Here is a 112539-nt window from a genome sequence, read left to right as displayed (position 1 = left end):
GGACACCTGGATCGGGCCCGGGATCGACCCCGTGGCGCCCTACACCAACATGCGGGACGCCTATCCCTGGCAGACCATGCGCTTTCGCGAGTACCGCAACTCCGGTCCCGGCGCGGCGATCCCGGTGCCGGAGAACCGGCCTCAGCTGACCACCGAGGAGGCGGCGGAGCACACCCCGCGGACCTATCTCGGCGACTGGAGGCCGTATGAACGTCCGTGACCCGCTGGGGCGCCGTGCGTTCGTGGCCGGAGCGGGGGCCGCGCTGATGGCCGGGTCGGTGGCCGCCGGCAGCGCGCAGGCCGCGGTGGTCGACGGGCCGCTGCCCGACTTCCACCCGGCACTCAAGGACGAGCTGGACTTCCCCCTCGCGTGGGGACGTTCGCCCCTCCGCGACTTCTCCGCCTGGCGCCGGGCCGCCCGCGCCAAGGTCGAGGAGCTGCTGCTCGTCGGACGGCAGGACGGGACGCCGTACGCCCCGGAGTTCGGCGCGCGCTCGGAAGGCGACGGCTACACGAGGGAGTTGGTCACCCTCTCCCTCACCCGCTACGAACGCGTCCGCGCCGCCCTCCTCACCCCGCACGGCACCGGGCCCTTCCCGGCCGTCCTGCTCCTGCACGACCACGGCGCCAAGTTCGACATCGGCAAGGAGAAACTGGTCCGGCCCTGGTACGACGACACCCGGCTCGCCTCCGCCGAGGCGTGGGCGCAGAAGTACTTCAGCGGACGGTTCGTCGGCGACGAGCTGGCCCGGCGCGGCTACGTGGTGCTGTGCGCGGACGCGCTCGGCTGGGGCGACCGCGGACCCGTGGCCTACGACCAGCAGCAGGCCCTGGCCTCCAACTTCTACAACCTCGGCTCCTCCCTGGCCGGCCTGACCGCCCGCGAGGACGCCCGCGCGGCCGGTTTCCTCGCCGGGCTCGACCGGGTGGACCGGCGGCGGGTCGCGGCCGTCGGGTTCTCGATGGGCGCCTTCCGCGCCTGGCAGACGGCCGCCCTCACCGACGACGTCGCCGCGACGGCGGCCGTCTGCTGGATGACCGGCCTGAAGCAGATGATGGTGCCCGGCAACAACACGCTGCGCGGGCAGTCCTCGTACTACATGCTCCACCCCGGGCTGCCCCGGTTCCTCGACTTCCCCGACGTGGCGAGCATCGCCGCACCCAGGCCGATGCTGTTCTTCAACGGCGGGCTCGACCCGCTGTTCCCCGCCGACGGCGTCAGCGCCGCCCACGACCGGCTGCGTGCCGTCTGGCGCTCCCGTCACGCCGAGGAGCGGCTGCACCTGAAGACCTGGCCCGACCTCGGCCATGTCTTCGTCGACCGCATGCAGGACGAGGTCCTCGACTGGCTCGACTCCGTCCTGTGATCCCCCCATCCCCTTCCCCGCACGACGAAAGGACCCGCACTCCATGTCTCGTCGTACCGTTCTCTCCGCCCTGTCGGCGCTCGCCCTCGGCGCCGGTCTCGCCGTCGTCCTGCCCGCCCAGGCGCACGCGGCCACCGTGGTCGTCAGCAACTCGACCGACCTGACCAACGCCGTCAAGAACGCCACCGCCGGCACGGTCATCCAGGTCCGCGGCGGCACCTACTACCCGACGGCCACCCTCCAGTCCACGGCCAACGGCACCTCCTCCGCACCGATCACGCTCACCGCGTACGGTTCGGAGACCGTGAAGATCGACGGCTCCTCGCTGCCCTCCGGGTCCTGGATCTTCAAGCTGACGGCGGACTACTGGAACGTCTCCAGCATCACCTTCCAGAACTCCCCGGACAGCGCGGTGGTCTGCCAGTCGTGCACCGGCACCACCTGGAACAACATCAAGACCATCAACGGCGGCGACTCCGGCTTCACGCTCACCGGTGACGGCACGGTCAACAACACCGTGAAGAACCTGGACAGTTACGGCAACTACGACGCCGCCACCCACGGCCAGAACGCCGACGGGGTCGCCATCAAGTTCGGCTCCGGCACCGGCAACCTCGTCACCGGCGCCCGGCTCTACAACAACTCGGACGACGGCATCGACCTGTGGTCCTTCTCCTCGCCGGTGACCGTCGAGCACACCTGGTCCTTCGGCAACGGCGTCAACCGCTGGGGCGACTCCGCCTTCGAGGGCAACGGCAACGGCTACAAGCTGGGCGGCAACGGGGTGACCGTGGCGCACGTCGTCAACAACTCCGCCGCGTGGGGCAACGCCGGCAACGGCTTCACGGAGAACTCCAACACCGGCGCCCTCGTCATCAACCGCACCACCGCCTACGCCAACGGCGGCTGGGGGTACTACTTCGCCACCAGCGCGGCCCGCCTCGGCAAGAACCTCGCCGTGAGCAACGGGTCGGGCCTGGTCAGCAAGGGCTCCTCGGTCGTCTCGCAGGGCAACAACTGGGACAGCGGGATCAGCACGCCCGCCTTCAAGTCCACGGACGCCTCCTCGACGTACAACGCCCGCCAGTCGGACGGCTCGCTGCCGGTGACGACGTTCCTGACGACCGGCAGTACCACCATCGGCGCCACGATGAACTAATCGGAACCGGCCATTCAGGGTGCTTGACCCGTTTTTTGCCCGCCGAGGAGATATCGATCGGGCAACGGGTCTCGCGCCCGCCGGGGTGACGCGCGTAGAAACCTGTCATGCATAAGCCACTGCGTATCGCGGCCATCGCCGCAGCGTGCTCGCTCGCCGGCGCCGCCCTCTACGGCGCCGGCGCGGCCACGGCCGGCCAGTCCACGGCCGACTCGACCCACGAGCCGTACAACATCGGCCTCCTGGTCAAGGACATCGACACCTACTACGGCACCACGGCCGACGCGGACGGCGTGTACCAGGCGTCCCCGGACAGCCCGTACGCCAAGGACCTGGCGGCCATCGACGCCGCCGCCCGCAAGTACATCGACCAGGCGGCCCGCAAGGCGCACCACCGGGGCGAGAAGCCCGCGGTCGTCTTCGACATCGACGACACGCTGCTGCTCAGCCTCGACTACGAGAAGCGCTACAACTACACCTACAACTCGACCACCTGGGCCGACTACGTCAACCGGGCCGACCGTCCGGGCGTCTTCGGCAGCGCCGAGCTGGTGCGGTACGCGGAGAAGAAGGGCGTCGAGGTCTTCTACAACTCCGGCCTGAGCGAGGCCCAGCGCACCGCCGCCGTGGAGAACCTGAAGAAGATCGGCGCCGACGTGAACCTCGACGCCGCCCACATGTTCCTCAAGGACAAGGCCAACCCGCCGTCCTACCTGAGCTCCTGCGCCACCCCGGGCACCTGGAACTGCACCACCGTGCAGTACAAGGCGGGCACGCGCGAGCACATCGAGGACGACCTCGGGTACGACATCGTCGCCAACTTCGGCGACCAGTACTCGGACCTGGACGGCGGCTACGCCGACCGGACGTACAAGCTGCCGAACCCGACGTACTTCGTCAGCTGACGCCCCGCACCAGGGCGATCGACTCCGGGGTCGGCGCGACCGGCTGAAGGGTACCGTCCGCGGCGAACCACAGCCGGTCGCTGCCGAACGCGCGACCCGCCGAAACCTCACCACGGGCTCGACCGCCGTCGGGGCGACGATGGACTGGGCCGCCGGACGAGGAGAACGCCCCGCCGGTCGTCACCGGCGGGGCGTTGTGCTGCTGGCCGAGGGGGGCTCAGGCCAGCAGGTCCCTGCACGGGAAAGGACGCCGCAAGGGGACGTGTGGTTGTCTCCGCGGCAGGAATCCGTGGGGAGCCGGGGCTCACCGGTGCGCGGTCAGGAGGCGCCCTCGTCGCTCGTGTCGGCGGCGAAGTCGCCGCCCACCGCGCGCTGTTCGCCGTCCGCCGTGCCCGTGATCGTGTAACGGTCGCCCTTCGCGTCCCGGCCGCCGCGCTCGTGGTTGTACTGCCCGGCGAACACCCACTCGCCCTTGGCGACCGTACGGCCCGCCTTGAGCGCCCACGTGTAGACCAGGAAGCCGTCCCGCTCGCCGACCGTGAGGTCGAAGTCCTGCTCCGGCAGCGACCGCCAGGCGCCCGTGCTGCTCACCCCACCGGTCTCGGCGATCTTCAACTGCACGGTGAGCGAGGTCAGTTGCTCGCTCGTCTTGAGCGTGACGTTGCTCTGCGCCCAGAAGTCGTTGCTGTGCGGGTCCACCGCGCCGTCCGACCACAGCGGGCCGTCCTGCTCGCCGTCGGCGGACGGCGGCACGGAGCCGGAGGCCTTCGCGGAGGACGTCGGCGTGCCGGACGCCTGATGCGTCTCGGGCGCCCGGCTGGGCGTGGAGGCCACCGGCGGCACGGACGCCCGGCTGGTCGCCTCCGGCGTCGGCGTGGGGGAGACCGCGACCGTCTGCTCGCGCTGCGGCGGGTCGTCCTGCCGCACCGCCGAGGCCACCGCGTACCCGCCGACCGCCAGCATGCCCGCCACCGCGGCCGTGGCGCCCACCACCCGCGCCCAGCCCCACACCGGCGGGCGCGTCGCCCGGTGGTCGGCGCGCTCCTGCCCGGCCATGCCCCGCTCGATGCGGGCCAGCATCCTGGCCCGGTCCGGCTCGTGCGCCTCGGCCGCCTGGTGCAGCCGGGCGCGCAGCTCGTCGTGCACGTCCTGCCGCCTCATCGGTCCGTTCCTCCGGTCTCGCCGCCGCGCGCCATCGCCGCGTGCACCTTCTGCGGCACGCCCTGCTCGCCGAGGATCCTCTGCAACTCGGCCATCGCCTTGGACGTCTGGGACTTCACCGTACCCACGGAAACACCCAGGGCGAGCGCGGTCTCCTTCTCCGACAGGTCGAACGCGTGCCGCAGCACGACACACGCCCGTTTGCGGAACGGCAGTCTGCGCAGCGCCTCCTGGACGTCGACGACACCCGCTATGTCGGGGTTCTCCGTCTCCTCCTCGCGCTGCGACCAGAACAGGGAGACGCGCCGGCGTTCGCGCACGGCGCTGCGGATGCGGGTGCGGGCCAGGTTGGCGACGACGCCGCGGGCGTAGGCGACCGGGTGGTCGGCGGCGCGCACCCGGTCCCAGCGGTGCCACAGGGCGAGCAGGGCGTCCGCCGCGAGATCGTCGGCGGCGTCCGCCTCGCCCGTCAACAGGTGCGCGAGCCGCGCGAGTTCCGCGTAGTGCCGCTCGAAGAAGGCATGGAACTCCACGGAGGCTGCGTCGTCGACGACCGTGCCCACGGGCGACCTCTCTGTGCGTGTGGCAGTGACCAACTGCCGTGTTCGTACGGGGCTTCGAACGCAGTCTGGCCCTTCGGCCCCGATTCCGTAACACGAGGAAAACCTGAAACGCGTTCATCGCGGGAACAATCCAGCCAGCATCCGCACACCACCGCACGGGCACCGAGGAGTCACGCGCATGTCCGACACCCAGAAGGCCACCGACCGGCCGAGTGCCGCGCCACCGGCGGCGAACGGCGTCGACCGGTTCTTCCGGATCTCCGAGCGGGGATCCACCTTCGGCCGGGAGATACGTGGCGGCTTCGCCACGTTCTTCACCATGGCCTACATCCTCGTCCTGAATCCCATCATCCTCGGCAGCGCGAAGGACAAGTTCGGCCACTCACTCGACACCGGTCAACTGGTCACCGCCACCGCCCTGGTGGCCTGTGTGATGACGATCATCATGGGCGTCGGCGGCAACCTCCCGCTCGCCATCGCCGCCGGCCTCGGCCTGAACGCCGTCGTCGCCTTCCAGCTGGCGCCGCTGATGAGCTGGGCCGACGCGATGGGGCTGGTCGTCCTCGAAGGCGTCCTGATCTGTGTGCTGGTCCTCACCGGCCTGCGCGAGGCGATCATGAACGCCATCCCGCAGCAGCTGAAGCAGGCCATCGGCGTCGGCATCGGCCTGTTCATCGCCTTCATCGGCTTCGTCGACGCGGGCTTCGTCAGCCGTATCCCCGACGCCGCGGACACCACGGTGCCGGTGCAGCTGGGCGCGGTCGGGCGGCTGACCGGCTGGCCGGTGCTGGTCTTCTGCCTCGGCGTGCTGCTCACCATCGCGCTGCTGGCGCGCAAGGTGAAGGGCGCCATCCTGATCAGCATCGTGACGATGACGGTCGTCGCGATCGTCATCGACGCGGTCGCCGACATCAAGAGCTGGGGCCTGACCACCCCGCACGTGCCCGACAAGATCGTCGCCGCCCCGGACTTCGGCCTCGTCGGCCACGTCAGCCTGTTCGGCGGCTTCGCGAAGGCGGGCATCCTCACCGCCGTGCTGCTCGTCTTCACCCTGATCCTGTCCGACTTCTTCGACGCCATGGGCACGATCGTCGGCATCAGCGCGGAGGCGGGGCTGCTCGACGACCAGGGGCAGGTGCCGGGGATCGGACGGGTGCTGTTCATCGACGGCGCGGCGGCGGTGGCCGGCGGCCTGGGGTCGGCCTCCTCCAACACCGCCTACATCGAGTCGGCGGCCGGCGTCGGGGAAGGGGCGCGGACCGGGTTCGCCAACCTGATCACCGGCGGGCTCTTCGGGCTCGCGCTGTTCCTCACCCCGCTGCTGACGATCGTGCCGCTCCAGGCCGCCGCGCCCGCGCTGATCGCCGTGGGCTTCCTGATGATGACCCACGTCAAGCACATCGACTGGGACCGGTACGAGATCGCCATCCCGGCGTTCCTGACGATCGCCGCGATGCCGTTCACGTACTCCATCACGGACGGCATCGGGGCCGGGTTCCTGGCCTACGTCGTCATCAAGGCGGTGCTCGGCAGGGCCAGGGACGTGCACTGGCTGCTGTGGGGGGTCTCGGCGCTGTTCCTGGTGTACTTCGCGATCGATCCGGTGGAGCAGATCCTGGGCGTGAAGTAACCGGGCTCAGCCCTTCAGGGCCGCCTCCATCATGGCCTTGGCCACGGGGGCGGCCAGTCCGTTGCCGCTGACCTCGGAGCGGGCCGCGTCCGACTGCTCGACCACCACGGCCACCGCCACCTGCTTGCCGCCGGACCGGGCGTAGGACGTGAACCAGGCGTACGGCGTCTGGCTGTTGTTCTCGCCGTGCTGGGCCGTGCCCGTCTTGCCGCCCACGGTGACGCCGGATATCCGCGCGTTCGTGCCGGTGCCCTTCTCCACCACCGTCCGCATCGCCGACTGGAGCTGCTCGGCGGTGGAGGAGCTGACGATCCGGCGTGTGCTGGCGCTGTCGTCGTAGTCCTTCAGCACGTCACCGCCGCTGTCGGTGATCTGGGAGACCATGTGCGGCGAGACCAGCTCGCCGCCGTTGGATATCGCCGCCGACACCATGGCCATCTGCAGCGGGGTGGCCGTCACGTCGTACTGGCCGATGCCCGTGAGGGCCGTGGACGACTTGTCCATGTCCGAGGGGTAGACGCTGGTGTACGCCCGGACCGGCACGTCCTGCCGGTCGTCGTTGAAGCCGAACTTCTCCGCCATCGCCTTCACCTTGTCCTGGCCGAGGTCGACGGCCATCTTGGCGAAGACGTTGTTGCAGGAGTACTGCAGGGCGGTGCGGATCGAGGCGTTCTCGCAAGGGGCGCTGGGGTTCTCGTTGGACAGCTCGCGGGTGGTGCCCGGCAGGGTGTACGGGTCGGGGCTGTCGGTCTTCTCGTCGACGTTCGCGTACAGCCCATCCTCCAGCGCGGCCGCCGCGACGACCAGCTTGAACGTCGAGCCCGGCGGCAGCGGCTGGCGCAGGGCGCGGTTGGTGAGCGGCTTGTCCGGGTCCGCGTTGAGCTTCTTCCAGGCGGCGGCCGCGGTGTTGGCGTCCGTCAGCGCGGTGGGGTCGTACGACGGCGTGGAGACGACCGCGAGGATCCTGCCGGTCGACGGGTCGATGGCGACGGCCGCGCCCTTCTTGTCGCCGAGCGCGTCATAGGCCGCCTGCTGCACGTCCGGGTCGATCGTCGTGATCACGTTGCCCGGGTCGGCCCGCTTGCCGGTGACCGTGTCCATCACCGTCTTCAGGCGGGTGTCCGTGCCGTTGAGCAGGTCCTGGTAGATGCCCTCCAGCTGCGTGGGGGCGTACGACTGCGAGGCGTAGCCCGTCACCGCGGCGTACAGCTTGCCCTGCTTGTACGTCCGCTTGTAGGCGAGGTCGCCGCCCGTGGTCCGCGCCGAGCCGGTGATCGACCGGCCGGCCACGATGATGTTCCCGAGCGGGTCCGCGTACGTCTCGATCGCGTTGCGCCGGTTGTCGCTGTCGTCTGCCAGGGCCCGGCCGTCGTAGAACTGCACCCAGGTCGCCCTGACCAGCAGCGCGAACACCAGCAGCAGTGAGAAGACGGAGACCCGCCTGATCGTCTTGTTCATCCCGATCAAGAAGACGAGTGGGATGCGGTGATCGTTCCCGTACGCCCGTTTTTCTCATCGGACGTTCATGCGGCTCACTCCGTCAGGGTGAGCACGACCTCGTCGATCTCCTCGCCCCGCGCGTTCGCGAACCCCACCGCCCGGGCCGTCTCCCGGAACCCGCACTTCTCCAGCACCCGCCGGGAGGCCGTGTTGTCCGCCGCCGCCCGCGCGTACAGCGGGCGCTCGGGCACCTCGGAAAGGAGCGCGCGCAGCGCGGCCGTGGCCACGCCCCGCCCCCAGTACGCCCGGTCCACCCAGTAGGTGACCTCGCGCTCGCCCGGCTCGCCGTAGACCGACACGCTGCCCACCACGTCACCGTCCACCAGCACCGTCCGCGCCACGTCGCCCGAGGAGCGGATGCGGTTCCAGCGCGCGTCGAAGGCGTCCCGGTCGGCCGGGTCCTTGGGGGTGAAGGCCGCCAGGCGGACGGCCTCGGGGTCGTTCATCTGCCGGAAGAAGACCGGCAGATCGCTGTCGTGCACTTCACGCAGTACGACGTCCATGGGCCCAGAGCCTAGGAGTCACAGTCTGCGGGTCGCCAGGGTCAGGCGGTCGCGGGCGTCGAACAGGGCGTCCTTCACCATCTGCTCGTGGGCCGGGGTCAGCCGCGCCACGGGCACCGAGCAGCTGATCGCGTCGCGCGCCGGGGTGCGGTACGGGATCGCCACGCCGAAGCAGCGCAGGCCCAGGGTGTTCTCCTCGCGGTCCACCGCGAAGCCCTGCTCGCGCACCTGGTGCAGCTCCTCGATGAGCTTCTCGCGGTCGGTGATGGTGTTCTCGGTCAGCGCCGGCAGCGTCTCGGGGAGCATCTTGCGGACCTGCTCGTCGCCGTAGGTGGCGAGGATCGCCTTGCCGAGGGAGGTGGAGTGGGCCGGCAGGCGGCGGCCGACGCGGGTGAAGGGGCGCAGGTAGTGCTGCGACTGGCGGGTCGCGAGGTAGACGACGTTCGTGCCGTCCAGACGGGCCAGGTGGATGGTCTCCGTGGTGTCGTCCGAGAGCCGGTCCAGCGTCGGCCGGGCCGCCGCCACCACCTCGTCGCCGTCGATGTAGGAGGTGCCGACCAGCAGCGCCCGCACCCCGATGCCGTATCGCGTGCCCGTCGCGTCGGTCTCCACCCAGCCCAGCTCGACGAGCGTGCGCAGCAGCATGTACAGGCTCGACTTGGGGTACCCGACGGCCTCCTGGACGGAGGCGAGCGAGTGCATGCCGGGGCGGCCGGCGAAGTACTCCAGCAATTCAACGGTCCGTACCGCGGACTTGACCTGCGATCCGCCGCCTGTCTCGCCTGCCGACATCGCCCTTGACCCCTTCGTTGGACGGGAAATAGTCTCCGACAGCATATTCATCATCAGAGACGGCGTTCAGTATATCGAACGCCCCTGGTGGATGAACCCTGATACTGCGGTAATACAGCGCAAGACATACGTGGAGGGACCCGCGGTGGCAGCAGCACCAGTCTGGAGTGTCGACCCCCGAACCGGGAAGCAGCGGGAACAGGTTGCGGTGGAGGCCACAGCCCAGGAGGTGGACGCCGCGGTGCGCGCCGCGCACGACGCCCGCGCGTCCCTCACCGACCGCGCCGTCCGCTCGGCCTTCCTGCGCACCGCCGCCGAGCAGCTGGAGGCCGCCAAGGACTGGCTGGTGGAGACCGCCGACGCCGAGACCGCCCTCGGCCCGGTCCGGCTCACCGGCGAACTCGCCCGGACCTGCTACCAGTTGCGGGCCTTCGCGGACATCGTCGACGAGGGCGCCTTCCTCGACGTCATCATCAACCACCCGGACGACACCGCCACCCCGCCCATCCCGGACCTGCGCCGCTACAAGGTGCCGCTGGGCGTGGTCGCCGTCTACTCCGCCTCGAACTTCCCCTTCGCCTTCTCGGTCGCCGGCGGCGACACGGCCAGCGCCCTGGCCGCGGGCTGCCCGGTCGTCGTCAAGGCCCACCCCGACCACCCGGCCCTGTCCGAGCTGGTCGCGAGCGTGCTGCGCCGGGCCGCCGACGCGCACGGCATCCCCGCCGGCGTCGTCGGCCTGGTGCACGGCTTCGAGGCGGGCGTCGAGCTGGTCAAGCACCCGCTGGTCGCCGCGGCCGGCTTCACCGGGTCCGTCAAGGGCGGCCGGGCGCTGTTCGACGCGGCGGCGGCCCGTCCGGTGCCGATCCCGTTCCACGGCGAGCTGGGCTCGCTCAACCCGGTCGTGATCACCGAGGCCGCGGCAGCGGAGCGGGCGGAGGCCATCGGCGCCGGGCTCGCCGGCTCGATGACGCTCGGCGTCGGCCAGTTCTGTGTGAAGCCGGGCCTGGTCCTCGCCCCGAACGGCGCGGCCGGCGACCGCTTCCTGAAGTCCCTGACCGACGCCGTCAGCGACTCGGAGGCCGGGGTGCTCCTCGACCACCGGATGCGCGACAACTTCCTCGCCGGCATCGCCGAGCGCACCCGGCTGCCCGAGGTGGAGTCGCCGGTCACGCCGGGCGCGGGCGGCGAGCACACGGTCAGCGCGGGCTTCCTGACGGTATCGGCCGACAAGCTGGCCGAGGAGGGCGCCTACGACCTGCTCCTGGAGGAGTGCTTCGGCCCCGTCACCGTCGTCGCCCGCTACGACGACGACACGCAGGTCCAGGCCGTGCTGTCCCGGCTGCCGGGCAACCTCACGGCGACCGTGCACCTGTCGACCGAGGAGGCGGCCGGCGAGGGGCGCGGCGCGGAGCTCCTCGCCGAGCTGACGCCGCTGGCCGGCCGGGTGCTGGTCAACGGCTGGCCGACGGGCGTCGCGGTGGCCCCGGCCCAGCACCACGGCGGCCCGTACCCGGCGACGACGTCCACCTCGACGTCCGTCGGCGGCACGGCGATCGAGCGGTGGATGCGGCCGGTCGTCTACCAGAACGCCCCCGAGGCGCTGCTGCCGCCCGAGCTGCGCGACGACAACCCGCTGGGCCTGCCCAGGCGCTTCAACGGCCGCCTGGAGCGATAGCGCCGACGGGGTACGGTGCGTCGCGGGCCGCCCGTCGTCGGGGCCGCTCCGCGCGGTTCCCCGCGCCCCCGGGTCCCTCACCTGCACCTGCGACACTCACTGGATGGACGTGGAACTCCCCGAACTGCCCTTCCCCCTGCGCACCTACGGCCCCGACGGGCACTGGTCGTACGAGGACGGCATCCTCACCGGATGGGCCGGCCCCCGGCAGGACCGCTTCGTGCCGCCCACCGACGAGGGGCTGGACCCCGCCTCCGACGCGCCCCGGCTGCTCGGGGCGCCGGAAGGGGACTTCCAGCTCGTCGCCCGGGTCACCGTCGGGTTCGCCGGGGCCTTCGACGCGGGAGTGCTCTACGTCCATGTCGGCGAGCGGGCCTGGGCCAAGCTCTGCCTGGAGTACTCCCCGGACGTGCCCACCGTCTGCACGGTGGTCACCCGGGGCCACTCCGACGACGCCAACTCCTTCACCGTGGACGGGAGTTCCGTCTGGCTGCGGGTCAGCCGCACCGGCCGCGCCTTCGCCTTCCACGCCTCCCGCGACGGCGAACACTGGACCTTCGTCCGGCTGTTCACGCTGGCCGGCGAGAAGGAGACGGGCGCGGCGCTGGTCGGCTTCATGACGCAGTCGCCGATGGGGGAGGGTGTGTCGTGACGTACGACCACATCGACTTCAGGCCCGCCTGGCCCCGCGACCTGCGAGACGGAAGCTGAGCGCCCCGGTCAGCGCCAGCACCGCCGCGCTGATCGCCAGACTCACCCGCATGCCGGTCACGAAACCGCCGGAGACCAGCGTCCCGAAGACCGCGATGCCGAGGCCGCCCGCCACCTGACGTGCCGCGTTGAGCACCCCGGCGGCCAGCCCCGCCCGCTCGGCGGGCACCGCCTCCAGCATCGCGGCCGTCAGCGGCGGCACCGTCAGCGCGCAGCCCAGCGCCAGCGGCACCAGCAGCACGGCCACCAGGCCGGAGGGCGTGCCGGCGCCGACGTACAGCAGGACGAGGAGCCCGACGACGGCCACCCACTGGCCGATCACCATCGGCAGCCTGGCCCCGTAGCGGGCCGCCAGCTTGCCCGCGACCACGTTCGTCACGCCGATCAGGCCCGTCATCGGCAGGAACATCAGCCCGGCGTAGAGCGCCGAACGGCCCTGCACCTGCTGGAAGAAGAGCGAGAAGACGAACACCAGGCTGTAGAAGGCGACGCTGACCGCGGCGCCCGCGGCGACCGTCACCGCCACCGTCCGGTTGCGGAACAGGGCGAGCGGCACCACCGGGTGCGCCGTGCGCGACTCGACCCGCAGGAAGACCCCGGCCGCCACGACGGCCACCGCGAGCGCCGCCCAGCCCGCCGTCCCGCCCTCGATCACCGCGAACGTCAGCGCGGTCAGCGTCACCACGGCCGTCGCCTGGCCCGGCAGGTCCAGCGGTGCCGGCCGGCGCTCGGAGCGCGGGGCCCGCACGAGCAGCGCCAGGATGGCGGCGCCCACGGGCACGTTGACGAAGAAGATGCCGCGCCAGTCCCACGCCGTGGTCAGCAGGCCGCCCGCCACCGGACCGAGCGCCACCGCCGCCGAACCGCCCGCCGCCCAGGCGGCCACCGCCCGGGCCCGCCGTACCGGGTCCAGGTACGCCTGCCGCACCAGCGCCAGCGACGCCGGCAGGACGACCGCCGCCGCGGTGCCCTGCACCACCCGCGCTCCGATCAGCGCCGCGAGCCCCGGTGCCAGACCGCAGGCCACCGAGGCCAGGGTGAACACCGTGGTGCCGAGCGCGAACGCCCGGCTCGCCCCCGCCCGGTCCGAGAAGGCGCCGGTGGACAGCATCAGCGCGGCGAACGCCAGCGTGTAGGCGTCCACCACCCACTGCAGCCCCGACATCCCGCCGCCGAGGCCGGCGCCGATCGCGGGCAGGGCCACGTTCACCACGGACGCGTCGAGGGTGATCAGCGCGAAGCCGAGGAGGGCGGCGGTCAGGGTGAGCGCGGGAGAGGGCCTCTTGGGCGCCAACTCCCCTTCCGTATCAGTGGGTTGTGCGCCCTTCAGGGTCTGTTCGGTCGACATGCGACCATCCTGCGGATCTCGGCCGCCGTACAGTAGTGGCCTGAACGCCATACAACCGGAGGTTCTGGCCATGGCCGAGGATCGGGTCCCGCACCGCATCGCCGTGATCGCGCCGTCACCCGTGTCGATGTTCAACCTGGCCATCCCCGAGATGCTGTTCGGCAAGGTCGAGGTGGACGGGCGGCCGGGCTACGAGGTGGTCGTCTGCGCCGCCGAACCCGGCCCGGTGCCGACCTCCGGCGGCCTCGACCTGTACGTTCCCCGCGGGCTCGACGCGGTCCTGGAGGCCGACACGGTGGTGGTCGCCGGCACCGGCGCGCCGTACGAGCCGGACCCGCGGATCGTGGCCGCCGTCCAGCAGGCCGACGCGGCCGGAAAACGGCTCGCCTCCCTGTGCTCGGGCGCTTTCCAGCTCGCCGCGGCGGGCCTGCTGGAGGGCCGCAAGGCCACCACGTACTGGGCGCACGCCGAGGACCTGCGCCGCCGCCACCCGGGCATCGACCTCCAGGCGGACGTCCTGTACGTCCAGGACGGCCCCTACGTCACCGCCTCCGGCTACGCCGCCGGCATCGACCTGTGCCTGCACATCATCCGCTGCGACTACGGCGCCGCCGTCGCCAACGAGGTCGCCCGCCTCGCCCTGGTCGCGCCGGTCCGCCCGGGCGGCCAGACCCAGTTCACCCAGACTCCGCTGCCGCCCGAGCGCGGCACCGCCTGTGCCGACACCCGCGGCTGGGCCATGCGCAACCTCGACAAGCCGCTCACCCTCGCCGACCTCGCCCGGCACGCCGGCGTCAGCGTCCGCACCCTCACCCGCCGCTTCCACGCCGAGAGCGGCGTCAGCCCCCTGCAGTGGCTGCTGCACCAGCGCATCGAGCGCGCCAAGGAGCTGCTGGAGACCACTACCCTGCCCATGGACCAGGTGGCCCGCGCCTGCGGGCTCGGCACCGCCGACTCCCTGCGCGCCCACGTGGTCCGGCGCACCGGCCTGACGCCGAGCGCGTACCGGGCCCAGTTCAGCCGCCTGGGGGCGGGGGCCGCCGAGGAGGCGGCACGGGGAATGAACCCGGCTGCTTGAACGTTCACGTTCCCGGCGGAGGGCGTTCGCGTCCCCGTACCGCCTCCGCATCCGCGCGAACTGGAGAGAACATGAAGGTCGAGATCTGGTCGGACATAGCGTGCCCCTGGTGCTACGTGGGCAAGGCGCGCTTCGAGAAGGCCCTCGCCGCCTTCCCGCACCGCGACCAGGTCGAGGTGGTGCACCGCTCCTTCGAGCTGGACCCCGGCCGCGCCAAGGGCGACGTCCAGCCGGTGATCACCATGCTCACGAAGAAGTACGGCATGAGCGAGGCCCAGGCCCAGGCCGGCGAGGAGAACCTCGGCGCGCAGGCCGCCGCCGAGGGCCTGCCCTACCGCACCCGCGGCCGCGACCACGGCAACACCTTCGACCTGCACCGGCTGCTGCACTTCGCCAAGGCGCAGGGCAGGCAGGACCAGCTGCTGCGGATCCTGTACCGGGCCAACTTCGCCGACGAGCGCTCCCTGTTCACCGAGGGCGACGAGCGGCTGGTGGAGCTCGCCGCCGAGGCCGGGCTGGACGCCGACGCGGCCCGCGCGGTGCTCGCCGACCCGGCCGCCTACGCCGACGACGTCCGCGCCGACGAACGCGAGGCCGCCGAGCTCGGCGCGAACGGCGTGCCCTTCTTCGTCCTCGACCGCGCCTACGGCGTCTCCGGCGCCCAGCCCGCCGAGGTCTTCACCCAGGCGCTGAGCCGGGCGTGGGGCGAGCGGTCGCCGCTGCGGCTGATCGACCAGGGCGACGCCGACGCGTGCGGACCGGACGGATGCGCGGTTCCCCAGCGGTAAAGACGCAGGTCGAGGCGTATTCATAAGCATCGCTTAGGGAAACCACGCAGAAATCGGCAATGGACTACGACTTCCATGGGCCCCACAGTGGACCCATGGAGACCTTCGCAAGCCTCGTCCGTGCCGAGTTCGCGCCGAAGACCACCTTTCTCAACACCGCGAGCAACGGCCTCCTCCCGGCCCGCGCCGTCACCGCGCTGCAGGAGGCCGTGCGGCTGCGGGCCGAGGGCCGGCCGCTGGACGCGCTGTACGCCGACGTCGAGGAGGCCCGGGCCGCCTACGCCCGGCTGGCCGGCGTCCCGGCCGAGCGGGTGGCGGCCGGGACGTCCGTCGCCGCCCACACCGGCGTGATCGCGGCCTCGCTGCCCGCGGGCGCCGAAGTCCTCACCGCCGAGGACGACTTCACCTCCGTCCTCAACCCCTTCCACGTCCGCGGCGACCTCAAGGTGCGCACCGTGCCCCTGGAGCGCGTCGCCGAGTCCGTCCGCCCCGGCACCGCGCTCGTCGCGGTCAGCGCCGCGCAGTCCGCCGACGGACGCATCGCCGACCTGCCGGCCCTGCGCGAGGCCGCCCGGGAGCACGGGGCGCGCACGTACGTCGACTTCTCGCAGGCCGCCGGCTGGCTGCCGATGGACGCCGACGCGTACGACTTCACCGCCGCGGTCGGCTTCAAATGGCTGCTGGGGCCGCACGGGGCGGCCTTCCTCGTCGTGCCGGAGGACTTCGGCGGGCTCACGCCGATCCTGGCCGGCTGGGTCGCGGCCGAGACCCCGTGGGACAGCTGCTACGGCCCCGTGACCGAACTCGCCCGCTCCGCCCGCCGGTTCGACCTCACCCACGCCCTGTTCACCTTCGCCGGCCTGCGCCGGTCCCTGGAGCTGATCGAGGAGCTCGGCGTGGACGCCGTCCACGCCCACGACCTCGCCCTCGCCGACCGGTTCCGCGCCGGCCTGCGCGAGCTGGGCCACGAACCCGTGCCCGCGCCCGGCTCGGCGATCGTCTCCGTGCCCCGACTCGGCCACCGGCAGCCGCAGTTGGCCGAGGCGGGCATCCAGGTCTCCAACCGGGCGGGCCATCTGCGGGCCGCCTTCCACCTGTACAACACCCCCGCCGACGTAGACCGCCTGCTGGACGTCCTGTCCGGCTGACGCTAGGAAGGGCACCAGGGGTGGTGGTGCCGGTGGAGTCCACGGACGAGGTGTCCGTCCGACCGCCCGTCGACGCGGAGCTGCACAGGCGGCTCGTGTACGGCGACGAGTCCGCGCTGGCCGAGGCGTACGAGGCGTACGGCGGCCTGGTGCGGGCGGTCGCCGCACGCGTCACCCGCAGCCCGGGCGCCGCCGAGGACGTCGCGCAGGAGGTCTTCGCCCAGCTGTGGGCCCGGCCGTACGCCTTCGACGCGCGCCGCGGCAGCCTGCGCACCTGGCTGTCGGTGCTGGCCCACCGGCGGGCCGTGGACTGGGTGCGCGGCGAGGCCCGGCACCGCAAGGACGCCCGCGCCGACGACGCCGCGCTGCACGCCATCCCGGACGCAGCGCCCGGCCCCGCGGAGGCCGTCGTCGACCGCGAACGGGCCCTGCTGCTGCACACCGCTCTCGCCGAACTCCCGCAGCCCCTGCGGGAGGTGGTGCACCTCGCCTACTTCGCGGGCCGCACCTACCGGCAGGCCGCCGTCGAACTCGGCATCCCCGAGGGCACGGCGAAGACCCGGCTGCGCACGGCCTTACGCGCCTTGGCCGACTCTTTGGCGGACCCACCGGACCCGGCACTGGAAAAGGGCGCATGATGACGGCAGGGTGTCGGGGCGGAAGAGGAGGCGGCCGGTGACCAGCGACCACGACGACGTCCGCGACCTGCTCGCCGCCTGGGCCGTCGGCGCCCTCCCGCCCGCCGAACAGCGCACGGTCCCGGCCCACTTGGCCGACTGCGAGAGCTGCGCGGCGGAGGCGGAACGGCTGCGCGAGACGGTACGGCTGCTGGAGGGGACGGGGGAGGGGGAGGCAACGGAAGAAGACCAACCGGCGCGGGCCGCCGCCGAGGCACACGACGCGGCGACGATCCGCGACGCGCCGGTGACCGGCGACGCGTCGAAGGGCCCGCCTCCGCGCCGGTCCACGCGATCTGCCGCCGACGTCCTGGCGTTCGCCCGGCGCATCCGGCCGCCCGCCCCCCGGGTCGCCGCCCAGGCCGCCCCCTACGCCGCCGCCGTCGCCGGGCTGAAGGCGCTGCTGGCCGAGGCGGAGGGGCGGTGGAGCACGCCGGTCGTGCACGACTGGGACGTGCAGGCGACCGTCGCCCACCTGCTCGCCGCCGACGAACCGCTCGCCGGGCGGCTCGGGATCGCCGCGCGCGTGCCGGCCTCCCGCGGCGCGCCCGGCGCGGACTGGGAGGACGACTGGAACCGCCGTACCGCCGACGTCATCGCGCACGAGCACACACGCGGTCCCGAGGAGACCGTCGCCGCCTGGTCCGCGCAGGCCGCCGCCCTGCTCGCCGCACCGGAGGCACACGACCCCGAACGGGCCGCCGCCGCGGCGGAGTTGATGGGCGTACGGCTCCCCGTGGCGGACCACTTCGTCGTCCGGGCCTTCGAGACGTGGATCCACACCGACGACATCGGCCGCGCCCTCGGCCTCGTCGTGCCGCCTCCGCCAACCGAGCACCTGTGGCGGCTGGTCCGTCTCGCCGTGCGCATCCTCGGCCTGGCCCTGGGACCCACCGCGCCGCCGGTGCTGTTCTCGGTCACCGGCGGCGCGCAGTGGGTGCTGGGCTCGGAGGACGATCCCGTACGGGCCGAACTCGCCCTCGACCCGGTCGACTTCTGCCTCCTGGTCGGCGGCCGGCACACCCCCGACGGGGTGCCGCGCGCGGCCACGGGCGACGCGGCCGCCGTACGCACGGTACTGGAGCGGGCCGCGTCACTGGCGTGGCTGTGAGACCACCTCACGCCGCACGGGTCACCGCACCGGCGTGAAGTCCCTCGCGCCGATGAACTCCGGGCGCCGTACCGGAGCCGCGAACGGCTCGACCGCCGTGTTCTCCACGCTGTTGAACACGATGAACACGTTGCTGCGCGGGAACGGCGTGATGTTGTCGCCGGAGCCGTGCATGCAGTTGCAGTCGAACCAGGTCGCCGAACCGGCCCTGCCCGTGAAGAGCTTGATGCCGTACTCGCTCGCCATCGCGGTCAGCGCCTCGTCCGACGGCGTGCCCGCGTCCTGCATCTGCAGCGACTTCTTGTAGTTGTCCTTGGGCGTGGCGCCGGCGCAGCCCAGGAACGTCTTGTGCGACCCCGGCATGATCATGAGACCGCCGTTGGTGTCGTAGTTCTCGGTCAGCGCGATCGAGACGGACACCGTGCGCATGTGGGGCAGACCGTCCTCGGCGTGCCAGGTCTCGAAGTCCGAGTGCCAGTAGAAGCCGCTGGCCCCGAACCCGGGCTTGACGTTGATCCGCGACTGGTGGACGTAGACGTCCGAGCCGAGGATCTGCCGGGCCCGCCCGACCACCCGCTCGTCGCGTACCAGGCCGGCGAACACCTCGCTGATCTTGTGCACTTCGAAGACCGAGCGGATCTCCTTGGACTTCGGCTCCACGATCGAGCGCTCGTCCGCGCGGATCGCCGGATCGGTGGTCAGCCGCTCCAGCTCGCGCTGGTAGACGGTGACTTCGTCCGGTCCGATGAGCTGGTCGAGGGCGAGGAAGCCGTCGCGCTCGAACGACTGGAGATCGACCGCCGAGAACGGGCCCGGCGTGTCGGGGGAGCCCCAGACGACGGGGTCCTTGCGCGGGATCGACACCTCGGCGGTGCCGCGGCTGGGGTAGAGATCGGTGACGGTGGTCATGTGGTTCTCACACCTCCTCGGGCTCGGTGAGCAGCGGGTAGACGCCGTTCTCGTCGTGGTCCTCGCGGCCGGTCACGGGCGGGTTGAAGACACAGATGCAGTGGAAGTCCTCCTTGACCCGGAGCGTGTGCCGCTCGTGGCCGTCGAGGAGGTACATGGTGCCGGGCGTGATGCGGTACGTCCGCCCGGTCTCGCGGTCGGTCAGCTCGGCCTCGCCCCTGGTGCAGACGACGGCCTCGATGTGGTTGGCGTACCACATGTGGGTCTCCGTGCCCGCGTACAGGATCGTCTCGTGCACCGAGAAACCGACCCTCTCCCTGGCCAGGACGATGCGCTTGCTCTCCCAGGTGCCGGACGCGGATTTCACGTGCCGGTCGGTGCCTTCGATCTCCTTGAACGAACGGACGATCACGGTGCTGCGATGCCTCCTAGGTGGTGTTTCAGACGGTTTCCCGCACGGAACGGGCGAGGATGCTGAGCCCCTCGTCCAGTTCCTCGGGGGTGATGGTGAGCGCCGGGAGCAGCTTGACGACCTCGCTCTCGGGGCCCGACGTCTCGACGAGCAGCCCGAGTTCGAAGGCGCGCCGGGCGATGCGGCCGGCCCGTTCCCTGTCGTGGAACTCCATGCCCCACACGAGCCCGCGGCCCCGGTACTCCTTGACGTCGGCCAGGTTCTCCTCGGTGATGGAGATCAGCGCCTGTTCGACCTGCTCGCCGCGCGTCCGGGTCTGCTTCTCCATCGCCGACCCGTCCGCCCAGTACGCCTCCAGCGCGGCGGTGGCGGTGACGAACGCGGGGTTGTTGCCGCGGAAGGTGCCGTTGTGCTCGCCCGGCTCCCAGATGTCGAGCTCCGGCTTGAACAGGCACAGCGACATCGGCAGGCCGTAGCCGCTGATCGACTTCGACACGGTGACGATGTCGGGCGTGATCCCGGCCTCCTCGAAGGAGAAGAACGCACCGGTGCGCCCGCACCCCATCTGGATGTCGTCGACGATCAGCAGCATGTCCTGCCGTTCGCACAGCTCCGCGAGCGCCCGCAGCCACTCGGCCCGGGCGACGTTGATGCCGCCCTCGCCCTGCACGGTCTCGACGATCACGGCGGCGGGTTTGTTGAGGCCGGAGCCCTGGTCCTCCAGGATCCGCTCGAACCACAGGAAGTCCGGGACCTGCCCGTCGAAGTAGTTGTCGAACGGCATCGGCGTGCCGTGCACCAGCGGGATTCCGGCGCCGGCCCGCTTGAAGGCGTTGCCGGTGACGGCGAGCGAGCCCAGGGACATGCCGTGGAAGGCGTTGGTGAAGGAGACGATGGCCTCCCGGCCCTTCACCTTCCGCGCGAGCTTGAGCGCCGACTCCACGGCGTTGGTGCCCGTCGGGCCCGGGAACATGACCTTGAACGGCAGGTCGCGCGGGCGCAGCACCAGGTCCTGGAAGGTCTGCAGGAAGGCCCGTTTGGCGGTGGTCGACATGTCGAGCCCGTGGGTGACGCCGTCGCGCTCCAGGTAGTCGATCAACGCCCGTTTGAGGACGGGGTTGTTGTGGCCGTAGTTCAGTGAGCCGGCGCCGGCGAAGAAGTCCAGGTACTCGTGGCCGTCCTCGTCGTACATGCGGCTGCCCTGCGCGCGGTCGAAGACGGTGGGCCAGCCTCGGCAGTAGCTGCGCACCTCGGACTCGAGGGTCTCGAAGACGCTGAGGTCGGGCTGGGTGATGGTCACGACGAATCGCTCCTCGATGGGTGGGGGAGTGCGTGGGGGTCGTCAGTGGGCGTGTGTCAGAGGGAGGTCACACGGACAGGGGCCCGATGCGGTACAGGACTTCGGGATCGTGCGGGCCGTCGGGGAACAGGCCCCGGTCGAACAGCACCTCGCGCTCCAGCAGTGCGCCGTGCCGCTCGGCGAACGAGGTGAACAGGCGCTCGGAGGCGGTGTTGCCGGGGGTGATGGTGGTCTCGACGGCGGTGATGCGGTGCTCGCCCCGGCTGCGGGCGACCAGCCCGTCCAGCAGCGCGGCCGCGAGCCCGCGCCCCCGGTGGGCACGGTCCACCGCCACCTGCCAGACGAGCAGCGTCTGCGGACGGTCCGGCCGGACGTAGCCGGTGACGAACCCGACCGCCTCCCCGTTCCCGTCGCGGGCCACGGCCGAGGTGGCGGCGAAGTCGCGGCACCACAGCAGATAGCTGTACGACGAGTTCAGGTCGAGGGTCTTCGAGTCTCTCGCGATCCGCCACAGCGCGGCGCCGTCCGCCACCGACGGACGGTCGATTTGCAGTTCTGCTTGCAGTTCTGCTTGTGCGGCAGTCATGCGGATTGAATTTACCGAGGGAAATTCGAAATTGCATCGCCTGAGGGGGTTACGTGGCTGGCGGTGCTGTGTTATCACGCGAGCGCGTACGGACGCGCGAGGCATGCCGGAATTGCCCCGCATTGGTGGGTGCAAAGTCAGGCAAAATGCTCGCTATGTGTAACGCGTCACAGCCATGTAACCCCCACGAGATCCGCCCGAATTACACTGCTCTACGTTCGCAAAATCTTTGCGTTTAGGTCGAGGGAAAGCGGGCAGAAGAATACGGGAAGCTACCCCTCGGGGAAATTCAGGAATTACCCCTGAATTATGCGCCCGTAACCCCGTCGATCCGTTCTCGCAAGATGTCCGCGTGGCCGTTGTGCCGGGCGTACTCCTCGATCAGGTGAATGAGCACCCAGCGCAGACTGACCGCCACCCCGGCCATGAACCCCTCGGCGATCCGCCCCGTGTCGTCCAGCGACCGCCCGGCGACCGCCTCGCGCCCGCGCGCGATCTCCCGCCGCCACACGTCCAGCGCCTCGTCGAGCCCCCGCGCCGGATCGAGCGCGTATCCGTCCCCCTCCCCGTACACCGGCGGCACGGCCAGCCCGCCCATCACCCGCTGGAACCAGTTCCGCTCCACCTCGGCGAGATGCTGCACCAGTCCGAGCAGGGTCAACCGCGACGGCTCGGCCGACGCCAGCCGCACCTGCCCGTCGTCCAGCCCCGCGCACTTGAGCGCCAGGGTGGCCCGGTGGAAGTCGAGCCAGCTCTCCAGCATGGCCCGCTCCTGACCGGCGACCAGGGGGACGGGCCGGCCGTCGGGCAGCGTCCGGGGGGCGTCGGGCGTCTCGGTCGTCATGCGGCGAGCATGACACGCGGGTACGGCGACGGACCCGCCTCTCCGCGCCGGGCAGGCTGTTTTCGGCCCCGGCGAAACGCCGGGCAGAGCCCCCTCCGGTCAGCGTCCGCTGTCCGCCACGGCCCGCCGGGCCCCCTCCAGATCCACCGTCACGCCCCGCTCCGCCAGCGCCGTGCCCAGCGCCGTCAGGCACCTCTCCACCACGTCCAGGCGCGCGTCCGGGCCGTAGTGGTTGACGCGGATCATCTCCTTGGCCAGCGCGCCCCCGCCCGCCGCCAGCGGCAGACCGGGGGTCACCTCCAGGGCCCGTGCCACCAGGTCCGACGCGACCACGCCGGCCGGCGCTCGCAGCGTCGTGGCGACCGGTGCCGCGTGCCGGGCCTCGTACACGTACGGCTCCAGGCCCCCGCCCAGGGCCGGCGCCCCCGCCCTGGTCGCCGCCGCGGCCTCGGCGTGCCGGGCCATCACCGCGTCCGGGCCCGCCGCCTCGATCCGCTCCAGACACGCCGCCAGCGCCAGCATCTCCAACTGCGCCGGCGCGTGCGGCAGCGCCCTGCGGCCGCCGTCGATCCAGCGCTCCTTCCAGTCCAGCAGCGACAGGTACGACCGCCGCGGCGCCCTGGGATTCGCCGCCATCCGCGCCCACGCCCGCTCGCTCACCGACACCGCCGACACGCCCGCCGGTCCGCCCATCGCCTTCTGCGCGCCGATCACGCACAGGTCCACGCCCCACGCGTCCGGCAGCACCGGCTCGGCCCCGACGGAGGCGACGGCGTCCAGATAGAACAGCGCCCCCTGCTCCCGTACGGCCTCCCCGATCTCCGCGACCGGGTTGGTGTTGCCGGTCGCCGCCTCCGCGTGGACCAGCGACACGAAGTCGATCTCCGGGTGCTCGGCGAAGGCCTCCCGGATCTGCTCGGCGCTCACCGCCGCGTGGAAGGGCACCGCGAGGTCGATCACCGTCGCCCCGCAGTCCCGCAGCCAGTCGCCGAAGGTCTGCCCGTACGGGCCGGTGATCACGTTCAGCGCCGTCGTCCCCGGTCCGGCCGTCCCCCGGATCGCGCCCTCCAGCGGCAGCAGCGCCTCGCCCTGCATGATCACGACGTCCTGCGCGGTCCCGAGCAACCGCGCGACACGGTCCTCCACGGCGGCGAAGTCCGCGGCGCTGAACGGGGGCAGGTCCAGGAAAGGGTGGGTCACGGCGGTGCTCTCTCTGCTCACGCGTGGTCGGCTCACTTGAGGGTATCCGCCACCCGTGACCCCTCCTGACGCTCCCTGCACTTACGACTTCTTAGGCCAGACGGCTCCGTAGCCATCGGTTTGATTTGAGGAACCCAAACATCTCCTTATAATCGGAACCCACAGTTCCCCCACAGGAGGCCACCCGTGAAGACGTTCTCCGTGACGGCCGGGCTGGTGCTCGTGGCTGTCTCCCTTTCCGCCTGCACCTCCAGCGACAACGGCGGCAGCGGCACGAAGACCGCCGCCGGCGGCGTCACGCTCGTCAAGGCCGGCCGGCTCACCACCTGCACCCACCTGCCCTACCCGCCGTTCCAGTCGGAGATCGACGGAAAGGTGCAGGGCTTCGACGTGTCGCTGATCGACCTCGTCGCCAAGGACCTCGGCGTGAAGCAGCAGATCCTGGACACGCCGTTCGAGAACTTCAAGACCGGCGCCTTCCTCAACTCCGGCGAGTGCGACCTGGCCGCGGCCGGCATGACCATCACCGCCGAGCGCAAGAAGAACGTCGACTTCTCCGACCCCTACTTCGACGCCACCCAGGCCCTCCTGGTCGACAAGGACAGCGGCGTCACCTCGCTCGCCGACGCCAAGGCCAAGAAGGTCAAGCTGGGCGCCCAGGCGCAGACCACCGGCGAGGACTACGCGAAGAAGCAGGGCTTCGACCCCGTCTCCTTCGAGTCCTCCGACGCCGTCCTCAACGGCCTGCGCACCGGCCAGGTCAAGGCCGTCATCATCGACTACCCCGTGGTCCAGGGCTGGCTGAAGACCAAGGCCAACGCGGACGCCTTCCAGCTCGCCGACAACATCAACACCGGTGAGCAGTACGGCTTCACGGTCAAGAAGGGCAACACCAGGCTGCTCGCCGCCATCAACAAGGCCATCAAGGACGCGAAGGCCGACGGCACGTACAAGAAGCTGTACGAGAAGTGGATCGGCCCGTACGACGCGTCCGCGGCCTCCCCCTCCGCCTCATGACCGCCACGGACGTACAGATCCAGCCCCGCAGGAAGGGCCTGACCCGGCGTCGGAAGCGGCGCCTGTCGCGCGGTGCCCAGTACGTCGTCTTCGTCGCCGCCGTGATCGCGTTCGCGGTCTCGGCGGACTGGGGGCGGCTGCGGAACCAGTTCGCGCAGAAGGACATCGCGCGGCAGATGTTCCCGGACATCATCACGCTGGCGCTGAAGAACACCGTGCTCTACACCCTGTCCGGCTTCGTCGTCGGACTGGCCCTCGGCATGGTCATCGCGCTGATGCGGCTGTCGTCCGTGGGCCCCTACCGCTGGCTCGCCGGCGTCTACATCGAGATCTTCCGCGGCCTGCCCGCCCTGCTGATCTTCATCTTCATCGGCGTCGCCGTGCCACTGGCCTTCCCCGGCACGGAGATCGTCGGCGGCACCTACGGCAAGGTCGCCCTGGCGCTCGGCCTGGTCGCCGCCGCCTACATGGCCGAGACGATCCGCGCGGGCATCCAGGCGGTGCCCAAGGGGCAGATGGAGGCGGCCCGTTCGCTGGGCTTCTCACCGGCCCGCGCGATGGTCTCGATCATCATCCCGCAGGCGTTCCGCATCATCATCCCGCCGCTGACCAACGAACTCGTGCTCCTGTTCAAGGACTCCTCCCTGGTGCTGTTCCTCGGCGTCACCCTGGAGGAGCGCGAACTGTCCAAGTACGGCCGTGACCTGGCCAGTACGACCGCCAACTCCACGCCGATCCTCGTCGCCGGCCTGTGCTACCTGCTGGTCACGATCCCGCTCGGCTTCGTCGTCCGCCGGCTGGAGGCCAAGGCCCAGGAGGCCGTCAAGTGAGCGACAGCACCCCCGAGATCCAGATCCGGGGCCTGCACAAGTCCTTCGGCGCCAACGAGGTGTTGCGCGGCATCGACCTGGAGATCGCCCGGGGCGAGGTCGTCTGCGTGATCGGCCCCTCCGGCTCCGGCAAGTCGACACTGCTGCGGTGCGTGAACCTCCTGGAGGAGCCGACGCGGGGTCAGGTCTTCGTCGGCGGAACGGAGCTGACGGACCCCGACGTCGACATCGACGCCGTACGCCGCCGTATCGGCATGGTCTTCCAGCAGTTCAACCTCTTCCCGCACCTGACGGTGACGGAGAACCTCACCCTCCCGCAGCGCCGCGTGCTGCGGCGGGACAAGGCGCGGGCCGCGCGGACGGCCGCCGAGAACCTGGCCCGCGTCGGGCTGTCGGAGAAGGCGGACGCCTACCCCTCCTCCCTCTCCGGCGGCCAGCAGCAGCGCGTGGCCATCGCCCGCGCGCTGTCCATGGGGCCGGAGGTGATGCTCTTCGACGAGCCGACCTCCGCGCTCGACCCGGAACTGGTCGGGGACGTCCTCGCCGTCATGCGGATGCTCGCGCGCGAGGGCATGACCATGATGGTCGTCACCCACGAGATGACGTTCGCGCGGGAGGTCGCCGACCGGGTCGTCTTCATGGACGGCGGGGTGATCGTGGAGGACGGCACCCCGGCCCGGGTCATCGGCGACCCCGCCCACGAACGCACCCGGCACTTCCTGTCCCGGCTGCTCGACCCGGCGATGGCCGACGTCGAGGAAGAGGTGTCCGACCAGGTCGGCGGACCGGCTGACTAAGGTGGCCGCCATGAGCGATCAGGCGGTGCTGCACATCAAGGGACGCGTCCTTCTCGGCCCCGACGACGTCCGCGACGAACTGTGGGTGGTCGACGGCCGTGTCTCCCACGACCGTCCCCTCGCCGCCGACGACGTCCGCACCGTCGAGGGCTGGGCGCTCCCCGGCCTGGTCGACGCCCACTGCCACGTCGGCCTCGGCAAGGACGGCCCGGTCGGGAAGGACGTCGCCGAGCGGCAGGCGCTGACCGACCGGGACGCCGGCACCCTGCTGATCCGCGACGCCGGCTCGCCCTCGGACACCCGCTGGGTCGACGACCGCGACGACCTGCCGAAGATCGTCCGCGCCGGCCGCCACATCGCCCGCACCCGCCGCTACATGCGGGGCTACGCGCACGAGATCGAACCCGAGGACCTCGTCGCCTACGTCGCCCAGGAGGCCCGCCGGGGCGACGGCTGGGTCAAGCTGGTCGGCGACTGGATCGACCGCGACCTCGGCGACCTCGCCCCCAGCTGGCCGCGCGAGGCGGCGCGGGCCGCGATCGCCGAGGCCCACCGCCTGGGCGCCCGCGTCACCGCCCACTGCTTCGCCGAGAACTCGCTCAAGGACCTCGTCGAGGCCGGCATCGACTGCGTCGAGCACGCCACGGGCCTGACCGACGACCTGATCCCGCTCTTCGCCGAGCGCGCCGTCGCGATCGTGCCCACCCTCGTCAACATCGCCACCTTCCCGCAGCTCGCGTCCGGCGGCGAGGCCAAGTTCCCGACCTGGGCGGCCCACATGCGCCGCCTGTACGAACGCCGCCACGACACCGTCCGCAACGCCTACGACGCCGGCGTCCCGGTCTACGTCGGCACCGACGCCGGCGGCCACCTCGCCCACGGACTGGTGGCCGGTGAGGTCGAGGAACTGGTCACCGCCGGCATCCCGGCCGTCGACGCCCTGTCGGCGACGACCTGGGGCGCCCGCACCTGGCTCGGCCGGCCGGGACTGGACGAGGGCGCACCGGCCGACCTGGTCGTCTACGAGGCGGATCCGCGGGCGGACGTACGCGTGCTGGCGGCCCCGCGCCGGATCGTGCTGAACGGGCGCGTCGTCGCGTAGTTGACGCGCCGTACGCCGTCGCGCGCGCCCGCCGTCAACCGCGGTGTTCGGACAGCGGGCGATACGGGGGTGAAACCGTGGAACGCCTGTGCCCCGCGATTCGAAAAGGTTCACGGCGAACCCACGATGGGGTGAACCGGCGCCGGAACGCCGCCTGTTCACCCGTGGTGCGTAATTCTTGGCGGGTCCCGAGCAAGTCTCCTCTGAGGGGTCCCCACCTTGAACGGCAAGAACTTCCGTATGCCCGCACGCCGTCTGACCACCGTCGCGGCGGCCACCGTCCTGGCCGCCGGTCCCGCGGCCCTGGCCGGCGCGGGCGCCGCACACGCCACCGGCGACCAGGGCCGCGCGAGCGCCGTCGTGCTGCGCACCGGGCTCGACGTGGCCCTGCTCGACAAGACGGTGAACGTCCCGCTCGCGGTCTCCCTGAACCAGGTCCAGGCCCCGCAGTCCGCCGAACGGACCGCGCTGAGCGCCACGCTGGACGGCGTCGACGGCGGCAAACCCTTCAGCGTGCTGAGCGCCAAGGTGGCGGACGCCAAGGCGACGGTCACCTCCGCCAGGGCCGAGGGCTCCACGCGTCTCGCCCACGCCCGGCTCCATGTGCCCGGGCTGCCGCTGCTGTCGCTCATCGAGGTCGAGCAGGTCACCTCCAGGGCGACCTGCGAGGCCGGCCGCAAGCCGGTCGCCTCCGCGAACCTGCTCGGCGCGGTGACGGTGCTCGGCAAGAAGGTCACGCTGTCCGCGGGCGGCCCCACGGACGTCAAGGTGCCCGGCGTCGGCGAGGTGCGCCTGGACCTGTCCACCACCGAGGTCACCAGCCGCACGGCGGCGGCCACCGCCCTGCAACTCAAGGTGTCCGTGAACCCGTTGAAGCTCAACGTGGCCGACGTCGAAGGCACCGTGACCCTGGCGCGGGCCACCTGCGAGGCACCGCCGGCGCCGGCGAGCGCGGCTCCCTCCGGCGGCGACGACGTCAAGCCCCAGGGCGCCCCGGCCAAGGAGGCGGGCCTGGCCGAGACCGGCGGCAGCTCCACGACCCCGTACCTCGCGGGCGGGGCGGTCGCCCTGCTCGCGGCGGGCGGTGGAGCGGTGGTGCTGGCGCGGCGCCGGGGGTGACCGAACGGACGTTGCCCCGCCCGCGGCGCGCCGTCAGCCCTTCGCCAGGCTCACCGCCTGGTCCAGCGCCTGCAGGAACCGGTTCACCGTCGCCCGGTCCCGTACCGCGAGGCGCAGCCACTCCTCGTCGAGCCCGGGGAAGGTGTCCCCGCGCCGCACCGCGAAGCCGAGGTCGCGCAGGTGCCGTCGTACCGCCGCCGCCCCGGGCAGGCGTACGAGCACGAAGGGGCCCTCCGCGGGTTCGGCGACGGTGAGGCCGTCGGGTGCGAACTCCCGGAGCCCGGCGATGAGATGGGCCCGGTCGGTGGCGATGCGGTGGGCCGCGTGCCCGGCCTCCGCCAGGGCCCGCGGCGCCACGCACGCCTCGGCGGCGGCCAGCGCGGGCGTGGAGACCGGCCACAGGGGCTGGGCGCGCTCCAGTTCCGCGATCGTCTCCGGGGCGGCCAGCACGTACCCGATCCGCAGCCCGGCCAGCCCCCACGTCTTGGTCAGGCTGCGCAGGACGACGAGGCCGGGCACGTCCGTCCGTCCGGCCAGCGCCTCCCGCTCGCCCGGCACCGCGTCCATGAACGCCTCGTCCACCACCAGCGTCCGCCCAGGGCGGGCCAGTTCGGCGATGACGGCGGCCGGGTGCAGGACGGACGTGGGGTTGGTCGGGTTGCCGATGACGACCAGGTCCGCCTCCTCGGGAACGGCCGCCGGATCGAGCCGGAAGCCGTCCCGGGCCCGCAGCAGCACCCGCTCCACCGGGTGCCCGGCGTCCCGCAGAGCGGCCTCCGGCTCGGTGAACTGCGGGTGCACCACCGCCGCCTGACGGATCTTCAGGGCGCGGGCGAACAGCACGAACGCCTCGGCCGCGCCCGCCGTCAGCAGCACCCGCTCCACCGGCAGCCCGTGCCGCGCCGCCACCGCCGCCCGCGCGGCCCGCCCGTCCGGGTAGGCCGCCAGCGAGGCGAGCGACCCGGCGATCCGGTCGAGCAGCCAGGCCGGGGGCGTGTCGGCCCGGACGTTGACGGCGAGGTCGGTCAGCGCGGCCCCGTCGTCACGGACCTCCACGTCCCCGTGGTGGCGCAGATCGTGCTCAGTGCGCATGGGCGTGCCCGCCGTGATGGTGGTGCCCGTGATGGTGGTGGCCGTCGTCGTCCGGGTGGAAGTGCGGCTGCTGCGGCGCCCCCATCTTGTCCTCGAAGCCCGGCAGCGCGATGCGGTACACGCACGAGTCGCAGTTCATCCGCAGATCGCCCTTGACGGCCTCCTCGTACCGCTCCATCACCAGGTCCAGCAGCTCCGGCTCCGGCCCGATCACGTCCGCCGACCGCACCTCGACCTCCGGATGCGCGGCCGCCCAGCCCTCGGTCTGCTCCCGCACCCGGTCCGGCAGGATGCCGGTGAACAGGAAGTACGGCAGGACGACGATCCGGCGCGCGCCGAGCTTCGCGCACCGGTCGAGCCCGCTGGGCACGTCCGGCGCCGCCAGCGACACGAACGCCGTCTCCACACCGGCGTACCCGCGCCCCTCCCACAGCAGCCGCGCCGCCTTGTACACCTCGGCGTTGGCGTCGGGGTCGGTGGAGCCCCGGCCGACGAGCAGCACGGTCACGTCCGAACGGTCGTCGGCGGTACGCCCGCCGGTGGCGCCCAGCGCCTCGTCCAGCCGCCGCTCCAGGACCGACAGCAGCGCGGGGTGCGGGCCCAGCGGGCGGCCGTAGGTGTACGAGATCCCGGCGTGCCGCTCCTTCTCGCGGGCCAGCGCCGCCGGGATGTCGCCCTTGGCGTGCCCGGCCGAGACCAGCATCAGCGGTACGGCGGCGAAACGGCGCACCCCGCGCTCCACCAGCTCGGTGACCGCGTCGCCCAGCGGCGGCGGGGACAGCTCGATGAAGCCGCCCGCGACGGGCAGCTCGGGGTGGCGGCGCCCCAACTCCCGTACGAAGTCGCGGAACGCCTCGGCTCCGGCATCGTCCCGGGTGCCATGACCGGCGATGAGCAGGGCGGGCGGCGGGGTGGTCACGATTGCTCCTCGGATTGCGAAGTGGGGTGGTACAGCAGGGCGTTGAGGGCGGCCGCGGCGACGGCCGACCCGCCCTTCTCGGACACGTTGCTCACCGCGGGCAGCCCGCTCGCGCGCAACGCGGCCTTGGACTCGACCGCGCCGACGAAGCCGACGGGCAGGCCGATGACGAGCGCCGGGGAGGCATCCAGGGTGAGCAACTCCTCCAGCGCGGTGGGGGCGTTGCCGATCACCCACAGCGCACCCGGGCCGACCTGCTCGTAGGCGAGGCGGATTGCGTGCGCCGAACGGGTCAGCCCCGGACGTGCCGTGGCGTCCTTCAGCCGGCAGACGGTCTCCCGCCGGGTGATCCCGGCGCCGACCATCTCGACGTCGACGACCACCGGCGCCCCCGCGTGCAGCGCCGCGTGCGCCGCGACCAGCTCGCCCTCGTCCATGACGAGATCGTCGGCGTAGGCGAGGTCGGCGGCGGAGTGGATGACCCGCTCCACCACCGCCCGGGTCAGCGGCGGGAAGTGCGAGGTGTCCAGCCGCGCCCGCAGCCGCCGGTAGGACTCCTGCTCGATCGGGTGGATCACGCGGTTCACTCGCCCTCCTCCTGCCAGCGGTAGCCGCGCGGCGTCACCATGCGCCCGGCGATCTCGCGGGTCGCCGTGTTGCCCACGGTCACGACCGTCATCATGTCGACCGTGGCCGGATCCAGCGCGGCCAGCGTCGTCACCCGGCGCGACTCGTCGGGCCGCGAGGCGTTGCGCACGACACCCACCGGCGTCGACGGCTGCCGGTGGTCGGCGAGCAGGCCGAGCGCCTTCGGCAGCTGCCAGTCCCGGCCGCGGGAGCGGGGGTTGTAGAAGGTGACCACGAGGTCCGCCTCGGCCGCCGCCCGCACCCGCCGCTCGATGACCTCCCACGGGGTGTGCAGGTCGGACAGGCTGATCGAGACGTGGTCGTGGCCCAGCGGCGCGCCCAGGATCGCCCCGGCCGCCAACGCCGCCGTCACGCCCGGCACCCCGACCACGTCGATGTCGTCGGACGCCTCGGCGAGCGCGGGGGAGGCCATGGCGTACACGCCCGCGTCACCGCTGCCGATCAGCGCGACCGCCCGCCCAGCGCGGGCCTCGGCCACGGCCGTGCGCGCCCGCTCCTCCTCGGCGCCGAGCCCCGACTCCAGGATCCGGGTGCCGGGTCGCAGCAGGTCGCGGATCTGGTCGACGTACTGGTCGAGGCCGACGAGCACGGCGGCGCGCCGCAGTTCGGCCTTCGCGCGCGGGGTGAGCAGGTCCCGGGCGCCGGGACCGAGCCCGACGACCGCGAGCCGGCCGCGCCCCGGGCGCCGTACGACCGCACAGGTCGCCATCGCCGACTTCCGCTTGGGAACGAGGAGTTCGCCGCCCCCGATCAGGGCCGCCGCCTCCGCGACGGAGGGGGTGCCGACGGCCGCGAGGGGCGCGTCGGACGGGTTCGGGACCTCGACGGCCGCCAACTCGTCGGCGGAGTACGTCACCACGGGCACCCCGAGCCGCTCGGCCGCCTCCAGGATGCCGGGCTCGCCGGCCTTCGCGTCGACGGTGGCGAGCTCGGCGACACTGCGCGCGGACAGCCCCGCCTCGCGCAGGGCGCCCTCGACCAGCCCCAGCACCTCCTCGGCGGGCGCGCCCCGGGAGGCGCCGACGCCGACGACGAGGGACGGCGGACGCAGCAGCACCTCGTCCTCGCCGGGCTCGGCCAGACGGTCCGTCAGACGGATGGCGTACCGGCCCTCGTCGGCCGTCGGCAGGGCGGGCAGCGGCCAGGGCACCTCGGCGCGCAGGGCGACCGGCTCGCCGTCCAGCAGGGCCCGGGACACCGCGGCGACCGCGCCCTCGACCGGGAAGCCCAGGGTGTCCAGGCCCGGCAGGTCCACCGCGTCCGTCGCCGTGGTCACCACGGGCTGCGCGCCCAGCAACTCGCCGACGTCCCGGGCGAGTTCGTTGGCACCGCCGCCGTGCCCGCCGACCAGCGACACGGCGAACCGGCCGCCCTCGTCGACGCACACCACACCCGGGTCGGACGTCTTGCCGGCCAGCAGCGGCGCGATCAGCCGGACGACCGCGCCCGTGGCCAGGAAGCACACGAGCTGCTCGCACTGCGCGAACGCGGCCCGTACGGCGTCCCCGACGGGACCCTCGTACACCCGCGTCCGCTCCGGCCACGCAGCGGCCAGCCGGTCGCGCGCAGCCGCCCCCGCCGCGGTGGCGGAAATGAGGCCGATCACTGAGCAACTCCTTCATCGGTAACGGGGGTTCTGTCCCCCCACAGCAGGAACACGGGGTTGGTCGCCGCCAGCCGGGTCACGTCCCCGGGCAGCGGCGCCAGCCGCGACGACTGCAACAGCACGCCGTCGCAGGAGAATCCGGCGCCGGTGAGCGCCGCGCGCACGGCCGGCACCCGGTCGAGCGCGGCCAGGGCGACGACGACCGTCCGCCGGGCCCGGCGCGCGCACGCGGCGACGATGCCGGGCAGCTCGCGCCCGCCGCCGCCGACGAACACCGCGTCGGGGTCGTCGAGCCGGGACAGCGCGGCCGGCGCCGACCCGTGCACGACCTGGACGTCGACGCCGTGCGCGGCGGCGTTGGCGCGGATGCGCGCGACACCGTCCGGGGTCTTCTCCACGGCGGTGACGGCGGCGCCGAGCCGCGCGCACTCCACGGCCACCGAGCCGGAGCCGGCGCCGACGTCCCAGACCAGGTCGCCGAGCCGGGGCCCGAGCCGGGCCAGCGCGAGCGCCCGCACCTCGAACTTGGTGATCATCGAGTCGCGGTGGGCGAACTCGCCCTCGTCCAGCGCCCACCGAGCGGGCCCGGCCGCGGCCCCGGCGACGGTCCGCACACCGCCGAGGGCTCGCGCCTCGTCGAGGCACAGGACCACGCTGACGTCCGCACCCCAGTCCCGGCCGGCCGCCTCCCCGACGGAAACCCGCTCGACTCGCTCGCCGGCCGAGCCGAGACCAGACGCAACGACCAACACCCGCGCGCCACTCTCCGGCACCCGCACTTCGCGTTCCGGTACCGGCACCCTGTTTCCCGGCGCCCGCACTTCGCGTTCCGGTACCGGCACCCTGTTTCCCGGCGTCCGCACTTCGCGTTCCGGTACCGGCACCCCGTTTCCCGGCGCCCGCGCTCCGTCTTCCGGCACGGGCGCGACGCTCTCCGGCGCCCGCGCTCCGTCTTCCGGCCCCGGCGTTGCGCTCTCCGGCGCTCGCGCTCCGTCTTCCGGCCCCGGCACCCCGGCTTGCGGCGTCCGCAGCCCGCCTCCGGGCGCCCCCGCCCGTTCCAGCAGTGCCGTGGCGAGTTCCGACGGGCCCGTGCCTGGGCCCGTCAGTACCGCCACCTTCGGATGTGCCCGGCATGCGTTGACCGCCGTACGCAGGTCGCGTCCGTGTGCGCTGACGACGACCGCGTCGTCCCACGGCAGGCCCACCCGCGCGAACGCGGCGGCGACCGAGGAGACCCCCGGCCGTACGTCCAGCCGGTCCGGACCGAAGCGCTCCGCCAGCACCCGTACGATGCCGAAGAACCCGGGGTCGCCCGAGGCCAGGACCACCACCCGGCCGTCCTTGTCCAGGTGCCGTTCGACGGCGTCCAGCGCCGGTGCCAGCGGACCGAGCACGACCCGCTCGGCGTCCGCCGGCACCGGCGCGGCGTCGAGGTGCCGGCGCCCGCCGACGACGAGGTCGGCCCCGGCCAGCACGTCCGCGGCCACCGGCGCCCCCGTCCCCGTACCGACCACCGTGATCACGTACTCGCCCCCCGCTCGCGCAGCGCCTTGCGCGCCTCCGGGTCGGCCTTGCGGAAGCCGTGGAAGTGACCCGGGTGGTAGAGGTGCGAACGGGTGCCCTCGGCGTCCAGCGCCGGGCCGACCAGGAAGAGCGTGTGCTTCCACAGCCGGTGCTCCTTGACGGTCTCCTCCAGCGTCCCGATCGTGCACCTCACCAGCAGCTCCTCCGGCCACGTCGCCTGGTAGGCGACGACGACCGGCGTGGACGTCGGGTAGCCGCCCTCCAGCAGCTCCCGCACCAGCTGCCCGCTGCGGGCGGCCGACAGGAAGACCGCCATGGTCGTGCCGTGCCGCGCGAACTCCCGCACCTCCTCCCCGGGCGGCATGGGCGTCTTGCCGCCGCCGAGCCGGGTGAGGATCACGGACTGCGCGACCTCGGGGATGGTCAGCTCGCGCTGCGCGAGCGCGGCGACCGCGGAGAACGCGGAGACGCCCGGCACGACCTCCGTCGCGATCCCGATCCGGGCGCACCGGTCGAGCTGCTCCTGCGTGCCACCCCACAGGGCGGGGTCACCGGAGTGGATGCGGGCGACGCGCAGTCCCTGCGCGTGGGCCCGCTCGTAGACGGCGACGACGTCCTCCAGGGACATGGTCGCCGAGTCGAGGATCTCCGCGCCGTCGCGCGCGTGTTCGAGGACCTCCGCCTGGACCAGGCTCGCCGCCCAGATCACGACGTCCGCCTCGGCGATCGCCCGCGCGGCGCGGAACGTCAGCAGATCGGCGGCGCCGGGGCCGGCACCGACGAAGGTCACCTTGCCGGTGGGGGCATCGGCCATGGAAATCGGGTCCTCTCCGTACAAAACATGCCAAGGGTGATGCGGGCGGGGCCGCACGATGTGCGCGAAGGGCTGTTGATCGGATAACAAGGCCCCATGGCGGTCTTCGTCGCGCTCGGCGCGTTCCTGATGACGCTGGCCGGCGGTTGGACGGCACAGCGGGTGACCGACCGTCGGCATCTGGTCCTCGGACTGGCCGGCGGCCTGATGCTGGGCGTGGTCGGCCTGGACCTGCTGCCCGAGGCGCTGGAGGCGGCGGGCGACGAGGTCTTCGGCGTACCGGCCGCGCTGCTGCTCTTCGTGGCCGGCTTCCTGCTGGCCCATCTGGTGGAGCGCACGCTCGCCGGCCGGCAGGCGTCCCACGGCGGTGACGAGCACGACCACCGGGCGCCCGAGGTGGGCCTCACGGCGGCGGCCGCGATGGTCGGCCACAGCGCGATGGACGGCGTGGCGATCGGCGCGGCCTTCCAGGTGGGCGGCGGCATGGGCGTGGCGGTGGCGCTCGCGGTGATCGCCCACGACTTCGCGGACGGCTTCAACACGTACACGATCACCAGCCTGTACGGCAACGCCCGGCGCAGGGCGCTGACCATGCTGTTCGCGGACGCGGCGGCACCGGTCGTCGGCGCCGCCTCGACGGCGTTCGTGAGCATCCCGGAGGGCCTGCTCGGCGGCTATCTGGGCCTGTTCGGCGGTGTGCTGCTCTACCTCGCCGCAGCCGAGATCCTGCCCGAGGCCCACCACGAGCACCCGGCCCGCTCGACCCTGCTGTGCACGGTCGCGGGCGCGCTGTTCATCTGGCTGGTGGTGGGCCTCGCCGGCTGAGCCCCCCGGGAGGGGACTCACAGCTTGCCGCCCCGGCCGCCGTCGCGCCGCGCGGGCGCGATGAGGGTGGACAGGTACGGCAGCGGCTCCCCGTCGAGGTCGGCGGCGGGCCGGATCGACTCGCTCTCCAGTCCGAGCGCCGAGCCCCACACCGCGTCGCCGAGCCGCCCGGTCTCCCGCAGCGCCTCGGCGACCTCGCCGGCCTGCCGGCCGAACTTGTAGGCGACGACCGTGCCGGGGCCGTTCAGGGCGTCCTTGAGGACGGCCGACCCGGCGGTGACGGGGACGAGGGTGAGCGGCTCGGTGCCCTCCGTCAGCACCGCGCCCGACCGTGCCGCGAGGTCCTGCATGGCGGTGATGCCGGGCACGGTCTCGACGGCCGTACCGGGCAGGAGCTCGGCGATGGTCTGGGCGAGGTAGGTGAACGTCGAGTACACGTTGGGGTCGCCGATGGTCGCGAAGGCGACGACGGAGTGCGCCGCCAGCAACTGGGCGACCCGTCCGCCCGCCGCGTCCCAGGCGGCCTCCCGCCGCCCGCGGTCACTGCGCTCGTTCAGCGCGAAGACGACCCGCACGACCTTCTCCGCGGGCACGTAGTGCAGCACCGTCGCCTCGGCGCGCCCCCGCTCGCCGGTGTCCATCACGGGCACGACGACGACGTCGGCGGCGCGCAGGGCGTTGACGCCCTTGACGGTGACGAGTTCCGGGTCGCCGGGTCCGACTCCGACCCCGATCAGCCTGCTGTTGCTCATGACGTCCGGCACCTCTCCACGAACCGACGGGCGACACCGGGCTCGGACGCCCAGTGCGTGTGCAGATAGCTGGCGTGCACACCTCGCTGTACGAAACCCTCGACCCGCCGCTCGGGAGCGCGCACGCCCCACGCGGGCGCCGCCCCCGCCCTCGGCTCGACGACGGTCCGGTGAAACTCGTGCCCCCGCATCCGCGTCCCCGCGGCGGCCAGCACGCTGTCGCCGACGGCGACGGCGTCCCGGTACCCGAGGGTGAGCCGCTCGCTCATCCGGGCCCGCGCGTCGATCACCCCGCACATGGGCTGCCCGTCCAGCTCCCGGCACAGATAGAGCAGTCCGGCACACTCGGCGGCGACCGGGGCGCCGCCGCGCGCGAGGTCGCCGACGGCCTTGCGCAGCGGCTCGTTGGCGGACAGCTCGGCGGCGTACACCTCGGGGAACCCGCCTCCGACGACCAACCCATCGGTCCCCTCGGGCAGTTGGTCGTCCCGCAGGGGGTCGAAGGTGACGACCTCGGCGCCGGCGGCGGCGAGCAGTTCGGTGTGCTCGGCGTAGGAGAAGGTGAAGGCGGGGCCCCCGGCGACGGCGACCACCGCCCGCCGGCGCACCTCGGTCACGGGCGGCTCCCAGGCGGCGCACGACAACGCCCCCGCACCGCGCGCCAGTTCCCACAGCCCGTCCAGATCGCAGCCCCGCTCGACCTGCGCGGCCATCGCCGCCACCGCGTCCAGCGCCTCCGCCCGCCGCTCGGCCACCGGCACCAGCCCCAGATGCCGGGACGGCGTGTCCACCTGCGGTACCCGCCGCAGCACCCCCAGCACCGGCACCCCGGCCGAGTCCAACGCCTCCCGCAGCAACTCCTCGTGCCGGTCCGACGCCACCTTGTTCAGGATCACGCCGCCGACCCGCACCTGCGGATCCCACGACGCGTACCCGTGCACCAGCGCCGCCACCGACCGCGACTGCGACGAGGCGTCCACCACCAGCACCACGGGCGCCCGCAACAACTTCGCGACCTGGGCCGTGGACGCCAACTCCCCTTCCCCCGCGGCCCCGTCGTACATCCCCATCACGCCCTCGACGACGGCGACGTCACACCCGCGCGCCCCGTGCGCGAACAGCGGCCCGATCAACTCCGGCCCGCACAGGTACGCGTCGAGGTTCCGCCCGACCCGCCCGGTGGCGAGCGCGTGATACCCGGGATCGATGTAGTCCGGCCCGACCTTGTGCGGGGACACGGCGAGCCCCCGCGCGGCGAACGCGGCCATCAACCCCGTGGCGACGGTGGTCTTGCCGCTGCCGGAGGCCGGCGCGGCGATGACCAGCCGGGGAACGGAACCTGTCACCACTCGATGCCCCTCTGGCCCTTCTGGCCCACGTCCATCGGGTGCTTGACCTTCGACATGTCGGTCACGAGGTCGGCGAAGTCCACCAGCTTTTCCGGCGCGTTCCGCCCGGTGATCACGACGTGCTGCGTGCCCGGACGGTCGCGGAGCACGTCGATCACCTCGTCCGTGTCCACCCACCCCCAGTGCATCGGGTACGCGAACTCGTCGAGCACGTACAGCTTGTAGGTCTCGGCGGCGAGGTCCCGCTTGACCTGCTCCCAGCCCTCCCGGGCCTTCTCCTCGTTGTCCATCTGGGAGTCGCGCTGCACCCACGACCACCCCTCGCCCATCTTGTGCCAGGCGACCGACCCGCCCTCGCCGGAGGCGCCCAGCACCCGCAGCGCGTTCTCCTCGCCGACCTTCCACTTCGCCGACTTGACGAACTGGAACACCCCGATCGGCCACCCCTGGTTCCAGGCCCGCAGCGCCAGCCCGAAGGCGGCGGTGGACTTGCCCTTGCCGATCCCGGTGTGCACGACGACCAGCGGACGGTTGCGGCGCTGACGGGTCGTCAACCCGTCGTCCGGCACGACACTCGGCTGCCCCTGCGGCATTACGCGGCCCTCCTCTGTACGTCCTTCACCAGTCCGGCGATCGAGTCCGCCCGCAACTCGTCGAGCGTCACCGCCGTGCCCCCCAGCTCGTCCGCGAGCCGCCCGGCCAGCCCCAGCCGCACGGGCCCCGACTCGCAGTCGACGACCACCGACGCGACTCCCTCGGCCGCGAACAGCCGGGCCGCCCGCCCGGCCAGCGCCACCGGCTCGGGACCGCCCGTGGCCCGCCCGTCGGTCACCACGACCACGAGCGCCCGCCGCGCCGGATCCCGCAGCCGCTCCACCCGCAGCACGTCGTGCGCGCGCAGCAGCCCCGCCGCGAGCGGCGTGCGCCCGCCCGTCGGCAGCGACTCCAGCCGGGCCGCCGCGGCGTCCACGGACGACGTCGGCGGCAGCGCCACCTCCGCACCCGCCCCCCGGAACGTCACCAGCCCCACCTTGTCCCGCCGCTGGTAGGCGTCCAGCAGCAGCGACAGCACCGCGCCCTTCACCGCGCTCATCCGCTGCCGCGCCGCCATCGATCCGGAGGCGTCGACCACGAACAGCACGAGGTTGCCCTCGCGGCCCTCCCGCGTCGCCTGCCGCAGATCGTCCCGGCGCACCACCAGCCCCGGACCCGACCGGCCCCGCGCCCGCTGGTGCGGCGCGGCCGCCTGTACGGTCGCCGCCAAGTGCAGCTTGGTGAGCGCCCCCTGGGGCCGCCGCGCCCCGGTCGTCCGCCCGTGCTCGGTGCGCGCCCGCGAGCGCCGGCCCGCCGCGCCCTCACCGATCCCGGGCACGCTCAGCACCTTGGTGCGAAACGGCTCGGCGGCCCCTACGGCGCACTGCTCGCCGGCGCCGGAGGGCTGCGGCGCGCCGTCCTCCCCGGCCTCGGGCCGCGCGCCGGTGTCGCCGTCACCCTGCGGCCCCTCGTCCGGCGCCGGCTGCCCGCCGCCCCCGCCGGGTCCGCCAGGCCCGTCGTCGTCGGGCTCCGGGTCGTCGTCCCCGGCGAACTGCTCCAGCGTCTCGTCGAGCTTGTCCTCGTCGAGCCCCGGCGCGTCGAAGGGGTTGCGGCGGCGCCGGTGCGGCAGCGCGAGCAGTGCCGCCTGCCGTACGTCCTCGGCGAGCACGTCGGTCCGCCCGGCCCAGGCCGCCAGCGCGGTCGCGGTGCGGGCCATCACGATGTCCGCCCGCATGCCGTCCACCTCGAAGGCGGCACAGGTCGCCGCGATCTGCCTGAGCGCCCCGTCGCCGAGCCGCACCGACGGCAGCAACTCCCGTGCCGCCGCGATCCGTTGCCGTACGGCCGCCTCCTCGTCCGCCCAACGGGCCGCGAAACCGGCCGGATCGTCGTCGTAGGCGAGCCGGCGGCGCACCACCTCCACCCGCTGGTCGGGCTCCCGGGAGGCCGCGACCTCGACGGTGAGGCCGAACCGGTCGAGCAACTGCGGCCGCAGCTCGCCCTCTTCGGGGTTCATGGTGCCCACGAGCAGGAAGCGGGCGGCGTGCCGCACGGAGACGCCCTCGCGCTCGACGTAGGAGGCGCCCATCGCCGCCGCGTCGAGGAGCAGGTCGACCAGGTGGTCGTGGAGGAGGTTGACCTCGTCCACGTACAGGATGCCGCGGTGCGCGTCGGCCAGCAGGCCCGGCTCGAAGGCCTTCACGCCCTCCGCCAGCGCGCGTTCGATGTCGAGCGCGCCGACGAGGCGGTCCTCCGAGGCGCCCACCGGGAGTTCGACCATCCGCGCCGGACGCGTCTCGAACGCCCCCGGCTCGTGCGGCCCGTCCGGGCAGGCCGGGTCGGGGGCGCCGGGGTCGCAGGAGAAGCGGCAGCCGGAGACGACGTCCAGCTGCGGCATCAGCGCCGAAAGGGCCCGTACCGCCGTCGACTTGGCGGTGCCCTTCTCGCCGCGCACCAGCACACCGCCCACGGCGGGCGAGACCGCGTTCAGCAGCAGCGCCAGCCGCAGGTCGTCCTGGCCGACGACGGCCGTGAAAGGAAAGGGGGTGGTCACTGGTCGTCGCCCTCCAAGTCGCCTTCCAGCTCCAGGTACGTGGCGCGCAGCCGCTCCAGCGTCTCCGCGTCCGGCTCGGCCCACAGCCCCCGGTCGGCGGCCTCCAGCAGCCGCTCCGTGATCCCGCGCAGGGCCCAGGGGTTGGACTTCTTCATGAAGTCCCGGTTCTCGGCGTCGAAGACGTACTCGGCGCTGAGCTTCTCGTACATCCAGTCGTCGACCACACCCGCCGTGGCGTCGTAGCCGAAGAGGTAGTCGACGGTCGCCGCCATCTCGAAGGCGCCCTTGTAGCCGTGCCGCCGCATGGCCGCCATCCAGCGCGGGTTGACCACGCGGGCGCGGAAGACGCGGTGCGTCTCCTCGCCCAGCGTGCGGGTCTTCACCTGGTCCGGGGTGGCGGAGTCGCCGACGTACGCCTCGGGGGAGGCGCCGGTGAGGTGGCGCACCATGGCGACCATGCCGCCGTGGTACTGGAAGTAGTCGTCGGCGTCGACGAGGTCGTGCTCGCGGGTGTCGACGTTCTTGGCGGCGACGGCGATCCGCTTGAACGCCGTCTCCATGTCCCCGCGCGCCGCCACCCCGTCGAGCCCGCGGCCGTAGGCGTAGCCGCCCCACACCGCGTACACCTCGGCGAGGTCGGCGTCCGAGCGCCAGTTGCGCGCGTCGATCAGCGGCAGCAGCCCGGCCCCGTACGCGCCCGGCTTGGAGCCGAAGATGCGGGAGGTGGCCCGGCGCCGGTCGCCGTGCTCGGCGGTGTCCTCGTCGGCGTGCGCCTTGACGAAGTTGCGGTCGGCGGGTTCGTCCAGCCCGGCGACCGCGCGGACCGCGTCGTCGATCAGCCCGACGACGTGCGGGAACGCGTCCCGGAAGAAGCCCGAGATGCGGACGGTGACGTCGATGCGCGGCCGCCCGAGCTCCTCCAGGCCGATCACCTCGAAGCCGGTCACCCGGCGCGAGGCGTCGTCCCACACCGGACGGCAGCCCAGCAGCGCCAGGATCTCGGCGATGTCGTCGCCCTGGGTGCGCATCGCGGACGTGCCCCACACCGTCAGCCCCACGGACCTCGGGTAGTCGCCGGTGTCCTGCAGGTACCGCTGGACGAGGGAGTCGGCGAGCGACTGCCCGACCTCCCAACTCAGCCTGGACGGAATGGCCTTGGGGTCGACGGAGTAGAAGTTGCGGCCGGTCGGCAGCACGTTGACCAGGCCGCGGGTCGGCGAACCGGACGGGCCCGCCGGGACGTAACCGCCGTCCAGGGCCCGCAGGATGTGCCCGATCTCGTCGGTGGTCCGCGCCAGCCGCGGCACGACCTCCGTGCAGGCGAACTCCAGCACCGCGACGGCGTCCGGGAGTTCGGTGCCGAGGACCTCGCGCACCAGGGCACCGCTGTCGGCGGCGGCCCAGTCCCGCTCCTCCATGCCCTGCGCGATCCGCCGGCACAGCTGCTCCAGCAGGTCGATCGCGTCGGCGGCGGTGCGGGCCGGCCCCTCGACCAGGTCCGTCAGCTCCACCGGCACCTTCACCGGCGCGCCCGGCTCGGCCAGCAACTCCTTCTCCACCAGCCCGAAATGGGCGGCGAGACAGGCTCGCAGTCCCGGCAGCGCGTGTGCCTGCCCGCCCCACACCTGCGAGGCGCGCAGTACGGCGAGCACCAGGTTGACGCGCGGTTCGCCGACCGGGCCGCCGCCCAGGACGTGCAGCCCGTCCCGGATCTGCACGTCCTTGATCTCGCACAGATAGCCGTCGATGTGCATGACGAACTCGTCGAACTCGTCGTCGTCCGGCTGCTCGTCGACGTGCAGGTCGTGGTGGAGCTCGGCCGCCTTGACCAGCGTCCAGATCTGCGCGCGCACCGCCGGCGCCTTCGTCGGGTCCAGGTCGGAGACGAGCGCGTACTCGTCGAGCAGCTGCTCCAGCTTGGCCAGGTCGCCGTAGGTGTCGGCGCGGGCCATCGGCGGCACGAGGTGGTCGACGACCGTGGCGTGCCCGCGCCGCTTGGCCTGGGTGCCCTCGCCCGGGTCGTTGACGATGAACGGGTAGATCAGCGGCAGTTCGCCGAGCACGGCGTCCGGGGCGCACCCCGCGCCGAGGCCGAGTCCCTTGCCGGGCAGCCACTCCATGGTGCCGTGCTTGCCCATGTGGACGATCGCGTCGGCGCCGAAGGAGTTCTCCAGCCAGCGGTAGGCGGCCAGGTAGTGGTGCGACGGGGGCATGTCCGGGTCGTGGTAGATCGCGATCGGGTTCTCGCCGAAGCCGCGCGGCGGCTGGATCATCACGACCACGTTGCCGAACTGCAGGGACGCCAGCACGATGTCGTCCCCGTCGACGTACAGCGAGCCCGGCGGCTCGCCCCACGCCTCCAGCATCCCGTCCCGCAAAGCGGGGTCGAGCTCGTCGAACCACGCTCGGTAGTCCGCGAGCGGCACCCGCGCGGGCGCCGCGGCCAGCTGCTCCTCGGTCAGCCACTCCACGTCGTGCCCGCCCGCCTCGATCAGCCGGTGGATCAACTCGTCGCCGCCGGAGGGGTATTCGGTGAGCGAGTAGCCGGCGTCCCGGAGCGCGTCCAGCACCCGCACCGCCGAGGCGGGCGTGTCCAGCCCGACCGCGTTGCCGACGCGCGAGTGCTTCGTCGGGTACGCGGTGAAGACCAGCGCCAGCTTCTTGTCGGCGTTCGCCTTGTGCCTGAGCCGCGCGTGCCGGACGGCGATCCCGGCCACGCGCGCGGCCCGCTCGGGGTCGGCGACGTACACGGGAACGTCGTCCGGGCCCTGCTCCTTGAAGGAGAACGGCACCGTGATCAGACGGCCGTCGAACTCCGGGATCGCGACCTGCATCGCCGCGTCCATGGGGGAGAGCGCGGCGTCGGACTCGTCCCAGGCCGCCCTGGACGACGTCAGGCACAGTCCCTGCAGCACCGGCACGTTCAGGTCGGCCAGCGCCCCGATGTCCCAGGCCTCGTCGTCGCCGCCCGCCGAGGCCTGCGAGGCGTGCGTGCGGCCCGCGGCGAGGACGGTGGCGACCAGGGCGTCCGCCCGGCCCAGGAGCTCGTACAGCCCGGGGTCCGCCCCGCGCAGCGAACCGCAGTACACGGGCAGGGCGTTGGCGCCCCGCGCCTCGATCGCCGCGCACAGGGTGTCCACGAAGGCGGTGTTGCCGCTGAGTTCGTGCGCCCGGTAGAAGAGCACGCCGACCGTGGGACGCCCGTCGTGCGAGGCGTACGAGCCGTGGACGCCGTACTCCGGCATCTTCTGCGGCTCCACGAAGCCCTCGCCGGTCAGCAGCACGGTGTCGGAGAGGAACCGGGCGAGTTCGGTGAGGTTCCCGGGGCCGCCCTCGACGAGGTACCTCAGCGCCTCGGCCACCACACCGGCCGGCACGGACGACTCGGCCATCAACTCCGCGTCCGGCACCGCCTCCCCGCCCAGCAGCACGGTCGGCACTCCGGACGCCTTCAGCGCGGCGAGCCCGTCCTCCCAGGCCCGCTTGCCGCCGAGCAGTCGTACGACGGCGATGTCGGCGCCCTCGATCAGCGCCGGCAGCTCCTGTTCGACGTCCACCCGCATCGGGTTGCCGATCCGGTAGTCGGCACCGGCGGCGGACCGGGCCGCCAGCAGATCGGTGTCGGCGGTCGACAACAACAACACTGTGCTCATGCGGGCGCTCCCGGTGGAATGAAGGGCAGTCCTTGCGGCGCGCCGGACTCGATGAGCCGCCACAGCGCGTCCGTGTCCGCGTGCTGTTCGATCAGGTCGCCGAGCCGGTCGAGCTGCTCCTCGCGCAGCGCGGCGAACGAGGTGTCGGCGGCCGGCACGAAACGGCGGCCCGCGGCGGCCGCCACCTCGCGCAGGAAGGCCCGCCGGAACCCGTCGGACTCCAGCGAACCGTGCCAGTGGGTACCCCAGGTCTGGCCGACGCGGCAGCCGTCCAGGAAGGGGTCGCCCCCACCGACCTCGGCGACCCCGTGGTGGATCTCGTACCCCTCGACCCGCTCGCCGAGGGCTTCGCCCACCGGCCGGGTGAGGGTCTTCTCGCGGGCGAACCGCACCCGCACGGGCAGTACTCCCAGCCCCTCGACGTGTCCGCGCCGGCTCTCCACCTCGTCCTCGATGTGCTCGCCGAGGACCTGGAAGCCGCCGCAGACGCCGAGGACGGGGCGGCCTTCGGCGGCCCTGCGCCGCAGCGCCTCGGCAAGGCCACGCTCGCGCAGCCACTCCAGGGCCCGCACGGTCCCGCGGGTTCCCGGGACCACCACCAGGTCCACGTCCGCCAGCTCCTCGGGCCGGTCCACGAACCGCACGACGACACCGGGTTCGGCGGCCAGGGCGTCGACGTCGGTGAAGTTGGACATCAGCGGGACGGCACAGACCGCGACCCGGAGGACGTCCTCCCCGACGGGCGGCGCGGTGTTCGACTCGCGGACCGTGCCCCGCAGGGACACCCGCAGCCCGTCCTCCTCGTCGATGCCGAGCCCGTGCCGGAAGGGCAGGACGCCGTAGGTCCGCCGCCCGGTGAGCCCGTGGAGCATGTCGAGGCCGGGCTCCAGCAGCGAGACGTCCCCCCGGAACTTGTTCACCAGGAACCCTGCGACGAGCCGCTGGTCCGCTTCCGACAGCAGCGCGACGGTCCCGAAGAACGAGGCGAAGACCCCGCCACGGTCGATGTCCCCGACCACCAGCACGGGCAGCCCGGCGTTGCGGGCGATCCCCATGTTCACGATGTCGGTGCGCCGCAGGTTGATCTCCGCGGGCGAACCGGCCCCCTCACAGATCACCGCGTCATACGTGCCCCGCAACTCGGCCAGACAGTCGAGAACGGTCCCGAGAAGCCTCTGCTGCCGGCCGCCGTGATAGCCGCGCGCGCTCAGCTCGCCCACGGGCTTGCCCATCAGCACGACCTGGCTGCTCTGTTCGCCCCCCGGCTTCAGCAGCACGGGATTCATCAGCGCGGTCGGCTCGATGCGGCAGGCCTGCGCCTGCATGGCCTGGGCGCGCCCGATCTCGGCGCCCTCGCGCGTCACGAACGAGTTCAGCGACATGTTCTGCGCCTTGAAGGGGGCCACCTTGACCCCCTGGCGCACCAGCCACCGGCAGATCCCGGCGGTGACGACACTCTTGCCGGCGTCGGAGGTGGTGCCGGCCACGAGCAGCCCCCCGCTCATGACGCACGCCCCTTCAGGACGGCCCGCGCGGCGACGCTCACGCCGAGCGCGAGCAGTCCGACGCGACGGGACAGCCGTACCGCCCGCTCGATGTCGTGGACCCCCACCTGACGTCCCTCCCGATTCAGCACGGGCCGGTGCTCGACCCGCCCGCCGTACGACAGCGTCCCGCCCAGGCGCACGCCGAGCGCCCCCGCGAACGACGCCTCCACCGGCCCGGCGTTGGGGCTCGGATGCCGGTCGGCGTCGGCCCGCCAGGCCCGCACGGCCCCGCGCCGGTCCTCGCCCGCGACGGCCGCGAGGACGGCGGTCAGCCGTGCCCCCGGCCACCCGGCCAGGTCGTCCAGCCGGGCGGAGGCCCAGCCGAACCGCCGGTAGCGGGGCGACTTGTGCCCCACCATGGCGTCGAGGGTGTTCACCGCCCGGAACCCGAGCAGCCCCGGCACCCCGCCGACGGCGCCCCACACGAGGGCCCCCACGACGGCGTCGGAGGTGTTCTCGGCCACGGACTCCACGACCGCCCGGGCGATCCCGTCGGCGTCCAGCGCCTGCGGATCCCGCCCGCACAGATGGGGCAGCCGTGCCCGGGCCGCCTCGACGTCCCCGGCGGCCAGCGCCCGCCCGACGGCGCGGGCCTCCCGGGCGAGGGAGGTCCCGCCGACGACGGCCCAGGTGGCGGCGGCGGTCAGCGCGACGGAGGCGGCAGGGGAACGGCGTACGGCCTTCTGCGCCACGGCGCCCAGCGCCACGGCGCCTCCGGCGCACACGGCGGTGTGCAGCGCGCCCCACCCGCGGTGGTCGCGCCACAGCCCCCCTTCCACGGCGCCGGCGGCCCGCCCGAACGCGGCGACCGGATGCCCGCGGCGCGGATCGCCGAGGAGCTGGTCACCGAGGAGTCCGGCGGCGGCGCCGTACGCGAAGACGCGATCGGCACGCATCGGCTCAGCCGGCCGTGGGCTCGGGCAGCGAACTGGTCCTGGACCTCGGACGGCAGGCTGGCATGACGGCATGTCCTCACTCAGGGTGTCCACGCCCTGGTTCGACGAGACCGGCGGTGAGAGTTCCTGGCTCCCGAGGCTTCCTACCCCGGTGACAGTGGCGGGACCGCGCCGGACTTCCACCGGCTTCCTCTCCTGCCGCCGTATATGGCTCCGGCAGTCCACCACGCCCCCGGAAGGACAGTCAACTTGCTGTTGACCTGCGACGGGAGAGTGTGCTGAGGCCCACACGCACGGGGTCGCCGTGGTCACGCGAACGCGTGGTGCCGGGACGGATCACCGCCCCGGCACCACGCGTGGACCCGGTCCTCAGGCCGTGCTCGCGCCTCAGGCCTTGTTCATGATCAGGGAGATTCCGTACGCCACCGCCGCCGCGCAGGCCGCGAAGCAGACGTACGCGCCGGTGACCGCGAGGGCCGCCGAGGTGCCCTGGGCGCCGGCCCGCTCGCGGCGGGCGAGGCCCATGACGCCGAGGGTGAACAGGGCCACCAGGCCCACGGTGACCGCGAGGCTGACGCCGAAGACGGAGCCCAGGGCTGCCCAGTCGATCTTCATGGTGATGCTTCCTTAAGGGGGCTGAGGGCGGTCAGACGGCGGCGGCCGGCGGGGCCGTCGGCTCCGTGGTGGCGGCGGGCGCCGGGATGGTGGCCGTGAGGTCCTCGGCCACCGCGCCCGCGGGCGGCGGGGCCACCGCGGCGATCGCCGCGGTCACCACGCCGGCCGGCTCCTCGGTCGCGTTGACGTTCGTCGCGTCGACGACCTCGCGCCGGGACAGCTTCCAGATCGCGGCGCTGGCGGCGACCAGGAAGACGGCCACCAGGGCGGTGCCCCAGTCGCCGAGGTCGGTGACCGACTCGGCGAGCGCGCCGACCAGGGCGGCGGCCGGGAGCGTGAGCACCCAGGCGACGGCCATCCGGGTCGCGGTGGACCAGCGGACCACACCGCCCTTGCGGCCCAGGCCCGCGCCCATCACCGAACCGGAGACGACGTGCGTGGTGGACAGGGAGAAGCCGAGGTGGGAGGAGGCCAGGATGGCCGTGGCCGCGCTGGTCTGGGCGGCGAAGCCCTGCTGCGGCTCCAGCTCGGTCAGGCCCTTGCCCATGGTGCGGATGATGCGCCAGCCGCCGATGTAGGTGCCGAGCGCGATGGCCAGGCCCGCGGAGAGGATGACCCAGGTGGGCGGGTCGGAGTCGGGCGCGACGACACCGCCGGCGACCAGGGCGAGGGTGATGACGCCCATCGTCTTCTGCGCGTCGTTCGTGCCGTGCGCCAGCGAGACCAGGCCCGCGGAGGCGATCTGGCCGGCCCGGTAGCCCTTCTCGGCGGCCTTGCCCTCGGTCTTCCTGCCGAGGATGTACGACAGCCTGGTGGCGGCTAGCGCGGCGACGCCGGCGACGACCGGGGCGGCGACCGCGGGGATCAGCACCTTGGTCACGAGCACGTCGCCGTGCACGGCGCCGAAGCCGGCGGAGGCGACGGTGGCGCCGATCAGGCCGCCCATCAGGGCGTGCGAGGAGCTGGAGGGCAGTCCCACCAGCCAGGTCAGCAGATTCCAGAGGATCGCGCCGACCAGGGCGGCGAAGATGACCTCGGGACGGATGCCGTTCTCATCGACGAGACCCTTGGAGATCGTGTTGGCGACCTCCACGGAGAGGAAAGCGCCTACAAGGTTGAGCGCGGCGGACATGGCCACCGCGACCTTGGGCTTGAGGGCACCGGTCGAGATGGTGGTGGCCATCGCGTTGGCGGTGTCGTGGAAACCGTTCGTGAAATCGAACGCGAGTGCGGTTACCACCACAATCGCGAGGATCAGCGAGAAGTTTTCCATTTACCCAGGCAATCGTTCGAAGTCATCGGTCGGTTGACCGTAGGCAACCTGAGTGAACGGAAGATGAACTGAGGCGGTCCTCGGGGTGTATGCCGGGTCAGTGGCCCAGGGTCAGCCGCTTCAGCCGGGCCCGGGAGCCGTTGAAGAGATTCTGGTCACCCGGCAGGCTGCCGCTGTTGTCGTACTGCCAGAAGGTCCACAGCGACCATCCGGCCGGCAGCGCCCCCGCGTCCGACGAGCCGTGACGGGCGATCCACAGCGCGTGGTCGGCGGCGAAGGCGCGGCTGCCGCCCGTGCAGGCGTTCCACCAGTGGGTGGTCGTATACAGGACGGGACGGCGGCCGGTCAGGCGCCGCACCTCGTCGCTGAAGGACCTGATCCAGCCGGCCATGGCGCTCTTGCTCAGGCCGTAGCACTTGTGCCTGGCGTCGTACGGGTTGTATTCGATGTCGAGCGCGGGCGGCAGCGTCCAGCCGTCGGCCGTCCAGGCGCCGCCGTTGCCCACGAAGAAGTCCGCCTGCGCGCGGCCCGACGACGTGTCCGGCCGGGCGAAGTGGTACGCGCCGCGGATGATCCCGGCGGCGCGGGCGCCGTCGTACTGCCGGGCGAAGTACGGGCTGCGGTAGGTGGTCGACTCGGTCGCCTTGACGTAGACGAACGTGGCGCCCTTGGCCTTCGCCGCGGACCAGTCGACGTTTTTCTGGTGTGAGGAGACGTCGTGCCCCTTCGGCAGGTCCGCGGCCGATGCCGGAGAGCCGGCGAGCGCGCTCGCCGCGACGACGAGCGCCGCCGCCGATGCCGCGACGAGGCGGGCGGTGCGGCGGCGCGGAGACGGGTGGGGCGGTGTGCGGTCGCGGGCCATGTTTCCCCCGGAATGGCGACGTGTGCGACAAATCACCCGGAGATTACTGGAAGATCGTTGAGCGCTCGCCGATCTCCGGCCAAGGCGATTCGACGCGGCAAATGCCCCGGTAAGTACCCTTCCGGAGGGGGTGGTTCCGGCCTAGAGTGCCCCGACCCGGCGGCGCGCCGGACGGGCCCCTGGCAGGATCGCGGCATGGCTGAACAGCATCGGGACCAGGGGGACGGGCGGGGTGGCCGGGAGGGTGCGCCGTATGTGCCGGAGGAGTGGGGGAGGGGTGTGCGCGAGGAGGAGGCGCACGCCTGGGAGTCCCTCGTCGCGACGGCCCGCCGCACCGTGGCGGACGGGCTGGTCGTCGGCACCTCCGGCAACGTCTCCGTGCGCGTCGGCGACACCGTGCTGGTCACGCCGTCGGGCGTGCCGTACGACCGGCTCACGCCGGACGACGTGACCGGCGTCGACCTCGACGGCCGGCAGGTCCTCGGCGCGCTGGTGCCGACCAGCGAACTGCCCATGCATCTCGCCGTCTACCGCTCGACCGACGCGCGCGCCGTCGTGCACACGCACGCCGTGCGCGCCACGGCCGTCTCGACGCTCGTCGCCGAGCTCCCGACGATCCACTACATGACCGCGGCTCTCGGGGGCCCTGTCCGAGTCGCCCCCTATGCGACATACGGCACCCGGGAGTTGGCCGAGAACATGCTCCAGGCCCTCGCCGGCCGCACCGCCTGCCTCCTGCAGAACCACGGCACGATCGCCTACGGCACCTCCCTCGACCAGGCCTACGACCGCACGGCCCAGCTGGAGTGGATGTGCCACCTGTGGCTGACGGCGTCCTCGATCCCGGGCCTGACCCCCCATCTGCTCACCCCCGAACAGGTGGCGGAGGTGGGGGAAAAGCTACGGGGATACGGCCAACGGAGCTGACCAGAGGCCAGGACGCCGCGCGATCGGTTCACAGAAGGACCGGTTCGCGCGCCGCCGGTTCACGGCACACCGGTCTGCCCGCGTCCGGTTCACGGCACACCGGTCCGCTCGCCGCCGGTTCGCTGGACACCGGCTCGCAGGTGACTGGTTCGCTGGACACCGGCTCGCAGGTCACTGTTCGCTGGACACCGGCTCGCGCGCCGCCGGTTCGCAGGACACCGGTCCGCTGCCCCGCCGCGAGGGGACCCCACCACGATGTCCGGGCCCGCAGCTTGCCGAACCCCCGCGCCGGGGCCTGTCGGTGCCACACCCTCCCGCCCCGCCGCCCGGCGGCACCGCGCACTGTGTGCTGCTGCCCGGTGCTGCTGCACGGCAGCGCACCGCACTCGTCGCTGGCACGCACGGTCGTGCTGCCGCCCGGCGCTACGGCGCATTCCCGCCCCGTCGCCTCGTCGTTGCCCAACCCCGCCCTGCGGCCTGTCGGTGCCACACGCTCCCGCCCCGCCGCCCGGCGGCGCCGCGCACTGTGTGCTGCTGCCCGGTGCTGCTGCACGGCAGCGCGCCGCACTCGTCGCTGGCACGCACGATCGTGCTGCCGCCCGGCGCTACGGCGCACTCCCGCCCCGTCGCCTCGTCGTTGCCCAGCCCCGCCCTGCGGCCTGTCGGTGCCACACCCTCCCGCCCCGCCGCCCGGCGGCACCGCGCACTGTGTGCTGCTGCCCGGTGCTGCTGCACGGCAGCGCACCGCACTCGTCGCTGGCACGCACGGTCGTGCTGCCGCCCGGCGCTACGGCGCGCCCCCGCCCTGCCGCAGGCGCTCCCATGCTGCCGCCTCGTCGCTCCCGCTCCGCCGCCCTGCGCTGACCACCCCCCTTGCCCCGCCGCCCGGCGCTGGCCACCCCCTCGCCCCGCCGCCCGGCGCTGCCGCGCGCGCTCCCGTGCTGCCGCCTCCTCGCTGTCGCGCACTCCCGTCCCGCGCCCGGCGCTGACACAGCCTCCTCGCCCGGCCGCCCGGCCGCCCGGCGCTGGCCAACCCCCTCGCGCCGCCGCCCCTCGCTTCAGTGCACTCCCGCTCCACCTGGCGCTGGCCAACCACCCGCCCCGTCACCACCGTCACCCCGCCCCGGGCCCCGGCTGGCCGCCGTCGGGGTCGGACAGGACACTGGACGGGTGCGCACTGTCAAAGCGACGGCCGCCGCCGTCACCGTAGCCCTGGCAGCCGGCGCAGCCTCCGTGGCCGCCGGTCGTTTCGCAAGCGACGCCGCGCTCAAGGCGCCCCCGGGCAAACCCCTGCCCACCGAACCCCGGCTCACCGTGCACGCCACGGCCGCCGGCCAGGTCGCCCTCACCCGCGACCTGGCCGCCCTGCGCCCGGGCACCTACGGCCTCGCCGGCGACGGCACCCACGCCGTCGTCGGCCCCGTCCTCGGCGCGGCGACCCACTCCGCCGACACCGTCGTACGCCGCCTCGAACGCGTCACGCACGGCACCCTGGAACCGGGCGACAAGGTGTGGTTCACCCCGAACGTCCACGTCGGCAACCCCCGCGACGCCCTCGGCCTCGACCACGCCGACATCGACGTCCCCGGCGAACTCGGCGCGCTGCCCGCCTGGTTCGTCCCCGGCGCCCGCGACACCTGGATCATCGCCGTGCACGGCCTGGGCACCACCCGGGAACTCCCCATGAACGTCATGCGGTTCCTGCACGACCAGCGCTTCCCGGTGCTCTCCCTCGCCTACCGCGGCGACCTCGGCGCCCCCCGCCCCCGGGACGGCCTGGGCCACCTCGGCGCGACCGAGTGGCGCGACCTGGACGCGGCCATCCGCTACGCCGTGCGCTACGGCGCCCGGCAGGTCGTCCTGCACGGCTGGTCCACCGGCGCCACCATGGCGCTGCGCGCCGCCGCGCACTCCGGACTGCGCGAGCGCGTCTCCGGACTCGTCCTGGACTCCCCGGTCCTGAGCTGGGCGACGACCCTGCGCGCCCTCGCCTCCGCCCGCCGCACCCCCGGCCCCCTGCTGCCGCTCGCGGTCCGCGCGGCCCAGGGACGCACCGGACTGGAGGACGACGGCGCCGAGGTCCCGCGGCTCACCGTGCCCACCCTGGTCTTCCACGGCCCCGACGACCGCCTGGCCCCCTGGGAGCACTCCCGTCGCCTGGCCGACGCCCACCCCCGCCTGGTCGCCCTCCACACCGTCCGCCAGGCCCCGCACTCGGCGATGTGGAACGCCGACCCGAAGGCGTACGAAGAAGCGTTGCGCCGCTTCCTGACCCCGCTGATGTGACCCGACGGCGCCCACTCGCACGCCCGCCGCCACGATTCCGTTTAACGTCCAACCGCTGGCCTGATCCCGGCTCCGAGCGGCTCGCTCGGGCCCGGCATTGGCCATCCCCGTCGCCCGCCGTGACATTCCGTTTGGGTTTTCCGACCGTCAACCGGAAGACTGCACCCGTGACGTCCCGTATCCCGCGCGACTCCAGGCTTCGACTCGTCCGCCCGCGACCCCTGGCCGCCGCCCCCACAGCCGTGAACCAGCGGCGCCCACGCCGCGCCGCACCCCGCCCGCCGGAGGGCACGCCCGCCCCCGCGGAGCTGGCCAGAATGGCACGCTCCGGCCTGGCCGCCGCGGCCCGCGTGGCGCACTGGGCCGACGCCGCCCTCGGCCCCGGCGGCGACGCCGCGACCGCCGACGGCAAGGCCACCCTCTCCGAGGCCACCGCCGAACGGGCGGCACGGGATCTGGGCCTGACCCCGGCTCAGGTCCGCGCCGACTGGGACACCGCCCGCCTCGCCGGCCTGGTCGAGGTGCACGGCGACAGCGCCCGCCCCGGCTGGCGGCTGCGCGCCTGGGACCGGGACGACAGCGCCGTGCTGCGCGGCTGGGTCGCCCTCTTCGACGCCTGGTCGCTCGCCTATCCCGAGCCCGCGGACCACGAGCCCGCCGCCGTCGCCGAGGTCGTCTCGGCCATGCCCCAGGTGCTCTCCTTCCTGCAGCTGTCCGCGGGCCCCGTCCCCGTCGAGCAGCTCCTGGACCTGCTGGAGCAGCGCGTCACCGAGCTGCGCACCGAACGCTGCGAGATCCCCTACGGACCGCAGCCGGAGCCCACCGAGCCCGAGCCGCCGCAGCCCGCGGACGCGTCGCTGGCCCCCCTCCTCGACTGGGCCCTGCACGCCCTCGCCTCCGTCGGCGCCCTCACCTACGGCGACGGCCACGCCACGCTCACCCCGCTCGGCAGCTGGGCGGTGTGGGTGAAGCTGGAGCAGATCTGCGTCGCCGCGCAGAGCCCCGCCGGCAACATCGAGGGCTCCGCCGAGGAGATGCTGCGCGGCTGCGCCCAGCTGCGCCCCAACGCGGCCCGCGCCGAGTACCGCGCCTGGCTCGCCGCCCGCCCCGTCGGCAGCGCCGTCACCGAGCTGCTGGACGCCGCCCGCGGCGACGACGCCCTGCTGCGCGGCCTCGCCTTCGAGGCGCTGCGCGTCGTCGGCGCCCCCGCCGAGCCCGACGTGCGCGCGGTCGCCGAGGAGCCCACCCTGCGGCCGTACGCCCTGCTGTGGCTGGCCGAGCACGACGGCGTCGACCCGGAGGACGCCCACGAGGTGCTCACCCGGGAAGAGGCCACCTGGCTGTGGGTCGACACCGCCGCCGCCGTCGCCGACCACGGCGAGGCCCCGATGCTGGTACGGCACCTGGAGTCGGCCCTGCAGCCGACCGTGCCCGCCCTGCTCGACGAGGTCCGCGCCGTCGGTCACCCGCGCACCGTGCAGGTCCTGGTCGCCCTCGCCGCGGCCCACCCCGACCCCGCCCTCGCCAAGGCCGTACGCCGGGCCGCCTTCCAGGTGCACACCGGGGGATAGGGCCCCGGGGCGTCAGCCGCCCAGCTCGGGTGCGTACGTACCGAAGCTCCAGACGTTGCCCTCGACGTCACGGGCCATGTAGTCCCGTGAGCCGTACTCCTGGTCCGTCGGGGGCATCAGGATCTCCGCGCCGTGCTCCACGGCCTGCCGGTGGTGTGCGTCGACGTCGTCCACCACGACGTACACCCCGGTGGTGCCCGCGTCCTTCATCGCCGCGTCGAAGACCCCGCCGCGGCCCTTGGAGCCGATCATCACCGCGCCGTTGCCCTGCACCAGCTCGGCGTGCAGCACCGAGCCGTCCTCGCCCTCGTACAGCGACAGCTCCGTGAAGCCGAAAGCCTCCGTGAGCTGCCTGATCGCCGCCTTCGCGTCCGCGTACAGCAGCGTCGGGTAGATGCTCGGACGTCCGCCGCCCATGCCTGCCATGCCGATCACTCCCTTGTGACGCACGGAAAAACCGCTTGCGCGCCCCCGTTAGACTTCTCCCATGGCCATTCTCCTCGCGCATTAGACGGCGGGAACGTCCTCAGCCGCCCACCCGTCAACCCTCTGTCCGCCCTGGAGCATGTCCGTGATCTCCGCCTCCGGTATCGAGCTGCGCGCCGGCGCCCGAGTCCTCATCGAGTCCGCCACCTTCCGGGTCGCCAAGGGCGACCGCATCGGCCTGGTCGGCCGCAACGGCGCGGGCAAGACGACCCTCACCAAGTGCCTGGCCGGCGAGGGCATCCCCGCCGCCGGCACCATCACGCGCTCCGGCGAGGTCGGCTACCTCCCGCAGGACCCGCGCACCGGCGACCTCGACGTCCTCGCCCGCGACCGCATCCTCTCCGCGCGCGGCCTGGACGTGTTGCTGCGCAAGATGCGGGAGAACGAGCAGCGCATCGCCAACGGCCAGGGCGCGACGCGCGAGAAGGCCCTCAAGCAGTACGAGCGCCAGGAGACCGAGTTCCTGACGAAGGGCGGGTACGCCGCCGAGGCCGAGGCCGCCACCATCGCCGCCGCGCTCAACCTGCCCGACCGGGTCCTCGGCCAGCCCCTGCACACGCTCTCCGGCGGTCAGCGCCGCCGTATCGAGCTCGCCCGCATCCTCTTCTCCGACGCGGACACGCTCCTGCTCGACGAGCCGACCAACCACCTCGACGCCGACTCGATCATCTGGCTGCGGGACTACCTCAAGACCTACCGCGGCGGCTTCATCGTCATCTCCCACGACGTCGACCTGGTCGAGACGGTCGTCAACAAGGTGTTCTACCTGGACGCCAACCGCGCCCAGATCGACATCTACAACATGGGCTGGAAGCTGTACCAGCAGCAGCGCGAGGCCGACGAGAAGCGCCGCAAGCGCGAGCGCGCCAACGCCGAGAAGAAGGCCGCCGCGCTGCACTCGCAGGCCGACAAGATGCGCGCCAAGGCCACCAAGACGGTCGCCGCGCAGAACATGGCCCGGCGTGCCGACAAGCTGCTGGCCGGTCTGGAGGCGGTCCGGCAGTCCGACAAGGTCGCCAAGCTACGCTTCCCGGAGCCCGCGCCCTGCGGCAAGACCCCGCTGATGGCCGAGGGCCTGTCGAAGTCGTACGGCTCCCTGGAGATCTTCACCGACGTCGACCTGGCCATCGACAAGGGCTCCCGGGTCGTCATCCTCGGTCTCAACGGCGCGGGAAAGACCACCCTGCTGCGGCTCCTCGCGGGCGTCGAGCAGCCCGACACCGGCGCGGTCGTCCCCGGTCACGGCCTCAAGCTCGGCTACTACGCGCAGGAGCACGAGACCCTCGACGCCGACCGCACGGTTCTGGAGAACATGCGCTCGGCCGCCCCCGACATGGACCTGGTCGAGGTCCGCAAGGTGCTGGGGTCGTTCCTGTTCTCCGGCGACGACGTCGACAAGCCGGCCGGCGTGCTCTCCGGCGGTGAGAAGACCCGGCTCGCCCTGGCCACCCTGGTCGTCTCCTCCGCGAACGTCCTCCTGCTCGACGAGCCCACCAACAACCTCGACCCGGCCAGCCGCGAGGAGATCCTCGGCGCGCTGCGCACCTACAAGGGCGCGGTCGTGCTGGTCACGCACGACGAGGGCGCGGTCGAGGCGCTCCAGCCGGAGCGCATCATCCTGCTGCCGGACGGCGTCGAGGATCTGTGGGGTTCCGACTACGCGGACCTCGTCGCCCTCGCGTGATCGAATGCGTGATCAACGGCGTATGGATCATTCGGCCTAGCGGTGATCCACCATCTGTGTGAGATCTCCTCGTACCGAGGTGTGTCCTACATCGATTTCGCGGCCGAGCCCTTTATCGACAAGGGCTCGGCCGCGCCGCGTCGCTGACCTGGCACTTCTCGGAAGAACCCGTTCGGCCCAACGAACAGGACTCTGCGGAATCACAGATTCCGCATGTGGGGATGTGCTCCTGTCGTCAAAACCCTGTCTCACGGACCTTGCCGAATGGGTGGCCATGACGGCTCGGAGGGGTGATCATGAGGAGACCAGAGCGCACTTCCCATGAGGAGGCACGGGTGGCCGAGACTCTGAAGAAGGGCAGCCGGGTGACCGGCGCCGCGCGCGACAAGCTCGCGGCAGACCTGAAGAAAAAGTACGACTCCGGTGCGAGCATCCGGGCACTGGCCGAGGAGACCGGCCGCTCGTATGGCTTCGTCCACCGGATGCTCAGCGAGTCGGGCGTCACGCTTCGTGGGCGTGGCGGTGCGACCCGGGGCAAGAAGGCCGCCTCGTCCTGATCCGGGCGGCCCATCGGCTTCGATGGTGGCCACCCGGTCGGTCGGCTGACCGGCCGGGTGGTTACTGTGCAGTCACTTAGCTTGCAGCTTGCTCTGCTGACCGCACTCATCGGAGGCGCCCCATGGCTTCGCCCGCGAAGGACCTCGGTCCGGTTCTCGACAAGGACGGCGTACGGCTCGCCGTCGACGACGCGATCGCCACGGTGACGCTGACCAACCCCGCCAAGCGCAACGCGCAGAGCCCCGCGATGTGGCGTGCGCTCACCGAGGCCGGTCGGCTGCTGCCGGGGTCGGTCCGGGTCGTCGTGCTGCGCGGTGAGGGCCAGTCCTTCTCGGCCGGCCTCGACCGGCGGATGTTCACCCCCGAGGGAATCGAGGGGGAGCCGACCTTCATCGACCTCGCGCGCAGCAGCGACGGCGAACTCGACGCGAAGATCGCCGAGTTCCAGGAGGCGTTCACCTGGTGGCGGCGCAGCGACATCGTGTCCGTCGCCGCCGTCCAGGGGCATGCCATCGGCGCGGGCTTCCAGCTCGCGCTCGCCTGTGACCTGCGCGTCGTCGCCGACGACGTGCAGTTCGCCATGCGCGAGACCAGCCTCGGCCTGGTCCCGGACCTGACCGGCACGCATCCCCTGGTCAGCCTGGTCGGCTACGCCCGCGCGCTGGAGATCTGCGCGACGGGCCGCTTCGTGACGGCCGAGGAGGCCGTGAGCACCGGCCTGGCGAACCTCGCCGTGCCCGCGGAGCAGCTCGACGCCGCCGTCCACGACCTCGCCGCGGCTCTGCTGGCCGCCCCCCGCGACGCCGTGATCGAGACCAAGGCCCTCCTGCGCGGCGCCACGTCCCGCTCCTACGACGACCAGCGCGCCGCCGAACGCGCCTCCCAGTCCCGCCGCCTACGCGACCTCGCGGGCCTGGGCGAGTAAGCCGACCCCGAACCCACCACCCGCCGACGCCCCCGTCGGCTACCCGACACCACGCCACGGACACCCGGCCAGCACTGCGGCTCCGCCCACCCGACCCGTCCGGCCGGCAGCCGACTCCGGTGCCCAGCCCACCGCCCCCAGGCCGCGGACGTCCGTCGATGGTCGCCCCCGGCCACCTCCTCCGGCCGACACGCGGCCCCGCCGCCGCGCCGCAGGAGCCCGGTCGGCTACGGTGCCCAGCCCCTCGCTGCTGCGCCGCGGGCGTCCGTCGGTGGTCGGCCCCGCCCGTCCCGTCCGCCGACGGCGGCTCCGGTGTCCAGCCCCTCGCTGCTGCGCCGCGGGCGTCCGTTGGTGGTCGGCCCCGCCTGTCCCGTCCGGCGGCGGCTCCGGTGTCCAGCCCGCCGCCGCCACGCGGGCGTCCGTCGATGGTCGGCTCCGGCCGTCTCCTCCGGCCGGCGGTCGGCTGCGGCGCTCGGCCCCGCTGCCGCGCCGCAGGAGTCCGGTCGGCTGCGGTGCCCAGCCCATCGCTGCTGCGCTGTGGGCGTCCGTCGGTGGTCGGCCCCGCCTGTCCCGTCCGGCGGCGGCGGCTCCGGTGTCCAGCCCGCCGCCGCCACGCGGACGTCCGTCGATGGTCGCCCCCGGCCACCTCCTCCGGCCGACACTCGGCCCGCCGCCGCGCCGCAGGAGCCCGGTCGGCTATGGTGCCCAACCCCTCGCTGCTGCGCTGTGGGCGTCCGTCGGTGGTCGGCCCCGCCTGTCCCGTCCGGCGGCGGCTCCCGTGTCAAGCCCGCCGCCGCGCCACGGGTGCCGGGCCGGTGGTCGGCTGCGGTACTCGGTCCCCGCTGGCGCGCCGCGGGTGTCCCTCGGTGGTCGGTTGCGGCCGTTTCGTCCGGTCGGCGATCGGCTGCGGCGTTCGGCTCCCGCTGCCGCGCTGCGGGCGTACGTCGTGGTCGGCCCCACCTGTCTCGTCCGGCCGGCGGTCGGCCTGGTGGCCTGTGCGCCGCAGGCGTCCGTCGGCCCCGCCCGTCTCGTCCGGTCGGCGGTCGGCCTGGTGGCCTGTGCGCCGCAGGCGTCCGTCGGCCTCGGCTGTCTCGTCCCGTCGGCGGGTGTGGCGCTCAGTCCACCGCCGTCACCAGTACCGCCACCGTCGGTCCGTCCGGCAGGGCTGACGCGACCGCTTCGCGGACTCGTCGGGTCACCTCCACGGTCCGGTGGTCCGCGTCGGTCGTCAGTTCCACGCGGACGTGGCGGCGGGGCAGGCCGGCGTCCGTCGCCCGGTCCTCGATGTGCACCGCGCGTCCGAGGCCCCCGGTCAGCCCCGTCACCCCCGGCACGGCCAGGACGGCCGCCGTCGCGCGTTCCTCGTCCGGGCCGGCAGGCGGCGGGCCCTCCGGTGGGCGTGGAACCGGGGCCGGCGCGAGCTCCGGCTCCTCGTCCAGCAGGGCCACGACCCGCAGGTCCACCTCCGTCACCGCCAGCCCGAGCCACTCGGTGGCCGCCGACAGAGCCGTGCGCAACCGGTCCGCCGCCACCGGCAGCGGTTCGGCCGCCGTGGCCGCGAAGTCCGCCGTCACCCGCAGCGCCCCCGGCGGCAACGCGCTCGGCGGTGCCGGTACGACCGCCTCCCGCGCCTCCGCCGGATCGGCGAGCGCGATCCGCACCCCCTCCAGCCGCACCCCGCGCAGCTCCGCGGCCGCCCGCCGCAGCACCGCCCCGACCGCCTCCTCGGAGATCCACGCCCCGTCGCGCGCCCCGCCCAGGGGCAGAAGTCTCCCCAGGCCCAGCTGATGCCGCACCGCATACGCCCATCGCTCCGCCGTCATTCCTCCAGCCTGCCGCATCCCCGGGGCACAGCGCGGCAACCCCACTTACGGTGGTCACAGGACGTCGATCCGAAGGGACGTACGGCGATGACCGACATGACGGAGCAGAACCGGACACGGACCCCCGCGGGCGAGCAGGAGGTGCCCGAGACCCCCGCGACCCGCAAGGCACAGGCGACCCGGCGCGGCGGCGGCGACCCCGCCACCCGGGGGCGGACGACGATCGCCGACGGCGTGGTGGAGAAGATCGCCGGCCTCGCCGCCCGGGACGTCCTCGGCGTGCACGCCATGGGCAGCGGCCTCAGCCGCACCTTCGGCGCCGTGCGCGACCGCGTCCCCGGCGGCTCGAAGTCCGTCACCCGCGGTGTGAAGGCCGAGGTCGGCGAGGTGCAGACCGCCCTCGACCTGGAGATCGTCGTCGACTACGGCGTGTCGATCTCCGACGTCGCCAAGGCGGTGCGCGAGAACGTCATCGCGGCGGTGGAACGCATGACCGGCCTCGAAGTCGTCGAGGTCAACATCGCGGTGAGTGATGTGAAACTGCCCGAGGAAGAGGACGAGGAGCCGGAGCCCCGGATCCAGTAGGGCCGGGACCGGCGAGCGGAGGAGGGCACCATGAGCACGGCCGTGGTCGGCATGATCGCCGGAATGGCGCTGGGGTTCGCCGGATACTTCGGCGGTTTCGGGGCCTTCCTGCTGGTGGCGGCGCTGGGCGCCATCGGCTTCGTCGTCGGTCGTTTCCTGGAGGGGGACCTGGAGATCGGCGACTTCTTCCGCACACGTGACGACCGGCGGCGGTGACGAACGTGAGCGTGAGCGCGGGCGCCGGCGAACTGCGCAGACCCCGGGTGGTCGTCGCGCCCGGCGAGCGCGGGGCCACCCGGATCGCCGACCGGGTCGTGGCGAAGATCGCCGCGCGGGCCGCCCGCGAAGCGCTCGGCGAACTCCCCGAACAGGCCGCGCCGCCGCACGCCACCGTCGTCGTCCGGCACGACTCCGCCCACCTCCGCCTCCATCTCGACCTCGACTACCCCTGCGCCATCGGCGCGCGTTGCGCCGAGGTGCGTCGGCATGTCGCGGAGCGGGTACGCGCGTTGGTGGGAATGGAGGTGCCGGAGGTCGCCGTCGTCGTGGAACGGCTGCACCTGGCACCGGCGCACGGCGCGGCACAGGGGAGGACGCGATGAGCGAGCCCCAGGGCTCGGAGAGCACCACACAGCGACTGCCGGTCCTGGAGAAGGACACCGGCACGGAGGCGGCGTACGGTCCACCGCCACCACCACCGCCCGTCGTCGAAGGCGGCGCGGGGCGCTTCTGGTCGGCGCGCCGCGTCCCCGCGGCCATCACGGCGCTCCTCCTGCTCGTCCTCGCGGGCGCCTTCCTCTACGACATCGCCGCCGTCCGCGCCCACCGGCCCGCCCTGCGCTGGCGCCGCGACCTCGCCCGGCAGCTCGCCGAGCGGCCACTCGACGACACCTGGGTCCTGGTCGGTGCCGGCGTCGCCGTGGTCCTCGGCCTGTGGCTGGTCGTCCTCGCCGTCACGCCCGGCCTGCGCGGTGTGCTGACCATGCGGCGCACCCACCCCGACGTCCGCGCCGGACTGCACCGCGAGGCCGCCGCCCTGGTGCTGCGCGACCGCGCGATGGAGATCGCCGGCGTCCAGTCGGTCCGGGTGCGGGTGGGCCGCGCCCGCGCCGACGTCCGGGCCGTCGCGCACTTCCGCGACCTGGACGACGTGCACGACGACCTCGACGCCACGCTCAGCGACGCCATCGCGGGACTCGGGCTCGCCCACCCGCCCGCGCTGTCGGTCCACGTACAGCGTCCCGGACGGAAGGGGTGAGCGCCGTGCTCAGGACCGTCAACCGCGTACTGACCGGCGTCGTCGGGCTCGTCCTCGTCGTCCTGGGCGGCTCCGTCCTGGCCGTGGGCCTCGGCGCGCCGCCGCCGTCCTGGTGGATCCACGACGGCCGGCACGACGTCCTGCTCAGCGACTCCGAACGCACCCACTTCCGGGGCGACGCCTGGTGGTGGCCGACGGTCCTGGCCGTGCTGGCCGTCCTCGTCCTGCTCGCCCTGTGGTGGCTGACGGCCGTCCTGCGCCGGCGCCGCCTGACCGAGGTCCTGATCGACACCGGCGACGGCGAGGGCGCCCTGCTGCGGGGCCGGGCCCTGGAGGGCGTACTGGCGTCGGACGCGGCCGAGGCGGAGGGCGTGGCGCACACCCACGTACGGCTGACGGGCCGCCGCAACGCCCCCGAGACCCGCGTGGCGCTCCGGCTGGAACCGCACGTGGACCCGGCGACGGCCCTGGAGCACCTCACCACCAGGTCCCTCGCCCGCGCCCGCGACTCGGCCGGCCTGGCGGCACTCCCCGCGGAGGTCAGGCTGAGCGCCGCCAAACACCGTGCGGAAAGGGTCAGTTGACGGTCAGAAGCCGTGCCGCATCCCACCGTCGACCGGCAGCATGATCCCGGTCAGGTAGGAGGCGGCCGGCGACAGCAGGAACGCCGCCACCCGCCCGAACTCCTCCGGCGTGCCGTACCTGCGCAGCGGGATGCGGGACTCGTTGGCCGCGCGGGTCGCCTCGGGGTCGGCCGACAGGCCGTCCAGCTCCCGCACCCGGTCCGTGTCGATGCGCGAGGGCAGCAGCCCGACGACCCGGATGCCGCGCGGCCCCAGCTCGTCCGAGAGCGACTTCGCGAACCCGGCGAGACCGGGCCGCAGCCCGTTGGAGATGGTCAGCGCGGGGATCGGCTCGTACACCGACGCCGACAGCACGAAGGCGATGACACCGCCGGGCTCCAGCTCCGCCGCCGCGGCCCGCGCGAGCCGTACCGCTCCGAGGAACACCGACTCGAACGCGGCCCGCCACTGCTCGTCCGTGTTGTCCGCGACGAACCCGGCCGGCGGCCCGCCGACGCTGACGAGGATGCCGTCGAACCGGCCGAACCGTTCCCGCGCCGCCGTGATGAGCCGCGCCGGCGCGTCCTCGTCCGCGTTGTCCACGGCGATCCCCGCCGCGTTCGGCCCCAGCTCGGCCGCCGCGTCGGCGACCCGCTTCTCGTCGCGCCCGGTGACGACCACCTTCGCGCCGTCGGCGACGAGCTCGCGCGCGGCGGCGTTGCCGAGGCCCCGCGTGGCCCCGGTGACGATGTACACCCGGTCCTTCAGTCCAAGATCCATGGCCTCTATCCTGCCCCGTCCTCCCCGAACAGGGCGAGGGCGGTGTTCACCAGTCCGATGTGGCTGAAAGCCTGCGGGAAGTTGCCGAGCTGACGGCCCGCGACGGGGTCGTACTCCTCGGACAGCAGCCCCACGTCGTTGGCCAGGCCCACCACCCGCTCGAACAGCTCCCGGGCCTCCTTGCGGCGGCCCGCCGCGTGCAGCGCCTCGGCGAGCCAGAACGAGCAGACGAGGAAGGTCCCCTCCTGGCCGGGCAGCCCGTCGACGGTCGTCTCGTCGGTGCTGTAGCGGCGCAGGAAGCCGCCGTGGCCCAGCTCCTCGCGGATCGCGTCGATCGTGCCGGTCACCCGCGGATCGTCCGCGGGCAGGAATCCCACGCGCGGGATGAGCAGCAGCGCGGCGTCCAGTTCGCGGGAGCCGTACGCCTGCGTGAACGTGCCCCGTTCGGCGTCGTAGCCCTTCTCGCACACCTCGCGGTGCACCTCGTCGCGCATCTCGCGCCAGCCGTCGAGGTCGCCGTCCAGCTCCGGGTACTCCTCCAGCGCGCGCACGGCCCGGTCGGCGGCCACCCACACCATCACCTTGGAGTGGACGAAGTGGCGCCGCCCGCCGCGCACCTCCCACAGCCCCTCGTCCGGCTGCCGCCACTCGTCGCGCAGCCAGTCCATCAGGGCCTGCTGGATGGCCCACATGTGCGGCCTGGTGGACAGACCCGAACGGCGCGCCAGCGACAGGGAGTCCATGACCTCCCCGTACACGTCCAGCTGGAGCTGGTTGACGGCGTCGTTGCCGATGCGTACGGGCGCGGAGCCGGCGAAGCCGGACAGCCACGGCAGTTCGACCTCCGGCAGCCGTCGCTCGCCCGCCACGCCGTACATGATCTGCAGGTCCGCCGGGTCGCCCGCGACCGCGCGCAGCAGCCAGTTCCGCCAGTCCTCCGCCTCCTCGTGGTAGCCGCACTCCAGCAGCGCGCCCAGGGTGAGGGTCGCGTCCCGCAGCCAGCAGTAGCGGTAGTCCCAGTTGCGCACCCCGCCCATCTCCTCGGGCAGCGAGGTGGTGGGGGCGGCGACGATGCCGCCGGTCGGCGCGTAGGTGAGGGCCTTGAGGGTGATCAGGGAGCGCACGACGGCGTCCCGGTACGGACCGTCGTAGCGGCAGGCGGCGGCCCAGGACCGCCAGCCGGCGACACTGTTCTCCAGTGCCCGGAAGGGGTCGTTGCGCGGTGGGCGCGGCTCGTGCGAGGGGTGCCAGGTCAGGACGAACGCGACCTTCTCGCCCTCCTTGACGGTGAACTCGGCGTGCGTGCCGTAGTCCTCGCCCCAGCTGTGCACCGCCGGCTCGGTGCGCAGCCACACCGAGTCCGGCCCGGCGATCGCGACATGCTGCCCCTTGGAGCGGCGCATCCACGGCACGATGGAGCCGTAGTCGAAGCGCAGGCGCAGCGTGCTGCGGACGGTGACCTCGCCGCGCAGACCCTCGACCACGCGTACCAGGTCGGGGGCCCGGTCGCGCTGGGGCATCAGGTCGGTGACGCGCACCGCGCCCTCGTCGGTCTCCCACTCGGTGTCCAGGACGAGGGTGTCGGGGCGGTAGGCGCGCCGGGTGCAGGGGCCGTGCGCGTTCTTGGGGGCGATGCGCCAGTGGCCGTTGTCCTCGTCGCCGAGCAGCCGGGCGAAGCAGGCGGCCGAGTCGAAGCGCGGCAGGCACAACCAGTCGACCGAGCCGTCCTTGCCGACCAGTGCGGCGGTCTGTTCGTCGCCGATCAGGGCGTAGTCCTCGATGCGCGGGTGCACGCAAGTGCGGGTTCCCGGCGAAGAGGCCCGACAATCCCGGGGTGCGCCGGGCGGGTGACCGGCTAGACCGAGGCCGGTTCCGTCCGGTCCGCCCGCTCCTTGGCGGCGGCCTCGGTGCGGTCGCGCACCTCACGCCGTACGAGCACCCACCAGCCGACCGGGACGCCCGCGGCGAACAGCCACCACTGGATCATGTACGCGTAGTTCAGCGGGGCGTCTTCCTTGCCCGGGTCGGAGATCTGCTCCGGCGTGTCGCCCTTGGGGTCGGGGGCCGTCTGCTGCACGTAGCCGCCGAGCACCCGGGCGCCGAGCCGGCGCGCCTGCTCCTCGCTGTTGATGAGCATGACCTGGCGGTCCGGCAGGTCCTTGAGGTCCTTGATGCCGCTCGCCGCGGTCGTCTCGTCCGGCATCAGCCGGCCCTCGATGGTGACCTGGCCGGCCGGCGGCGCGGGGATCTTGGGGAAGGCGGTCTGGCTGGGGCCGTCGGCGGGGATCCAGCCCCGGTTGACCAGCAGGACCGTGCCGTCCGTGAGCCGGAAGGGGGTCAGGACGTGGTAGCCGACCTCGTCGTCGGAGTTGGTGCGGCGCCGGACGACTTCCTCGTGGGCGGTGTCGAAGGTGCCGGTCGCGGTGACCGTGCGGTACCGCTGGTGGGTGGTGACGGTGTGGCCCGGCGAGGTGAGCCGCTCCACGGGTACCGGCTTGGCGTGCAGGGCGTCGGAGACCAGCTGGTTGCGGGCGCTGCGCTCCTCGTAGCGGTGCATCTGCCAGATGCCCAGCCTGATCATGGTGGGGATCAGGAGCAGGGCGACCAGGGTGAGGATCACCCACTGCCGGGACAGAAGGAAGCGGTACACCCCACGACCGTACAACTCGGTCGTGGGGTGCGTTCAGGCGGGTGGCGGGTTGGTGGCCGGTGGGCGGCGGGCCCGTGGCGGGTCACACCTTGTCGACGATGCCCGCCCTGCCCTCCGCGCGGGCGCAGTGCGCGCCGCAGTACCAGTGGCCCTCGACCTCGACGCCCTGGCCGATGATCTGGACACGGCAGTGTTCGCAGATTGGTGCCATGCGGTGGATGGCACAGGAGAAGCAGTCGAAGACGTGCACCGCGCCCTGCGCGTGCACCTCGAAGGTCATTCCGTAGTCATTGCCGCAAACTTCGCATCTCGCCATGCGCCACAGGGTGAGCCGTCGCCGCCGCGCGGGCGAGTGGGCTGCGGGCGAGTCGCGCGGCAATCACCCGTCTGCGGGTTCCACATCGCGCAGCAACTGCCCGAACGCCGCCTCGTCCACCATCGGCGTCCCGTACTGCCGGGCCTTGACCACCTTCGAGGTGTACGCGTCCGGGTCGTTCGTGACGAGCAGGCTCGTCAGCCGGGACAGGCTGGTGGCCACGTGCAGCCCGGCCTCGACCGCGCGGTCCTCCAGCAGTTCGCGGTCGACCGAGGTGTCCCCCGAGAAGGCGACCCGCATGCCCTGTTTGAGCGGTTTGCCCTCTTCGTAGCGCCCGGGGTTGGGGTACGGGCACGCGGGCCGCTTGCGCGAGGGCCGCCAACTGCTCGGCCGGTAGCCGCTCGACGACTGCCGGGGTACGGGCCGGTCCGACCACTCCGTCAGCGGCCGGCACTCCTGCAGCGGCAGCCGGACGCTGCCCGCGGCCGCGGCCCGCAGGCTCGGCCGGAACGCCTCCGCGAGCACGCGCGCGTCGTCGAGCGCGTGGTGCGCCCGCCGCTGGACGACCCCGAAGTGCGCGGCGAGCGACTCCAGCTTGTGGTTGGGCAGCGGCAGGCCCAGCTCCTTGGCCAGCACGATGGTGCACAGCCGCTGACGCACCGGCGCCTCGCGCCCCGCGCGCGCGTACTCCCGGGCGATCATCTGCCAGTCGAAGACCGCGTTGTGCGCGACGAGCACCCGCCCCTGAAGCCGGGACGCGAACTCCTCGGCGATGTCCGTGAAGAGGGGAGCGGCCTGGAGCGTCTCGCTCGTCAGACCGTGGATCCACACCGGCCCCGGATCGCGCTCCGGGTTGACCAGCGTGTACCAGTGGTCCTCGACCTCGCCGCGCGCGTCCAGCCGGTAGACGGCCGCGGAGATGATCCGGTCGTCCCGGGCCAGGCCGGTGGTCTCCACGTCAACGACCGCGTATCCCTGCGGATACGCGGCCGGCCACGCCGTGGCGGAGGACGCTGCGGTCGTACGGTCTTCGAGCATGGTCCCTGAGGATACGGGCCGCCACTGACACTCCCCGCCAACAGGTGCCCCGCGTACGGAATGTCCGGGCGCGCGGCTATGGACCTTTTGCGCACCTGGTGCAACCGTGCTCCCCGCCCGGCGCTTGACGGCCTATGAGGGGCGGTACGACGGATGGCACGCGTACGGTACGGCGCACGGACCGAGGCGGAACTCGCCGCAGCGCGCACGGCGGGCTCCAGACTTCCCGACATCTGGTCGACGGGCGTGGTGGCCCTGTGGGAGACCGACCCGGACGCGGTCGCCGCCGTCCTGCCGCCACCGCTGAAACCGGCCGACCGGCCGCTGGCCCGCGTCAACATCAGCAGGGTCGACCTGCCCGGATACCCGCTGGGCGCGGGCTCGTTCGCGGTCGCCGCCCGGCACGACGACGTCGACGGCTGGTACCCGCTCGTCATGCCGATGACCCACGAGCGGGCCCTCGTCGGCGGCCGTGAGGTCTTCGGGGAGCCCAAGAAGCTCGGCGAGGTGACGGTGGAACGGGACGGGCCCGTCGTCCGGGCGTCGATGGCCCGGCACGGCATCGCCTTCGTCGAGGTGCGCGGCACGGTCGCCGGGGAGCTGGCGCCGCCGGAACCGAGCCGGAAGACCGACTTCTACTTCAAGTTCCTGCCCGCCGTGGACGGTTCGGGCTTCGACGGAGACCCGGTGCTCGTGCACTGCCTGCGCGAGGAGAAGGTGCGCCGGCTGGAGCGGGTCACCGGGGAGGTCGTCCTGCGCGAGTCGGCGTACGACCCCGTGGCCGACCTGCCCGTCCTGCGGCTCGTCGACATCACCCTCGGCGAGAAGACCAGCGACCAGCGCGGCCGGGTCGTCGAACGGGTCGGCGCGCAGGCGCTGTTGCCGTACGCGCACCAGCGCTACGACGATCCGCTGCACGTCCTCGACGCGCCCCCCGAGGGGGGCGTCTGATGGAGCTTCAGGAAGGCCAGGTCGCCGTCGTCACCGGTGCCGCGAGCGGGATCGGCCTGGCGATGGCACGGCGGTTCGCGGCCGAGGGGCTGAAGGTGGTCCTCGCCGACGTGGAGGAGGGCGCGCTCGACAAGGCGGCCGGACTCCTGCGCGGCGAGGGCGCCGACGTGCACGCGCGCGTGGTCGACGTCGGCGAGCGCCGGCAGGTGTTCGACCTCGCGGAGTCGGCGTACGACACCTACGGGGCCGTGCATGTGCTGTGCAACAACGCCGGGGTGGGCTCGGGGGCCGAGGGGCGGATGTGGGAGCACGAACCGAACGACTGGAAGTGGGCGTTCGCCGTCAACGTGTGGGGCGTCTTCCATGGCGTCCAGGCGTTCGTCCCGAGGATGATCAAGTCGGGTCAACCCGGTCATGTGGTCAATACATCCTCCGGTGACGGCGGCATCGCCCCGCTGCCCACCGCCTCCGTGTACGCCGTCACCAAGGCGGCCGTCGTCACGCTGACCGAGTCCCTGTACGCCCATCTGAAGGCCGAGCACGCGCGCGTGGGCGCGTCGGTGCTCTTCCCCGGCCCGCACATGCTCCGCACCGGCCTGTGGGAGTCGCACCGCAACCGGCCCGCCCGGTACGCCAAGGAACGGCCGCGCCGGACGCCGTACCGCAGCCTCGACCAGTGGGAGGCCGCGATGCGGGAGGCCGGGCGCGAGGTGCGCTTCACGCCCGTGGAGGAGGTCGCGGACCTCGTCGTGGCCGGCATCCGCGCGGACCGCTTCTGGATGCTGCCCGAGAGCGAGCACAGCGACGCGCAGATCCGGGCGCGGGCGCGCTCGATGCTGGAGCGCTCGAACCCGTCGTACCTAGAGAGCTTCATCCTGGACTGAGGGGGCCGACGTGACCGACCAGGACCCGTACCTGATCATCTCGTCCGACTGCCACGCCGGGCTGCCCACCGAGGAGTACCGGCCCTACCTGGAGGCCCGGTTCCACCGGGACTTCGACGAGTTCCTCGCCGGGCGCGACCGGCGCCGCGAGGAGATGAACCGGCTCGGCATCCGCAACGAGGCGTTCGCGGCCAAGTGGTTCGAGGACAACGAGGAGGGCCTGCGCGGCGGTTGGGAGACGGCGCAGCGGCTGAAGGAGCTCGACGGCGACGGGGTGGCGGCCGAGGTGGTCTTCCCCGACGCCGACGCGGTCGACAGCCGCACCGCCGCGCCCTTCGGGGTGGGCCTCGGCCTCTCCGGCGACCAGGACCCCGAGCTGGGCATGGCGGGCGCGCAGGCCCACAACCGCTGGCTGGCGGACTTCGTCTCCGAGCATCCCGAACGGCACTGCGGAGTCGCCCTGCTGCCGCTCACGGCGGAGCCGGACCGGGTCGTCGCCGAGGTCCACCGCGCCAGGGAGTCCGGCCTCGGCGCCCTGATGATCCCCTCCATGTGGGTCGACAAGGAGCCCTACCACGACCGCCGTTACGACCCGGTGTGGGCGGCGGCGGCCGAGTGCGCGATGCCCGTGCTCACCCACTCCGGGGCGGCCCCGCGCCACGAGTACGGCGACCATCTCGGCATCTACGTCAGCGAGGTGACCTGGTGGCCCGCCCGCCCCCTGTGGTTCCTGCTGTGGTCCGGCGTCTTCGAACGCCACCCGGGACTGCGCTTCGGCGTCGCGGAGTCGGGCTGCTGGTGGCTGCCCAACCTGCTGTGGTTCATGGACCGCCTCTACCTCGGCGCGCACGGCGGCAAGAAGCTGTCGCCCTTCGAGGAGCTGAAGCGCCCGCCCAGCGAGTACCTCGACCGGCAGGTCTTCGTCTGCGCGACCAACACCAAGCGCCGCGAACTCGCCCAGCGCTACGAGATCGGCGTCGACAACATCCTGTGGGGCAGCGACTTCCCGCACCCCGAGGGCACCTGGCCCGACACGCGCGCGTGGCTGCGCCGCACCTTCCACGACATCCCGGTCGCCGAGACCCGCCGCATGCTGGGCCTGGCCGCGGCGGAGGTCTTCGGCTTCGACGTCGCCGGGCTGACCCCGCTGGCCCGCCGCATCGGCCCCACCCCGGCCGACCTCGGCCAGTCCGCCGACCAGGCGGCCGTGGAGGCCTCCTGGGCCCGCTCGCGCGAGGTGGGCCGGCACTGGCTGACCGGCCACGACTTCCCGGCGCTGGGGGTGACGCCGTGACCGACCGGTACACCGTCATCTCCGCCGACTGCCACGCCGGGGCCGATCTGCTCGACTACAAGCCGTACCTGGACAGGCGCCACCACGACGACTTCGACGCCTGGGCGGCCACGTACGTCAACCCCTACGAGGACCTGGTCGCCGACACCGCCGACAAGAACTGGAACTCCGAACGCCGCCTGGCGGAGCTGGAGGAGGACGGCATCGTCGCGGAGGTGGTCTTCCCCAACACCATCCCGCCGTTCTTCCCCTCCGGCTCCCTGATGGCCCCCGCGCCCACCGCCGCGGAGTTCGAACGCCGCTGGGCGGGCCTGCGCGCCCACAACCGCTGGCTGGCCGACTTCTGCGCCGCCGCACCGGGCCGGCGCGCCGGCGTCTTCCAGATCCTCCTCAACGACGTCGAGGAGGCCGTCAAGGAGATCAGGTGGGCGGTCGGGGCCGGCCTGACGGGCGGACTGCTGCTGCCCGGCACTCCGCCGGGCTCGGGTCTGCCGGAGCTCTACTCGCAGGCGTACGACCCCATCTGGGCCGTCTGCGAGGAGCTGGGCGTGCCCGTCAACCACCACGCCGGCTCGGCCTCGCCCCCGCTGGGCGACGAACCGGCCGCCCGCGCGGTGTTCATGGTCGAGACGACCTGGTTCTCCCACCGGGCCCTGTGGCACCTGGTCTTCGGCGGCGCCTTCCGCCGCCACCCCGGGCTCAGGCTGGTCCTGACCGAGCAGGGCTCCGGCTGGATCCCCGGGGTGCTCGACATGCTGGACTACTACCACGGCCGCCTGGTGGCCGCCGCGACCAAGGCGTCCACCGCCGAGTCCAAGTTCGGCGCCGGCCTCGCCGCCCGCATGGGCAAGGCGCCCTCCGAGGTGTGGCGCGACAACTGCTTCGTCGGCGCCAGCTTCATGCGCCCCCACGAGGTCCCGCTGCGGGACCGCATCGGCCTCGACAAGATCATGTGGGGCAGCGACTACCCGCACGACGAGGGCACCTACCCGTACTCCCGCGAGGGCCTGCGCCACGCCTACGCGCGCGTGCCGCGCGCCGAGGTCGCGGCGATGGTCGGGGGCAACGCGGCCCGCGTCTACGGCTTCGACCTGGCCGTGCTGGACCCCATCGCCGCGAAGGTCGGCCCGACGGTCGAGGAACTGGCCGAGCCGCTCGCCGAGCCGCCCGCCGGGGCGACGAGCCCGGTGTTCGCGCGAGGAGCGTCGGTACGCGTGTGGTGACGCCGGGGGTGGCATCCTCCCGGTGTGACGGAACCAACGCACGACGAGGCCCACGGCGGCGCACTGGGGCAGCGGCTCAACTGGCTGCGCGCGGCCGTCCTCGGCGCGAACGACGGCATCGTCTCCACCGCCGGTCTGGTCGTGGGCGTGGCCGGCGCGACGGACGACCGGGCGGCACTGCTCACGGCCGGCCTCGCGGGACTGCTCGCCGGGTCGATGTCCATGGCCGCCGGGGAGTACGTGTCGGTGTCCACCCAACGGGACTCCGAGATGGCCGCCCTCGCCATGGAGCGGCGGGAGTTGCGCGAGCAGCCGGAGGCCGAGCTGGAGGAGCTGACGACCCTGCTGGCCGACCGCGGCCTCTCCCGTGAGGTGGCCCGGGAGGCCGCCGAGCAGCTCACGGAACGCGACGCCCTGCGGGCGCACGCGCGCGTGGAGCTCGGTATCGACCCCGACGAGCTGACGAACCCCTGGCACGCGGCCTGGGCGAGCTTCCTGGCGTTCACCGTGGGCGCTTTGCTGCCGCTCCTCGCCATCGTCCTGCCGCCGGCCGGCTGGCGCGTGTGGATCACGGTCGTCTCGGTCCTCGCCGCCCTCGTCGTCACCGGCTGGACCAGCGCCCGTCTGGGCGCGGCGAAACCGGGCCGCGCGGTGGTGCGCAACGTGGCGGGCGGGGCGCTGGCGATGGGGGTGACCTACGCGGCCGGGGCACTGCTCGGGGCCGCCGGTGTGTAGACCGGGGATTGGCAGAGACCGGCGGGGATTGGCGGGGATTGGCGGAGATCGCCAAGAAGCAAGCGCGTACCGTTGGTAATACTTGTCAGTAACAACGTCTAGCCGCCGCTCACCGGCGGTTCTACGGTGCCCCCATGCCGAACCTGCCCGATGTCGTGCTGTGGTCGATACCCGCCTTCGTGCTGCTCACCGTGGTCGAGATGATCAGCGTGCGCGTCCATCCCGACGAGGACGACGCGGGATACGAGGCGAAGGACGCGGCGACGAGCGTCGGCATGGGCCTGGGCAGCCTCGTCTTCGACTTCCTGTGGAAGATCCCGATCGTCGCCGTCTACACGGCGATCTACGAACTGACGCCCCTGCGCGTGCCCGTCCTGTGGTGGACCGTCCCCCTGATGCTGCTCGCGCAGGACTTCTTCTACTACTGGTCCCACCGCGGCCACCACGTCATCCGCATCCTGTGGGCCTGTCACGTCGTCCACCACTCCAGCCGGAAGTTCAACCTCACCACCGCGCTGCGCCAGCCCTGGACATCCCTGACGGTCTGGCCGTTCTACGTCCCCCTCGTCGCCGCCGGCGTGCACCCGGCCGCCCTCGCCTTCTGCTCCTCGGCGAACCTCGTCTACCAGTTCTGGATCCACACCGAACGCATCGACAAGATGCCGCGCTGGTTCGAGTTCGTCCTCAACACGCCGTCCCACCACCGCGTCCACCACGCCTCCCAGGGCGGCTACCTGGACCGCAACTTCGGCGGCATCCTCATCGTCTGGGACCGGATCTTCGGCTCCTGGGTGCCCGAGGTGGAACGGCCCGTCTACGGGTTGACCAAGAACATCAACACGTACAACCCGATCAAGGTGGCGACCCACGAGTACGTGGCCATCGCCAGGGACCTGAAGGCGGCCGGGAGCTGGCGTGAGCGGGCCGGGCGGGTCTTCCGGGGGCCCGGGTGGCAGCCCGCGCCCGCGCCGGAGCCGGCCGGGGAGACCGTGGCCGCGTGACCCGCTCCCGCGTCCTGCTCGGGGCGTTCGCGGCGGCCAGCGCCGTCGACCTGGTCTGCCTGGCGGCCGGCTGCGACCCCGGGCACACCGTCGCCAAGCCCCTGCTGATGCCGTTGCTGGCCGCGTGGGCCGCCTCGTGCGGCGCCCCGGGCCTCCTGGTGGTCGCGGCCCTGTTCTGCGGCTGGGGCGGCGACACGCTGCTGCTCTCCGACGCGCGGGGGGCCTTCCTCGCGGGCATGGCCTGCTTCGCCGCCGGGCACGTCTGCTACCTCGCCCTCTTCCGGCGGCACGGCCCGCCCCGCGCGCGTGCCGCCCTCCTCGCGCCCGCCTACGCCGTCGCCCTCACCGCCACCGTCGCCCTCCTGTGGCCCGGCCTCCCGGCGGACCTGCGCGTCCCCGTAGTCTGCTACAGCACCCTGCTCACGGCCATGGCGTACACCGCGGCCGTCCGTCTCGGCCCCCTCGCCGCGGCCGGCGGGGCGCTGTTCATGCTCTCCGACACCCTCATCGCGACCGGCGTCGCAGGCTGGCCCCAGCCGCCGCGCCCCGACCTGTGGATCATGCTGACCTACGCGTCGGCGCAGTTCCTGCTGGTCCGCGGCACCCTCGGTGAGCGAGCGGCTCCGGGGACGACGTACGGAGAAGTGCGCTCCGCCACCCCCTAGCGCACCGCCGGCACCAGGTCCGCACGGACGTCGCCCGCCGCTTCGGCACCATCGGCTTCATCGACGAGCGCCCGCGCTCAAGGTGCTGGTCACCAACGGTTGACCGGCATGCCCTCGACCGGTCAACACGTTGATCCGGTCAATGCGTCAACGTCACGACCAGCGAATCGGCAACGGCAGCGCGGTCAGCAGCCCCGACACCACGACGACCGCTCCCAGCACGACGAGTTCCACCCGCGCGGGCGCGCACGCGCTGAGCGGGTCGGTGGCGCGGCTGAGTCGGAAGCGGGCCCACAGGGCGAGCGCGCCGACGACGGCCACCAGGATCACCTTGGCGAGCAGGGTGCGCCCGTAGGCCGTCGTCGTCAGCTGGTCGAGGAGGGTGCCCTCGGGCATGCGCCGCAGGGAACTCCACACGCCGGTCGCGGTGATGGCGGCCAGCAGAACGGCCGCCACGCGCGCGTAGAGACCCAACAGGGCGGCACCCGCCGCATGGCCGCGCCAGCGGCGCAGGGTGCGCAGCGCGTGCAGCAGTCCGCCCGCCCACAGCGACGCGCACGTCAGGTGCACCAGCGTCAGCCCGGACCCGACCAGCGGGCTGTGCTCGGTACCGGGATGCGCGCGCAGGGCCTCGGCCACGATCACCGCGGCCGGCGGCCACACCTGGGCGGCCCGGAAGCGCGAGCGGGCCAGCAGGGCCGCCACGAGGAAGGCGTTGACCTCGACCAGCGCGAGTCTGCCGTCCCGGGAGTCGTACAGACCGCCGATGTCGATCGCCGAGAGGCTGTGCGGGATCAGGTTGCCGGTCGAGACGACCGACGCGAGGCCCAGCGCGGCGACGAAACCGGCGACGGCCGCGTACGGGGTCCAGCTGCGGGGCGCCTCGGCGGGGGCGTCGGGAAGGGCGCGGGTCAGCCGGGTCACGAACAGCTCGCCCACCGGCACGCAGAGCGCCGCGAACAGCACCGCCCGCAGCAGTGCGATGCCGCCGGCGCCGGGCGCGGCGGCCTCTCCGGTGCCGTGCAGCGCGGCGGACGGTCCGAGCAGGGGTATCAGTGCGGCCAGCGGCACGAGGACGAGCACTGCGACGGCCCGGCGGGCACCGGGACGGCGTATCGGCTCGCTCGCGTCGGCCACCTCGGAGGGGGGTCTTGTCAACGTCACCTCAAGAGCTTCACCAGCCCTCTCGGAACCGGGCAACCGGAGTAAAGCAACTGGGGGTGCCCCATTCCACCCATGGGTACGGTTTCGGACGCCCGGGCACTCATCGCCAGCGGGCGGAATCCGAACCCCACGGCACCGGCGGGCTCGTCCAGTCGCCCGGCCCGCCGTCGAAGGACACCGGCGAGCGCACGTACCGCAGCCGCCCGAGCCGGCTGTCCGCCTCCGCGAGCCAGGGCTCCGGCCCCTCGTACGCCTCAGCCCCGGGGGCGCTGGTCCCCACCCCCGTCGTGAGCCACCCGGCGGTCCGCGCCAGCGCCAGCCGCACGAACCGGCTGCCGCCCTCGTCCGACTGCTCCGTCAGCGCCCGCAGCACGGCCGCCGCCAGCAGGTACCCGGTGCCGTGGTCGAGGGCCTGCGCCGGCAGTGCCCCGGGACGCGCGGCCGAGCCCTCGGTGACGGCGATCCCGGTCGCCGCCTGTACGAGGCTGTCGAAGCCGCGCCGCGCACGCCACGGCCCGTACGCGCCCCACGCCGACAACTGCGCCACCACCAGCCCGGGGCGCCGCTCGGCCAGCGCCTCGGCCGACAGCCCGAAGCGGTCCAGGGCACCCGGGCGGTAGCCGGTGACGACCACGTCCGCCGCCGCGAGCAGCTCCTCGAAGGCGCGCCGGTCGGTCGCCAGCTCCAGCGTCGCCGAGCGCTTGCCGAAGCCCGTGTCGGCGTGCTGGTCGGGGATTTCGGGCAGCCGGGGGGAGTCCAGGCGCAGCACGTCCGCGCCCAGCAGGGCGAGCGTGCGGGTGGCGACCGGGCCGGCCAGGACGCGGGTCAGGTCCAGGACCCGCAGTCCGGCGGCGGGGAGCAGGGGAGTGCCGTCGAGCGGGGTGAGCACGCGCGCGGGCGCGGTGTCGAGGCGTTCCCGCTCGACCAGCGGCCGCCGGTCCGCCTCGGCCGCCTGCTCGTGCCGGGCCCACTCCTTTGGCGACCGCAGGGCCACGGCGAGCCCGCCGGCGGCGTACACGGCCTCCTCGGCCTCCAGCGAGGTCCGTTCGGCGAGGGCCGCCTCGACGGCGGCCACCTCGTCCGGCACGCCCAGCGCGGACAGCAGACGGGCCCGGTGATGCGGGTAGTTGGCGTGCGTGCGCACCCATCCGTCTGCCGTCCGCCAGAACCTCGACAGCGGGGCGAAGCCGACCGGGGCCCGGCCGTCCACCAGCAGGTGCCGCTCGCTGTGGAACGCCGCCGCCACCGCCCCGTCGTCCACCCGGACCCGGGGCACCTCGGCGAGTCCGGCCCGCCGGGCGCCGAGCTCGGCCGCGGCCAGCGCGCACGCGCCGACGCAGGCGCGCGCGAGCTCCCGGACGGGAAGGCGCCCTGGGAGGGCGCCTTCCCGCACCACCGCCGAGACCCGCGCGAGCAGAGCGGGGTCACCGCCCAGCGCGGACCATGCGAACTTGATTCCAGTCATGACTGCACTATGCAGTATTGACTGAATCAATACATGGCCCGACCAGTCACCCGAAACCGTGGCCGGTCACCTGGAACCGTGGCCAGTCACGTGGTCACCGCCTCCGGTCACTTGGTCACCGCGTCCAGCGCGTCCGCGATGCCCCGGCCGTAGAAGCCGTTGCGGTTCTTCGACCCCTTGCACACCGCGTCGACCTTGCCGTCGCCGTTGATGTCGTACGGGTCCGTGCACGGCGTGGCGTCGGCCTCGGCGTACAGCAGGGCCTTCACCAGGGCGGCAGAGGCGTGCGGGTGGGTTGACTTGATCAACGCGGCGACGGCGGCGACATGCGGCGTCGCCATCGACGTACCGGCCATGTAGCCCCACTTGCCGCCGGGCAGCGTGCCCAGGATCAGCCCGCTCGTCGCCGGGGGCGCCGGCGTCTGGTAGGCCGTCGAGTCGCCGCCCGGCGCGGCGATGTCGATCACGCCCAGGCCGTAGTTGGAGAACGACGACTTGATGCCCTTCGCGCCGGTGGCCGCCACCGTCACCACACCCGGCAGCTGGGTGGGTATGTCGAAGCACTTGTGCGGGTCGATCACCCGGTCCGAGGGCGTGGCGTCGTTCGGGGAGACCGGGTCGGTGATCGAGTCGGCGTCGAGGTCGTAGTTCTCGTTGCCCGCCGCCGCGACGTTGACCGCGCCCTTCCTCTCCGCGTACCGCGAGGCCCGGGTGACGGCGTCCACGAGCGCCTTCTGGTCCGGGTCGTCGGCGCAGTTGAAGTACCAGGGGTCGGTGTAATAGCTGTTGTTGGTGACGTCCACGCCGTGCTCGGCCGCCCACACGAAGCCGCACACCACGGCCTCGGTGTAGAAGTAGCCGGCCGTCGTGGCCACCTTGATCCCGGCGACCTTCACACCCGGCGCGACACCGGTCATGCCGACGCCGTTCTTCGCCGCCGCGATCTCGCCGGCGACGTGCGTGCCGTGCGGGCTCTCCGCGGCGCTCGGCCGCCAGGCGCCGTCGGTCGTGTCCGGCTTGCCCGACACGCAGTTGACGGAGGCCTTGCGGTCGAAGTTCGGGGCGATGTCGGGGTGGGTGTCGTCGACACCGGTGTCGATCACGGCGACGGTGACGTCCGGGCTGCCGAGCGTCTTCTCGTGCGCCTTGTCCGCCTTGATGGCCGCCAGATCCCACTGGAGCGGCTCCAGCGGGTCCTGCCCGTCGGCCGCCTGGACGTCCGCCAGCTGGTCGGCGGTGAGTGCCTTCGGCGTGCCCACGTCGGTCGTGGACTGGGCGGGCAGCGGCGCGTTGCGCGTGTTGCCGGCCGACTGCACGCCGGGCACCGTGCGCATGGTCTTGGCGAAGTCGGCGTTCGACGAGTGCACGACGATCACGCCGATCTGGTCGTACGAGGTCACGATGGTGCCGCCGGCCTCGGCGATCGCCTTCTTCACGTGCGCCGAAGGGCCGTGGCCCGGGCGGACGTTGACGACGTAGCTGAGCGCGGTCGCGTCCGTGGCCGTCGCCGCCGGGGTCTCCCGGGGAGCGGCCGAGGCCGTGACGTTCGGCAGGAACGCGAGGGCCGACGCCATCGCCATCCCGAGCGGGAGGGCGAGCGCGCGGCGGTAGCGCGGGTGAGGCGCTGTCATGGGTCTGAGTCTCCAGTTCGTTCGTTCGCGGTACGAGCGGACCGTGCGGGAAGGAATCGGGCCCCGGGGGAGCGGACTCCCCCGGGAGGAGGGCTGCGTGGCTGCCGCCGGCTACTTCTTCACCGCGCGCAGCGCGTTGACGATGCCGAAGCCGTAGAAGCCGTTGACGCGCTTGCCGCCCACGCAGGTCGCGTCCACCACGCCGTCGCCGTCACCGTCGTAGGGGTCCGTCGGGCAGCCGGGGTTGTCCGCCTCCGCCTTCAGCAGCGCCTGCAACTGGGCCGGAGACGCCCACGGGTGCGTCGACTTCAGCAGCGCGGCGACCGCCGCGACGTGCGGCGAGGCCATCGAGGTGCCCTGCAGCCAGCCGTACTGGTTGTTCGGCATCGTGGACAGGATGCGGCCGTTCTTCGACGGCGTGTCCGGGATCTTGTACTTGTCGCCGCCCGGCGCCGCGACGTCGATGACGCCGTCGCCGTAGCTGGAGTAGTACGACTTCGCGTTCGTGACGCCGGTCGCGCTGACCGTGACCACGCCCGGCAGCTGGGTCGGCACGTCGAAGCACTCGTGCGGGTCGACCGTGCGGGTCACCGCGGTCGAGTCGTCGGGGCTGGAGTCGTCGACGAGGGCGTCCGAGTCGAGGTCGTCGTTGGAGTTGCCCGCCGAGGCGACATTGAGCGTGCCCTTGCTCTGCGCGTACAACTGGGCCCTGTTGACCGCGTCGACGATGGCCCGTTGATCGGGATCGTCCATGCAGTTGTACTGCCACGGATCGACGTAGTAGCTGTTGTTGGTGATCTCCACGCCGTGGTCGGCGGCGAACACGAAGGCGCACACCACGCTCTCGGGGAAGAACAGCTGGTTCTCGTCCGGCTGGGCCACCGTGATGCCGGCGACCTTCACGCCGGGCGCGACGCCCGCCACGCCGATGCCGTTGCGGGCCGCGGCGATCTCGCCCGCCACGTGCGTGCCGTGGTAGTGGTCGGCGTCCACCGGCCGCCAGGAGCCGTACGTCGTGTCCGCCTTGCCGCTGACGCAGTTCGCGGACTGCGAGGCGGAGAAGTTCGGCGCGATGTCGGGGTGCGTGTCGTCGACGCCGACGTCGATCACCGCGACCGTCACGCTCTTGCTGCCCGGGTCGACCTCGGCGGCCTTGTCGGCGCCGATCGCCCGCAAGTCCCACTGGTCGGCCTCCAGCGGCTCCTGACCGGCCGTCGCACCGCTCGCCGCCTTCGCGGCCTCGGCCTTGGAGAGGTACTGCACCGCGCCCTCGTCGGTCGTGCCCGCCGCCTGGACCGGCGAGGTGCGCGAGGCGCCCGCCGACTGCACGCCGCGCACCTTGCGTATCTTCTTGGCGAAGTCGAGGTCCGTGGAGTGGACGACGATCACGCCGATCCGGTCGTAGGAGGCGACGACCGTGGCACCGGCCGCGTTGATCGCCTTCTTGACCGACGCGAGGGTGCGGTGGTCCGTCCTGGTGTTGACGAGGTACGCGTAGGTGTCCGCGTCGGCCGCCTGGGTGGCGGACTCCACGCGGGGCGCGGCCTGCGCGGCCGCCGGCAGGAAGCCCAGGGAGGCGGTCAGGGACAGCACGACCGGCACCGCGAGGGCGAGCCGACGTCTGGTGCGCAGATGAGCCATGGGGTCTCCACATCATCCGGAAACGAAACGGCCCGAGACACAGGTGGTGCTCGGGCAGGTACATGACGGGCGGTCCAGGCCGAAAACTATCCCCCGAAGTCGCTGGCCAGCAATGAGTTGCCCAAGGTGAGTTCGGAAACAGGTCAAGAGCGTTGAACCCGTCCTCGCGTGGCGCCGTGACCTTGAGCAGGGAAGGCGAGGACACTCGCCCCCGGTCCCCGTCACAACCGCAACGCGAGGAGACTACGTGGCTACCGACGCACCGCCCCCCTCGAAAGTCCAGCACGCACTCCCCTCCACCGAGGAGTTCGAAGAGGTGCAGCAGAGCGCGGAGTTCGGCGAACTGCGCCGCTCCCACCGCTCGTTCGCCTTTCCGCTGACCGTCGGCTTCATCGCCTGGTATCTGCTGTACGTGCTGCTGTCCAACTACGCGGACGACTTCATGGGCACCCAGGTGGTCGGCAACATCAACGTCGCGCTCGTGCTGGGCCTCGCCCAGTTCCTCACCACGTTCCTCATCGCCTGGTGGTATTCGCGGCACGCTGCTGCAAAGCTCGACCCCAAGGCCGAGGCGATCAAGTCCCGGATGGAGGGCGGCGCATGAGCCACGCGCAGACCACCCTGCTGGCGGCCACCGCGGTCAGCGAGCACCGTACGCTGATCATCACCCTGTTCTCGGTGTTCGTCGCCGCCACGCTCGTCATCACCGTGTGGGCGGGCCGGCAGACCAAGGACGCCGCCGACTTCTACGCCGGCGGACGGCAGTTCACCGCCTTCCAGAACGGCCTCGCCGTCTCCGGCGACTACATGTCCGCGGCCTCCTTCCTCGGCATCGCGGGCGCGATCGCCCTGGCCGGCTACGACGGCTTCCTGTACTCCATCGGCTTCCTGGTCGCCTGGCTCGTCGCCCTGCTGCTGGTCGCCGAGCCGCTGCGCAACTCCGGCCGCTACACCATGGGCGACGTCCTGGCCTACCGCATGCGCCAGCGCCCGGTCCGCACCGCGGCCGGCACCTCCACCATCGTCGTGTCGATCTTCTACCTGCTGGCGCAGATGGCGGGCGCCGGCGTCCTGGTCTCGCTGCTGCTCGGCATCACCAGCGACGGCGGCAAGATCGCCATCGTCGCCCTGGTCGGCGTCCTGATGATCGTGTACGTGACCATCGGCGGCATGAAGGGCACCACCTGGGTGCAGATGGTCAAGGCCGTCCTGCTGATCGCCGGCGCCCTGCTGCTGACCTTCCTGGTGCTGCTGAAGTTCGACTTCAACATCTCCGACCTGCTCGGCAAGGCCGCCGACAACAGCGGCAAGGGCTCCGCCTTCCTGGAACCCGGCCTCAAGTACGGCCTCACCTCGACGTCCAAGCTGGACTTCGTCTCCCTCGGCATCGCCCTGGTCCTCGGCACCGCGGGCCTGCCGCACATCCTGATCCGCTTCTACACGGTGCCCAACGCCAAGACCGCCCGTAAGTCCGTGAACTGGGCGATCGGCCTCATCGGCGCCTTCTACCTGATGACCCTCGCACTCGGCTTCGGCGCCGCCGCGCTGATCAAACCCGACGAGATCATCGCCTCCAACAAGGCGGGCAACACCGCCGCCCCGCTCCTCGCCCTGCACCTGGGCGGGGTCGACTCCAACTGGGGCGCCGTCCTGCTCGCCTCGATCTCCGCGGTCGCCTTCGCCACCATCCTGGCAGTCGTCGCGGGGCTGACCCTGGCGTCCTCGTCGTCCTTCGCCCACGACATCTACGCCAACGTCATCAAGAGGGGCCAGGCCACCGAGAAGCAGGAGGTGAACGCCTCCCGCTGGGCGGCCGTCGGCATCGGCGCCGTCGCCATCGTCCTCGGCGCCCTCGCCCGCGACCTCAACGTCGCCGGCCTGGTCGCCCTGGCCTTCGCGGTCGCCGCCTCCGCCAACCTGCCCACGATCCTCTACAGCCTGTTCTGGAAGCGGTTCACCACCTCCGGCGCCCTGTGGTCGATCTACGGCGGCCTGGTCACGGCGGTCGGCCTGGTGCTGTTCTCGCCGGTCGTCTCCGGCAAGGAGACGTCGATGTTCCCCGACGTCGACTTCCACTGGTTCCCGCTGGAGAACCCCGGCATCATCTCCATCCCGGTCGGCTTCCTGCTGGGCGTCCTCGGCACCTACCTGTCCAAGGAGGAGCCGGACAAGGGCAAGTACGCGGAGCTGGAGGTCCGGTCCCTGACCGGCACCGGCGCCCACTGACCACCCCGCCGACCAGCCTCTGAGCGGCCGCGTCGTAGATCCCTACGACGCGGCCGCGCCGTCTGTCGTGGGATCGGGCCGCTGTGGTTGTCAGTGACGTCACGTAGGCTCGCAGGAGACGGAAAATGATGCAGCCGTACTGATCCGCTACGAGGGAGGGGGCCCCACGTGCTCATCGACACCTACGGCCGAGTGGCCACCGACCTGCGGGTCTCGCTGACCGACCGGTGCAACCTGCGCTGTACGTACTGCATGCCCGAGGAGGGCCTGCAGTGGCTGGCCAAGCCGGACCTGCTCACGGACGACGAGATCGTCCGCCTGATCGACATCGCCGTCACCTCCCTCGGCATCGAGGAGGTCCGCTTCACCGGCGGCGAGCCGCTGCTGCGCCCCGGCCTGGTCGGCATCGTGGAGCGCGTCGCGGCCCTGCGCCCGCGCCCCCGGATGTCCCTCACCACCAACGGCATCGGCCTGCGGCGCACGGCGGCGGCCCTGAAGGCGGCGGGCCTGGACCGGGTCAACGTCTCCCTGGACACCCTGCGCCCCGACGTCTTCAAGACCCTCACCCGCCGGGACCGCCACAAGGACGTCCTGGAGGGCCTGCGCGCCGCCCGCGAGGCGGACCTGACCCCGGTGAAGGTCAACACCGTCCTGATGCCGGGCCTGAACGACGACGAGGCCCCCGACCTCCTCGCCTGGGCCATGGAGCACGACTACGAGCTGCGCTTCATCGAGCAGATGCCCCTGGACGCCCAGCACGGCTGGAAGCGCGAGGGCATGGTGACCGCCGGTGACATCCTGGCCTCCCTGCGCACCCGCTTCGACCTCACCCCCGAGGGCGCCGACGAGCGCGGCTCGGCCCCGGCCGAACGCTGGCTGGTCGACGGCGGCCCCCACCGGGTGGGCGTCATCGCCTCCGTCACCCGCCCCTTCTGCGCCGCCTGCGACCGCACCCGCCTCACGGCCGACGGCCAGGTCAGGACCTGCCTGTTCGCCCGCGAGGAGACAGACCTGCGCGCGGCCCTGCGCGACGGCGCCCCCGACGAGGAGATAGCCCGCATCTGGCGCCTGGCGATGTGGGGCAAGAAGGCGGGCGCCGGCCTGGACGACCCGTCGTTCGTCCAGCCGGACAGGCCCATGTCCGCAATCGGGGGCTAGGCGAGCGCCCTCAGCCCGCCTGCGCTTCCCAGTCCTTGAGCAGCACGACGTCCTTCAGGAACCCCCGCACGCCCAGGAACTGCGACAGATGCTCGCGATGCTCCTCGCAGGCCAGCCACGTCTTGCGCCGCTCCGGTGTATGGATCTTCGGGTTGTTCCACGCCAGCACCCACACGGCGTCGGCACGGCAGCCCTTGGCAGAGCAGACAGGTGTCTCGTCACTCACGATTCGATCTCACAGGCACGCGGAAACAAGGCGACGCCGAGCAGCCACGGGGGGAGCTGCCCGGCGTCGGTCTGTCGCTCCGACGGGGGATGCGGAGCGCCTACGAAGTATGTCACGGGTAGCCCGTCGCCCGGCACTGGAACAACATGATTGATCTGAGCTTTTCTTGAGCCTGTCCGGAGCCGTCGTTCCGCTCGCACCCCGGACACGCCCCGCGGGCCGCGCTCACATCCGCTCGTGCGGCTCGGTTCGTGCGCCCGGCGCACGCTCCGCCGCGACATCTTCCGGGACCGGTTCCGCGAAACCGTCGTTCGTCCGCGGCGGTGCCAGCATCGGCCGCGTCGGCGCGGTCACGAACGTCGACGGCAGAGATGGCGCGTTCTCGCGCCCGGCGTTGGCGATCACCACCGCGATGTAGGGGAGGACGGCCCCGAGGACCAGCGCCACGATCGCGACGTGCCGTTCGACGTTCCACAGCGACGCCGCGAGGATCACCGACACCGTCCGGATGGACATCGAGATGACGTACCGGCGCTGCCGGCCGCGCACGTCCTCCTGGAGGCCCGTCCGGGCTCCGGTGATCCGGAACACCTGGGCGCTGCCGCCGCCATGCTGCTTCCGCATCACATTCCACCATCCGCCCGCGTCAGGCTCTCCCCGCCCGGTAACCGGCCCGTCCCCGGTCGGGGAACGGGGTCCGGACCCATCCCACGTTACGCCGCGCCTGCGTCGGCTACGAGACCGGGGCACCTTGCGCTACGGCGGACGGAATCCGCCGTAGCGCGTACGGCCGTACCCGACATGCGCCGTACGGCGCACGGACCGACACTCGACGTAATGCTCGCGTAGAGCCGTACGAGGAGGCAGCCATGGGCTGGTTGTGGGCGATCATCGTGGGATTCGTGCTGGGTCTGATCGCGAAGGCGATCATCCCGGGCAAGCAGCACAGTCCCCTCTGGCTGACCACCATCTGCGGCATGCTCGGCGCCATCGTCGGCAACGCGATCGCGCGGGCGGTGGGCGTCGAGTCGACCAAGGGCATCGACTGGAGCCGGCACGCCTTCCAGCTGGTGGCCGCGATCGTCATCGTCTTCGTGGTCGACATGCTGTACATGGCGACGCTCGGCAAGCGCAAACAGACGACCTGAGCCACGGGGGCGGTCCTCCCGCACAGGAGGGGACCGCCCCCGCGCACGCTCCTAGGCGGACGCGACCTCGACGGCCGCCAGGTTCTTCTTCCCGCGCCGCAGCACCAGCCACCGGCCGTGCAGCAGGTCCTCGGTGGCGGGGACGGCGTCCTCGGCGGCGACCTTCACGTTGTTGACGTAGGCGCCGCCCTCCTTCACGGTCCGGCGCGCGGCCGACTTGCTGGCCACGAGACCGACCTCGGCGAACAGGTCCACGACGGGACCGAGCTCGGTGACCCGGATGTGCGGGACCTCGGAGAGCGACGCGGCCAGCGTCTTCTCGTCCAGCTCCGCCAGCTCGCCCTGGCCGAACAGCGCCTTCGACGCGGCGATCACCGCGGCCGTCTGGTCGGCGCCGTGCACCAGCGTCGTCAGCTCCTCGGCGAGGGCCCGCTGGGCGGCACGGGCCTGCGGACGCTCCTCGGTCTGCCGCTCCAGCTCCTCGATCTCCTCGCGGGAGCGGAAGCTGAAGATGCGCAGGAACTTGGAGACGTCCCGGTCGTCCGCGTTCAGCCAGAACTGGTAGAAGGCGTACGGCGTGGTCATCTCCGGGTCCAGCCACACCGTGCCGGACTCGGTCTTGCCGAACTTGGTGCCGTCGGCCTTGGTGATCAGCGGCGTGCCCAGCGCGTGCACCACGGCGTCGGGCTCGACCTTGTGGATCAGGTCCGTGCCCGAGGTGAGGTTGCCCCACTGGTCGCTGCCGCCGGTCTGCAGCGTGCAGCCGTAGCGCCGGTACAGCTCCAGGAAGTCCATGCCCTGCAGGATCTGGTAGCTGAACTCGGTGTAGCTGATGCCCTCCTGGGACTCCAGGCGCCGGGCGACGGCCTCCTTGGCGATCATCTTGTTCACGCGGAAGTGCTTGCCGACGTCCCGCAGGAACTCGATGGCCGACATCCCCTGGGTCCAGTCCAGGTTGTTGACCATGACGGCCGCGTTCGGCCCCTCGAAGTCCAGCAGCGGCGCGATCTGCGCGCGCAGCCGCTCGACCCACTGGGCGACGACCTCGGGCGCGTTCAGCGTGCGCTCCGCGTTCGGCTTCGGGTCGCCGATCAGGCCCGTGGCGCCCCCGACCAGGCCCAGCGGGCGGTTGCCCGCCTGCTGGATCCGGCGCATCGTCAGGATCTGCACGAGGTTGCCGAGGTGCAGGCTGGGCGCGGTCGGGTCGAAGCCGCAATAGAACGTGACGGGACCGTCCGCGAACGCCTTGCGCAATGCGTCCTCGTCAGTGGAGAGGGCGATCAGCCCACGCCACTTCAGTTCGTCGACGATGTCCGTCACGGTTCTCGTATCTCCTTGATGGTCTTCGAGCAGTCGAGCGACTGCCGGCTACGAGGTTATACGCCCTGACTGACAGAGCTCATATTGAAGTCCGGCACCCGCAGCGCCGGCATCGCAGCCCTAGTGAACCAGTCGCCCCACTCCCTCGGCAGCGTCTTTTCGGTGCGCCCGGCCTCGGTGGCGCGGCCCAGCAGATCGACCGGCGACTCGTTGAACCGGAAGTTGTTCACCTCGCCGGTCACCTCGCCGTTCTCCACGAGGTAGACACCGTCCCGGGTCAGACCGGTGAGCAGCAGCGTGGCCGGGTCGACCTCGCGGATGTACCACAGGCAGGTCAGCAGCAGCCCGCGCTCGGTGCCGGCGACCATCTCCTCCAGGGAGCGGTCCGTGCCGCCGTCCAGGACGAGGTTGTCGATCGCCGGCGCCACCGGCAGCCCGGTCAGGCCCGCGCTGTGCCGGGTGGTCGTCAGACGGGCCAGCTCGCCCCCGCGGATCCACTCGGTCGCGGCGAGCGGCAGCCCGTTGTCGAACACCGACTGGTCTCCGCCGGAGGAGTGCGCGATCACGAAGGGCGCCGACTCCAGGCCCGGCTCGTTCGGGTCGCTGCGCAGGGTCAGCGGCAGCTCGGAGAGCCGGTCGCCCACGCGCGTGCCGCCGCCCGGCTTGGAGAACACCGTGCGGCCCTCCGCCGCGTCCCGCCCCGACGCCGACCACAGCTGGTAGATCAGCAGGTCCGCCACCGCGGTCGGCGGCAGCAGCGTCTCGTACCGCCCGGCCGGCAGCTCGGTCCGCCGCCCGGCCCAGCCCAGGCGTACGGCGAGCTCCGCGTCCAGCGCGGCCGGGTCGACGTCCTTGAAGTCCCGCGTGGAGCGGCCGGCCCACGCCGAGCGCGTACGGTCCGGGGACTTGGCGTTCAGCTCCAGCGTGCCGTTGGGCTGGTCGTGCCGCAGGCGCAGCCCCGTCGAGGTGCCCACGTACGTCGACACCATCTCGTGGTTGGCGAACCCGTACAGCTCACGCCCGCCGGCACGCGCGCGTGCGAACGCCTCGCCGAGCGCCGGCGCGAAGTCGGCGAACACCGCCGAGGTCGTCTCCGCGGGCGCCTCCGTGAACTCCGGCGCCGGGGCCACGCCCGTGACCAGCGGCTGCGCGTCCTCGGCGGGCCCGGCACCGCGCGCGGCGTCCTCGGCGGCCCGCACCAGGGGCTCCAGCTCGTCCACGGTCACGGCCGACCGGGAGACCACACCGGAGGCGGTGCCCTCCTTGCCGTCGACGGTCGCGATCACCGTGAGCGTACGGCCGCGGGTGACGCCGTTCGTGGTGAGCGCGTTGCCCGCCCAGCGCAGGTTGGCGCTCGACTGCTCGTCGGCGATCACCACGCACCCGTCGGCGGCGGACAGCTCCAGCGCCCGCTCGACGATCTCGTGCGGCTTGCTCGTACGGGCGCTCATCGACCGGCCTCCTGCGTGGTGTTGAGGATGTTGACGCCCTTGAAGAGGGCCGACGGACAGCCGTGGGAGACGGCCGCGACCTGCCCCGGCTGGGCCTTGCCGCAGTTGAACGCGCCGCCCAGGACGTACGTCTGCGGACCGCCCACCGCGGCCATCGAGCCCCAGAAGTCGGTGGTCGTCGCCTGGTACGCGACGTCCCGCAGCTGCCCGGTGATCCGCCCGTTCTCGATCCTGAAGAACCGCTGGCCGGTGAACTGGAAGTTGTAGCGCTGCATGTCGATCGACCAGGACCGGTCGCCGACGACGTAGATGCCCCGGTCCACACCCCCGATGAGATCCTCGGTGGACATCCCGGCCGGGTCCGGCCGCAGCGACACGTTGGCCATGCGCTGCACCGGCACGTGCGCGGGGGAGTCGGCGTAGGCGCAGCCGTTGGAGCGCTCGAAGCCGGTCAGGCGCGCGATACGGCGGTCGAGCTGGTAGCCGACGAGCGTGCCGTCCCTGACCAGGTCCCAGGACTGGCCCTCCACGCCCTCGTCGTCGTAGCCGATGGTCGCGAGGCCGTGCTCGGCGGTGCGGTCGCCGGTGACGTTCATCAGCTCGGAGCCGTAGCGGAGCTTGCCGAGCTGGTCGAAGGTGGCGAAGGAGGTGCCGGCGTAGGCGGCCTCGTAGCCGAGCGCGCGGTCCAGCTCGGTGGCGTGGCCGATGGACTCGTGGATGGTCAGCCACAGGTTGGAGGGGTCCACCACGAGGTCGTACAGGCCCGGCTCGACGCTCGGCGCGCGCATCTTCTCGGCGAGCAGCTCCGGGATCTGCTCCAGCTCGCTCTCCCAGTCCCAGCCGGTGCCGGTGAGGTACTCCCAGCCGCGCCCGACCGGCGGCGCGATGGTCCGCATCGAGTCGAACTCGCCGCTGGATTCGTCGACCGACACGGCCGTCAGCGACGGATGCAGCCGCACCCGCTGCTGCGTGGTCACCGTGCCCGCGGTGTCGGCGTAGAACTTGTTCTCGTGCACGGTCAGCAGCGAGGCGTCCACGTGGTTGACGCCGTTCGCCGCCAGCAGCCGCGCGCTCCAGTCCGCGAGCAGCGCCGACTTCTCCTCGTCGGGCACGGTGAACGGATCGATCTCGTACGACGAGATCCACGTCTTCTCGGCGTGCACCGGCTCGTCGGCGAGCTCCACGCGCTCGTCCGAGCCGGCCGCCCTGATCACCTGGGCGGACAGCTTCGCCATCGCCACCGCCTGCGAGGCGACCTTGGCCGCCGCGTCCAGGGTGAGGTCCACCCCCGACGCGAAGCCCCAGGTGCCGCCGTGCACGACCCGCACCGCGTACCCGAGGTCGGTGGTGTCCTGGGAGCCGGCGGGCTTGGCGTCCCGCAGCCGCCAGGAGGCGCTGCGCACCCGCTCGAACCGGAAGTCCGCGTGCTCGGCCCCCAGCGCACGCGCGCGTGCCAGCGCCGCGTCGGCGAGGGCACGCAGGGGTAGGGCCGTGAAGGCTTCGTCGATGGTATGAGGCACCGAGGTCTCTCCTTGACTGTCGTGACCTGTGGCTGGGCCGGCGGTTGACCCGATCATGTCGTGTGGACGGCCCCGGGGACCACAGGTTTCGCCGCCACCCGGGGACTTTCTGTAGGGACCCGACAGTGAGTCCCGTACGCCACTGTCGGTGCCCGATTGTCCGCGGGCGGGCCGGGCCCGATAGGTTTTCGAGGAAGCCGCCTGCCATCCAGGTGTTCGGGCGGGTGTGTCAGACCCCTAGGGAAAGGGTGATCCGTTGAGCCGCTCGGTTCTCGTCACCGGAGGCAACCGAGGCATCGGCCTCGCCATCGCCCGCGCTTTCGCCGACGCCGGCGACAAGGTCGCCATCACGTACCGCTCGGGTGAGCCGCCGGCCGGCTTCCTCGCCGTCAAGTGCGACATCACCGACCCCGAGCAGGTGGAGCAGGCCTACAAGGAGATCGAGGCCGAGCACGGTCCCGTCGAGGTTCTGATCGCCAACGCCGGCATCACCAAGGACCAGCTCCTGATGCGGATGACCGAGGAGGACTTCACCTCCGTCATCGACACCAACCTCACCGGCACCTTCCGCGTCGTCAAGCGCGCCAACCGCGGCATGCTGCGCGCCAAGAAGGGCCGCGTCGTCCTCATCTCCTCGGTCGTCGGCCTCTACGGCGGCCCCGGCCAGGCCAACTACGCCGCCTCCAAGGCCGCCATGGTCGGCTTCGCGCGCTCGCTCGCCCGTGAGCTGGGCTCGCGCAACATCACCTTCAACGTCGTCGCGCCCGGCTTCGTGGACACCGACATGACCAAGGCGCTCACCGACGAGCAGCGCGAGACCATCGTCAAGCAGGTCCCGCTCGGCCGGTACGCGCAGCCCGAGGAGGTCGCCGCGACGGTGCGGTTCCTCGCCTCCGACGACGCCTCGTACATCACTGGAGCCGTCATCCCCGTTGACGGCGGACTGGGAATGGGTCACTGACAACCATGAGCGGAATCCTCGAGGGCAAGCGCGTCCTGATCACCGGTGTGCTGATGGAGTCCTCCATCGCCTTCCACGCCGCCAAGCTGGCCCAGGAGCAGGGCGCCGAGATCATCCTGACCGCGTTCCCGCGGCCCACCCTGACCGAGCGCATCGCCAAGAAGCTCCCCAAGCCCACCAAGGTCATCGAGCTCGACGTGACCAACGACGAGCACCTTGGCCGGCTGGCCGACCTGGTCGGCGAGGAGCTCGGCGGCCTCGACGGCGTCGTGCACTCCATCGGCTTCGCGCCGCAGGACGCGCTCGGCGGCAACTTCCTGAACACGCCGTTCGAGTCCGTGGCCACCGCCATGCACGTCTCGGCGTACTCCCTGAAGTCGCTCACCATGGCCTGCCTGCCGCTGATGCAGAACGGCGGCTCCGTCGTCGGCCTCACCTTCGACGCGCAGTACGCCTGGCCGCAGTACGACTGGATGGGCCCGGCCAAGGCCGCCCTGGAGGCCACCAGCCGCTACCTCGCGCGCGACCTGGGCAAGCAGAACATCCGCTGCAACCTCATCTCCGCGGGCCCGATCGGCTCCATGGCCGCCAAGTCCATCCCGGGCTTCAGCGACCTGGCCAACGTCTGGGACACCCGCTCCCCGCTGGAGTGGGACCTGAAGGACCCGGAGCCGGCCGGCAAGGGCATCGTCGCCCTGCTCAGCGACTGGTTCCCCAAGACCACCGGCGAGATCGTCCACGTCGACGGCGGGCTGCACGCCATCGGCGCCTGAAACACCTCTGCGACGCCCCGTTCCCCCAGGGAGCGGGGCGTCGCCCGTTCGGCCTATCCGACCGGGCGGACCCGGCCCGCAACTGCGCACCCTGGATTACGCGTTCACCACGCGTTCCCCTCCCCAGCCCGGCCGAGGAGGTCCCCTTGTGCGCCTGTCCCGCAGCCTGGCCTCAGTGACCGCCGCCGTCGCTCTCGTGATGTGCCTGCCGTACGAAGCGGTGCCGCACGCGCGCGTGCGCGTGCCCGCCGCCGCACAGCCCTTCGGCGCCGAGTGCCGTACCAAGGTCACCGGCTCCCGGGTGACGGCGTACTGCCACAACCCCTATCCGCAGACCGACCGCGTCAGCCTGCATGTCGAGTGCGCCCGCTGGTGGGACCTCGACTCCGACGGCACCCCCGTCGACACCGGACCGGCGCTGACCGTACGGCTCACCGGGCGGTGCTGGAAGGAGGTCCGCTCGGCGTGGGTGGACCACCAGCGGCGGTGAACCGGCCGGGCCGGCACAGGAAGGGGTAGCTCGCCGCCTCGGCGCCGGCCGCCTGCGCGTCGCCCGCGCGGATCGCGTCGAGCAGGCGCGTGTGGTCCATGTACGTCTCCGGGGTGAGGTCCTCGCCGACGTCCTCGCGCAGCCAGTCCCGCAGCACCTCGCCGAGGTCCGCGTACATCGCCGTCATCACGTCGTTGTGGGAGGCCGACACCACCGCCAGGTGGAAGGTCGCGTCCGCCGTCACGAACGCCTCCGCGTCACCCGACGTCCACGCCTCCTCACGGCGCACGAGCAGCGCGTCCAGCTGCTTGAGATCCCGCTCCGTGCGCCGCTCGGCCGCCAGCCGCGCCGCCGCCGACTCCAGCGTGGAGCGCAGCTCGGCGATGTGCCGGGGGTCCGCCTCGGCGAACCGGCGGTGCATCACGCCGGCCAGCTCACTGGTCGCCACGACGTACGTGCCGGAGCCCTGGCGGATGTCCAGCAGGCCGTTGTGCGCGAGGGCGCGGACGGCCTCGCGGACCGTGTTGCGGGCGACGCCGAGCTGCTCGACCAGCTCCGGTTCGGTCGGGATCCGGGCGCCGACCGGCCATTCGCCCGAGGTGATCTGACCGCGCAGCGCGGCGATCACCTGCTCGGACAGGGCCGAACGACGCGGATGACTCAGAGGCATGGCACACCTTCGCACGCGGCGGCCGAGACCGCCCGACCCGGGCATGGACAACCAATCATCCCATGATTCTATGATGGGCGACATGGCCAGCGAGAAGACACGCGAGACCTGCCTGACGACGACGTCCACGAAGCCGCCCGCGCAGACCCCCGAAACGCCCCCCACGCGCGCGTGGACCCTGCGTCTGCTTCCCGTCGCCATCGTGCTGGCCGCCCTGAACCTGCGCCCGGCCATCACCAGCCTCGGCGCCCTCCTGGAAGAGGTGCGCGACGGCCTCGGCATGAGCGGCAGCGTCGCCGGCCTGCTCACCTCCGTGCCCCCGCTCTGCTTCGCCGTCTTCGGCGTCACCGCCCCGCGCCTGGCCCGCCGCTTCGGCCCCGGCGCGGTGGTCTGCGCCGGCCTGGTCGCCATCACCGCCGGCCTGGCCGTGCGGCCCTACGTCGGCACCACCGCCGGATTCCTCGCCGCCAGCGCCCTCGCGCTCATGGGCATCGCGGTCAGCAACGTGCTGATGCCGGTGATCGTCAAGCGCTGGTTCCCGGACCGGGTCGGCTCCATGACAGGCCTGTACTCCATGGCCCTCGCCCTCGGCACCGCCCTCGCGGCCGCCGTGACGGTGCCCCTGACCGACGCCCTGGGCGGCGGCTGGCGCCCCGGGCTCGTGGTGTGGGCGGGGCTCGCGGCGGTGGCGGTGCTGCCGTGGATACCCCTCGTACGCGACCGGGGCACCACCTCCGAGCAGGAGAGCCACGCGCGCGTGGACGACGCGCCGCCCGCGCTGCGCATCACCCGCAGCCGCACCGCCTGGGCGCTCGCCGTCTACTTCGGCCTCCAGGCCACCGCCGCCTACATCACGATGGGCTGGATGGCGCAGATCTTCCGGGACGCGGGCGTGCCCGCCTCCACCGCCGGACTGCTGCTCGCCGTCACGATGGTGATGGGCGTGCCGCTCGCCTTCGTCATCCCGCGCGTCGCCGCCCGGCTGCCCCGGCAGGGCCCGATCGTGCTCGCGCTCGGCGTCTGCGGACTCGCCGGATACGCCGGCCTGTACCTCGCGCCGGCCGCCGGCGCCTGGGGCTGGGCGCTGCTGCTCGGCATCTCCAACTGCTCCTTCCCGCTGGCCCTGACGATGGTCGGCATGCGGGCCCGCACGGGGGCCGGCGTCGCCCAGCTGTCGGGTTTCGCGCAGAGCACCGGGTACCTGATCTCCATCCCCGGCCCGCTGCTGGTCGGCGTGCTCTACCAGCACAGCGGCGGCTGGGGGCTGCCGATCGCGCTCATGGCGGGCCTGATGGTGCCGCAGATGGCCGTCGGGGTGCTGGCGGGGCGCAACCGCACGGTGGAGGACGAGGCGGCCCGCTGACCGGGACGGCGCCGACCCCTCCGGGGGAGGGGCTGCCCGCCCCGCGGAGCGACCGCCGACCCCGGGGCGGGCGCCGCGGGCGCCGGGTGCGAGACTGGCCGTATGCCAGTGCTCGATCCGAACCCCCAGAACGGCCAGAAGAAGATGCTCATCGTCTTCGGCTCGTTCTTCGCCATCTTCGTGATCATCGCCATCGTCGCGACGATCGCTTCGCCGTGACGGCCGTGACGGCCCCCGCGGGGCGACCGCGCGGCCGGTGGTGGGGTTAACCCCCCTGTCCCCTAGGGGGCGAGTGTCAGGGTCAACTGGGTGGATCTCCGGATGGGTTGAGGGCCGCCGATTCCGTAACTTCGAAGTGTGACCGCGAGCGGCGGATCACACCGGACCCGAAGACCAGCGGAGGCACCCATGTCGGCCCGTACGCACACCCGGCCCCACCCGGCGACCACGGGCGGCGTCGACATCCGGTTGCCCTGGTGGGCCCTCGCCCTGCCCACCCTCGCCTTCGTCGTGCTGCTGGCGCTGATGCTGAACCCCACGGACGCGCACGCGGCGAGCGACCCGGCGATCACCCACCTCTTCGAGCGCGCCCAGCAGCTGATAGCCCGCTGAACACCCGCTTCGGCCGCCCGTCAACTCCCTGCGCCCCGTGGCCTGTTTCATGCGAAGCTGGGTTCCATGAGCGTCGCTGAACCCCGCAGGATCGTCCTCTTCCGGCATGCGAAAGCCGACTGGCCACAGGTGACCGACCACGAGCGCCCCCTCGCCGACCGGGGCCGCACGGACGCCGCAGTCGCCGGACGCAAGCTGGCCGACTCCGGCATCCACCTCGACCTGGCCCTGTGCTCCACCGCGACCCGCACCCGCGAGACCTGGAAGCTGGCCGTCCACGAACTCCCGCAGCGGCCGAAAACCGTCTACGAGGAGCGGATCTACGAGGCCTCCCCGGGCGAGCTGATCGCCCTGCTCAACGAGACCCCCGACGACGCGCAGAACGTGGTCCTCATCGGCCACAACCCGGGCATCGAGGGCCTCGCCGACGTCCTGGCCGGCGCGGCCGAGGGCGACGCCCGGCAGCGGATGAAGCAGCGCGGCTTCCCGGCCGCGGCCTTCGCCGTGCTGTCCTTCGACGGCTCCTGGAAGAGCCTCGAACCGGGCACGGCCACCCTGCTCGACTACTGGGCGCCCACCGACTGAGCCGGTCCCGAGCCACCAGGGCGGCCGAGGGCCCGGCACCACCACGGCGCCGGGCCCTCACCACCACGTCCGCGGCTCTCAGTCTCCGTCGTGCATGTCCGCCGCCTCGACCTCTTCCCGGGTGACGCCCAGCAGGTAGAGCACCGTGTCCAGGAACGGCACGTTCACCGCGGTGTGCGCCGCCTCCCGGACCACCGGCTTGGCGTTGAAGGCGACCCCGAGACCGGCCGCGTTGAGCATGTCCAGGTCGTTGGCGCCGTCGCCGATCGCCACCGTCTGCGCCAGCGGCACGCCCGCCTCGGCGGCGAACCTGCGCAGCAGCCGCGCCTTGCCCGCCCGGTCCACGATCTCCCCGGTGACCTTGCCGGTCAGCCTGCCGTCGACGATCTCCAGGGTGTTGGCCTGCGCGAAGTCCAGCCCGAGGCGCTCCTTGAGGTCGTCCGTGACCTGCGTGAACCCGCCCGAGACGACACCGACCTGGTAGCCGAGCCGCTTCAGCGTCCGGATCAGCGTGCGCGCGCCCGGCGTCAGCCGTACCTCGCTGCGCACCTTGTCCACCACCGAGGCGTCCAGCCCCTCCAGCAGCGCCACGCGCGCGTGCAGCGACTGCTCGAAGTCCAGCTCCCCGCGCATCGCGGCCGCCGTCACCTCGGCGACCTTGTCCTCGCAGCCGGCGTGCGCCGCGAACAGCTCGATCACCTCGTCCTGGATGAGCGTGGAGTCCACGTCCATGACGACGAGCCGCTGTGCCCGCCGGTGCAGGCCCGCGGCGACCACCGCGACGTCGACACCCAGTGCCGCCGCGTCCGTGACCAGAGCCGTGCGCAGCGGCTCGGTCTCCACACCGGAGACCGCGAACTCCACGGCCGTGACCGGGTACTTGGCGAGGCGGAAGATACGGTCGATGTTGCCGCCCGCCTTGGTGATCTTCGCGGCGATCGCGGCGGTCGCCTCCGCGGTGAGCGGGTGGCCGAGCACGGTGACCAGGGAGCGGCCGAGGCCGCGTGGCCGGTTGTCGCCCAGGCCGGAGATGATCTCCGCCTGCATCTTCATGGAGTCCGCCCAGCTGTGGACGGTGGCCCGCAGCTCGCCCTCCAGTCCTCGGGGCGGCTCGGTCACGAGCGCGCACAGCACCATTCGGCCACGGGTGACGACCTGCTCGATGTCGACGACGTCGACGGAGAAGGCCGCGAGGGTGTCGAAGAGGCCGGCCGTGATGCCCGGCCGGTCCTTGCCGAAGATCTTGACGAGGAGGGTGGGGACGTCCGAGGCCACGTCGGAGGTCGGGATCTGCGAAGCGCTCATGGTGTACCCACCGTATCCGGCACGCCGTGCCTGCCGCCCCCGCAGTCCGTCTAGCGGACACGGAACACTGGGTGTCGGCCGGGTGGCCACGGCCTTACGCGCCGGCCACCACGGCATCGCGAGCACCGGAAGACACGCGTCCGCCTCCAGCGACCCGACCGCCCCCGGCTTCAATCACCGTCCCCCTCAGCGGTCGCCCTTCGGCCTCCTCGGCGGAGGCGGTGGCGTGGGAGGGGGCGGCTGCTTGCGCGGCGTCCTGGGGCGGTTGCCGGAGCCGGGGCCGGTCGAGCGGGGCGGCGGGCCGTCGTAAGGCCGCGCGACGGTCGGGGCGCCGTACACGTCGGGCGTCTCGTCCGGCGGGCTGTCGGCGACCTCGGCGTCCTCCGGCTCCCGCACACCGTCCGGCAGACGCAGGTAGGGGTTGGTGGCGGGGTTGGGCGGCCGATACGGAGCGGCGGGAGTGTACGGCCCGGACGCCCCGCCGCCCGCGCCTGCGCCGTGCGGCCCGGAGGCACCGGCCCCCGCGCCCCCGGCGTAGGGCCCGGACGTACCGGCGCCCGCGCCCCCGGCATGGGGCCCGGAAGTAGGGCGGCTCGCGCCCCCGGCATAGGGCCCGGACGTACCGCCGCTCGCGTCCCCCGCGTGCGGTCCGGACGTATGGCCGCTCGCGCCCTCGGCGTAGGGCCCGGTCGTACCGGCGCCCGCGCCCCCGGCATGGGGCCCGGAGGCACCGGCCCCCGCGCCCCCGGCGTAGGGCCCGGACGTACCGCCGCTCGCGCCCCCCGCGTGCGGTCCGGACGTCTGGCGGCTCGCGCCCCCGGCGTAAGGCCCGGACGTACCTGCGCCCCCGCTTCCCACGCCGCCCGCGCCCCCCGCATACGGCGCCGACCCGCCCGCATACGCCCCCCGCTCCCGGGCGTACTGAGGCTGCCCGGTCGGCGCCCCGGCCCCCGCCCCCGGCGCACCCACCGCCAGCGGCGCCGCCCGGCGTCCCGCCGCCCCCGTCGCCCAGGCCAGCAACGCCCCGGCGGCCCCCGCCCCCGCCCCCCACACGGCGCCGAGCAGCAGCGCCATGCCGAGATTCCCCTTCAGGTGGATCCCGGCGCCGAACGCGTCGAACCCCAGCACGGACAGGGAGGCGTCCACCGACACCTCGGTCAGCCATGCGAGCAGCGGCAACGTCAACGCCGTGGCGACCCCGAGCCGCAGCGCACAGCGCCCGGCGAAGCCAAGGGCACCGGCACCCCGTACACCCGCCGAACCGCCCCCGCCCGAAGCCCCCGGCGTCCAACCGGCCACTGCTCCTGCGCCCGGCCCCCGGGACGCGCCCTGCGCCCAGTCCGCCCCGGCGCGCCCGCTCCCCACCGGCGTCCGCACCGCCGTGAGGACCCCCGCCAGCAGCATCATCACGGCCGCGGCGACGCCCAGCAACCACACCCGGCCGTCCAGGTCGGCCAGGCGGCCCAGGGTCACCGACTGGTCGGTCTTCGCGGTGAGGAGCTTGTCCAGGGGGTCCGGCAGGAGCTTGGCCAGTTCGCCGGTGGCCTTGCCGTCGAACGGTACGAAGAGGCCGATCGGGATGCCCAGCCACGTGCCGTTGGGGGCGCCCAGGAGCGCCGCGCCGAAGATCCGCCGGGGATGGGCGTCGCCGATCGCCGCGTACACCGCCGCCGCCAGCCCCGCGGCGACCGCGACCAGCATGACCGTCACCAGCGCGGACGCGGCCGGCCGCACGACCCGGTGGACGGCCTCCCAGCCGCGCGGCAGGGGCGTGCGGCGCGAGGCCAGCAGGGCGATGAGCAGGATCCCGGCCGACCAGCCCAGCCCGCCCAGCAGCGTCGGCGCCGTGTCGACGGTGAAACCCACCGCCGCCTTGGCGTGGATGAGGTTGCCGATGTTGTCGGGCAGCAGCCCGCTGATGTCCCCGAGGTCGCCGAGACCCGGGATCTTCACCCCGCCGCCGCCCCCGCCCGCGCCGGGCAGCTTGTCCAGGCCCAGCGAGCCGCCGTCGATCGTGATGACGTCGTGCCCCGCCCAGGCCAGTCCGCCCAGCGTCGCCACGAAGAGCGCGACCACCGCGCCCGCGCGCGCGAGGAGTTCGGAGGGCGCGATCACCGCTCCGGCCGCCCGCAGGGACCGTAGGAAGAACCACGACAACAGGAGCGCGCCGACCAGGCTCACGCCCAGTGGCGTGATCGTGACGGCCGTGTGCGCCTGGGCGCCGGTCAGGCCGAAGGCGGACACGTCACCGGAGGGGGTGACCGACCCACCCGCCCCGAGCGCCACGACGGCCGCGGTCATCGGCCCGAGCGAGGCCGTCGCGTCGGCCTGGAGCAGGTGCAGCCCGAGCGCCGCCGTGCCCGCCATCCCGATCAACGCCCAGCTCACGGAGGCGATCGCGGACAACAGGACGTCCCCCCACGGCACACCCGTGCGGTACCCGGCGTGCTCGACGCTCGACGTCGCACTCATGGCAGACCCCCCGATCCGCGGCGCGGCTCCACTGCCGCGCATGTCCCCCTCGCGTGGATTACCACTCTCCGGGTCGGTTTCAACCCCGTCAACGGAACCAGTCGATGCGTGGGAGCGTGCTCTTCACAAGGCCCGACTTTCGGTCAGGGGGCGGAGCCTGAAATAGTTCCCGACGATGTTCGACATCCCTAGACTCCCTGTGATGGGGGTAACTCGGGGGACTACTCAGTGGGGCATGGAGTGCCGGAACTCGTACTGGAATTGAATGGACGCACCTGGACGCTGGACGCGTCCAGGCCGTACACCCTCGGACGCGATCCGCAGGGCGACATCGTGCTCGACGACGCCAGGGTGTCCTGGCGTCACGCCACGATCAGCTGGGGCGGCCGGAGTTGGGTCATCGAGGACAAAGGCTCCACGAACGGCACCTTCGTACAGGGCCAGCGGGTCCACCAGATGGAGATCGGCCCGGGCTCGTCGGTGCACCTCGGCAACGCGACCGACGGCCCGCGCCTGACCGTCTCCGGCGCGGCCGCCGCCGTGGCGACGCCGCAGGCGCAGCCGCAGCAGCAGCCCTACGCCGCCCAGGGGGCGAACCCGGGCTGGGCGCAGCAGGCGCCGCCGCAGCAGCCGGCCGCGCAGCCGGGCTGGGGGCAGCCGCAGCAGGCGCCGCCGCCGATCCCGCAGCAGCAGGGTCCCGGCCCCGGTGGTGGCGCGGGGGCGCCGCCGGTCTACGGCGACCGCAGCCCGACGACGTTCCACCAGTTCTCCATCGGCCGCGTGATGCGCATCGGCCGTGCCCTGGAGAACGACCTGGTCGTCTCCGACCTGCAGGTCTCGCGGCACCACGCCGAGTTCCACTCGATGCCCGACGGCCGCATGGAGATCCGCGACCTCGGCTCGCACAACGGCACCTACGTCAACGGCCAGCCCATCGCCAAGGGCGGCTCGCAACTGCTCGGCCCCGCCGACATCGTGGGCGTCGGCCACTCCACGTTCCGGATCGTGGGCGACCACCTCGAGGAGTTCGTCGACACCGGTGAGGTCTCCTTCTCCGCGCGCCATCTGACGGTCACCGTCGACGGCGGCAAGCAGATCCTCAAGGACGTCTCCTTCGGCGTCCCGGAGAAGTCGCTGATCGCGGTCATCGGCCCGTCCGGCTCGGGCAAGTCGACCCTGCTCAAGGCGCTCACCGGCTACCGGCCCGCCAACCAGGGCGACGTCCTCTACGACAACCGCAACCTGTACAAGCAGTTCGCCGAGCTGCGCCAGCGCATCGGTCTGGTCCCGCAGGACGACATCCTGCACAAGGAACTGAGCGTCAAGAAGGCCCTGAAGTACGCGGCCAAGCTCCGCTTCCCGGCCGACACCACGGCGGCCGAGCGCGAGGCGCGCATAGACGAGGTGCTGCGCGAGCTGAAGCTCGACATCCACAAGGAGAAGAAGGTCACCTCCCTCTCCGGCGGCCAGCGCAAGCGCGTCTCGGTGGCCCTGGAGCTGCTGACCAAGCCGTCGCTGATCTTCCTGGACGAGCCGACCTCCGGTCTCGACCCGGGCATGGACCGCGACGTCATGCAGCTGCTGCGCGGTCTGGCCGACGACGGCCGCACGGTCCTCGTCGTCACCCACTCGGTCGCCGAACTCGCCCTGTGCGACAAGCTGCTCGTGATGGCGCCGGGCGGTGCGGTCGCCTACTTCGGCCCGCCCGAGGAGGCGCTGAACTTCTTCGGCTACGACACCTGGGCCGACGTCTTCTCCGCCTTCGAGAACTACCGCGACTACGACTGGGCCGGACGCTGGAAGGGCTCGCAGCACTACCAGATGTACGCCGCGGACATCGACGCGGTCGCGCCGCAGTCCGTACAGACACCGATGCAGGCGATGAAGCCGCCGAAGCCGCAGGGCTGGATGAGCCAGTTCGTCACCCTCGTGCGCCGGTACGTCTCCGTCATCGCGTCCGACAAGGGCTTCCTGGCGCTGACGGTGATCCTGCCGCTCGTCCTGGGCGCGGTGAGCCTGCTGATCGACTCGGGCAAGGGCCTGCTGCCCAACCCGATGATCAACCGGGCCACCGGCCAGCCCGTCCCGAACGGCACGGCCACCACGGTCCTGCTGATCCTCGCGGTCGGCGCCTGCTTCGCCGGCGCCGCGAACTCGGTCCGTGAGCTGATCAAGGAACGGGTCATCTACGAGCGGGAGCGCGCCACCGGCCTGTCCCGTTCGGCGTATCTGATGTCCAAGGTGTTCGTGCTCGGCTGCGTCACGGTGCTGCAGGGCCTGATGGTGGGCGTCATCGGCTTCGCCAGCCGCGAGATCCCCAAGGAGGGGCTCGTCCTCGGCAACGCCACGCTGCTCGAACTGTGCCTGCCGATCATGGCGCTGGGCTTCACCTCGATGATGTTCGGCCTGATCATCTCCTCGCTGGTGAAGACCTCCGAGAAGACCATGCCGCTGCTGGTGATGTTCGCGATCGTCCAGGTCGTGTTCACCGGCTGCCTGTTCGCCCTGAACGGCTCGATCGGCGCCAACCAGATCTCGTATCTGATGCCGTCGCGCTGGGCGGTCGCCGCCGCCGGTGCCACGCTGGACTTCAACAAGATCAGCCCGCCCGGCAAGGGCAAGGCCAACGACCCGCTGTGGGAGCACACGGTCGGCGCCTGGACCCTCGACATGGTCGCGCTGCTCGCCCTCGGCGTGGTCTGCGCCTTCTTCGTGGCCCGCTTCCTGCGCCGCCACGAGCCCGAGGTCATGCGGAAGTAACCCCGGTGATCCCCGTACGACCGCGAAGGGCGGCACCCGTCAGGAGGTGCCGCCCTTCGGCGTTCGCGCACAGAGGTCCGCGCCGACCTCAGTACGCGCTGTTGACGTTGTCGATCGAGCCGTACTTGTCGGCCGCGTAGTTGGCTGCGGCGGTGATGTTGGCGACCGGGTCGTAGATGTTCCAGGACGTCCCGGCGACGTGGTAGGCCGTGAAGGTCGGCGGGATGACCTGCAGCAGGCCCTTGGAGGGGATGCCGTTGACGGCGTTGATGTCCCAGTCGTTGATCGCGTTCGGGTTGCCCGAGGACTCCCGCATGATGTTGCGGTACAGGCCGTTGTACGAACCGGGGATGCCCTTGCTCTTCATGATGTCGAGGGCGTGCCTGATCCAGCCGTCGAGGTTGTTGCCGTAGGACCGGACCGCGGCCTTCTTGGCGGCGGCCTTCTTCAGGGCGGCGCGCTTGGCGGCGCGGCTCGCGGCCTCCTTGGCCCGGCGCTCGGCGGCGGCCTTCTTCGCCGCGGCCTCGGCGGCCGCCTTCTTCTTGGCGGCGGCAGCGGCGGCGGCCTTGGCCTTCGCCTCGGCCCTGGCCTTGATGGACTCGGCCTTCAGGCTGTCCGTGGCGAGCTGGTCGGTGACGCTGGCCTTGACGTCCTTGATCGGTTCGGTGCTGTAGGCCACCCGGCCCGTCGTGGCCGCCTCGCTCGTGGTCGTCCCGGCGCTGCTGGGCACCGCGGAGAAGGCGAGGGCGGCGGCACCGAGGGTGGCGACACCGGTGATCGCGATCTTGTGGTGGCGGGTCAGCGCACGACGGTGACCGCGAGTGGGGATGTGCTGGGGCATGGCAGACGGACCTCTTCGAATAGCGCGGAGGTCGCTCGACGTCCGGCGGGGGACAGGGGTCCATCCCGCACAAAAGCCGCGGGCGGAACCCGCGGCGCTGAGCGACGGGAGCCATTCTTAGCGGCCGCAAAATGCCCAGGCAAAGATGTGACGTACGATCCCGGGTAGTGGATCAGGGAGGGGCAAAACGGGGCAGACTGGACCGTCTGCCCCGCTCATGAGGTCAGTCGTTCTCTCCTACTGACCTTCGTACGTGATGTGGGCCCTATGCGCGGGCTCACACCGGACACAGGGTGGTCTCACGGGCAGTTGCTGGAGCAATGCTCTGTGTGAGGGTGCTCCGCCGGGAGGATGAGATGGACGTCCCCGAACTCGTGCCACAGGTACCCGCGGCGCAGCGCCTCCTCGTATCCCCGGTCGATCGCCTCGGGCCCGGCGATCGCCTCCAGCATCAGCAGATGCGAGGCCTCCGGCTCGTGCAGCCCGGTCAGCAGCCCGTCGACGACCCGCACCCCGCGCTCCGGGGTCACCACGAGGTCCGTCCACCCCGCACGCGCGCGTACGACCCCGTCGGCGCCGACGGCCGACTCCACGGCCCGCACGGCGGTCGTCCCCACGGCGACCACCCGCCGGCCCCCGGCCCTCGCCGCGTTGATCAGCCGCGCCGACGCCCCGGGCACCGAGAACCGCTCCGGATACGGCGGCTCGTGCGCCTCCGCGGAGGCCACCCCGGTGTGCAGGGCGACCGGCGCGAACTGCACCCCCCGGCTCACCAGCTCCACCACCAGCCGCGCGGTGAAGGGCCGCGCCGCGCTCGGCATCTCCGCGCTGCCCGAGCCGTCTGCGGACGGCAGCGCGAACACCGTCTGGTACGCGGACAGCGGCTGGTCGCGCTCCGTATAGGAGTAGCGGATCGGCCGCCCGTGTCCCCGCAACAGCCCGAGCACCTCCCCTCCCGTCACCCGGGCCCACCACAGCCGGTCCCCGCCGACCGCCTCCTCCAGGACGAGCCGCACCCCACCGGGCAGCCGCACCTCCGTCCCGGCGGGCCCTCCCGCGCGCGGTCGCGTGGTCCCCCTTCCGTCCGGATCCCGCAGCTCCACCGCCCACCGCCCGTCGTCCCCGCGCGTGGAGAAGTGCACCACCACGCGCGCGTGCCCGATCCGCCCGTCCACCGCCGCCGCCAGCGTCGGCGAGGTGTTGACGATCAGCAGGTCCCCGGCCCGCAGCAGGCGGGGCAGGTCCCTGAAGGCGTGACGCGACACCTCGGTCCCCCGCGACACGAGCAGCCGCACCGCGTCCCGGTCGAGTCCGGGCCCCCGCTGCTCGACCGGAACCCGGGCCGACAACTCCTCCGGCACCCTTCCCCACGCTCGGACGGGCCCGCGCCGGGGCGCCCCCATCGCCAGCGTCATCGCAGCTCCAGCAGTGACGGAGCCGCATAGCGCCCGCTCGCCGGACGCTCGTCCAGCAGCCGCAGGAAGGCCGGCACCACGCTCGCCGGCGCCGGCCGCGGACCGTCGTCGTCCGGTACGGCCGCCGCGTAGAGGTCCGTCGCCATGTCCCCGGGATCCACCGCCCAGACCCGCAGCCCGGGCTCCTCCGCGCCGAGCACCGCCGCCAGCTGGTCCAGGGCCGCCTTGGACGCCCCGTACCCGCCCCACGTCTCGTACGCCTCGGCGGCGGCGTCCGAGCTGACCGCGATCACCGAGCCGGCCGCCGACTCCCGCAGCAGCGGCAGCGCCTCCTGGACGAGGCCCAGCGCGGCCACCAGGTTCACCTCCAGCGCCCGCCGCAGTCCCTCCAGCGGCAGCGCCTCCAGCCGTACGAGCGGCTCGGCGCCCAGCGCGCTCGCGTTGTGCACCAGCAGATCGACGCCGCCCAGCTTCCCGGCCGCCGCCACCAGCTCCGAGCGGTGCGCGGCGTCCGTGACATCGCCCGCCAGGGCCGTCACACGGGTGCCGTGCGCCGCGAGCCCCGCCGCCGTCTCCCGCAGGGGCCCCGCTGTCCGCGCGTCGAGCACCAGATCCCAGCCGCGCGCGGCCAGCGCCTCGGCCAGCGCCCGCCCCAGCCCCTTCGAGGCCCCTGTGATGATCGCTACCGGCATGACCCACGTCCCCTCGTCCCGTCCGCCGTCCGATCGGCGGTGATCCCAACGTAGGAACGGCACCGCCCGCACCGCCTCGGACGCGGGTCGCGACCAGCCGGGGCCCTTCGGCCTACGCCACCGACCCGGGGCCCTTGGACCTACGCCGCCGACCCGGGCCCTGCGTCCTACGCCACCGGTCCCGGGTCCTGCACCCAACACCCCCGACCCCCCGGTCCTGCGTCCTACGTCACCGATCCGAGGACCTGCGGCCTAGGGCCGTGGGCCTAGGCGGAGGCCGTCACCGGTCCGATCCGCGCTGTCACACCCCGCCGGTACGGTGAGGGCATGAGTCAAGGTCCCCGGTCCGGCCTCGCCGCGGTCAGCGACGCGCTGCTGGCCATGAGCAGGCACCTGGAGGTGCGCGACGTCCTCAAGACGATCGTCGTCTCCGCCCGTGAGCTGCTCGACGCCCAGTACGCGGCGCTGGGCGTCCCGGACGACCACGGGGGCTTCGCGCAGTTCGTCGTCGACGGCGTCAGCGACGAGCAGTGGAAGGCCATCGGCCCGCTCCCGCGCCAGCACGGCATCCTCGCCTCGATGCTGCACGAGGCCAGCACGCAGCGCCTCGCCGACGTGCGCAAGGACCCGCGCTTCGAGGGCTGGCCGTCCGCGCACCCGGAGATGTCCGACTTCCTCGGCCTGCCGATCCGGGACGGCGACGAGATCATCGGCGCGCTGTTCCTCGCGAACAAGAACTGCCCCAGGCCACAAGGGGGCTGCGGCTTCACCGAGGAGGACGAGGAACTCCTCTCCATCCTCGCCCAGCACGCCGCCATCGCCCTCACCAACGCCCGCCTGTACGAGCGCAGCCGTGAGCTGACCATCGCCGAGGAGCGCTCCCGCCTCGCGCACGAACTGCACGACGCGGTCAGCCAGAAGCTCTTCTCCCTGCGCCTGACCGCCCAGGCCGCCGCCGCCCTCGTCGACCGCGACCCGGCCCGCGCCAAGGACGAGCTGCAGCAGGTCGCCGCGCTCGCCGCCGAAGCGGCCGACGAACTGCGCGCCGCCGTGGTGGAGCTGCGCCCCGCCGCCCTGGACGAGGACGGCCTCGTCGCCACCCTGCGCACCCAGGTGCAGGTCCTCGACCGCGCCCACACCGCGCGCGTGACGTTCACCGCCGGCGGCTTCCGCGCCCTGCCCGCCGCCCAGGAGGAGGCCATGCTGCGCGTCGCCCAGGAGGCCCTGCACAACGCCCTGCGGCACTCGGGAGCCGAGCGTGTCGAGGTCACTGTGGGACGCAGGGGCTGCGGAGCCGTCCTGCGCGTGACGGACGACGGCCGCGGCTTCGACCCGCAGACGGTCCGCCGGGCCGGACGCCATCTGGGCCTGGTCTCCATGCGCGACCGGGCGAGCGGCGTCGGCGGCACGCTGACCGTGGAATCGGCGCCCGGCAAGGGCACCACGATCGAGTTGGAGGTCCCCGGTGGCTGACGCAATCAGGGTGCTGCTCGTCGACGACCACCAGGTGGTCCGCCGCGGCCTGCGCACGTTCCTCGAAGTGCAGGACGACATCGAGGTCGTGGGCGAGGCGGCCGACGGCGCCGAAGGGGTCGCCCGCGCCGAGGAGCTGAGGCCCGACGTCGTCCTCATGGACGTCAAGATGCCGGGCATGGACGGCGTGGAGGCGCTGCGCCGGCTCCGCGAGATCGACAGCCCCGCGCGCGTGCTGATCGTCACGAGCTTCACCGAGCAGCGCACGGTGATTCCGGCCCTGCGCGCGGGCGCCGCCGGGTACGTGTACAAGGACGTGGACCCGGACGCCCTGGCCGGTGCCATCCGCTCGGTGCACGCCGGCCACATCCTGCTCCAACCCGAGGTGGCGGGCGCCCTGTTGTCCCAGGAGGAGGGCAACTCGGGGCAGGGCAGAGCCGGTTCGCTCACCGAGCGGGAGCGCGAGGTGCTCGGCCTGATAGCGGACGGCCGCTCGAACCGGGAGATCGCCCGCGCCCTCGTGCTGTCCGAGAAGACCGTCAAGACGCACGTCTCGAACATCCTGATGAAGCTCGACCTGGCGGACCGCACCCAGGCGGCGCTGTGGGCCGTACGCCATGGGGTGGCCGGGTAGCGCCCGGCCGGCGCCGCGCGCGGCAATACGGAGGGTTCCGCTCCGGACCGAGATTCATACCGTCGTGGGAATGTCCCCCGGATGGCGCAACCTCCGTGGATCTCCGCCGTTCTCCAGTGCGTGCTGCGGCGACTGCCGCGGCGAACGCAAGGAGGGCTTAGCAGTGAAGAACCTGAAGAAGGCAGCGGCCGTGACGATGGTGGCCGGCGGTCTGATCGCCGCCGGGGCCGGGATGGCCTCCGCCACCGACGGCTCGCACGCCGACGGCCAGGCCGTGGGCTCCCCGGGCGTCCTCTCCGGCAACCTCGTCCAGGCCCCGGTGCACGTCCCGGTGAACGCGGTCGGCAACAGCGTGAACGTCATCGGCGTGCTGAACCCCGCCTTCGGCAACCTGGGCGTCAACCGCTGACGTCCGCGCCCGCGGCACCGACCTCCGGCCTCCCGGCACCCCCGGGAGGCCGGTCTGTTCACACCACCACCGCCGCGCCCGACATGACCGCGCCCGACGTGACCGGCACGAGCGACGTGACCGGCATGAGCGGCGTGACCGGGGCGCTCGGCATGTCCAGCGTGACCGGCATGAGCGGAGCGCCCGGCGTGAGCGGCGTGACCGGGGCGCCCGGAGTGACCGGCGGAAACCCGCCCGGCCCTCGTCAGCGCACCCCCCGCTCCCGCTCCTCCACATACGCGTTGTACGCGGCCACCTGCGCCCGCCGGGCCGTCCGCTCCACCGGCCGCAGCGCCGCCGCCCGCGCCCCCATCTCCGCCGAGCTCACCGCACCGCCGTGCCCGTTCTCGTAGGCCAGCGACACCAGCAGCCCCACCCGCTGCGCCAGCTCCAGCACCCGCACCGCCCGCGGCGGGTACCCCGGCGCCAGCACCTCCCGGCCCCGCTCGGCCCGCGCCCGGTACGCGTCGATCGCCGCCTCCGCCACCGGCCCCGACCCGGCCACGTCCAGCCGCGACAGCACCTCCGTCGCCTCCCGCAGGGCCTCCGCCAGCTCCCGCTCGGCCTCACCCAGCGACGGCACGTCGGCCGGCGGCGCCTCCCGCACCGGCAGACAGTGCCAGACGACCTCGACGTGCACGTCACCGTCGGGCCCGGCTTCGTACACCTCCGGCACCAGCCCGTACGCGGCACCGTGACAGACCACCGCCTCCTCGGCGTCCAACGCCCGCGCGTTGAACTCCGGCGGCCCGCTCAGCCCCAGCGGATGCCCGGGCGCCGGCAGCGCGACCCGCAGCCCCGTCACCCCGAGCGCCCGCAGCCGCCCCAGCGCGAGCGTGAGGCCGACCGGCCCCGACTCGCCGGGCAGCCCCTCCATCCGGTGCACGGCGTCGTCCCCGACGATCGCGAGAACGGCGTCGTCCGGCGAGACAAGTCCGGCCAACAGGGCATTTCCCCAGGCGGCAAAGCGTCCTGAACGCGGTTCCGAGAGCATGCCCCCACCCTAAGGACCGGACCGATGGAATGGAGCGGCCGACCGGTGGCGTAGATTTCCTTGAGGGCTGCGCCAAAAAGCGCACGCGACAGCGAAGACGCCGAGACCTGGCCACACTGCAAGGGGAGACAACGCGCTCATGAGCGATGTTCTGGAGCTGGAGGACGTATCCGTGGTCCGCGAGGGCCGGGCTCTGGTGGAGGAGGTCTCCTGGTCGGTCAAGGAGGGCGAGCGCTGGGTCATCCTCGGCCCGAACGGCGCCGGCAAGACCACCCTCCTGAACGTCGCCTCCAGCTACCTCTACCCCAGCAAGGGCACCGCGACCATCCTCGGCGAGACCCTCGGCAGGCCCGGCACCGACGTCTTCGAACTGCGCCCCCGCATCGGCATGGCCGGCATCGCCATGGCCGACAAGCTCCCCAAGCGCCAGACCGTCCTGCAGACCGTGCTGACCGCCGCGTACGGCATGACCGCCGGCTGGCACGAGGACTACGAGGAGATCGACGAGCAGCGCGCCCGCGCCTTCCTCGACCGCCTCGGCATGAGCGAGTACCTCGACCGCAAGTTCGGCACCCTCTCCGAGGGCGAGCGCAAGCGCACCCTCATCGCCCGCGCCCTGATGACCGACCCCGAGCTCCTCCTCCTCGACGAGCCCGCCGCCGGCCTCGACCTCGGCGGCCGCGAGGACCTCGTACGCCGCCTCGGCCGCCTCGCCCGCGACCCCATCGCCCCCTCGATGCTCATGGTCACCCACCACGTCGAGGAGATCGCCCCCGGCTTCACCCACGTCCTGATGATCCGCCAGGGCAAGGTCCTCACCGCCGGCCCGCTGGAGCTCGAACTCACCTCCCGCAACCTCTCCCTCTGCTTCGGCCTGCCGCTCGTCGTCGAGCAGGTCGGCGACCGCTGGACGGCGCACGGCCTGCCGCTGTCCTGAGCCTGTGAAGTACCCGCGAAAACACCGGTAAGAAGCACGTTGCGGGGACCATGCGCCCTGTCCCGCGCGGGAGTCGCGGTCCTACCATGACCATGTGAACGACATCGACGCATGGGTGTGGTGGCTCGTCGCCGCGGCCGGGCTCGGCATCCCGCTCGTGGTGACCGCGATGCCCGAGTTCGGCATGCTCGCCGTGGGCGCCATCGCCGCCGCGGTCATCGCCGGCCTCGGCTTCGACGCCGTGGCGCAGGTCCTCGCCTTCGTCGTCGTCTCGGTGGCCCTCATCGCCGTCGTACGGCCCATCGCCTACCGTCACCGCACCCAGCGGCCCCAACTCGCCTCGGGCGTCGACGCCCTGAAAGGCAAACAGGCCGTCGTGCTGGAACGGGTGGACGGCGCGGGTGGCCGGATCAAGCTCGCCGGAGAGGTCTGGTCGGCCCGTGCCCTCGACACCGGCCGCTCCTACGAAGTAGGTCAGGAAGTGGACGTGGTGGACATCGAGGGAGCCACGGCGATCGTCATCTGACCTCGCACGACGCAACTGAACCGCAAGTGGTCCGAACACCCCACGAGGCACGCGACGGTCTGTCACACTCGACCAGCAAGATCTTCAACAAGCATAAGATCTTCCGAAAGCGCCGAGGCGGAGAAGGGTACGGGGAACGACGATGGAACCGGTCATCATCGTCCTGATCATTCTGGTGGTGTTGGTCTTCATCGCCCTGATCAGGACCATCCAAGTCATCCCGCAGGCCAGCGCCGCCATCGTGGAGCGCTTCGGCCGCTACACGCGGACGCTGAACGCGGGCCTGAACATCGTCGTCCCGTTCATCGACACCATCCGCAACCGCATCGACCTGCGCGAACAGGTCGTCCCGTTCCCGCCGCAGCCGGTCATCACCCAGGACAACCTGGTCGTCAACATCGACACGGTCATCTACTACCAGGTGACCGACGCCCGCGCCGCCACCTACGAAGTCGCCAGCTACATCCAGGCGATCGAGCAGCTGACGGTCACCACCCTGCGCAACATCATCGGCGGCATGGACCTGGAGCGGACCCTGACCTCCCGCGAGGAGATCAACGCGGCCCTGCGCGGCGTCCTCGACGAGGCGACCGGCAAGTGGGGCATCCGCGTCAACCGCGTCGAGCTCAAGGCCATCGAACCGCCCACCTCCATCCAGGACTCGATGGAGAAGCAGATGCGCGCCGACCGTGACAAGCGCGCCGCGATCCTCACCGCCGAAGGTACGCGCCAGGCCGCCATCCTCACCGCCGAGGGCGAGAAGCAGTCCCAGATCCTGCGCGCCGAGGGCGAGGCCAAGGCCGCCGCCCTGCGCGCCGAGGGCGAGGCCCAGGCCGTGCGCACGGTCTTCGAGGCCATCCACGCCGGCGACCCGGACCAGAAGCTCCTGAGCTACCAGTACCTCCAGATGCTCCCCAAGATCGCCGAGGGCGACGCCAACAAGCTCTGGATCGTCCCCAGCGAGATCGGCGACGCCCTCAAGGGCCTGTCCGGCGCCATGGGCAACTTCGGCCCCATGGGCGGCGGTTCGAACGGCAACGGCACCTCCGGCGGCCAGGGCGGCGGCTCGGGCACGGAACGCCGCGAGAAGCCCCAGATCGACTGAGGCGGCATCAGCGGCAGCCGGCAGGCGTACGACGACGGGGCTCACCTTCCAGGAAGGCGAGCCCCGTTCGCGTAGCCGTATGCGCTAGGCCGCCGCGTGCGCCAGCCACTCCGGCAGCGCGTCGAAGTCGTCGGCCCCCAGCGCCAGCAGCATCGCGTTCGCCGGCGTCGGCTCGAACGGCTGCCTCAGCAGCGGCATACCCGCCTGCTCCGGAGTCCGGTCGGCCTTGCGGTGGTTGTCCTCCGCGCACGAGGCCACCGTATTGAGCCAGGTGTCCTGGCCGCCCTGCGACCGTGGCACCACGTGGTCGACGGTCGTCGCCCGGCGCCCGCAGTACGCGCACCTGTGCCGGTCGCGCACCAGGACACCCCGCCTCGACCACGGGGCTCGTCTTCGGAACGGCACCCGTACGTACCGGCACAGCCTGATCACCCGGGGCGCGGGTATGTCCACATCGGCGCCCCGCATCCGCAGTTCGGGGTGGGCCTGCTCGACGACGGCCTTGTCCTGCAGCACCAGGACCACGGCTCGGTTCAGGGTCACCGTCGACAGCGGCTCGAAGCTCGCGTTCAGCACCAGCGTGTCACGCATCCAGCCCACCTCCCGTGTGCACCTGCCCGCTCCCCGGCGGGCTTGGATCAACTCTGGACGGGCACGCCGAGATGGACAACGAAATAAAAAATGCCCGCCCCTGATCAATTCCAAGACCAGGGGCGGGCAAACGTTCCGTGAACGCTCGGCTCGGTCAGCCCTCCGCGGGGTTCTCGTACTCCCCGATGAGCTGGGCGCGCGCGATCGTGTGGAACCGCAGGTTGAAGCCGACGACGGCGGGAGAGGCGTCGGAGTCCGGCCCCAGCTTCTCCTGGTCCACGGCGTACACCGTGAACACGTACCGGTGCGGCCCGTCCCCGGGCGGCGGGGCGGCCCCGCCGAAGTCCTTCGACCCGTAGTCGTTGCGCGCCTGTACGGCACCCTCGGGCAGGCCCTCGAACTTGCCGCTGCCCGCCCCGGCCGGCAGCTCGGTCACCGAGGCCGGGATGTCGAACACGACCCAGTGCCAGAACCCGCTGCCCGTGGGAGCGTCCGGGTCGTAGCACGTCACGGCGAAGCTCTTGGTCTCGGGCGGGAAGCCCTCCCACCGCAGGTGCGGCGAGGTGTTGCCGGCCGCGTAGACCTGAGCGTCCTTGAGCGTGGCGCCCTCCTGGACGTCCTCGCTCGTCACCGTGAACGACGGCACGGGCGGATGGAAGTCGTGGGGGAGCGGCCGCCGCTTGAGCTCGGTCACCTCGGTACCTCCTGATCGATTACTGGAATCAGCAGTTCCGAGCCTAGAACCAGTTGCGCTTGCTGCCGACCTCGGACAGCCACTGGTTCAGGTACGCCGCCCAGTCGGTCCCGTGGAAGTCGTGCAGACCCACCTGGAAGGACCGGTAGGTGTCGCTGCCCTCGCTGAACAGACCCGGCTTCTTGTCCATCTCCAGCACCACGTCCATCGCGTGCTCGTCGGCCACGAAGCTCAACTCCACCTGGTTCAGCCCGCGGTACTGGGACGGCGGGTAGAACTCGATCTCCTGGTAGAACGGCAGCCGCTGCCGCGTGCCCCGGATGTGCCCGCGCTCCATGTCCGCGTTCTTGAAGCGGAAGCCCAGCTGGATGAAGGCGTCCAGGATGGCCTTCTGCGCCGGCAGCGGGTGCACGTTGATCGGGTCCAGGTCACCGGAGTCGACGGCACGGGCGATCGCCAGCTCCGTCGTCACGCCGATGTTCATCCCGCGCAGCGCCTGCCCGTCGATCATCGTGATCGGCGTCTCCCACGGGATCTCCAGCCCGAACGGCACCGCGTGCACCGCGTTCGCCTGGAGCTCGAAGGCACCACCGAGCTGCACCTTGGTGAACTCGATGTTCTGCTTGTACTCCTCGTCCCCGCTCTCGACCTCGACCTTGGCCTGCAGGCCCACGGACAGGCCCTCGATGTCCTGGTTCACGGACCCGCCCTGGATCCGCACCTCACCCTGGACGACGCCGCCCGGCACGACGTTGACCTCGGTCAGCACGGTCTCGACCGAAGCACCGCCGGCCCCCAGGCTCGCGAGCAGCTTCTTGAACGCCATGTCTCTCCCTGTACGTGTGGACCCTCGATGAGGTGTGGACCCTTGATCCCTGTAAACGCGATCCGGGCGAGCCCGGTTCCGCCCCACACCCTGGCAAGGTGGGGGAACCTTGACCACCCCTTGGCAACCACCCGTCTGGACTACGCTCGGACGCCATGATCGCGCCTCCGGACCGTACGCCACTCCCCAGGGACTTCTTCGACCGCCCCGTACTGGACGTCGCCCCGGACCTCCTGGGCCGCATCCTCGTCCGCACCACCCCGGACGGTCCGATCGCGGTGCGCCTCACGGAGGTCGAGGCCTACGACGGCCAGAACGACCCGGGCTCGCACGCCTATCGCGGCCGCACGGCCCGCAACGACGTGATGTTCGGTCCTCCCGGGCACGTGTACGTCTACTTCACCTACGGCATGTGGTTCTGCATGAACCTGGTGTGCGGCCCCGAGGGCCGGGCGAGCGCGGTGCTGCTCCGCGCCGGCGAGGTCATCGAGGGCGAGGAGCTCGCCCGCAAACGTCGAATCTCGGCCCGGAACGACAAGGAACTGGCCAAAGGACCGGCCCGCCTGGCCACGGCCCTCGGGGTGGACCGCACCCTCGACGGCACCGACGCCTGTGCCGCGGGCGAGACGCCCCTGAGGATCCTCACCGGCACCCCGGTCCCCTCCGACCAGGTACTCAACGGCCCACGCACCGGCGTCGCGGGCGAAGGGGGCGTTCACCCCTGGCGCTTCTGGGTCGCCAACGACCCGACGGTGAGCCCTTATCGGGCCCATACGCCGAGGCGCCGCCGAAGTTGACTCGCCTTGGGAAGGTGCGTAATGTGGCCCAAGCCGCTTGAACCGGGTACGGCGATCGCCAGCAGCCGGGAGCGGCCAACCCACTACCTACGGTCACCCCTCGGCGGGGTCGAATTCGTCATGTCCGCATGCCCGAATTCGAACTCGCGGAACTCGATTATGAGTTGCCGAGGGAATCGGCTAACGTAGTGAATGTCGAAAGGCCCCGCCGACAGGGAATCAGGCCCG

At 72.5% G+C, this 112539-nt stretch carries 108 protein-coding genes, 1 pseudogene and 1 riboswitch (1 of these 110 only partly in view); of the genes and pseudogenes, 55 read left to right on the top strand and 54 right to left on the bottom strand.

Features of this window, described 5'->3' with window-relative positions; all coding sequences use genetic code 11:
- The 4 genes from ACYF6T_RS07240 to ACYF6T_RS07225 all read left to right on the top strand — a co-directional run.
- Positions 1-220: the 3' end of a pectinesterase family protein gene (locus ACYF6T_RS07240; protein ID WP_461694767.1), read on the top strand. 803 nt of this gene lie to the left of the window's left edge; 220 of the gene's 1023 nt are visible here — the last part of the coding sequence; its start codon lies beyond the left edge, outside the window; it ends in the stop codon at positions 218-220.
- Positions 207-1367: a dienelactone hydrolase family protein gene (locus tag ACYF6T_RS07235; RefSeq protein WP_461694364.1), complete on the top strand. Its 1161-nt coding sequence runs from the start codon at positions 207-209 to the stop codon at positions 1365-1367. The genes ACYF6T_RS07240 and ACYF6T_RS07235 overlap by 14 nt, the downstream gene beginning before the upstream one ends.
- 43 nt (positions 1368-1410) lie before the next feature.
- Positions 1411-2526, top strand: coding sequence for a right-handed parallel beta-helix repeat-containing protein (locus ACYF6T_RS07230; RefSeq protein WP_461694362.1), 1116 nt, complete (start codon positions 1411-1413; stop codon positions 2524-2526).
- Positions 2527-2633: 107 nt separating this feature from the next.
- Complete coding sequence (locus ACYF6T_RS07225; RefSeq protein WP_461694360.1) at positions 2634-3431, top strand: HAD family acid phosphatase; 798 nt, start codon at positions 2634-2636, stop codon at positions 3429-3431.
- 318 nt (positions 3432-3749) lie between these two features.
- On the opposite strand, the gene ACYF6T_RS07220 is transcribed toward ACYF6T_RS07225, so the two are convergent.
- Positions 3750-4592: a hypothetical protein gene (locus tag ACYF6T_RS07220; protein ID WP_461694358.1), complete on the bottom strand. Its 843-nt coding sequence runs from the start codon at positions 4590-4592 to the stop codon at positions 3750-3752.
- Positions 4589-5155 (bottom strand): SigE family RNA polymerase sigma factor, encoded by a 567-nt coding sequence (locus ACYF6T_RS07215; RefSeq protein WP_461694356.1) that lies wholly within the window; start codon positions 5153-5155, stop codon positions 4589-4591. Before ACYF6T_RS07215 ends, ACYF6T_RS07220 begins: the two co-directional genes overlap by 4 nt.
- A 178-nt stretch (positions 5156-5333) precedes the next feature.
- On the opposite strand from ACYF6T_RS07215, the gene ACYF6T_RS07210 reads away from it, so the two are divergent.
- Positions 5334-6785 (top strand): NCS2 family permease, encoded by a 1452-nt coding sequence (locus ACYF6T_RS07210; protein WP_461694354.1) that lies wholly within the window; start codon positions 5334-5336, stop codon positions 6783-6785.
- 6 nt (positions 6786-6791) lie between these two features.
- On the opposite strand, the gene ACYF6T_RS07205 is transcribed toward ACYF6T_RS07210, so the two are convergent.
- The 3 genes from ACYF6T_RS07205 to ACYF6T_RS07195 all read right to left on the bottom strand — a co-directional run bounded on the left by ACYF6T_RS07205 (position 6792) and on the right by ACYF6T_RS07195 (position 9580).
- Positions 6792-8243 (bottom strand): peptidoglycan D,D-transpeptidase FtsI family protein, encoded by a 1452-nt coding sequence (locus ACYF6T_RS07205; RefSeq protein WP_461694353.1) that lies wholly within the window; start codon positions 8241-8243, stop codon positions 6792-6794.
- 74 nt (positions 8244-8317) lie between these two features.
- Positions 8318-8788, bottom strand: coding sequence for a GNAT family N-acetyltransferase (locus ACYF6T_RS07200; RefSeq protein ID WP_461694351.1), 471 nt, complete (start codon positions 8786-8788; stop codon positions 8318-8320).
- Positions 8789-8806: 18 nt separating this feature from the next.
- Positions 8807-9580 (bottom strand): IclR family transcriptional regulator, encoded by a 774-nt coding sequence (locus tag ACYF6T_RS07195; protein WP_461694349.1) that lies wholly within the window; start codon positions 9578-9580, stop codon positions 8807-8809.
- A gap of 145 nt (positions 9581-9725) precedes the next feature.
- Here ACYF6T_RS07195 and ACYF6T_RS07190 point away from each other — a divergent pair, with 145 nt between their 5' ends.
- Complete coding sequence (locus ACYF6T_RS07190; protein WP_461694348.1) at positions 9726-11255, top strand: aldehyde dehydrogenase (NADP(+)); 1530 nt, start codon at positions 9726-9728, stop codon at positions 11253-11255.
- 103 nt (positions 11256-11358) lie between these two features.
- Positions 11359-11966 (top strand): annotated as a pseudogene (locus ACYF6T_RS07185) (DUF1349 domain-containing protein).
- On the opposite strand, the gene ACYF6T_RS07180 reads toward ACYF6T_RS07185, so the two are convergent.
- Complete coding sequence (locus ACYF6T_RS07180) at positions 11926-13314, bottom strand: MFS transporter (RefSeq protein WP_461694347.1); 1389 nt, start codon at positions 13312-13314, stop codon at positions 11926-11928. The pseudogene ACYF6T_RS07185 and the gene ACYF6T_RS07180 overlap by 41 nt on opposite strands.
- A 70-nt stretch (positions 13315-13384) precedes the next feature.
- Between ACYF6T_RS07180 and ACYF6T_RS07175 the strand changes: the two genes are divergently transcribed.
- The 5 genes from ACYF6T_RS07175 to ACYF6T_RS07155 all read left to right on the top strand — a co-directional run bounded on the left by ACYF6T_RS07175 (position 13385) and on the right by ACYF6T_RS07155 (position 18116).
- Positions 13385-14392, top strand: a complete 1008-nt coding sequence (locus tag ACYF6T_RS07175) for a GlxA family transcriptional regulator (protein ID WP_461694346.1) — start codon at positions 13385-13387, stop codon at positions 14390-14392.
- 71 nt (positions 14393-14463) lie between these two features.
- Entirely contained in the window at positions 14464-15180 is a 717-nt protein-coding gene (locus ACYF6T_RS07170; protein WP_461694345.1) for a DsbA family oxidoreductase, read from the top strand.
- Between the two features lie 95 nt (positions 15181-15275).
- A complete protein-coding gene (locus ACYF6T_RS07165) occupies positions 15276-16328 on the top strand; it encodes an aminotransferase class V-fold PLP-dependent enzyme (RefSeq protein ID WP_461694344.1) in 1053 nt (350 codons plus the stop codon).
- A gap of 20 nt (positions 16329-16348) precedes the next feature.
- The gene (locus ACYF6T_RS07160; RefSeq protein WP_461694343.1) at positions 16349-16966 is read left to right on the top strand and encodes an RNA polymerase sigma factor; all 618 of its coding nucleotides are present in this window, start codon (positions 16349-16351) and stop codon (positions 16964-16966) included.
- Positions 16967-17003: 37 nt separating this feature from the next.
- On the top strand, positions 17004-18116 hold the full coding sequence (locus ACYF6T_RS07155) for a maleylpyruvate isomerase family mycothiol-dependent enzyme (RefSeq protein ID WP_461694342.1): 1113 nt from the start codon (positions 17004-17006) through the stop codon (positions 18114-18116).
- Between the two features lie 21 nt (positions 18117-18137).
- Here the strand turns inward: ACYF6T_RS07155 and thpD are convergent, their stop codons facing one another.
- The 6 genes from thpD to ACYF6T_RS07125 all read right to left on the bottom strand — a co-directional run bounded on the left by thpD (position 18138) and on the right by ACYF6T_RS07125 (position 23367).
- On the bottom strand, positions 18138-19025 hold the full coding sequence (gene thpD / locus ACYF6T_RS07150) for an ectoine hydroxylase (RefSeq protein WP_461694341.1): 888 nt from the start codon (positions 19023-19025) through the stop codon (positions 18138-18140).
- A 7-nt stretch (positions 19026-19032) separates the two neighbouring features.
- Entirely contained in the window at positions 19033-19437 is a 405-nt protein-coding gene (locus ACYF6T_RS07145) for an ectoine synthase (protein ID WP_461694340.1), read from the bottom strand.
- 28 nt (positions 19438-19465) lie between these two features.
- Positions 19466-20737 carry a diaminobutyrate--2-oxoglutarate transaminase gene (gene ectB / locus ACYF6T_RS07140; protein WP_461694338.1) on the bottom strand — a complete coding sequence of 424 codons (1272 nt, stop codon included), beginning with the start codon at positions 20735-20737 and terminating at the stop codon, positions 19466-19468.
- Between the two features lie 67 nt (positions 20738-20804).
- The gene (ectA, locus tag ACYF6T_RS07135; RefSeq protein WP_461694336.1) at positions 20805-21323 is read right to left on the bottom strand and encodes a diaminobutyrate acetyltransferase; all 519 of its coding nucleotides are present in this window, start codon (positions 21321-21323) and stop codon (positions 20805-20807) included.
- Between the two features lie 307 nt (positions 21324-21630).
- Positions 21631-22167, bottom strand: coding sequence for a DinB family protein (locus ACYF6T_RS07130; protein ID WP_461694334.1), 537 nt, complete (start codon positions 22165-22167; stop codon positions 21631-21633).
- A 99-nt stretch (positions 22168-22266) separates the two neighbouring features.
- Entirely contained in the window at positions 22267-23367 is a 1101-nt protein-coding gene (locus tag ACYF6T_RS07125; protein ID WP_461694765.1) for a pyridoxal-phosphate-dependent aminotransferase family protein, read from the bottom strand.
- Between the two features lie 186 nt (positions 23368-23553).
- On the opposite strand from ACYF6T_RS07125, the gene ACYF6T_RS07120 reads away from it, so the two are divergent.
- The 5 genes from ACYF6T_RS07120 to ACYF6T_RS07100 all read left to right on the top strand — a co-directional run bounded on the left by ACYF6T_RS07120 (position 23554) and on the right by ACYF6T_RS07100 (position 28232).
- Positions 23554-24384 (top strand): transporter substrate-binding domain-containing protein, encoded by an 831-nt coding sequence (locus tag ACYF6T_RS07120; protein WP_461694333.1) that lies wholly within the window; start codon positions 23554-23556, stop codon positions 24382-24384.
- Positions 24381-25214 (top strand): amino acid ABC transporter permease, encoded by an 834-nt coding sequence (locus tag ACYF6T_RS07115; RefSeq protein ID WP_461694332.1) that lies wholly within the window; start codon positions 24381-24383, stop codon positions 25212-25214. Before ACYF6T_RS07120 ends, ACYF6T_RS07115 begins: the two co-directional genes overlap by 4 nt.
- Positions 25211-26011 (top strand): amino acid ABC transporter ATP-binding protein, encoded by an 801-nt coding sequence (locus tag ACYF6T_RS07110; RefSeq protein ID WP_461694331.1) that lies wholly within the window; start codon positions 25211-25213, stop codon positions 26009-26011. Before ACYF6T_RS07115 ends, ACYF6T_RS07110 begins: the two co-directional genes overlap by 4 nt.
- Positions 26012-26021: 10 nt before the next feature.
- A complete protein-coding gene (locus ACYF6T_RS07105; protein ID WP_461694329.1) occupies positions 26022-27113 on the top strand; it encodes an amidohydrolase family protein in 1092 nt (363 codons plus the stop codon).
- A 219-nt stretch (positions 27114-27332) separates the two neighbouring features.
- Positions 27333-28232 carry an SCO1860 family LAETG-anchored protein gene (locus ACYF6T_RS07100; RefSeq protein ID WP_461694328.1) on the top strand — a complete coding sequence of 300 codons (900 nt, stop codon included), beginning with the start codon at positions 27333-27335 and terminating at the stop codon, positions 28230-28232.
- 33 nt (positions 28233-28265) lie between these two features.
- Here the strand turns inward: ACYF6T_RS07100 and cobC are convergent, their stop codons facing one another.
- From cobC to cobM, 6 genes are read right to left on the bottom strand one after another with little or no spacing between them, the layout of a single operon-like run.
- Positions 28266-29324, bottom strand: coding sequence for an Rv2231c family pyridoxal phosphate-dependent protein CobC (cobC, locus tag ACYF6T_RS07095; RefSeq protein ID WP_461694326.1), 1059 nt, complete (start codon positions 29322-29324; stop codon positions 28266-28268).
- Positions 29314-30243, bottom strand: coding sequence for a sirohydrochlorin chelatase (locus tag ACYF6T_RS07090; protein ID WP_461694324.1), 930 nt, complete (start codon positions 30241-30243; stop codon positions 29314-29316). Before ACYF6T_RS07090 ends, cobC begins: the two co-directional genes overlap by 11 nt.
- The gene (locus ACYF6T_RS07085) at positions 30240-30830 is read right to left on the bottom strand and encodes a precorrin-8X methylmutase (RefSeq protein ID WP_461694322.1); all 591 of its coding nucleotides are present in this window, start codon (positions 30828-30830) and stop codon (positions 30240-30242) included. Before ACYF6T_RS07085 ends, ACYF6T_RS07090 begins: the two co-directional genes overlap by 4 nt.
- Positions 30827-32497, bottom strand: coding sequence for a precorrin-3B C(17)-methyltransferase (gene cobJ / locus ACYF6T_RS07080; protein ID WP_461694320.1), 1671 nt, complete (start codon positions 32495-32497; stop codon positions 30827-30829). The genes ACYF6T_RS07085 and cobJ overlap by 4 nt, the downstream gene beginning before the upstream one ends.
- Entirely contained in the window at positions 32494-34020 is a 1527-nt protein-coding gene (gene cbiE, locus ACYF6T_RS07075) for a precorrin-6y C5,15-methyltransferase (decarboxylating) subunit CbiE (protein WP_461694319.1), read from the bottom strand. The genes cobJ and cbiE overlap by 4 nt, the downstream gene beginning before the upstream one ends.
- Positions 34017-34835 carry a precorrin-4 C(11)-methyltransferase gene (gene cobM / locus ACYF6T_RS07070; RefSeq protein WP_461694318.1) on the bottom strand — a complete coding sequence of 273 codons (819 nt, stop codon included), beginning with the start codon at positions 34833-34835 and terminating at the stop codon, positions 34017-34019. Before cobM ends, cbiE begins: the two co-directional genes overlap by 4 nt.
- A gap of 96 nt (positions 34836-34931) precedes the next feature.
- Here cobM and ACYF6T_RS07065 point away from each other — a divergent pair, with 96 nt between their 5' ends.
- Positions 34932-35660, top strand: coding sequence for a ZIP family metal transporter (locus ACYF6T_RS07065; RefSeq protein WP_461694316.1), 729 nt, complete (start codon positions 34932-34934; stop codon positions 35658-35660).
- Positions 35661-35677: 17 nt separating this feature from the next.
- On the opposite strand, the gene cobI is transcribed toward ACYF6T_RS07065, so the two are convergent.
- From cobI to ACYF6T_RS07015, 10 genes are all read right to left on the bottom strand, one after another.
- Positions 35678-36424 (bottom strand): precorrin-2 C(20)-methyltransferase, encoded by a 747-nt coding sequence (gene cobI, locus ACYF6T_RS07060; protein WP_461694315.1) that lies wholly within the window; start codon positions 36422-36424, stop codon positions 35678-35680.
- On the bottom strand, positions 36409-37758 hold the full coding sequence (locus ACYF6T_RS07055; protein ID WP_461694314.1) for a cobyrinate a,c-diamide synthase: 1350 nt from the start codon (positions 37756-37758) through the stop codon (positions 36409-36411). The genes cobI and ACYF6T_RS07055 overlap by 16 nt, the downstream gene beginning before the upstream one ends.
- Positions 37755-38354 carry a cob(I)yrinic acid a,c-diamide adenosyltransferase gene (gene cobO, locus ACYF6T_RS07050; protein WP_461694313.1) on the bottom strand — a complete coding sequence of 200 codons (600 nt, stop codon included), beginning with the start codon at positions 38352-38354 and terminating at the stop codon, positions 37755-37757. The genes ACYF6T_RS07055 and cobO overlap by 4 nt, the downstream gene beginning before the upstream one ends.
- Positions 38354-40348, bottom strand: coding sequence for a putative cobaltochelatase (locus ACYF6T_RS07045; protein ID WP_461694311.1), 1995 nt, complete (start codon positions 40346-40348; stop codon positions 38354-38356). Before ACYF6T_RS07045 ends, cobO begins: the two co-directional genes overlap by 1 nt.
- Positions 40345-44001 (bottom strand): cobaltochelatase subunit CobN, encoded by a 3657-nt coding sequence (gene cobN / locus ACYF6T_RS07040; protein ID WP_461694309.1) that lies wholly within the window; start codon positions 43999-44001, stop codon positions 40345-40347. The genes ACYF6T_RS07045 and cobN overlap by 4 nt, the downstream gene beginning before the upstream one ends.
- Positions 43998-45506, bottom strand: coding sequence for a cobyric acid synthase (locus tag ACYF6T_RS07035; RefSeq protein WP_461694308.1), 1509 nt, complete (start codon positions 45504-45506; stop codon positions 43998-44000). Before ACYF6T_RS07035 ends, cobN begins: the two co-directional genes overlap by 4 nt.
- Complete coding sequence (locus ACYF6T_RS07030) at positions 45503-46444, bottom strand: cobalamin biosynthesis protein (RefSeq protein ID WP_461694306.1); 942 nt, start codon at positions 46442-46444, stop codon at positions 45503-45505. The genes ACYF6T_RS07035 and ACYF6T_RS07030 overlap by 4 nt, the downstream gene beginning before the upstream one ends.
- 101 nt (positions 46445-46545) lie before the next feature.
- Positions 46546-46685, bottom strand: a riboswitch (cobalamin riboswitch).
- A gap of 146 nt (positions 46686-46831) precedes the next feature.
- The gene (locus ACYF6T_RS07025) at positions 46832-47059 is read right to left on the bottom strand and encodes a hypothetical protein (protein WP_461694305.1); all 228 of its coding nucleotides are present in this window, start codon (positions 47057-47059) and stop codon (positions 46832-46834) included.
- A gap of 31 nt (positions 47060-47090) precedes the next feature.
- Positions 47091-48332, bottom strand: coding sequence for an inorganic phosphate transporter (locus tag ACYF6T_RS07020; RefSeq protein WP_461694304.1), 1242 nt, complete (start codon positions 48330-48332; stop codon positions 47091-47093).
- 97 nt (positions 48333-48429) lie between these two features.
- A complete protein-coding gene (locus ACYF6T_RS07015; RefSeq protein WP_461694302.1) occupies positions 48430-49194 on the bottom strand; it encodes a lysozyme in 765 nt (254 codons plus the stop codon).
- Between the two features lie 195 nt (positions 49195-49389).
- Here ACYF6T_RS07015 and ACYF6T_RS07010 point away from each other — a divergent pair, with 195 nt between their 5' ends.
- From ACYF6T_RS07010 to ACYF6T_RS07000, 3 genes are all read left to right on the top strand, one after another.
- On the top strand, positions 49390-50121 hold the full coding sequence (locus tag ACYF6T_RS07010; RefSeq protein WP_461694301.1) for a class II aldolase/adducin family protein: 732 nt from the start codon (positions 49390-49392) through the stop codon (positions 50119-50121).
- A gap of 1170 nt (positions 50122-51291) precedes the next feature.
- Positions 51292-52407, top strand: coding sequence for an alpha/beta hydrolase family protein (locus ACYF6T_RS07005; RefSeq protein ID WP_461694300.1), 1116 nt, complete (start codon positions 51292-51294; stop codon positions 52405-52407).
- A gap of 167 nt (positions 52408-52574) precedes the next feature.
- Positions 52575-53978, top strand: a complete 1404-nt coding sequence (locus ACYF6T_RS07000; RefSeq protein WP_461694298.1) for a hypothetical protein — start codon at positions 52575-52577, stop codon at positions 53976-53978.
- Positions 53979-53990: 12 nt separating this feature from the next.
- Here the strand turns inward: ACYF6T_RS07000 and ACYF6T_RS06995 are convergent, their stop codons facing one another.
- Positions 53991-54404 (bottom strand): VOC family protein, encoded by a 414-nt coding sequence (locus tag ACYF6T_RS06995; protein ID WP_461694296.1) that lies wholly within the window; start codon positions 54402-54404, stop codon positions 53991-53993.
- Between the two features lie 145 nt (positions 54405-54549).
- Here ACYF6T_RS06995 and ACYF6T_RS06990 point away from each other — a divergent pair, with 145 nt between their 5' ends.
- The 3 genes from ACYF6T_RS06990 (at position 54550) to ACYF6T_RS06980 (ending at position 57631) form a co-directional block, all read left to right on the top strand.
- Positions 54550-56148 (top strand): ABC-F family ATP-binding cassette domain-containing protein, encoded by a 1599-nt coding sequence (locus tag ACYF6T_RS06990; protein ID WP_461694764.1) that lies wholly within the window; start codon positions 54550-54552, stop codon positions 56146-56148.
- Positions 56149-56483: 335 nt separating this feature from the next.
- On the top strand, positions 56484-56705 hold the full coding sequence (locus tag ACYF6T_RS06985; RefSeq protein ID WP_004002281.1) for a helix-turn-helix domain-containing protein: 222 nt from the start codon (positions 56484-56486) through the stop codon (positions 56703-56705).
- A 122-nt stretch (positions 56706-56827) separates the two neighbouring features.
- On the top strand, positions 56828-57631 hold the full coding sequence (locus ACYF6T_RS06980) for an enoyl-CoA hydratase/isomerase family protein (protein ID WP_461694273.1): 804 nt from the start codon (positions 56828-56830) through the stop codon (positions 57629-57631).
- Between the two features lie 1115 nt (positions 57632-58746).
- Here the strand turns inward: ACYF6T_RS06980 and ACYF6T_RS06975 are convergent.
- On the bottom strand, positions 58747-59454 hold the full coding sequence (locus ACYF6T_RS06975) for a nucleopolyhedrovirus P10 family protein (RefSeq protein ID WP_461694272.1): 708 nt from the start codon (positions 59452-59454) through the stop codon (positions 58747-58749).
- Positions 59455-59541: 87 nt separating this feature from the next.
- On the opposite strand from ACYF6T_RS06975, the gene ACYF6T_RS06970 reads away from it, so the two are divergent.
- The 5 genes from ACYF6T_RS06970 to amaP are packed head-to-tail and all read left to right on the top strand — an operon-like array spanning position 59542 to position 61881.
- Positions 59542-60039 carry an Asp23/Gls24 family envelope stress response protein gene (locus tag ACYF6T_RS06970; protein ID WP_461694270.1) on the top strand — a complete coding sequence of 166 codons (498 nt, stop codon included), beginning with the start codon at positions 59542-59544 and terminating at the stop codon, positions 60037-60039.
- Positions 60040-60069: 30 nt separating this feature from the next.
- Positions 60070-60255, top strand: coding sequence for a hypothetical protein (locus tag ACYF6T_RS06965; protein ID WP_461694269.1), 186 nt, complete (start codon positions 60070-60072; stop codon positions 60253-60255).
- Positions 60256-60266: 11 nt separating this feature from the next.
- The gene (locus ACYF6T_RS06960; RefSeq protein ID WP_461694763.1) at positions 60267-60641 is read left to right on the top strand and encodes an Asp23/Gls24 family envelope stress response protein; all 375 of its coding nucleotides are present in this window, start codon (positions 60267-60269) and stop codon (positions 60639-60641) included.
- Positions 60638-61297, top strand: coding sequence for a DUF6286 domain-containing protein (locus ACYF6T_RS06955; protein WP_461694268.1), 660 nt, complete (start codon positions 60638-60640; stop codon positions 61295-61297). The genes ACYF6T_RS06960 and ACYF6T_RS06955 overlap by 4 nt, the downstream gene beginning before the upstream one ends.
- Positions 61294-61881: an alkaline shock response membrane anchor protein AmaP gene (gene amaP / locus ACYF6T_RS06950; protein ID WP_461694267.1), complete on the top strand. Its 588-nt coding sequence runs from the start codon at positions 61294-61296 to the stop codon at positions 61879-61881. The genes ACYF6T_RS06955 and amaP overlap by 4 nt, the downstream gene beginning before the upstream one ends.
- Positions 61882-61884: 3 nt before the next feature.
- Here amaP and ACYF6T_RS06945 read toward each other — a convergent pair whose 3' ends face one another.
- The 5 genes from ACYF6T_RS06945 to ACYF6T_RS06925 form a co-directional block, all read right to left on the bottom strand.
- Positions 61885-62640: an SDR family oxidoreductase gene (locus ACYF6T_RS06945; protein ID WP_461694266.1), complete on the bottom strand. Its 756-nt coding sequence runs from the start codon at positions 62638-62640 to the stop codon at positions 61885-61887.
- Between the two features lie 5 nt (positions 62641-62645).
- A complete protein-coding gene (locus ACYF6T_RS06940) occupies positions 62646-64433 on the bottom strand; it encodes a glycoside hydrolase family 15 protein (RefSeq protein ID WP_461694265.1) in 1788 nt (595 codons plus the stop codon).
- Positions 64434-64495: 62 nt separating this feature from the next.
- Complete coding sequence (locus tag ACYF6T_RS06935; protein ID WP_461694263.1) at positions 64496-65290, bottom strand: SURF1 family cytochrome oxidase biogenesis protein; 795 nt, start codon at positions 65288-65290, stop codon at positions 64496-64498.
- 82 nt (positions 65291-65372) lie between these two features.
- A complete protein-coding gene (locus ACYF6T_RS06930) occupies positions 65373-65606 on the bottom strand; it encodes a hypothetical protein (protein ID WP_461694261.1) in 234 nt (77 codons plus the stop codon).
- 63 nt (positions 65607-65669) lie between these two features.
- Positions 65670-66644, bottom strand: coding sequence for a DEDDh family exonuclease (locus tag ACYF6T_RS06925; RefSeq protein WP_461694260.1), 975 nt, complete (start codon positions 66642-66644; stop codon positions 65670-65672).
- 153 nt (positions 66645-66797) lie between these two features.
- Here ACYF6T_RS06925 and ACYF6T_RS06920 point away from each other — a divergent pair, with 153 nt between their 5' ends.
- From ACYF6T_RS06920 to ACYF6T_RS06890, 7 genes are all read left to right on the top strand, one after another.
- Entirely contained in the window at positions 66798-67595 is a 798-nt protein-coding gene (locus ACYF6T_RS06920) for an acetoacetate decarboxylase family protein (protein ID WP_461694259.1), read from the top strand.
- On the top strand, positions 67595-68479 hold the full coding sequence (locus tag ACYF6T_RS06915; protein WP_461694258.1) for an SDR family NAD(P)-dependent oxidoreductase: 885 nt from the start codon (positions 67595-67597) through the stop codon (positions 68477-68479). Before ACYF6T_RS06920 ends, ACYF6T_RS06915 begins: the two co-directional genes overlap by 1 nt.
- A gap of 10 nt (positions 68480-68489) precedes the next feature.
- The gene (locus tag ACYF6T_RS06910) at positions 68490-69773 is read left to right on the top strand and encodes an amidohydrolase family protein (protein ID WP_461694257.1); all 1284 of its coding nucleotides are present in this window, start codon (positions 68490-68492) and stop codon (positions 69771-69773) included.
- Complete coding sequence (locus ACYF6T_RS06905) at positions 69770-70996, top strand: amidohydrolase family protein (RefSeq protein ID WP_461694256.1); 1227 nt, start codon at positions 69770-69772, stop codon at positions 70994-70996. Before ACYF6T_RS06910 ends, ACYF6T_RS06905 begins: the two co-directional genes overlap by 4 nt.
- Before the next feature lie 24 nt (positions 70997-71020).
- Entirely contained in the window at positions 71021-71731 is a 711-nt protein-coding gene (locus ACYF6T_RS06900) for a VIT1/CCC1 transporter family protein (protein ID WP_461694255.1), read from the top strand.
- Positions 71732-71865: 134 nt separating this feature from the next.
- Positions 71866-72732 carry a sterol desaturase family protein gene (locus ACYF6T_RS06895; protein WP_461694254.1) on the top strand — a complete coding sequence of 289 codons (867 nt, stop codon included), beginning with the start codon at positions 71866-71868 and terminating at the stop codon, positions 72730-72732.
- Positions 72729-73397, top strand: coding sequence for a lysoplasmalogenase (locus ACYF6T_RS06890; RefSeq protein ID WP_461694252.1), 669 nt, complete (start codon positions 72729-72731; stop codon positions 73395-73397). The genes ACYF6T_RS06895 and ACYF6T_RS06890 overlap by 4 nt, the downstream gene beginning before the upstream one ends.
- Before the next feature lie 153 nt (positions 73398-73550).
- Here the strand turns inward: ACYF6T_RS06890 and ACYF6T_RS06885 are convergent, their stop codons facing one another.
- The 4 genes from ACYF6T_RS06885 to ACYF6T_RS06870 form a co-directional block, all read right to left on the bottom strand.
- Positions 73551-74561 carry a CopD family protein gene (locus tag ACYF6T_RS06885; RefSeq protein WP_461694251.1) on the bottom strand — a complete coding sequence of 337 codons (1011 nt, stop codon included), beginning with the start codon at positions 74559-74561 and terminating at the stop codon, positions 73551-73553.
- Between the two features lie 100 nt (positions 74562-74661).
- Positions 74662-76026, bottom strand: coding sequence for a CoA transferase (locus ACYF6T_RS06880; RefSeq protein WP_461694249.1), 1365 nt, complete (start codon positions 76024-76026; stop codon positions 74662-74664).
- Between the two features lie 107 nt (positions 76027-76133).
- Positions 76134-77657: a S8 family peptidase gene (locus ACYF6T_RS06875; RefSeq protein WP_461694247.1), complete on the bottom strand. Its 1524-nt coding sequence runs from the start codon at positions 77655-77657 to the stop codon at positions 76134-76136.
- Between the two features lie 111 nt (positions 77658-77768).
- Positions 77769-79298: a S8 family peptidase gene (locus ACYF6T_RS06870; RefSeq protein ID WP_461694245.1), complete on the bottom strand. Its 1530-nt coding sequence runs from the start codon at positions 79296-79298 to the stop codon at positions 77769-77771.
- A 247-nt stretch (positions 79299-79545) separates the two neighbouring features.
- On the opposite strand from ACYF6T_RS06870, the gene ACYF6T_RS06865 reads away from it, so the two are divergent.
- From ACYF6T_RS06865 to moaA, 3 genes are all read left to right on the top strand, one after another.
- Positions 79546-79902, top strand: a complete 357-nt coding sequence (locus ACYF6T_RS06865; RefSeq protein ID WP_461694243.1) for a DUF485 domain-containing protein — start codon at positions 79546-79548, stop codon at positions 79900-79902.
- A complete protein-coding gene (locus ACYF6T_RS06860) occupies positions 79899-81524 on the top strand; it encodes a solute symporter family protein (protein ID WP_461694242.1) in 1626 nt (541 codons plus the stop codon). Before ACYF6T_RS06865 ends, ACYF6T_RS06860 begins: the two co-directional genes overlap by 4 nt.
- 168 nt (positions 81525-81692) lie before the next feature.
- On the top strand, positions 81693-82682 hold the full coding sequence (gene moaA / locus ACYF6T_RS06855) for a GTP 3',8-cyclase MoaA (protein WP_461694241.1): 990 nt from the start codon (positions 81693-81695) through the stop codon (positions 82680-82682).
- A gap of 10 nt (positions 82683-82692) precedes the next feature.
- On the opposite strand, the gene ACYF6T_RS06850 is transcribed toward moaA, so the two are convergent.
- Complete coding sequence (locus ACYF6T_RS06850; RefSeq protein WP_461694239.1) at positions 82693-82908, bottom strand: hypothetical protein; 216 nt, start codon at positions 82906-82908, stop codon at positions 82693-82695.
- Positions 82909-83133: 225 nt separating this feature from the next.
- On the bottom strand, positions 83134-83532 hold the full coding sequence (locus ACYF6T_RS06845; protein ID WP_461694237.1) for a DUF3099 domain-containing protein: 399 nt from the start codon (positions 83530-83532) through the stop codon (positions 83134-83136).
- 245 nt (positions 83533-83777) lie between these two features.
- Here ACYF6T_RS06845 and ACYF6T_RS06840 point away from each other — a divergent pair, with 245 nt between their 5' ends.
- Positions 83778-84056 carry a GlsB/YeaQ/YmgE family stress response membrane protein gene (locus ACYF6T_RS06840; protein ID WP_461694236.1) on the top strand — a complete coding sequence of 93 codons (279 nt, stop codon included), beginning with the start codon at positions 83778-83780 and terminating at the stop codon, positions 84054-84056.
- 51 nt (positions 84057-84107) lie between these two features.
- Here ACYF6T_RS06840 and tyrS read toward each other — a convergent pair whose 3' ends face one another.
- The 3 genes from tyrS to ACYF6T_RS06825 are packed head-to-tail and all read right to left on the bottom strand — an operon-like array spanning position 84108 to position 88347.
- Entirely contained in the window at positions 84108-85376 is a 1269-nt protein-coding gene (gene tyrS / locus ACYF6T_RS06835) for a tyrosine--tRNA ligase (RefSeq protein ID WP_461694235.1), read from the bottom strand.
- Positions 85377-85432: 56 nt separating this feature from the next.
- Positions 85433-86827: a metallopeptidase TldD-related protein gene (locus ACYF6T_RS06830; protein ID WP_461694234.1), complete on the bottom strand. Its 1395-nt coding sequence runs from the start codon at positions 86825-86827 to the stop codon at positions 85433-85435.
- Positions 86824-88347 (bottom strand): TldD/PmbA family protein, encoded by a 1524-nt coding sequence (locus ACYF6T_RS06825; protein WP_461694233.1) that lies wholly within the window; start codon positions 88345-88347, stop codon positions 86824-86826. Before ACYF6T_RS06825 ends, ACYF6T_RS06830 begins: the two co-directional genes overlap by 4 nt.
- Before the next feature lie 256 nt (positions 88348-88603).
- On the opposite strand from ACYF6T_RS06825, the gene fabG reads away from it, so the two are divergent.
- The 3 genes from fabG (at position 88604) to ACYF6T_RS06810 (ending at position 90571) form a co-directional block, all read left to right on the top strand.
- Positions 88604-89308: a 3-oxoacyl-[acyl-carrier-protein] reductase gene (gene fabG / locus ACYF6T_RS06820; RefSeq protein WP_461694232.1), complete on the top strand. Its 705-nt coding sequence runs from the start codon at positions 88604-88606 to the stop codon at positions 89306-89308.
- A 5-nt stretch (positions 89309-89313) separates the two neighbouring features.
- The gene (fabI, locus tag ACYF6T_RS06815; RefSeq protein ID WP_461694231.1) at positions 89314-90081 is read left to right on the top strand and encodes an enoyl-ACP reductase FabI; all 768 of its coding nucleotides are present in this window, start codon (positions 89314-89316) and stop codon (positions 90079-90081) included.
- 148 nt (positions 90082-90229) lie between these two features.
- Complete coding sequence (locus ACYF6T_RS06810; protein WP_461694230.1) at positions 90230-90571, top strand: hypothetical protein; 342 nt, start codon at positions 90230-90232, stop codon at positions 90569-90571.
- Here ACYF6T_RS06810 and ACYF6T_RS06805 read toward each other — a convergent pair.
- Positions 90513-91241, bottom strand: coding sequence for a FadR/GntR family transcriptional regulator (locus tag ACYF6T_RS06805; protein ID WP_461694228.1), 729 nt, complete (start codon positions 91239-91241; stop codon positions 90513-90515). The two genes, ACYF6T_RS06810 and ACYF6T_RS06805, sit on opposite strands and share 59 nt — an antisense overlap.
- A 70-nt stretch (positions 91242-91311) precedes the next feature.
- Here ACYF6T_RS06805 and ACYF6T_RS06800 point away from each other — a divergent pair, with 70 nt between their 5' ends.
- The 4 genes from ACYF6T_RS06800 (at position 91312) to ACYF6T_RS06785 (ending at position 93801) form a co-directional block, all read left to right on the top strand.
- Entirely contained in the window at positions 91312-92604 is a 1293-nt protein-coding gene (locus tag ACYF6T_RS06800) for a CynX/NimT family MFS transporter (protein ID WP_461694227.1), read from the top strand.
- A gap of 102 nt (positions 92605-92706) precedes the next feature.
- Positions 92707-92823, top strand: a complete 117-nt coding sequence (locus tag ACYF6T_RS06795) for an SGM_5486 family transporter-associated protein (RefSeq protein WP_461694226.1) — start codon at positions 92707-92709, stop codon at positions 92821-92823.
- 189 nt (positions 92824-93012) lie between these two features.
- The gene (locus ACYF6T_RS06790) at positions 93013-93216 is read left to right on the top strand and encodes a hypothetical protein (protein WP_461694224.1); all 204 of its coding nucleotides are present in this window, start codon (positions 93013-93015) and stop codon (positions 93214-93216) included.
- Between the two features lie 66 nt (positions 93217-93282).
- Complete coding sequence (locus ACYF6T_RS06785; RefSeq protein WP_461694223.1) at positions 93283-93801, top strand: SixA phosphatase family protein; 519 nt, start codon at positions 93283-93285, stop codon at positions 93799-93801.
- Between the two features lie 78 nt (positions 93802-93879).
- On the opposite strand, the gene serB is transcribed toward ACYF6T_RS06785, so the two are convergent.
- Positions 93880-95106 carry a phosphoserine phosphatase SerB gene (gene serB, locus ACYF6T_RS06780; protein ID WP_461694221.1) on the bottom strand — a complete coding sequence of 409 codons (1227 nt, stop codon included), beginning with the start codon at positions 95104-95106 and terminating at the stop codon, positions 93880-93882.
- A gap of 186 nt (positions 95107-95292) precedes the next feature.
- Positions 95293-97578: a streptophobe family protein gene (locus tag ACYF6T_RS06775; protein WP_461694219.1), complete on the bottom strand. Its 2286-nt coding sequence runs from the start codon at positions 97576-97578 to the stop codon at positions 95293-95295.
- Between the two features lie 240 nt (positions 97579-97818).
- Here ACYF6T_RS06775 and ACYF6T_RS06770 point away from each other — a divergent pair, with 240 nt between their 5' ends.
- Positions 97819-100338 (top strand): ABC transporter ATP-binding protein/permease, encoded by a 2520-nt coding sequence (locus ACYF6T_RS06770; protein WP_461694218.1) that lies wholly within the window; start codon positions 97819-97821, stop codon positions 100336-100338.
- A gap of 88 nt (positions 100339-100426) precedes the next feature.
- Here ACYF6T_RS06770 and ACYF6T_RS06765 read toward each other — a convergent pair whose 3' ends face one another.
- From ACYF6T_RS06765 to ACYF6T_RS06755, 3 genes are all read right to left on the bottom strand, one after another.
- A complete protein-coding gene (locus ACYF6T_RS06765; RefSeq protein ID WP_461694216.1) occupies positions 100427-101179 on the bottom strand; it encodes a transglycosylase SLT domain-containing protein in 753 nt (250 codons plus the stop codon).
- A gap of 299 nt (positions 101180-101478) precedes the next feature.
- Positions 101479-102594 carry an S-adenosylmethionine:tRNA ribosyltransferase-isomerase gene (locus tag ACYF6T_RS06760; RefSeq protein ID WP_461694215.1) on the bottom strand — a complete coding sequence of 372 codons (1116 nt, stop codon included), beginning with the start codon at positions 102592-102594 and terminating at the stop codon, positions 101479-101481.
- Positions 102591-103286 (bottom strand): SDR family NAD(P)-dependent oxidoreductase, encoded by a 696-nt coding sequence (locus ACYF6T_RS06755; RefSeq protein WP_461694213.1) that lies wholly within the window; start codon positions 103284-103286, stop codon positions 102591-102593. Before ACYF6T_RS06755 ends, ACYF6T_RS06760 begins: the two co-directional genes overlap by 4 nt.
- Before the next feature lie 327 nt (positions 103287-103613).
- On the opposite strand from ACYF6T_RS06755, the gene ACYF6T_RS06750 reads away from it, so the two are divergent.
- The 3 genes from ACYF6T_RS06750 to chpE all read left to right on the top strand — a co-directional run bounded on the left by ACYF6T_RS06750 (position 103614) and on the right by chpE (position 105802).
- Positions 103614-104759, top strand: a complete 1146-nt coding sequence (locus ACYF6T_RS06750) for a GAF domain-containing sensor histidine kinase (protein WP_461694212.1) — start codon at positions 103614-103616, stop codon at positions 104757-104759.
- Positions 104752-105393: a response regulator gene (locus ACYF6T_RS06745; RefSeq protein WP_461694211.1), complete on the top strand. Its 642-nt coding sequence runs from the start codon at positions 104752-104754 to the stop codon at positions 105391-105393. The genes ACYF6T_RS06750 and ACYF6T_RS06745 overlap by 8 nt, the downstream gene beginning before the upstream one ends.
- Before the next feature lie 163 nt (positions 105394-105556).
- Complete coding sequence (gene chpE / locus ACYF6T_RS06740) at positions 105557-105802, top strand: chaplin ChpE (protein ID WP_461694209.1); 246 nt, start codon at positions 105557-105559, stop codon at positions 105800-105802.
- A gap of 244 nt (positions 105803-106046) precedes the next feature.
- Here the strand turns inward: chpE and ACYF6T_RS06735 are convergent, their stop codons facing one another.
- A complete protein-coding gene (locus ACYF6T_RS06735) occupies positions 106047-106835 on the bottom strand; it encodes a hypothetical protein (RefSeq protein WP_461694208.1) in 789 nt (262 codons plus the stop codon).
- 139 nt (positions 106836-106974) lie between these two features.
- On the opposite strand from ACYF6T_RS06735, the gene ACYF6T_RS06730 reads away from it, so the two are divergent.
- The 3 genes from ACYF6T_RS06730 (at position 106975) to ACYF6T_RS06720 (ending at position 109403) form a co-directional block, all read left to right on the top strand.
- Positions 106975-107772: an ABC transporter ATP-binding protein gene (locus ACYF6T_RS06730; protein ID WP_461694207.1), complete on the top strand. Its 798-nt coding sequence runs from the start codon at positions 106975-106977 to the stop codon at positions 107770-107772.
- 94 nt (positions 107773-107866) lie between these two features.
- Positions 107867-108298, top strand: a complete 432-nt coding sequence (locus ACYF6T_RS06725; protein WP_461694206.1) for an NfeD family protein — start codon at positions 107867-107869, stop codon at positions 108296-108298.
- 142 nt (positions 108299-108440) lie between these two features.
- Positions 108441-109403: an SPFH domain-containing protein gene (locus ACYF6T_RS06720; RefSeq protein WP_461694205.1), complete on the top strand. Its 963-nt coding sequence runs from the start codon at positions 108441-108443 to the stop codon at positions 109401-109403.
- A gap of 84 nt (positions 109404-109487) precedes the next feature.
- Here the strand turns inward: ACYF6T_RS06720 and ACYF6T_RS06715 are convergent, their stop codons facing one another.
- The 3 genes from ACYF6T_RS06715 to ACYF6T_RS06705 all read right to left on the bottom strand — a co-directional run bounded on the left by ACYF6T_RS06715 (position 109488) and on the right by ACYF6T_RS06705 (position 111514).
- Positions 109488-109994 carry an HNH endonuclease gene (locus tag ACYF6T_RS06715; protein WP_461694204.1) on the bottom strand — a complete coding sequence of 169 codons (507 nt, stop codon included), beginning with the start codon at positions 109992-109994 and terminating at the stop codon, positions 109488-109490.
- 154 nt (positions 109995-110148) lie between these two features.
- The gene (locus ACYF6T_RS06710) at positions 110149-110688 is read right to left on the bottom strand and encodes a YbhB/YbcL family Raf kinase inhibitor-like protein (protein ID WP_461694202.1); all 540 of its coding nucleotides are present in this window, start codon (positions 110686-110688) and stop codon (positions 110149-110151) included.
- 43 nt (positions 110689-110731) lie between these two features.
- Positions 110732-111514 (bottom strand): sporulation protein, encoded by a 783-nt coding sequence (locus tag ACYF6T_RS06705; RefSeq protein ID WP_461694201.1) that lies wholly within the window; start codon positions 111512-111514, stop codon positions 110732-110734.
- Positions 111515-111669: 155 nt separating this feature from the next.
- Here ACYF6T_RS06705 and ACYF6T_RS06700 point away from each other — a divergent pair, with 155 nt between their 5' ends.
- Complete coding sequence (locus tag ACYF6T_RS06700; protein ID WP_461694199.1) at positions 111670-112311, top strand: DNA-3-methyladenine glycosylase; 642 nt, start codon at positions 111670-111672, stop codon at positions 112309-112311.
- The last annotated feature ends 228 nt before the right edge of the window (positions 112312-112539 follow it).

The sequence above is a fragment of the Streptomyces sp. 7R007 genome (genome assembly GCF_054850255.1).
Note: the sequence above shows the minus strand (reverse complement) of the source record. Positions and strands in the feature narration are given on the sequence as shown.

Excerpts from the sequence above, each read along its gene's own strand:
- ACYF6T_RS06880 (WP_461694249.1), bottom strand. The coding sequence starts at position 76,026 with ATGACTGGAATCAAGTTCGCATGGTCCGCGCTGGGCGGTGACCCCGCT.
- ACYF6T_RS06830 (WP_461694234.1), bottom strand. The coding sequence starts at position 86,827 with ATGAGCGCCCGTACGAGCAAGCCGCACGAGATCGTCGAGCGGGCGCTG.
- ACYF6T_RS06775 (WP_461694219.1), bottom strand. The coding sequence starts at position 97,578 with ATGAGTGCGACGTCGAGCGTCGAGCACGCCGGGTACCGCACGGGTGTG.
- ACYF6T_RS07200 (WP_461694351.1), bottom strand. The coding sequence starts at position 8,788 with ATGGACGTCGTACTGCGTGAAGTGCACGACAGCGATCTGCCGGTCTTC.
- ACYF6T_RS06790 (WP_461694224.1), top strand. The coding sequence starts at position 93,013 with ATGTCGGCCCGTACGCACACCCGGCCCCACCCGGCGACCACGGGCGGC.
- ACYF6T_RS06705 (WP_461694201.1), bottom strand. The coding sequence starts at position 111,514 with ATGGCGTTCAAGAAGCTGCTCGCGAGCCTGGGGGCCGGCGGTGCTTCG.
- ACYF6T_RS07015 (WP_461694302.1), bottom strand. The coding sequence starts at position 49,194 with ATGGCCCGCGACCGCACACCGCCCCACCCGTCTCCGCGCCGCCGCACC.
- ACYF6T_RS07105 (WP_461694329.1), top strand. The coding sequence starts at position 26,022 with ATGAGCGATCAGGCGGTGCTGCACATCAAGGGACGCGTCCTTCTCGGC.
- ACYF6T_RS07175 (WP_461694346.1), top strand. The coding sequence starts at position 13,385 with ATGGCCGAGGATCGGGTCCCGCACCGCATCGCCGTGATCGCGCCGTCA.
- ACYF6T_RS07035 (WP_461694308.1), bottom strand. The coding sequence starts at position 45,506 with ATGAGCGGGGGGCTGCTCGTGGCCGGCACCACCTCCGACGCCGGCAAG.
- ACYF6T_RS06945 (WP_461694266.1), bottom strand. The coding sequence starts at position 62,640 with ATGGATCTTGGACTGAAGGACCGGGTGTACATCGTCACCGGGGCCACG.
- ACYF6T_RS07030 (WP_461694306.1), bottom strand. The coding sequence starts at position 46,444 with ATGCGTGCCGATCGCGTCTTCGCGTACGGCGCCGCCGCCGGACTCCTC.
- ACYF6T_RS06915 (WP_461694258.1), top strand. The coding sequence starts at position 67,595 with ATGGAGCTTCAGGAAGGCCAGGTCGCCGTCGTCACCGGTGCCGCGAGC.
- ACYF6T_RS07220 (WP_461694358.1), bottom strand. The coding sequence starts at position 4,592 with ATGAGGCGGCAGGACGTGCACGACGAGCTGCGCGCCCGGCTGCACCAG.
- ACYF6T_RS06750 (WP_461694212.1), top strand. The coding sequence starts at position 103,614 with ATGAGTCAAGGTCCCCGGTCCGGCCTCGCCGCGGTCAGCGACGCGCTG.
- ACYF6T_RS06785 (WP_461694223.1), top strand. The coding sequence starts at position 93,283 with ATGAGCGTCGCTGAACCCCGCAGGATCGTCCTCTTCCGGCATGCGAAA.
- ACYF6T_RS06895 (WP_461694254.1), top strand. The coding sequence starts at position 71,866 with ATGCCGAACCTGCCCGATGTCGTGCTGTGGTCGATACCCGCCTTCGTG.
- ACYF6T_RS07170 (WP_461694345.1), top strand. The coding sequence starts at position 14,464 with ATGAAGGTCGAGATCTGGTCGGACATAGCGTGCCCCTGGTGCTACGTG.
- ACYF6T_RS06970 (WP_461694270.1), top strand. The coding sequence starts at position 59,542 with ATGACCGACATGACGGAGCAGAACCGGACACGGACCCCCGCGGGCGAG.
- ACYF6T_RS06930 (WP_461694261.1), bottom strand. The coding sequence starts at position 65,606 with ATGGCGAGATGCGAAGTTTGCGGCAATGACTACGGAATGACCTTCGAG.
- ACYF6T_RS07165 (WP_461694344.1), top strand. The coding sequence starts at position 15,276 with ATGGAGACCTTCGCAAGCCTCGTCCGTGCCGAGTTCGCGCCGAAGACC.
- ACYF6T_RS07180 (WP_461694347.1), bottom strand. The coding sequence starts at position 13,314 with ATGTCGACCGAACAGACCCTGAAGGGCGCACAACCCACTGATACGGAA.
- ACYF6T_RS06715 (WP_461694204.1), bottom strand. The coding sequence starts at position 109,994 with ATGCGTGACACGCTGGTGCTGAACGCGAGCTTCGAGCCGCTGTCGACG.
- ACYF6T_RS07210 (WP_461694354.1), top strand. The coding sequence starts at position 5,334 with ATGTCCGACACCCAGAAGGCCACCGACCGGCCGAGTGCCGCGCCACCG.
- ACYF6T_RS06975 (WP_461694272.1), bottom strand. The coding sequence starts at position 59,454 with ATGACGGCGGAGCGATGGGCGTATGCGGTGCGGCATCAGCTGGGCCTG.
- serB (WP_461694221.1), bottom strand. The coding sequence starts at position 95,106 with ATGAGCGCTTCGCAGATCCCGACCTCCGACGTGGCCTCGGACGTCCCC.
- ACYF6T_RS07195 (WP_461694349.1), bottom strand. The coding sequence starts at position 9,580 with ATGTCGGCAGGCGAGACAGGCGGCGGATCGCAGGTCAAGTCCGCGGTA.
- ACYF6T_RS07115 (WP_461694332.1), top strand. The coding sequence starts at position 24,381 with ATGACCGCCACGGACGTACAGATCCAGCCCCGCAGGAAGGGCCTGACC.
- ACYF6T_RS06925 (WP_461694260.1), bottom strand. The coding sequence starts at position 66,644 with ATGCTCGAAGACCGTACGACCGCAGCGTCCTCCGCCACGGCGTGGCCG.
- ACYF6T_RS06955 (WP_461694268.1), top strand. The coding sequence starts at position 60,638 with ATGAGCGAGCCCCAGGGCTCGGAGAGCACCACACAGCGACTGCCGGTC.
- ACYF6T_RS07065 (WP_461694316.1), top strand. The coding sequence starts at position 34,932 with ATGGCGGTCTTCGTCGCGCTCGGCGCGTTCCTGATGACGCTGGCCGGC.
- ACYF6T_RS06995 (WP_461694296.1), bottom strand. The coding sequence starts at position 54,404 with ATGGCAGGCATGGGCGGCGGACGTCCGAGCATCTACCCGACGCTGCTG.
- ACYF6T_RS06730 (WP_461694207.1), top strand. The coding sequence starts at position 106,975 with ATGAGCGATGTTCTGGAGCTGGAGGACGTATCCGTGGTCCGCGAGGGC.
- ACYF6T_RS06765 (WP_461694216.1), bottom strand. The coding sequence starts at position 101,179 with ATGCCCCAGCACATCCCCACTCGCGGTCACCGTCGTGCGCTGACCCGC.
- ACYF6T_RS06735 (WP_461694208.1), bottom strand. The coding sequence starts at position 106,835 with ATGCTCTCGGAACCGCGTTCAGGACGCTTTGCCGCCTGGGGAAATGCC.
- ACYF6T_RS07025 (WP_461694305.1), bottom strand. The coding sequence starts at position 47,059 with ATGAAGATCGACTGGGCAGCCCTGGGCTCCGTCTTCGGCGTCAGCCTC.
- ACYF6T_RS07010 (WP_461694301.1), top strand. The coding sequence starts at position 49,390 with ATGGCTGAACAGCATCGGGACCAGGGGGACGGGCGGGGTGGCCGGGAG.
- ACYF6T_RS06760 (WP_461694215.1), bottom strand. The coding sequence starts at position 102,594 with ATGACGCTGGCGATGGGGGCGCCCCGGCGCGGGCCCGTCCGAGCGTGG.
- cobM (WP_461694318.1), bottom strand. The coding sequence starts at position 34,835 with ATGGCCGATGCCCCCACCGGCAAGGTGACCTTCGTCGGTGCCGGCCCC.
- ACYF6T_RS06795 (WP_461694226.1), top strand. The coding sequence starts at position 92,707 with ATGCCAGTGCTCGATCCGAACCCCCAGAACGGCCAGAAGAAGATGCTC.
- ACYF6T_RS06845 (WP_461694237.1), bottom strand. The coding sequence starts at position 83,532 with ATGCGGAAGCAGCATGGCGGCGGCAGCGCCCAGGTGTTCCGGATCACC.
- cobN (WP_461694309.1), bottom strand. The coding sequence starts at position 44,001 with ATGAGCACAGTGTTGTTGTTGTCGACCGCCGACACCGATCTGCTGGCG.
- cobO (WP_461694313.1), bottom strand. The coding sequence starts at position 38,354 with ATGCCGCAGGGGCAGCCGAGTGTCGTGCCGGACGACGGGTTGACGACC.
- ACYF6T_RS06870 (WP_461694245.1), bottom strand. The coding sequence starts at position 79,298 with ATGGCTCATCTGCGCACCAGACGTCGGCTCGCCCTCGCGGTGCCGGTC.
- ACYF6T_RS06805 (WP_461694228.1), bottom strand. The coding sequence starts at position 91,241 with ATGCCTCTGAGTCATCCGCGTCGTTCGGCCCTGTCCGAGCAGGTGATC.
- thpD (WP_461694341.1), bottom strand. The coding sequence starts at position 19,025 with ATGACCACCGTCACCGATCTCTACCCCAGCCGCGGCACCGCCGAGGTG.
- ACYF6T_RS07020 (WP_461694304.1), bottom strand. The coding sequence starts at position 48,332 with ATGGAAAACTTCTCGCTGATCCTCGCGATTGTGGTGGTAACCGCACTC.
- cobC (WP_461694326.1), bottom strand. The coding sequence starts at position 29,324 with ATGCGCACTGAGCACGATCTGCGCCACCACGGGGACGTGGAGGTCCGT.
- ACYF6T_RS06800 (WP_461694227.1), top strand. The coding sequence starts at position 91,312 with ATGATGGGCGACATGGCCAGCGAGAAGACACGCGAGACCTGCCTGACG.
- ACYF6T_RS06720 (WP_461694205.1), top strand. The coding sequence starts at position 108,441 with ATGGAACCGGTCATCATCGTCCTGATCATTCTGGTGGTGTTGGTCTTC.
- fabI (WP_461694231.1), top strand. The coding sequence starts at position 89,314 with ATGAGCGGAATCCTCGAGGGCAAGCGCGTCCTGATCACCGGTGTGCTG.
- ACYF6T_RS06840 (WP_461694236.1), top strand. The coding sequence starts at position 83,778 with ATGGGCTGGTTGTGGGCGATCATCGTGGGATTCGTGCTGGGTCTGATC.
- ACYF6T_RS06860 (WP_461694242.1), top strand. The coding sequence starts at position 79,899 with ATGAGCCACGCGCAGACCACCCTGCTGGCGGCCACCGCGGTCAGCGAG.
- ACYF6T_RS06980 (WP_461694273.1), top strand. The coding sequence starts at position 56,828 with ATGGCTTCGCCCGCGAAGGACCTCGGTCCGGTTCTCGACAAGGACGGC.
- ACYF6T_RS06755 (WP_461694213.1), bottom strand. The coding sequence starts at position 103,286 with ATGCCGGTAGCGATCATCACAGGGGCCTCGAAGGGGCTGGGGCGGGCG.
- ACYF6T_RS06920 (WP_461694259.1), top strand. The coding sequence starts at position 66,798 with ATGGCACGCGTACGGTACGGCGCACGGACCGAGGCGGAACTCGCCGCA.
- ACYF6T_RS07225 (WP_461694360.1), top strand. The coding sequence starts at position 2,634 with ATGCATAAGCCACTGCGTATCGCGGCCATCGCCGCAGCGTGCTCGCTC.
- ACYF6T_RS07235 (WP_461694364.1), top strand. The coding sequence starts at position 207 with ATGAACGTCCGTGACCCGCTGGGGCGCCGTGCGTTCGTGGCCGGAGCG.
- ACYF6T_RS07205 (WP_461694353.1), bottom strand. The coding sequence starts at position 8,243 with ATGAACAAGACGATCAGGCGGGTCTCCGTCTTCTCACTGCTGCTGGTG.
- ACYF6T_RS06875 (WP_461694247.1), bottom strand. The coding sequence starts at position 77,657 with ATGACAGCGCCTCACCCGCGCTACCGCCGCGCGCTCGCCCTCCCGCTC.
- ACYF6T_RS07130 (WP_461694334.1), bottom strand. The coding sequence starts at position 22,167 with ATGACGACCGAGACGCCCGACGCCCCCCGGACGCTGCCCGACGGCCGG.
- ACYF6T_RS06965 (WP_461694269.1), top strand. The coding sequence starts at position 60,070 with ATGAGCACGGCCGTGGTCGGCATGATCGCCGGAATGGCGCTGGGGTTC.
- ACYF6T_RS07230 (WP_461694362.1), top strand. The coding sequence starts at position 1,411 with ATGTCTCGTCGTACCGTTCTCTCCGCCCTGTCGGCGCTCGCCCTCGGC.
- ectA (WP_461694336.1), bottom strand. The coding sequence starts at position 21,323 with ATGACTGCCGCACAAGCAGAACTGCAAGCAGAACTGCAAATCGACCGT.
- ACYF6T_RS06700 (WP_461694199.1), top strand. The coding sequence starts at position 111,670 with ATGATCGCGCCTCCGGACCGTACGCCACTCCCCAGGGACTTCTTCGAC.